The following is a 115,343-nucleotide window of genomic DNA, read 5'->3' on the forward strand; positions in this document are numbered from 1 at the left end:
CTCATGGTCTTAGAATAAGTTTGCCTTTTCTCGTCCTATACTGGCTTATCACCTTTCTGGTGAATCCTTAGGTGCTGTTGTGACTCTTAGCATTGGGTGGTGGGGAATACCTTGGGTGCTACATATCCTGCTGGATTGTTTAGGCTTCAATCTCCTCTCACCACTCAATACCAAGTTCTGAACTTAATCTTTATTAACCATGATTTTCTAAGACAAACATACGAGGCTTTAGCCTTGGGGTGAGCGAGCTATGATATTTCCGGCTTTAGCCATTAGTCGCTGCCAGTTCATGCACCGCTTCCCTATGCTTTTTCACTTTTAGTATCACCTGTTTAGAGGTAGGCGTATTACTTTTGTCCGCTACACTGCTTACCGGAACCAGCACATTTGTTTCAGGAAAGTAGGTAGCCGAGCAACCTTCCGGAATTGGATATTTGACAACGATAAACTTATTGGCAACACGCTCAATACCATCATGATTATTGATAAGATCTACAATATCTCCATCTTTCAAACCACGTGAAGTGATGTCATTTTCATTCATAAAAATTACCCGGCGTTCATTATAAATTCCCCGGTAACGGTCATTTAAACCGTAAATCGTTGTGTTAAACTGATCGTGGCTTCGAATGGTCATCATCATCAGATCATCTTTTTCCATCGGCAAAGTGGTAACCGGGGCAATATTGAAATGTGCTTTTTTTGTTGGCGTATCAAACGTCCCTTCCCGATTACAGTTTGGCAAATAAAAACCTCCGGGCATTCTTACGCGCTCATTATATTTTTCAAATCCCGGAATTGTTTTTTCAATCGCATCCCGAATGGTATCATAATGTTTTTCAAACGCATCCCAGTTAACAGTACTTTCCTCGCCAAACATTGCCTTTGCAAGACGGCAAACAATAACCGGCTCGCTCAGTAAATCATCAGAAATTGGCTTTAAAATACCTTTTGAAGACTGAATTACGCCCATTGAATTTTCGCAGGAAATAAATTGTCTTTCGCCATTTGTAGAATCAATATCACTTCTTCCCAAACATGGCAGGATAATCGCCTCTCCTCCATGAACCAGATGGCTGCGGTTTAATTTGGTAGAAACATGGACGGTAAGGCTGCATTGCCTCAGTGCTTCGGCCGTGTAATTTGTGTCAGGTGTGGCAGAAATAAAATTTCCACCCATGCCAAAAAAGATTTTGGCTTTGCCATCGTGCAGGGCTTTGATACTATTCACGACATCCAGCCCATGTTCTTTTGGTGGTACAAAGCCGAAATTCTCCTCAATCTTTTGCAGCAAGTCATCCGAAGGTTTTTCGAAAATTCCCATTGTCCGGTCTCCCTGCACATTACTATGCCCCCGAACCGGGCAAGTTCCCGCCCCTGGTTTTCCAATACTTCCTTTCAGCAAAAGCAGGTTTACAACTTCCTTAATGGTATCCACAGCATTTTTGTGCTGTGTTAAACCCATCGCCCAACAGACTATTATTTTTGACTTATGTTTTAAAATCTGGACAGCTTCCTTTATCTGGGCAAGCGGGATTCCGCATGTTTTTATCAGTTCATCAAGATTCTGCTCTTTGATATGCTGTTTAAAATCTGCAACACCAATGGTATTTTTTTCGATAAATTCCAGGTCTAAAACCGAGCCGGGATTTTTTTCATCTTCCTCAATCAACAACATTTGAATCGCCTTTAACAGAGCCATATCGCCATTTATTTTGATATGGAGAAAAAGATCTGTTAACGCAGTGTCAATATCCAGCACACCTTTCACGGTTTGCGGATTACTAAAACCCATCAAACCAGTTTCCGGAAGTGGGTTTGCTGAGATAATCTTCGCCCCGTTTTGTTTTCCTTTCTGCAAAGCAGAAAGCATTCTCGGATGATTCGTTCCCGGATTCTGTCCCAGAATAATAATCACCTCAGCTTCATAAAGGTCAGATAATTTTACCGATCCCTTTCCTATTCCTAACGATTCTCCCAAGGCAACACCGCTGCTCTCATGACACATATTACTGCAATCGGGCAGGTTATTGGTACCATATTCCCGTACAAAAAGCTGGTATAAAAATGCAGCTTCATTGCTTGTACGGCCAGATGTATAGAAAATGGCTTCATCCGGAGAAGCCAACTTTTTCAAAGATCCGGCAATTTTAACAAAAGCATTATCCCAAGAAATTGGTTGGTAATGCGTTGCACCTTTTGCCAAAAACATAGGTTGTGCGACGCGGCCTTTACTTCCAATTTCATAATCAGACAATTTGGCCAGATCTGAAACCGAATTTTCGGCAAAAAATGATGGTGTTAGTTTTTTCTGTGTTGCTTCTTCGGCTACGGCACGTGCACCATTTTCACAATATTCAGCGACAGGGGAGCGCTCATCGTCAGGATCGGGCCAGGCGCAACTCGGACAATCGAAACCTCCTTTTTTATTCAGACTCCATAATGCTTTCATTCCTCTGCTGAAACCAGCTTCGCCAACCACTTTTTCCATGCTGGAAACTACGGCCGGAACGCCAGCTGCGATGGTTTTTATCTTGCCACGTTTCAATCCCGTAAATTCTTCCGGATTTTCAGCACCGGGTGTTGGCGATTTCTTTTTGTCCATGGTTCAGCAGGTCTTATTAGGGTTTTCAAAGTTGTCCGATTGGTCTTCAGTTACGTTATCCAGGCATTTAAAATCTTTTTCCAACAAAAGATACAAACTTTCATTTTCACCTATCGGCATATTTGCTTCAAAGCCAACAACATTATTTCCGGGCCAATCAGACAGAAAAGTCTCCGGAACGAACATTGTAATTTTATCATTATCGTATGTAGCGGTAATTGTTTTGGCGCCACGTTCTTTTTGCAGGCAGTATCCAAAAGCGTTTTTACCAAAAAATGTTTTTTCTTCAATATATCCGATGGCAGCAAGTTTGTCAACTTCTGATTTCGACAAACGTATCCGGATAGAATTACCCTGAATTCTTATTTTCATAATTTTAATAAGATCAGAGCATTATTCTCTGACTTCCTGAATAAATATTAAATCTTTCTCTTCCTAAAAAACCGATCAGCGTAATGCCAAAATCTTCGGCCAGTTGTAATGCCAGACTTGAAGGTGCGCCAATAGCAGCTACAATTTTGATTCCTGCCATACTTGCTTTCTGGATCAGCTCAAAACTGGCTCTTCCGCTCAATAGCAAAATTGTATTTGTTAAAGGCAATTGTTCCGATAAAAAAGATGCGCCGATCACTTTGTCCAGTGCATTATGTCTTCCGACATCCTCGCGAAGTAATACGAAGCTGCCTTCCAGGTCAAAAAGTGCAGAAGCGTGTAAGCCACCCGTGTTTTGGAATACCTCCTGTTGATTTCTTAATGTTTCCTGCAAAGTATAAAATAACCCGCCAGACACTGAAATATCATCGTTTTCCCCCCGATAAGAAGATACCGTTTTGATAGCATCAATACTGGATTTGCCACACACACCGCAGCTGGAAGTTGTATAAAAATTCCGTTCTGATGTCTGAAGCTTTGGCGTTACGTTTTCGGCCAATGTTACGGTAACTTTATTATCATCAAATAAATCAGATTTAATATTAGTTACCTGATTTCTATCTTTAATAATGCCTTCGGTAAATAAAAAACCAACAGCCAGCTCTTCATCATTTCCCGGCGTCCGCATGGTAACGGAAATACTTTTTTTTGTCTGCTCTCCATCCAGGTCGTAGTTTATCCGGATTTCCAGAGGTTCTTCCACCGCCAGCTGATCTTCGGCATCAACAATACCATTTATAGAAACCTTTTTTATATTGATGTGTTTGACCGAATCTTTAAGCATGAAAAAGGTTGACTTAAATTTGAATTTTACGGATAATCGAGTCCTTTGCAATTTTGCAATCTTCGGGCGTATCCACACTTACCAGGTTTTTAGGACGTGCCGAGTGATATTTTCCAGCTTCATTTTCTTTTAAAAACTGCTGTAATGAAAATTCATTATTTCCATACATACGCTGAATTTCGTTTTTGGATTTATGAGAATACCAGCCAAGTAAAGGTTCGTAAATTTCCTGTTCCGGATTGTAAAAAGCCGAAGCCATTTCATCCGGTTTTACAGACTTCACAAATTCTTTCAAATCCTTAGTCGTGATGTATGGATAATCGCATCCAACGACCAGAAAATCGTGGTTGGGATAATAATTGAAGGCAGTCAGCAAACCAGCCATGGGCCCGATGTTTTCATATTGAGGCAGGTCTGGAAGTGATTTGTATTTTTCTGTAATACTCTCTTTCTGAGCATTATTGCAGCAAATAAAAACTTTATCGCATATCCATTCCAGCATTTCGTAAACGTAGTAACGCTGCGGTTTTCCATAATAGTCGATCAGACTTTTGTCAGTGCCCATGCGCTTGCTTTGCCCGCCGCAGATGACAAGTCCATACAATTCCTTTTTCATTTTATATGAATTAAACAGGAGTGAATCCAGGTTGTGCGTTTTTTAGTCAATATAACGGTACAAATTGGTATATGTGATTTGCTTGCCGGCATATCTTTCAATTTAAAACTTAACTTTATCGTTTTATAAGTAATCATGCCAATAAGATTCTGATTTCCAGATATTTTTAGAAGAATTAAATTATTATTAAATATTGATATGGAAAGCAGTGATGTTAAAATTTCCAGAAAAAAGCCAATTTATCCGGTAAGTACCGAGTTGAGAAAATATCTTCGTTCTTATCAAAGAGAAGCACGGCTTCCGGTTGGTTACAACGATTTGCTTAATTTTTACGAATCATTTCCTGTTATCGATAAAAACGGCAAAGACACACTTTGGCAAAGTCCGCTTTATCCGCCACACGATATTGATCGTCTTCATAACGGTTTGAAACGAGCCTATGCGATGTTGAAAGCTTCCGGAAATCTTCGCATTGTTGAACATAAGTATATTGATAAAATCGAATACTGTACTTTCGGGAATTCCAATCCTTTTCGGATCAAGATAGTTAACCGGCTGAATGATATCTACGATTATTTCTATGTAAAAAAGGCGGACGCCTCCCGGATTTACGGTCTGGAACTGGAAGAAATTTTTTCTCCGAATCAGGTTAATTATCTGGTGGACGGAAATTCGCTTATTGAAGAGCATATTGCGGGAATTCCGGGTGATGTGTTTTTAAAAACCCGCCTGGAACATACCGATTATAACCCGAAAAGAATAGCAAAGGAATTTGTCAAATTCAATGAAAGATGCATGATTACGCTTTTAGGGGATATGCGCGCATACAATTTTGTCATGCAGATAACACCTGATTTTGACGATTATCAGTTCCGTTTACGGGCAATCGATTTTGATCAGCAGTTTTATGAGGGCAATATGAAGGTATATATGCCTCAATATTTCAAAGAAAATCTGCCTTACGTTAAGCTGGCAATGGAACATTTGACTGACAAAACAGTTTTGCAATATCAGCAGGAAGAGCAATCTTCCATCGTGCACCAGGTGAGGAGTGAGCGTCACAGGCTCGCTGCTTTACGTGATGTCTCTAAAAAAGATAATATTTCAACTCCTGAAAAAATACTGGAACTACGCGCCGGACTGGCACAATTCCACAACAATCCGGATTACTACCGTTGCCTGACAATGACCGATATTATTGAACTGAATGTAAAAAACGTAATCAGACAAGTACGATTATAATTGTTAAGGGTTAATTGTTAATGATGGCTTGTTTCATATTTTGTGTTCCTAAACGCCTTATAGGTTTTATTATTCGATGTAGCACAAGTATTAGCTTCTGGCGACTCCAAATCAAACGCATTAACAATTAACCATTAATACTTAACCATTATTCCTCTATCTTTGCGGAACCAATCAGATATTTTTCTCTGTTTGAATTTTTCAAACTAATCAAAATCGGAAGGCGTTCAACCTTCGCAGATTCCCGCAATGAGTAAACACGGACGAATTTTAGTCGCGATGAGCGGCGGTATTGACAGCTCTCTGGCAGCGGTCATGTTACACGAACAAGGTTATGAGGTCATTGGAATGACCATGAAAACCTGGGACTATGCCAGTAGCGGCGGTTCCAAAAAAGAAACAGGTTGCTGCTCCCTCGATTCTATCAATGACGCAAGAAGTATTGCCGTCGAATTAGGATTTCCACATTATATATTAGATATCCGGGCTGAATTTGGCGATTATGTGATCGACCACTTTACTGGCGAATATCTGGAAGGGCGTACGCCGAATCCCTGCGTATTGTGTAATACGCACATTAAATGGGACGCACTTTTAAAACGTGCCGATCGTCTGGACTGCGAATTCATTGCGACGGGTCATTATGCCAATATGCAGTTTAATGATGGTCGCCATTATGTTTCCAAAGGAATTGATAGCTGGAAAGACCAGAGTTATGTCCTTTGGGGCGTTTCTCAGGAAAGTTTAAGCAGGACAAAACTTCCGCTTGGTTATTTGCACAAAAGTGAAATTCGTGAAATGGCGCGTGAAAGAGGTTTTATTGATCTGGTCAATAAAGCGGAAAGCTATGAAATCTGTTTCGTGCCGGATAATGATTACCGTGGATTTTTGAAACGCAGAATTCCGGGTTTGGAGGCAGAAGTAGCAGGAGGGAATTTTGTGTATGAAGATGGAACAGTTGTAGGAAAACATGAAGGTTATCCATTTTATACCGTTGGTCAGCGCAAAGGGTTAGGTATTGCTCTGGGCAGACCTGTTTTTGTGACTGAAGTCAGAAAAGATACGAATGAAGTTGTTCTGGGAGATTTACCCGATCTGTTCCGTGATGGAATGTATGTGAGTAAATTGAACTGGCAAAAATATGATGGCATTACTAAACCATTGGAAACCGTAACAAAAGTACGTTACAAACATGACGGAACGCCTGCGCTATTGATTCCTGATGAACCGGGAAAAATTAAAGTACATTTCCACGACGGCGTAAATGGTATCGCACCGGGACAAGCTGCTGTTTTTTATGAAGGTGATGATGTAGTGGGTGGTGGCTGGATTATGAAGAACTTCCGCCAGGATAAGGAATTGTTTTAGCAAAAAAAGTTCGCTAAAAGGTCAGAAGAGGTCGGGTGTTTAGCCTGACCTCTACTGACCTTTCAATAAGTATGATATTAAAGAACCTGAATTGCCCACTTTTCGGATGTGGAGGATTCTGTTTCTTTTGTGATCACATATATCTGATCTCCTTTTGAATTTACAAAAACGAAATAAGGCTCAATAACTGATAGTGGATTTCCTGCAAATTTTTTAACTGAGATTTTCTTCTGATAAGATAGATTAGTTGCATCGTAGATCCATACGTAGGGCATATTCGGTCTGTCCGACCAATACAAAGTATCAGTAGAAATAGCATATAATTTGTTGGAAACGACAGAATGATCCAGCGAAAAAATCTTTTTATTTTGATCGTATGAGTTTTTGATCGTATCAAGCCCAACGGTTCCATTGTAGGTCATGTCTATATTTTTTTCTTCTGAAAGTCTTAATGTGGTCTGGCCTTTAACAAAAACTCTTTTGCCATCTTCGCTAAACCATAAATCACCAGCAATCGGATAATCTCCATGGTATGGTGAATCATAGAGCCAGGTTGCTTTACCACCCTGAATATCATATTTGTCAATATCACTTGGAGAAAGGCCGTTATTAGTTACATAAATAAATTTTCCCGAAGGATGAAGTTTTGCTTTTGAACCGGCATACATGGAAGAGCCGGTACTTAAACTTTCATTCCCATTGGAGAGATTAATACAGTGAATATTTTGCCATTGATCTCTTTTTGGAAAAACGTATGCCCAATTGTTATTTCCTAAAACAATGTCAAATGCTTCACAGGTAACGTCGTATGTATTAATTATTGCTTTCTTATTTAAATCAATATGTGTAACATGTGCGTCATGGCCAACGATAACACTGTTTGCGTCCATTGCGATAGAAACGCTCATTGGAATGAAAGCAAGTGGAATAACTTCCGTTTTGTTTTGGCTGGTGTAAAATACATTAAGCTGATTTGGATTTGTGGAAACATAAACGAGAATATCTTTCTTTTTAGAATACTCTGCGTCGGTTATGGTTGTTGTTCTGGGTAATAGAATTTCACCTTCCGGTAATACGTCTTTTTTCTTTTTACAGGCACTTAAAGAAGCTGCTAATACTCCCAGATAAAGGAATACTGATATAGGTAATTTCATAAATTGATAGAGAATTGTCCGGTTTATTTGGGATTACTGGTACAAATATCTAAAATAAAATAATAATTATAGTCGATCGGTTACAAAAAAAGCCAGCCTTGAGCAAGACTGGCTTTTTTTGTAATAAGTTGATTTTCCTACAAAACCTTCCCAACAACACGTTGTCTCACAGCTTCATAAAGGATTACAGAGCTAGCCACAGAAACATTTAGAGATTCAACTTGTCCATTCAATGGGATTTTCGCACCGCTGTCGGCCAGAAGCAAAAACTCTTTTGAAATCCCATCTTCTTCTGACCCCATGATAATTACCGTTGGGATTGAGAAATCGATATCGTAAAGTGATTTGTCCGTTTTTTCAGTACTTGCTATGATTTGCAATCCGCTGTTACGCAGATACAATAATGTTTCGTAAAGATTTGGTTCGCGGCAAACTGGCAGGAAATTTAAAGCTCCTGACGATGTTTTCATTGCATCAGCATTGATCTGTGCACCACCTTTTGTAGGTACGATCAAGGCCTGCACACCTGCACATTCAGCCGTACGCGCAATAGCTCCGAAATTCCGGACATCTGTTACGCGGTCTAATAATAATAAAAGAGGCGTTTTTCCTTCTTCGTATACCTGCGTCAGTACATTATGCAAAGGCATATACTGGATCGGCGACACAAATGCGATTACACCCTGATGGTTTTTTCTGGTAACTCTGTTCAGTTTTTCTACCGGAACGCGCTGATAAGGAATTCCAAGCTCCTTGGCTGTCTTTTCAATTTCATTAAGACCTAACTCTCTCTGAATAAATAAACGTTCGATCTCTTTGCCGGAACGAAGTGTTTCAAGTACAGATTGTGTACCAAAAACCATGTCGGCTTGTGACGGACGAGGGGCGGGCTTTCTTAGCGTATAGTTCCGTTTCTCCATGCTTCTACTATAGGGTACCAGATCGGCTGATATTCGGCATAGCGAACAAGCTCGTAATGGTCGCCTACAAATTGATTTGTTCTGCGATTAAAAGTAAAATTAACATTTTGTGCGTTGGCACGCTGATCATACGTCCATACTTCCCGGTCTTTGCTTCTCTGCACTTTATCCGGTGGGCCAAGGACAATAAAGATCATTCCTTTATCTGTTTTCCAACCCTCTTTATAGCTGGTAAACAATTGATTAGCTTCTTCGACGCGACTATAAAACGACCGGATCGATTGCTGCGCCAAAGGTGCATTTCCATTCATCAGGGTCAGCCAGTATTTGTCGAGAGCTTTTTTAAATTCCTCTGCTTTTTTGATTTCCGCAATTTCTGTGTTGGTGCTCATGTAAACCAGCGGTTCCAGCAGCAATTCAGGTTTGGTAAGTTTTGGAAATCTTTCATTCACAACCAGTAGTCCCAGTCCTTCTGACTGTGTAGTATCAGCGAAAATATTATATAAACCTTCCTTGTCGAAATGAATGGTTTCGTTGGTATTAATAGTAAAAGTACTATCAATAGTCAGGGATTTTGAAACAGTTTTTGCACTAGTATTCATTGGCGAACCTGCTGGTTCAAAACTATGTGCATAATAGAACACGTGAAGCGTTCCCGGTTCCTGTGTAAGTCTTTTTACTGTAAACGGATTGCCTGCATTGATATAATGACGTTGCAATGGCTCAACACTTGCCTGCGTATAAATGCCATATAACTCGCTTGCTGATTGTTTTTTAAAATGAATCGTCAGATCGTTCAGTACCTTTTTCAAAGTTCCGGTCTGGCTGATTTCACTCAGCAATACACCCGTTTCTTTGTTTGGACTTTTTATATCAAAAGCTACAACAATCTTGTCGCCGACTTTGGACACATTGCTCGAATCCAGCTTTACGTTTCCGTAACCTAATCTGTCACGCGTTCCGTAATCAGAATAAATGACATAATTTAAATTATAGAGGCGGATGAAATCGGCCTTTTGCATCGGAGCTTTTCCTTTCAAGGCGTCAACATATAGGAATACGCGAACCTGTGTGGTATCCTTTAATAAATATTTGCTTTGAATGGCAAGCAGGGACAACTCTTCAGGTGCCGAAATTGTTTCCGGATTTGACATACGGACCTGAGCTTCAGGGATTTTTTTCACCGTTTTTTCGGAGGAGGCACATCCCGCAAAAAATAACGCTGACAGCAGAAAAAGGCCGATTCTAAAAGTTGTTTTCATATACCAGATATCTTCATTTGTCAAATAACGAACGAAGCAGCAAATTTACCCAATAAAAACGGAAGAAAATTATTATTCTGCTTTCTTACTGTTCCGATTGGCATTTTTTATTTGATCTTCGATGGCATCCCATTGGTCGTCACTGACTTCTTTCAGGAAATTGAACTGACCGGCAGACAACACTTCGCCACCGTCAAGCGTAATCACTTCACCAGTAATATAGGCAGAAAAATCGGAAATAAGGTATGCTGCCAGGTTTGCTAATTCCTGGTGATCGCCGACGCGCTGTAACGGAATCCGGTTTTCAAATGAGAATTTTTTCGCAAGTTCTTCCGGAAATAACCGGTCCCAGGCTCCTTTCGTAGGAAATGGACCCGGCGCGATTGCATTCAGGCGAATACCGTGATCAGCCCATTCGAAAGCCAGCGATTTGGTCATTGCCAGTACACCGGCTTTCGCCATCGCCGAAGGCACAACCCAACCTGAACCGGTCCAGGCATACGTCGTTGAAATATTCAGTACTGTTCCTTTAATTTTATTTTCAATCCAGTATTTACCAAGTGCCAGCGTGAAATAATACGTCCCACGTAATACAATATCGACAACGGTGTCCACTGCTTTATAAGATAATCTTTCAGTTGGGCTGATAAAATTACCTGCTGAATTATTAACCAATCCATCTACCTGACCAAATTTTTCAATGGATCGGGCAATGACATTTTCAATTTCATCTGTTTTCCTGACATCACAAGCGACAGCTAAAACCTTTCCGCCGACATGTTCTTCAAGTTCTTTTGCTGTATTTTCAAGTACTTCCAAACGCCTGCTGCATATCACAATATTAGCACCCAGTTTTAAAAAATAAGTCGCCATGGATTTCCCTAACCCGGTTCCTCCGCCAGTCACGATTATCGTTTTGTTTTCAAGTGCTCCGTCGCGGAGCATTCCTTCTTTGTAGCTCATTTTTTTAGTTGAAAGTGGAAAGTTCAAAGTTTAATGAGTGAGCGGATTGATCAATTTTCTTAATTTTTAAAATCCGGAAGGCGTTTTTCTGTTTTGGCTTTGAACACTTCCTTAAAATCTTCCGAGATCAGCATAGCGGCGTTCCATGTTGCCATGTATTGCAAGCCATCTGTCACAGAATGGTCCCGGCTGTGATTCAAAATATGTTTCGTTCCACGAATGGAAACCGGAGATTTTGATGCAATCGTGTCAGCAATTTCGGTTACGCTGCTGAAAAGCATATCAACCGTTTCATAACATTTATTGACCAGCCCAATCCTTTCTGCTTCCGCGCCAAAAACTTCTCTTCCCGTAAATGCCATTTCTCTTGCAAAACCTTCGGGAATTAATTTCGGTAGTCGCTGTAACGTTCCCAAATCTGCCACCATACCCATATCAATTTCTTTGATGGTAAAAAATGCGTCCTGAGTCGCGTAACGCATATCACACGCACAGATTATATCCACACCTGCGCCAATACATCCGCCCTTGATCGCCGCAATGACGGGTTTGCTGCAAAGCTCAATAGCAGTAACTGACGACTGTAATTCAAGAATTAGTTTTCGGATTTTTTCACTTTGCCTTGCGTCAATGCTGTCTTCGGATTTTAACAGATCTGCCAGTAATGAAACATCAATTCCGGAGCAGAAATGTTTTCCCGAACCGCTCAAAACAATTACTCTAACTTCCTTATTTTCATCAAGTTCTTCAAAAATCGATTTAAGCTCTTTCCAGGCTGCTGCATTAAGCGCATTTGCCTTTTCCGGCCGGTTTAATTTAACCAGTGCAACATGATTGTCAATGGAAAAGGATATGGTTTCGTAAATCATTTTAGGTTATTAATGAAAAATAGTAAAGTGTAAATTGATGATGAATTGCAATTTGTTATGCATGCATACTATCACAAAGATATTCTTAAAACTCAATAATTTGCGTTATTGAAAGAAAAAATATTTGGCAACTAAGGAGTTGAAGGGAAGCATTTTTATCGCTTTGATTAAAAAAGCGAACGGTACAGAAACAGAAGTTTTGAGATCGAATTTTGTCTTAAAATTCGAATAGTAAAATATTTCAGGAGGTGGAAACTTTTATTGTTGAGCCAGCAAATACAAAGCCGCCATTCTTACTGCCACTCCATTTTCAACCTGATTCAAAATAATCGAATGTTCTGAATCCGCCGCATCCGATGATAATTCCACACCACGGTTAATTGGGCCAGGGTGCATCAAAATGATCTTTTTGTCAAGTTCGTCAAGCATTGCTTTGTTGATACCAAAATAAAGAGAATATTCTCTCAGAGACGGAAAATATTTGATCTGTTGTCTTTCAAGCTGAATACGCAATACGTTGGCAACGTCACACCATTGAAGTGCTTCTTTTACATTATGACCAATTTTCACACCCAAATCAGCCAGGAATTTTGGTATCAGGGTAGACGGTCCGCAAACCATAACTTCTGCACCTAATTTTTGAAGACAGAAAATGTTTGAAAGCGCAACGCGTGAATGTAAAATGTCACCAATAATCGCAATTTTCTTACCGGCAAGATCGCCCAATTGTTCACGCATTGAAAAGGCATCCAGCAAAGCCTGGGTCGGATGTTCGTGTGTTCCGTCACCGGCATTGATCACATTGGCAGGAATGCGGCTTGATAAATATTGCGGAGCTCCCGGACTGCTATGGCGCATCACGATCATATCCACTTTCATGGCCAGAATGTTGTTTACCGTATCCAGTAACGTTTCCCCTTTTTTTACCGAACTTCCGGAAGCTGAAAAATTTACAACATCAGCAGAAAGTCTCTTTTCTGCAAGTTCAAAAGAAAGCCTGGTTCTGGTTGAATTTTCGAAGAAAACGTTGGCAATGGTGATATCCCGGAGTGAAGGTACTTTCTTGATCGGACGGTTGATTACTTCCTTGAATTGAGTTGCAGTATCCAGAATTGTGTGAATATCATTCTCGTTCAGGTTTTTAATGCCAAGTAGGTGCCGAACTGAAAGTTTTGTCATTGCGTCTGTTTGGGAAAGTTTTGCAAAGATAATAAGGAAGAGCGCAAACAGAAACGGAAGAACAGGAAAACTTCAAATCACGCAGATCGTTAATTTTGCTTTGGTCTGGTTATCAGTTAGGATTTTCAAAATTTGGACTAAAATTTTTTCTGATTTGTTATGAAATGGCTTATGTTCCTGGTCGTACTATTTATTATTTCAATCAAAAAATTGGATTGAAATTTAGAGGGCCGTGACAGTGAAATCGTAATCTTCTTACTAAATTGTTTAATTATGCAGAAAATTGAAATACCCTGCAAAACACCAATATGAATAAGAAAGAATTAACAGAATATATGAAAGGCCTTCTGGATGCGCGTATGCAGGTGGCCTGGGAGGCGATGGAAGCGGCACAGGATTCTGCAAATGATCAAAGTAAAAGTTCGGCAGGAGATAAATACGAAACAGCTCGTTCCATGGGACAGCTCGACCGCAATATGCATGCGCGTCAGTATGAACAGGTGAGGCAGGAACGTGTTGTTTTGGAAAGAATAGGAGAATCGGAATCGTTGGCGAGAGGAGCGGTAGGGGCTCTCTTAGAGACAACTGCCGGATGGTTTTTTATTTCCGTCAGTTTAGGTGTTGTCAAATTTGAAGATCAAACAGTACTTGCAATTTCTTCGTCATCACCGGTAGGACTGTCACTGTTAGGAAAAGAAGTCGGTGGACAGTTTCAGTTTTTGAATAAACCGCATAAAATCACGGCGATATATTAAAAAGGTAATCGGCTTTCGGCGATCGGCTGTCAGTTTATGGACATGAATTAATTCTTCTCGATAACTGAAAGCCGATTGCCGAAAGCCGACAGCCTTTACGCCATATTATGATAAACGCGTTGCACGTCGTCGTCGTCTTCGATTTTTTCAATCAGTTTTTCAACATCTGCAATTTCTTCCTCACTTAACGATTTGGTATCACTTGGGATACGTTCAAAATCAGCTTCCACGATTTCAAAACCGTTATCTTCCAGGTAATGTTGCAGGTTACCGAAAGAAGAAAATTCACCGTAAATGTTGATCTGATTAGTCTCTTCGTCAAGGAAAACTTCTTCACCGCCAACGTCGATGAGTTCAAATTCCAATTCCTCCATATCACGTTTGCCATCATTTTTAACCTTAAAAATACATTTTCGGTCAAAAATGAAATCAAGCATACCCATGGTTCCAAGGCTGCCACCCAGTTTATTAAAATAGCTGCGAACATTTGCTACCGTGCGGACAGGATTGTCAGTAGTGCTTTCAACCAGAATCGCTACGCCATGAGGACCATATCCCTCATAAACGATTTCTTTGTAATCCTCCTGATCTTTCGATGTCGCCCGTTTTATTGCACGCTCAACGGTTTCCTTTGGCATGTTGGCAGCTCTTGCATTTTGAAGCAAAACTCTCAGACGTGCGTTGGTGGCCGGGTCAGCTGTTCCGCTTTTTACAGCCAGAACAATGTCTTTTCCAATTCGGGTAAATGTTTTTGCCATTTTATCCCAACGCTTAAACATCCGCGCTTTTCTATATTCATAGGCTCTTCCCATGCGTATTGTACTTAGGTTTTAATAGATTTTTGACTGATATGAAATTTTACTACTTCAAAAATGGTAAGTTCGAATCAAATTAATATTTAAAAAGGAAATTTATTTTGTCCCGATTTAGTATTAATAATCTGATAAACAGATATTTAAAATAGTGTCTGAGTTTTAGCCGGCGGCATACCGGCCACGAATAATTTGCAAAAATACAAAAGACTATGAAACTCAGGCAAAAATAAGAACCTTTCAATCTCTTTTTACTTAAAAATGAATCAAAAATTACATTGGGATATCAAAACCTTCGATGCCCTTTCGAACCATGACCTATACGAATTACTGCGTTTGAGAAATGAGGTTTTTATCGTAGAACAAAACTGTATATTTCCTGACCTGGATGGAAAAGATCAGAAATGCCATCATTTGCTTGGTTCAGAAAACGGTGTTTTAATGGCATATGCGCGGATTGTTCCGCCCGGAATTTCCTATGAATATCCATCAATCGGGCGGGTTTTGGTTTCGCCGCCGGGGAGAGGAAAAATGTATGGTATTGAGTTGATGGAAATGTCGATCGCCAGCCTGGAAGAAATCTATGGAAAATCAACGATTCGGATTGGTGCGCAACTTTATTTAAAAAAATTCTATGGCTCATTCCAGTTTGAGCAGTCTGGCGAAATCTATGTGGAAGACGGAATCGATCATATAGAAATGACAAGAATATCTGATTTTGTGGAATAATGGGATACGCGATTGGTCAATATGTGGAAAAATTCGTCAGGCACGCAGTTTCTTTTTTGATGATATAACGCTCATTTAGAATCTTCTGTTTGTAGAAAGTATCGCCAGATTGCGTGTTACGGTACTAATCGGCTATAAATTATAAATGCCTGACCATATTTAATTTTAATGCCGCTTTAATAAATCTCTGGCACGAAATTTTAACTGGTAGAAGTCAGTCAAGCAAACTGCAACTCGTATCTGACGCCTGTCAGCTTTACTTTGCAGTTTTGACGAACACTGATAGAGGAGGGTTTACGTGGAATGGCCTACTGTTATGCGGTAGGCCATTTTTTTGTTTTATAGGTTGGTTAGGTAGTATAAATGGTGTTCTTTTGTAAACGCATACGCAAACAAAGAACCTAGTACATGACCAAAGTTACCGACTACATCAGCCAGGCTCAGGGCAAAACACTCTTTTCAATTGAGATCATCCCACCTATTAAAGGTCAGAATATAACAGAATTATTAAATTCCATTGAACCGTTAATGGAATTTAAACCGCCCTTCGTTGACGTTACTTATCACAGAGAGGAACTTATTGATGTAAAAGGGCAAAACGGCCTGATCGAAAGAATCCCAATCCGTAAACGTCCGGGCACGGTTGGTATCTGCGCGCGATTGATGGAGCGGTTTAAAGTTGATGCCGTTCCTCATGTGATCTGCGGCGGTTTTACCAAAGATGAAACGGAAGATGTTTTGTTTGATCTGCATTATCTGGGTATCGATAATGTGCTTGTTTTGCGCGGAGATCCTGAAAAATCAGCAGGTGTTTTTAAAGCAAAACTAGGTGGCCACAGTTATGCTTCCGAGTTGGTAGTTCAGGTTGACAATATGAATAAGGGCGTTTTGCTTCATGCTGAAACAGAAGCTGCTCATACCAATTTTTGTATCGGCATAGCCGGATATCCTGAAAAACATCTTGATGCAGAAAGTCTGGATTCAGATTTTGAATATCTGAAAAGAAAAATTGACCTGGGTGCAAATTATATTGTTACACAAATGTTTTTTGATAACCAGAAGTATTTCCGTTTTGTCGACCGTTGCCGCGCAGAAGGAATTACTGTTCCGATTATTCCCGGTTTGAAACCATTGGCTACCAAAAGACAATTAACAGTACTGGCAGATATTTTCCACCTGGAATTCCCACAGGAACTTGTGAAGGAAGCCGAGAAATGCGCTACCGATAAGGAAGTGCGTCAGTTAGGTATTGAATGGGGTGTCCAGCAATGCAAGGAATTGATCGAATATGGCGTTCCCGTTCTGCATTTTTATACCATGGGAAAATCGGACAACGTTGCTCAGATCGCTGCAAGAGTTTTCTGATCCGTTATATTATTCCAGACAAACGGCGGTACCGTTGCAGCTCACCATCAGCATGGAACCACTGCCGCCGATTGTTTCAAAATCAAGGTCAACGCCAATAACCGCGTGGGCACCCAAACGTTGAGCCTGATCCATCATTTCACGTAATGCAATGCTTTTGGCTTCACGAAGACTTTGCTCATAAGCACTGGAACGACCGCCAACTACGTCGCGCACGTTAGCCATAAAATCCTTGACAATATTGGCTCCAATGATGGCTTCACCATTCACAAGGCCAATATATTTTATGATTTTTTTACCTTCAATGTTTGGGGTAGTAGTAACAAGCATGTAGATATTAGTTAGTTAAAGGTTTGAAGTTATTCAGATAACGGGCACAATTTACAGTTTTTTGACGTAGTCATGTAATAATTACTATTTCAACGGTTAACAGGGCTTTTATTTAGCTTTCAGACATTTTAAACGGATAAATTAATCAAAAGCAAATTTCATGAGTAGCGTTATAGATTCAATAAATCAGGTCATTCGTACCCGTCGCAGCATATTTCCTCCAAGTTATATTGACAAGGAAATTCCAAAGGAATTAATCGAAACCATTTTAGAAAATGCCAATTTTGCTCCTACACATAAACTGACCGAGCCATGGCGTTTCAGGGTTTTTACAGGATCAGGACTGGAAAAATTAGCGGATCATATGGGTGAGGCTTATAGAGCGAACACCAAACCTGAAACCTTCTCAGCGGCAAAGTTCGAGGGAGCCAGATCTAAATCATTGAAATCCGCAGCAGTTATTGCAATCATCATGGAAACCCATGCGGAAAAAATACCGGAATGGGAAGAAGTGGCAGCCGTGGCCTGTGCTGTTCAAAATATGTGGCTGACTGCCACGGCTAATAATATCGGAGCCTATTGGAGCAGTCCGGCTGTGAATGATGCTTTGAAATCTTTTTTAGCATTGAAGGAAAATCAAAAATGTATCGGATTTTTCTATATGGGTTATCACAATACAGGTGAAATCCCGGTTCGACGGACGCCAATTGCTGACAAGGTTACCTGGATTGATTAATGGCAGTCGGCTTTCGGCAGTCAGCTATCAGACTTTAAATGATCCGAAATCGTTAAAATTTCCAACATCTGACTGCTGATGGCCGACAGCCGAAGTAAATATTTTCTCAACATTTCTTCACTTCAAATATCTTCAATGTCTCTTCTTCGCGCTGATTCTGTATCAAAAAAATTCGACTCTAAAACTGTTTTATCAGATGTTTCACTGGAATTAAATCCGGGTGAATGGTTGGGGATTCTGGGCGAGAGCGGATCAGGGAAGAGTACGTTTTTGAGAATTCTTGGCAGATTTATGGATGCTGATCTGGGCGATGTTTTTTTTAAGGAAGAAAAATTGACTTCTGTAAAAGGAGAATTAATTCCCGGTCATAATGCTATAAAACTGATCCATCAGGAATTTGAGCTTTTTCCAAACCAGACAGTAGAAGAGAATATTTCATACTCCTTGCGTTTTTATGAGCCGGACTATCGTAAAAAGAAGGTTGAGGAATTGTTAAAGATTACCGGTTTGTCAAATGTCCGTGGACAGAAAGCAAAACTTTTGTCAGGTGGTGAAAAACAGCGGACAGCCATTGCCAAATCGCTGGCGGAGCAACCGGATGTATTATTGCTGGACGAACCTTTTGCGCATCTCGACAATAGAAATCGCCGGATTTTGGCGGAGGCCATTGAGCAAATGAGACAGGAACAGGATATGGCCTGCATATTTGTTACCCACGAAGCTTCGGATGCACTGGCGTGGTCAGACAAGATTGCAGTTTTAAGAGATGGAAAGGTAATCCAGTTTGGAACGCCGCAGGAAGTCTATAATCAACCCATTGATGGTTACGTTGCAGAATTGACAGGCGATATCAATTGGCTGGGCGAAAATCCCGAGCTGAAAAAATTTTTCATCAGACCGGAAAAAGTCAAACGTACCAAATTTCAGGAAAAAAGTAAATGGACAGGCATTGTCGAAGCGATTCGTTTTCATGGAAATCATTGGGAAATCCGGTGTGCCAACAAAAATGGATTATTGGTTTTCTATCGAAATAAAAAAGATATAGAAATTGGTGAAGAAGTTTTTCTGACTTATTCCGGCAAAGATTTACGGACGATTTAGAAATAACCTATAAGCTGAACCAGAATGAGATCTTCAAAGCAAAAGGTGTCACATTCGGATTGTTTTTATAGGTAAGCCGGTGAATCGCATCGATCCGGCCAAACTTGAAAATGTTGTCAATTCCATAACCCAATTCCAGATAAGGCGTATTTCCCAGTTCATTAAATGTCTGAATCGGATTTCCCTCCGCATCCACCGACGAAGCAAGTGCCAGGTTTTTCTTGCTAACCTGTCCGTAAAAAACCCGTCCCGTTGCCAGTAATCTCCATTTCAATTTTCTTACAGCAGGTATACGGTTCAGGATAAATCCTTCATCATTATGTTCCACCCGCAATGTCAGATAACGATCACTGATGAATTCGAAATATTTCATCAGGTTAAATGCATTATCAACATAAAATAAAGATTCATTACCCAAAGGTGTGTATAACAGCGTGTAAGGAATGGTTGAAGGTATATATCCGAGTGTAAGATTATAATAGGTACGACCAAAAACACCTGCACGGAAAGTTTGTTTCACATTAACGGCAAACTTGTGATAATTGAAATCGCCTTGCAGAAAATTCTTCATCCCCATGGTATACCGGAAGGTAAAAGCAGGTGAATTCCCGGTTCCCATACTGATACGTTCATTATCGTTTTGCAGGAATGTTTCGTTGCCGGCAAGCCGGGTTTCGACATTCAGTTCGGTAATTTCATACTTACTTTTCAATGGAGAATCTGCTCCGAGCTGTGGCTGGGAGCGATAGGCAAAATCGAATAAAGGATCAAAAGTCCGGTGGCGGAGCTGTACGTTTGCGGTAAATCCTTTTACAATTTCTCTTCGAAAATACATAGAAACATCTTCCTGATAATAAGCTCGTCTGAAAGTCCCGAATCTTGAAAAAGCACCGAAAAGCGTATTTGTCCCAATGGTTTCAGCCGAAAGACCTAATCTTTCCAGATCTTTTGAATAGGAAATTCCGGCCATTGTCCATGGTTTTCGTGAGAAAATATGGTCAATCCCACCGCCATATTTGAACTTCTGGTCTTTGAAACCATAGGCACCATAACCACTTACAATCCATTTCCGACTGAATCCCGGATCAGTTTTAAATCCCAGTCTCAGGCGGTTTCCCTCAATGTTGTTATTGGCGTATAAAAACAAATAGGGCCCGATATCAATATTCCATTTGTCAACTCTTTTATACCCGTTTACAAAGATATTCAGTATCTCCGTGTACGTTTTTACAACAGGCAGGACTTTCAAAGAATCAACAAGCTGAAAACTCAGCCGTTCAGATTTGGAGAGAGATTCCGGTCGGCTTTTATTCCAGAACGTGGAATCATGAACCATATAATCCTCTTTCAACTCAATGGCTGAGTCGAAAAATTTCGGTCCTTTGGGTACATTCAGTTTGTAGTTTGAATTGGAAGAATAAAACTTTAATAACAATCCAGCCGTTTGTTTTGTCGGTTCATCAACATCGATCAGTACACGGGTTTTGGTCGGAACCCAGGTACTGTCATCATCAAAAAGATCATAGGAAGTCTGGATCTTGATTCTTTCAATGAAGTTTAAATTCGCTTTTTTGCCAACATTTGCATCCATCTGCGTTAATGCATATGTTTTTCCGTCAATCCAGAATGACCCGCTAAAAGCAAGATCCTGTTCCTGGCGCGGCTCAAAATCAATCTGGTAATCGTAGTTCGTACCGTTTGAAATACTGTCCGCGAGATAATAATCATAGTACAGTTTCCAGCTATCCGAAATCGGAGAAATGAAATCTTTTTCGAGGACATTCAGCCAGTTATTATAAAAGTTATACTGCTGAAAAGAAGAACCAACGATTTGTGAAACAAAACTTCCGTCGGTCAAACCAACGCCGGAGACTTTTGTTTTGTTAATTATTTCTTTTTTCTTCTTAGGATCTCTTCTGAAATAGACATTGGAAACGGACTCAGAAATGAAAATCGGAATAACCGTTTGTCCGTCATCACCTTTCACCTCGTCATATTTATCGACAATATGCGTCATCTTTTTCACCGACCGCCGGTTTCTGAATTTCTCTGAAAGGTTATCAATATCGATCTGGATCTTGTTATAACTTTCATATTCATAGGCATCCAGATTTTCCGAATTATTCTTTTTTCGATTGGCTACAATCTTGCGCATGATCGCCCAGGCCGGATTTTCTCCGGCATATATTTTTACTTCCCTGAGCTGCAATGCACCAGGTGTAAGCTGAACATCAATGGTTTGCGTTACTGTATCGGCAATGGCTTTACTTTTTGTGGTATAGCCAATGTAAGTAACAAGAATAGAATCGGCGGGAGGCGTGAAGGTCAGTGTGTAAAATCCGTCGAAATTTGTCGTAGTACCGGATGGCGTATTTTTTATACCGATATTAGCAAAAGGAACAGGATCACCTGAAGTCGCATCGGTTATTCTACCCTTTATAGTATGCGTGTTTTGTGCGAAAGATCGGACAGATAGTAGTATTATTACAAAAATGATGATTGGTCTAATTACTTTCATATGGCATATCTCCGGTGAGTAAAATCTTTCGCTTCGTTCAGGGTCCTTTTTTCTTTTTTATCTCAACATTAGACGTAACATCTGCTTTTGGTCTCAAAATATGTACGTCAAGAACTGCTTTTGGTCTCGCCAGATATTCCCGAACCAGCGTACGGATGGAATAACCATCCGGAACATCCTGTGCAGCAAATGATATGGCATTAATGCCCTCGTTGTGTGCAATGTACAGGGCCCTCGCATTGTGGAAATTTTGTGAAATAACCGTAAAGTTATCCTGGTTAAAAACCTCCTTACAACGCACTACCGAATCAAATGTCCGGAAGCCGGCATAATCCAGAGTCATCACATTTTCCGGAATTCCCAAATTGAGCAGGGCTCTTTGCATATCCAGCGGCTCATTATAATAGGGTGAGTCGTTGTTTCCGCTCAAAATAATATACTTGATCTTACCTTCCTTGAAAAGTCGTGCCGTAGCTTCCATGCGGTATTTGAAGAACAGATTCTCTTTTCCTCTTTCGGTATTTCTGCTTGTTCCCAAAACCAGTGCGACGTCGTTGGAGGGAAGATCATTAATTGAAAAATAGTTATACTGTTTGGTACAATGCACAACCCAGAAATTGCACAGCAGGATAAAGACCAGGCTGGCAAAGAGAAGGGCAATAACTAATTTTATCAATTTTTTCACGAGAATCCTTAAAGTTAACCTCTAAGTTGATGTATATATTATGAGGGTATTGCAAATCTTCCACAGTTTGTCGTTTTATTTTCTATACGCGTGCAACATGGTATTTTGTTGCTGGTGGTCGAAAATCGTTTGAATAACATATGCGTTTAAAAGCACATGTTATTCAAACAGACCTAGTTGTGATTTTGGATCAGTGCCTTTTTTTGGTTCCTTCTTTGGTTTGGAATCATCCTGGGTCTCCTCGTCCTTCGTATTTTCCGATTCAGTTTCCTCCGTATTTATTTCAGATTCGCTGCTTTCAGATTCCTGTATTTCACTATCTTCTTTTGCCTCACTATCACCTTCTTCGGTTTCATGATGCAGATCAGGAATGTCGATAACCAACTCATCTTCCACTAAAACGGCAAGAGATTCGAGCCAGCGTATTTCTTTGTATTTATCAATGGATAATTTATAACCCATCGCTTTCCAGCCTCTTACATCAACAAGATCTTCCACCACAAATTCTTCATGAAGCTGATCACGCTTTTCATTTTTAGCATGAATAACCTCAAAACGAGGACGTTTGTCGGCAGAGGCAAGAATCAGCTTACTGTTTTTCGCATCACTGATAAAATGGAATTTCTTATCCAGTGATGAAGTTTCTATCGTGAAACGTTTGATGAAATAATGTTTTTGTCCACCGTCATAATACAAAGCCGTAACCGGAAGTTTGGGATCAAACTTTTTCACCAGTAAAACTTCGTTGGAAACATAATGGTTGGTGAGGTCAAAGTTGGTAAGCTCGTAAGAACCTTCTTTGTAAATAACGAGGATACTATCCGTTGATCCGAAATTACCCAGATATTCTCCGCGTTCATCACGGTTCAAGCGGCCGATGATTGGATCAAACCACATATCAACACCACCCAAAGTAGAGCGGCCGGCCTGTTTCATTACAATTTTACGAACCGGGTATTTTGTCAGAATATTTCCCATTGCACTCCGGTTTTTTATCAAAAGGTCTGCAAAGTTGAAATCAAACTGTTTCACTTTTGCTTTGCTCTGAGCCGTAAGACTGACGGTAATAATCTCGGCTTCACCATTTTCATTGGAAGTGAAATAGGTGATTTTAGATTTTGGCGTTCCTTGTGTCAAATCATATTCTCTGTCACGCGTTACAGCTGTAACCTGGAATCTTTTGATGTAGGAAACACCGGTTTTTCCATCAAGATAAGTAAGGTTATATACCTTCCGCTCATCATTTTTAAGGAAAACAGCGCAGTATATAATATCTTTCCCAACAAAGATTTTATCCTGAACCTTTGTAACCAAACATTTTCCGTCGGCTCTGAAAACGATGATATCATCAATGTCAGAACAATCCATGACGTACTCATCTTTTTTCAAACCAGAACCAATAAAACCTTCTGCACGGTTGACATAAAGTTTTTGGTTATTGGCAGCGACAACATTGGCAGAAATCTGGTTGAAGGCTCTGATCTCGGTTCTTCTTTCTCTGCCTTTTCCGTATTTCTTTAAAAGATCTTTAAAATAATCGATAGCAAAACGGGTGATATTGGCCAGGTTGTCTTCCGTTTCCGCAAGTTCTTCCTGCCATTTCCGCATCAGTTCGTCTGCCTTATATCCGTCATATTTTGAAATACGTTTGATCCGGATTTCGGTCAGTTCAACGATATCTTCGTCTGTAATTTCTCTGTAAAATTGGGGTTTAAAAGGTTCCAGTCCTTTATCGATCGTCCGGATTACATCTTCAAATGTTTCACATTCTTCAATATCCCGGTAAATTCGATTTTCAATAAATATTTTTTCCAGCGAGCCATACAGGATTTTTTCAAGTAAGGCCAGTCTTCTGATTTCCAGTTCACGTTTTAAAAGATGAACTGTTTGCTGTGTATTGTAACGTAAAATATCAGTAACACCGACAAAATGAGGTTTGTCCTCAATAATGACACAGGCGTTTGGAGAAATGGAAACTTCACATTCCGTAAACGCATAAAGCGCATCAATCGTAATATCCGGCGAAACGCCTGGCGCAAGATGCACCTGGATCTCAACATCGGCAGCGGTGTTATCAATAACTTTTTTAATCTTGATCTTTCCGCCATCATTCGCTTTGATGATGGAATCGATCAAAGAAGATGTGGTAGTGCCAAAAGGGATATCCCGGATAACAAGCATTTTCTTGTCTTCCTCTTCAATCTTCGCCCTGACCCGGACTTTTCCACTACGATGACCATCGCCATAATTGGACACATCAATTTGTCCGCCGGTAAGGAAATCAGGATAAATGACAACTTCCTTGCCTTGCAGAATATCTACGGAAGCCTCTATCAGCTCGCAAAAATTGTGCGGCAATATTTTGGTTGAAAGTCCAACCGCAATTCCTTCCACACCCAGCGACAACAAAAGTGGAAATTTTACCGGGAGCGTAACCGGCTCACGTTTCCGGCCATCATAAGATAACTGCCATTCGGTGGTATCACTATTAAAAACAATTTCTTTGGAAAATCTTGAAAGGCGCACTTCAATATAACGCGCTGCCGCAGCCCGGTCGCCGGTGCGTAAATCGCCCCAGTTTCCCTGCGTGTCGAAAAGAAGTTCTTTTTGTCCAAGGTTTACTATGGCATCGTTAATGGAGGCATCACCATGCGGGTGATATTGCATGGTTGATCCAATCACGTTGGCAACTTTGTTGAAGCGGCCATCGTCCATTTCATTCAGTGCATGCATAATCCTGCGCTGAACCGGCTTCAGACCGTCTTCAATCGCAGGTACTGCACGTTCCAGAATTACATAAGATGCATAATCAAGAAACCAACTTTCGTAAAGGCCCGAGACGGGTAACTGACTGTGTAATTCGCTATCTTCTACGTTAGGCGTAGCTCCGTTTTCGTCCATAAATTGAGGCGGAAACTAAGGGTTTATATGCTGTAAAAATTTTAGTAAGATCAGCCTCTTATCGGATTTCCGCACATGGATAATCGATTTTTTCAGGATTAAAATGCACGAAGAACGCCGGGAGGCATCGATGAAAATACTCGCTAATATACGAATAAAAGGGATTATTTCCCAGTTTCAGACTTCCAAATCTACGGTACCGATGACGGACAGAAGTTCACTGATCATCATCGCGGTTGCTCCCCAGATCTTGTATCCGTTTACTTCATAATGTGGCGCAGTAATTTGTACGCCGCGTATCTGGATTTCACTGCTGCCGATAATGGATGCGTCAGAGATTTCTCTCAGTTTGATCTGAAAAATATCTTCAACTTCTCTCGGATCAGGATAAAAATCAGGGCGATAGGGGATTGTGGCCACCACCGGCAAAACATAAAAATTGCTGGCAGGAATGTACAGCTCAGTTAATATGCCAAGCACTTTTACATCATTTAAACGTAACCCGATTTCTTCCTGCGCTTCCCTGAGTGCTGTCCGGATAAGATTTTCATCCGTTTTTTCATAACGCCCGCCCGGAAAAGCAACCTGGCCGGAATGTACGCCGTCATAAGCCGGACGCAAAATCAGTGGAAAATAGATTTCTTTTCCATAAGGATAAAACAAAATCAGTACGGCACTTTTTCGGGTTCTTTCGTTGGGCTTGACAGTAAATCTCAATTTGGAGGTTGACTGCATGACCTGATGTGCAGATTCACCGGGAAGCGGATCTTTTAATTTTTTATATATTTCATTCGAGAAAACCTGGAAAGATCTCTGAGCCATAGAGGCGAGTATTATTTAATTTTGATTGGTGTCGGTATTTTTTAACAGCAGAAGTTCAATGCTTCACGCATTTTAATAACGTTCCACGAAAGATTCTGGTGTTTGAACAATGATACTAAATATTTTGATGGAAGCCAAACCGTTAATTATGCTGAAGCGTATAGCCCGACAAGTTGTTCTGCACATCTTTGTCCATCCATCGCAGCCGACATAATTCCGCCCGCATATCCCGCGCCTTCCCCGCAAGGGAAAAGTCCTTTCAAAACCGGATGTTCACAGGTATCACGTTCTCTTGGGATTCTGACGGGTGAAGAAGTCCGGCTTTCTACCCCGATTAATTGTGCTTCTTCCGATAAATATCCTTTCATTTTTCTGCCAAAATCTGAAAAAGCATCTCTTAAAGGGAAAGCAATATTGGGTGGTAAAACTTCATACAAATCGACTGGCGTTATACCTGGCTGATAAGAAGTTTCCCGAAGCTCACCTGACATTTTTTTATTTACAAAATCCGTAACAAGTTGTGCGGGTGCCGCTTGTGTTTCGCCAGCGTATTTACATGCGGCCTGTTCAACTTCTTTTTGATATTGTAAACCAGCCAGTGCGCCAAATTCTTTATATGGAAGCAAATCTATATCCTCAATGGAAACTACAATTCCCGAATTGGCATAGGCTGAATCTCTGCGGGAAGGCGACATCCCGTTCACTACTACTTCTCCGGATGCTGTTGCAGCGGGAACAATAAATCCGCCCGGACACATGCAAAATGAGAAAACACCACGCTGAACGCCCTGGTAACGGGTTTGTGTGACAAGACTATATGAAGCAGCCGGCAGATAAGGTCCGCGGTCAGTCTGGCAGTGATATTGGATCTGGTCGATTACGCTTTGGGGATGTTCAATACGAACGCCCATCGCAAAGGATTTACTTTCAATCAGAATATTCCGCTGATCAAGCAATTCATAAATATCTCTGGCAGAATGACCTGTGGCCAGAATTACGCCAATTCCGGTATGCTCGGTTTTATCATCTGTTACAACACCTTTCAGCGTATTTCCTTCTAATATGAAATCAGTAACCTTGGTATCAAAATGAATTTCTCCGCCAGCTTCCAGAATGCTTTTACGCATTTCTGAAACCACCATCGGAAGTTTGTTCGTACCAATATGCGGATGCGTATCAATCAGGATTTGTTCGTTGGCGCCATGGCCTACAAATATTTCCAGAACCCTGCGAAGGTCGCCACGTTTGTTAGAACGTGTATACAATTTCCCATCCGAATAAGTACCGGCTCCGCCTTCTCCAAAACAATAATTGGATTCAGGATTTACGATATGCTCCTTATTAATGGCAGCCAGGTCCCGCCTTCTTGCCCGCACATCCTTTCCGCGTTCAAAAAGTATGGGTTTAATACCAAGTTCAATCAACCGTAAAGCTGCAAACATACCAGCCGGACCGCAGCCCACGATCAGAGCCTGTGGACGATTGCTAACATCCGGATATTCCAACGGTGTTTCAATCAGCGAAGGCGGCTTTTCATTCACATAAACTTCTGCCTGAACATTCACTTTCACCTGACGGCTCCGCGCATCGATAGACTGACGGGTTTTCCTGATAAATGGTTGATCAGTAATCCGAAGATTAAGTTTTTTATTGATATACTGACGAAAAGCGTCATCATCCAGAGCGATCTCCGGCAAGAGTGTAAGTATAAGATTGTGCTGCATTTTTAGAAAGGGATTTATCCTTTAATCATGCAAATGTAAGAATTTTAATATTTAAACCCGATCAAAAATCAAGGAAGGCTTTTGACCGGGTTTGGAGAACTATTTGACTTTTGACATTTCAGCGGCGTAATTACTAATATTGATTAATGGTATCTGAGCCCGATAACTGCTGTTCAAAACCTTGATCACTTCATTTGCCAAGACCGCCTGCCCAATGGCCGAAGGATAGATGCCGTCGGCAGAAAAGAAATTTCCATTTGGGTAGGATGGATCAATTTTGAAGCCGTCATCAGAAACGTAATTTCCGGCCAGGATTTTTTTGTACACAGCATAAAAATCGACCAGTGGCTGATTATATTGTTTTGACCACATGAGCAATAGCTCGTTATATTGTTCTGGTTTTGAGATTTCACTTTTTCGGATCACATCTTCATCAGTAAGATAAGCAGATTTAAAATTGCCGTTATAAATACTGACTACATTTGCAGTTGGAAGAAATATAACATCTGCTGTTGCTGCTGTGGGTGTTGAAGCATCGCTGGCCTGGATACCAATTTGCTTACCTGTTTTCCTGATCAGATTTTCATAAGTATACCATTTGAAATATGGAAAATCAAGCACTTCAGGCACCGTGGCTAATACTGATTTTGTTCCTTTTTCTTTCATATAATTGAGAATTTGTCGTTCCCAGGCAAATTCACTTCCACCGAATAATCCACTTCCGCCGCCACGCAAATTATTCAAAATATAAACATCAGTTCCTGTTTCAAATAAAGCTATTTCTGGTTTGATAGTCTTGGTGTAATCCCACGCAGAATTATATCCGGTTCCAACATACCGGCTGAAAAGCGATGCATTTACATAACCGTTCACCCACAAATAATTGGTATTTGAAAGATAGGCGGGCTGTGGATTATTGAGGTAGAAATTATTCTTATAGGCCAGTTCTTGCGCCGGGTCTGCAGCGAATATATTGCGGCCGCCAAAAGGAGCAGAAAAATTGTCCGTGTTTTTTCCCGTATAAGGTTTCATTAGTGTAGAGCCTTTTTCGGTATAAACCAGATTATTGGTGACCTCGTTGAAAACAGGAATTGTTCCGGTATTGCTCTTGACAAGATAACCTGTGCCATTGCCGTTTTCTTTTTCAAAAAGAGCCTGGTCAAAATCAGCGAGACCCATTTGGCGGGCAACCAGATTTGGATATGCAGTCAGCTGTCCCTGACGGTACAAACCACCATCACGATAGCCAGCTTCGACGCCTTCGCCAATAGAAATCATCAAAGGCTCGGTCGTAGAATTCGTTTTAAGATCGCCAAGATTTACAGAGCCGACGGCAGGTGCCCAGGAAAATGAAGGATCCGCTTTGACAGGCACTGAGATTTCGCCTGATTTTAGTGGGTTTTCAACATCTGTCGCCACCGTTGGTGACTCATTATCATTTTTATCTTTACAGCTTATTATATTAAGCAGAAGGCAAATGATGAAGGTAAGGACGGAGAATTTTTTCATGACTATCTATGGTTTACGTGAGTAGTATTATTAGTGTATTAAAAGTGACTAAAAATATTATTATTACCAAAAAACAGAATTAAATATTATGAAAATCAGTCGTTTAACAATTAATGTATATTATAAACGAGTTAAAAGATTAACATTTTTATGGCCAGATATTTTGCAAAGCAAATTTTGCACGATATTGTATTAAACTTTAACTCCTAAACTCAATATGACATTTCTTTCCAAGCAAAAATGGATCACTCCGTTTTTCCTGATTTTCTTCCCTTTTTTCCTGAATGCCCAATCCACAAAAATCCTGACCAATCATATTGGTTATGAAGATTCAAAAGCAAAAAAGGCCATAATCATTAGTGATAAAAAAACGGATTTTTCCAGTTTTCAAGTGGTGGAGACGGAAACCGGTAAAGTCGCATTTTCAGGAAAACCTGTATTCAGCGGGCCTGTGAATAAATGGAAAAACTGGTTGTTCTGGACAGTTGATTTCAGCTCGTTTTCCAAAAAAGGTAACTATATCATTAAAGCGGTAAGCGCGGGTAATACCATTGCTTCTTTTCCCTTTATTATTGATAAAAATGTTTTGGAGCAATCCACGCTTTCCAATGTCGTCTATTATTTTAAAGGGCAGCGAAGTTCTGGTTTATTAGATAAAGCAGACCGGAATTTGATACTATCCGGCCATCCAAAAGATACCATTGATGCGCATGGCGGCTGGTATGATGCCACGGGTGATTATGGAAAACATTTATCACACCTCACATTTTCATCTTTTTTCAACCCGCAACAAATATCGCTGACGGCCTGGTCACTTTTCAAAACATATCAACAATCAGCGCTAAGAAAAGGAAATGATTTTCGCCAGTATAAAAGAAGATTAATGGATGAGGCCATGTATGGCGCCGATTATCTGGTTCGGATGCAGGCCAGAGACGGATCTTTTTATCGGTCTGTTTCCGCGCCCGGTGCCGGGAAATTTGCAAAAGACAGAAGGATCCGGGCGGAAGATCAGAGTTACAGGATCAAAAAAACGGAAGGTCAGTCGTTTAGTGACAGCGACAAATCGGATGACCTGAAAAAATATCAGGTAAGTTATCGTTCGGGTGGTGGTGTAAGCATTGCTGCTTTGGCCATGGCTTCGGCATATGATTCGTCGGGTGATTTTACAAATAAAGATTACCTTTTAGCGGCCGAAAAAGCATTTGATTTTTTGGAAAAACATAATGTTGAAATGACCAATGATGGCAAGGAAAACATTGTAGATGATTATTGTGCATTAAGCGCTGCCACGGAATTATTTAAAGCAACGGGAAAAGAAGTTTACGCAAAAGCCGCTGCCAAACGTGCTGATCAGCTGATTTCAAGACTAACTTCCGGAAACAGGCAAACAAATTACTGGCGCGCGGACGATCAGGATCGCCCGTTTTTTCATCCATCAGATGCAGGGTTTCCGATTGCCAGTCTGACCTATTATTATCCCGTAGCCCCCGCCGCAGAACAAGCCAGAATTAAAGCGACTATCAGAAAATCTTTGGTGCATGAACTGGAAGTTACCGGAGAAGTAAATAATCCGTTTGGTTATAGTCGGCAGCTTGTGCAGGATACCATTGGAAACAGACGCACAACGTTTTTCTTTCCGCATGGCAGCGATGCCTCGCCCTGGTGGCAGGGAGAAAATGCAAGACTGGCGTCCATAGCAGCCGCCGCCAGACTTGCGGCTCCGTTATTCAGGGAAGATAAAACATTTAAAACCAGCCTGGAAACTTTCGCGCTGGATCAGCTGAACTGGATTTTGGGTTTAAACCCTTACGATGCCAGTATGCTTCATGGTTCTGGTCATAATAATCCGGCTTACGGGTTTTTCGGGACTTTTGAATATACCAATGCGCCTGGTGGAATTGCAAACGGAATTACGTCCGGATTAAACAATGAAGATGATATTGATTTCAACTTATCATATGCCAAAACGGGCGTGGATAACGACTGGCGGTGGGCCGAGCAGTGGCTTCCCCATGCCGCCTGGTATATGCTGGCCATTTCAATCAATGAATAGCTTTTGGTGATTAGCTTGACAAAACATGGTAAGTATGATTTAAATCTGGCTTTATGTTTAAAAGCATAACTTCTGTTTTAAAACATAAATAGTATGAAGTCTAACCGTCGTCAGTTTATAAATTCAGCTGCCATGTTAACTGGCTCTGCTATGCTTCCGGATTTTGTTTTTTCAAAGGAAAATTTAAAATCATTTCCAATTTCCTGTAATCAATATGACTGGATAACTTTTTATCAGCGGGAGGGGAAAGACTGGTTTGCAGATCTGGACGCATCCCTGGCCGATTTTGCATCAACGGGAATCACAGCCTATGAACCCGGCCTGAATACGGTTGAAGATGTGAAAAAGCTGATTCCATTACTGCAAAAACATAAACTTTCAATGCCATCGGTTTATGTCAACAGCTCTTTGCATGAGCATGATGAAGGACAGAAATCAATACAGACAGTCTTGTCTATTGCTGATATGCTGAAACAAACCGATACCAAAATTGTCGTTACAAATCCTAACCCGATCCAGTGGGGAGGACAGCAAAATAAATCTGATACCCAACTTTCCGAACAGGCCAGGAATCTGGATTTGTTGGGAGCGGAGCTGAAAAAGCGTGGAATGACTTTGGCGTATCACACGCATGACGTTGAACTACGTGCGGCTGGTCGTGAGTTTCATCATATGCTTTTGGCTACTAAGCCACAGAATGTTTCGCTTTGTCTGGATGTCCATTGGGTCTACCGCGGCGCTGGTGATTCGCAGATTGCTTTATTTGATATTGTTAAACTCTACGGGCAAAGGATCGTTGAATTGCATCTGAGGCAATCCAAAGAAGGAATCTGGCAGGAGACTTTTGGCGAAGGGGATATTGACTATAAACTTTTAATGAAGCGATTAACGGAAATAAATGTCAAACCGCATTTTGTTTTGGAGCAATGTCTGGAAAAAACATCACCGAAAACAATGAATGCAGCGGAGGCGCATAAAATTGACTTGAAATATGTTTCCGAAATTATTGGTTGATTAAACCCAACATTTTATAATTTCCGGTCAGGCTTTGGTAAGGTTTTTTTTCAATTGAAAAATTGATAAGTTTCAAATTCTTCTCCACTTAAATGAATGGCTTATGCTGACTACCGACTTTTTTCAAATAGAAGAATTACTCACGCCGGAACAGCGTTTGATTACCCAGGTTGTTAAGGAATTTACAGATATTGAAATAAAACCTGTCATTGAGGGATATGCGCAGCGGGCAGAATTCCCTTTGCAATTCGTAAAAAAGTTTGGAGAACTTGGCGTTTTTGGTCCAACAATCCCGAGAGAATATGGCGGTGGGGGACTGGATTATGTAAGTTATGGATTAATGTGTCAGGAAATCGAGCGGGGAGATTCTTCCATGCGGTCGACGGTTTCTGTGCAAAGTTCGCTGGTGATGTGGCCAATCTATCAGTTTGGTTCGGAAGAGCAGAAACAAAAATATTTACCAGGTTTGGCATCAGGAGAAATACTGGGATGCTTTGGTTTGACGGAGCCCGACCATGGCTCTGATCCGGGTGGGTTGAAAACCTATTTTTCCAAAACACAGGGTGGTTATATATTGAACGGATCAAAAATGTGGATTTCCAATGCTCCATTTGCCGATATCGCAATTGTATGGGCCAGGAATGAAGACGGGCGTGTACAAGGTGTGATTGTGGAAAGGGGAATGGAAGGGTTTACAACACCAACAATTCATGGAAAATGGTCGTTGCGTGCAAGTGCTACCGGCGAACTGGTTTTTAATAAAGTGCTTATTCCAAAAGAGAATATTTTGCCTGATGCCTTGGGTTTAAAAGCTGCTTTGCAATGTCTGGATCATGCCCGTTATGGTGTGGCCTGGGGAGGAATTGGGGTGGCGCTGGATTGTTATGAAACTGCTTTGAGATATTCCGGCGAAAGATTTCAATTTAATAAACCAATCAGTTCTTTTCAGCTGGTTCAGAAAAAGCTGGCAGAAATGCTTACCGAAATTACAAAAGCGCAATTGCTGGCCTGGCGTCTGGGGATTTTAATGAATGAAGGAAGAGCAACAACGACGCAAATTTCGATGGCAAAAAGAAATAATGTAGAAATGGCTCTGATGGTTGCCCGGGATGCCCGTCAAATTTTGGGTGCAATGGGTATTACGGATTCATTTCCGATTATGCGCCACATGATGAACCTCGAATCTGTGACAACCTATGAAGGAACACACGATATTCATCTGCTGATTTTAGGCGCAGAAATTACAGGAAATCCTGCTTTTAAATAGTGATTTCTTCGGAAGGGCTGTTTTTAAGAATTTCTTTTTGAAGCTCTTTGCTGGTTTGCCTGGAACCATCAGGCGACCAGCCAGGTGCTTTAATCAAATATTTAAGCTTGGTTTTGAAATCAACCGGCTGCTCAAAATCTTTTTTGATCTCCTTCCATTCATGAAAAACGGTTTCAGTCAAACCATCCGTTTCCGTATTCTTGGTCAGTCCGTAACGTGGCGGGACGGACGGTATTTCTTCCTGAAAAGTACCAAATATCCTGTCCCAGATAATTAGGCACATGCCCATATTTTTGTCCAGATATTGAACATTACTGGCATGATGAACGCGGTGATGAGAAGGAGTAACCAAAATATATTCCAGCCAGCCCAGTTTATCTACATATTCCGTGTGGACAATGATGCCATAAATTTGCGTCAGGGAATACATAATCACGATATCGGCCGGATTAAAACCGATCAATACCAGAGGAATGAAGTATACAAAACGATATAATGGTTGAAAAACCGACGAGCGAAAACCTGTTGTCAGATTGAAATGCTCCGAAGAATGATGCGTCACATGAACGGCCCAGAAAAGACGGCTGTGATGATCCACATAATGTAAGGTATAAAACGTTAAATCTTCAAAAAGAAACAAGGCGATCCAATAAACGTATGGATTTGCGATAGGTTCTATGATCCGGACATTGTAAAACCAGATCAATATACCAACATAAACTGCACGAAAAAGAAGATCAATGCCACCATTAAGCAGCATCAGAGCTGCGTTGGTGAAGGTATCTTTTAAGGTATAAGAAACTCTGTGGGAACGATACGTTATAAATATTTCCAGACAGATCAGGGAAATATAAAATGGCGTAGAAAGTTTTAAAAGAAGATCTTCAAATGCGTAGGTACCTGGCATAATGTCTGCAAATATTTTACAAAGATAGGATGGAAGGGTAACGTAACATGATAATCTCTTTTTTTTAAGAATATTCTAATAAATCCGTAATTGATATTCAATTGACAATTCCTGAATAATCAGTATGGATAATGCCATGTTCTTTTCAAACAATAATAAGTTTTTTTTCTCAGAATTCGTTCCTTAACAGATTAATAAGGATTTTATTAATATAAAATGAGTTTAAATATTTCTCCTGAAAATGGTTTAATCGTAACTTTTCCAGCCTAATTAATCAATCTTCGCAATGCTTTTCTTAGCTCTTCATTTTTGTGTTTTTTCTGTAAAATGACCGGCGCGGCGATTCGCTCCTTACAGTCGAAAAGAGAGCAGCGCTCACATGTTTCATTTACATCTCTTGAAGGAATTGAAGGGTCATCCAAAAACTTTATTGTTTTATGGGTCTGCTCGTCGAGATAAACGCCCATGGAAACACTTACGTTCAGATTAGGTGTTGTGGCTGTCGGCTGTGCAAAACTGATAATCAGATAATTGTCCTGTGTGTCTATGTATCTGGATTTCTGTGCTTTACAGAGGGTATTGACGTAAGTTTTATTCTGCACCGATTCTGCCAGATCATTCAAAACCGTCAGTGCGATCCATCTTCTGCAATAATGTTCATCCTTTACCGTATGCGGATTATGCTTGCGGGAAATGTGCATTTCCTTTGTCATTTCGAAAAGATTCTGACCGGCAAAGTTATTAAACCTGGAAAAGAAGATCTGTTTGATACCGAAATGAGTTGGCAAAACATTGCTTAACCGATAACAGAAAGATTCAGGTGTGGTATTAAAAGCCTCGACCAGCGCGACCAATTTCTCAGGTTGCCAGGTAGTAAGCTCAAAAAAATCTTTTAATTCAGGGATTAGTAAGCTGCGTTTAATAATGACTGCGCTGGCAAAATAAGACGCTTTGAAATTGTTCAATAATTGTTCAAAAGATTCTGCTTCTACAAGAGCCGTAGTATGCAGCCTGTTTTTCAATTTGAGATAAACATATCCGATTTCACGTCCATAAATAAATGCACGTTGTACAGACGAAAGATGGACATTGATAAGTAGACGATTTCCCTGTGGCCGGGTAATTGTTAAAGACCTGACACTGGCAAATTCAGGATTTTGTTTTTCATTGATATTCTCAATTTTGTAATTGTATTCAGTTTTAAGTACTTCGGCCAGATAAGTTTCGTCCAGTAATTTATCAGCCGGAACGCCTCTTTCTTCCATAAATCTTTCCGCTTCCAGCTCAATATCTTCAAAACAATTGTCATGCATTTCCTGATAAGTACGCAGGGCAGAAAAATAGAATTTCTCTACTGACATATTATAGTTCCGTGCAATTTCAATGAGCGTACCTACAAATGCGCTGATCTTGGTTGGCGCGTCTGACAATAATTCCAGCAAACTGGCCGGATCAATTCCGAAAAGTTCGAGCGGGAGCTCGGTAAGAATATTTGAGCTTAGTAATTCAGAGATCGGTTCAAGCCTTTTGCTGAGCTTTAATGAAACCAGAGTGTCATAATCAACATCCATCGCCCCGGCAAGCGCAATGATTTTATCTGATTTGGGATACTTTTTTCCTTTTTCAATTTCATTAATATAAGAAATAGACAACCCCGACTTTTGGGAAAGTTCATTCAGTGACAGCCCCTTATCAAGCCGAAGCTGTTTTAATTTTAATCCAAAAACCAGTCGTACGTTGTCGGTATTTAAAGCCACGTTTTATTTAGTAGGTTGATTTAATTGAAATAAAATGTCTCAATTTGAATAATTTTATTTCAAAATTACTTTATCCGTAGCAATTCCCTAGTCAACAAAATAAATAAAGCCTGATATTAGTGATTCAATCAATTTGACAAAACAAAAAGGGCCATTCGATTGAATGGCCCTTCTAAATATTTCTTTTAACTCTGACTCAGATCAGAAAATTGCAAAGCCCAAAGTAGCCTGGAACAAGTTGCTTTTTTTACCAAACTGAGATGCAGTTGTAGCATTGTTATAATTTATCTTAACAATATCGTTGAAGTTTCCTTCATAACGTACATCAAGACTCAAACGTCCAAAGTCAAAACCTACACCTGCCTGGTATCCGAAAGCAAGACGATTATTGAAGTCAGCTTTTGAATCAGAATTGGTAGCCTGATCAAATGAATCACTAAGTTTACCATTATTGGACAGACGATAAGAAGCCATTGGACCTGCATTGATACGGAAGAATTTCGCAATACGAACACCGAATAACACCGGCACATCAAGATTAGAGAATCTTACGTCAACTTTACCGTCATTTACTGAATTGTCGAAGTTAAATTTTGCACCCTTCTGAGAAAGCAAAACTTCTGGCTGAACATAAAAATTACGTCCAAAACGGAAAAATACACCACCTGCAAACCCTAACGTACGATCAGAATTATCTTTAAAATTGAAAGCATTCGAACCTGAACCCAAAGCCAAATCATTTCCATTTACATTGGATAAATTCGCTCCTGCCTTAACACCAAAACGAAAAGCCGGATCATATTGTGCTGACGCTGAAAAGCTAATTCCAATTGCGCAGAGTGCGATTAATAGTACCTTTTTCATAATCTGTTTTTAATTTGTTGATGAACTATAATTGGTTACAGTAATGATTTGTAAAAAAGCTATGCCCTAGGTTTAATGGGTGCTGCGGATCAAAATGTGTGAATTTCTTTCTACAAGCCATATTTGTAACTTTAAGCATATGATTTTTATTGAAATCAGTTAGTATACAAGGAAATAGCGATTTGGTCACATTTTAAAATAGGATCATAACAAGATGGAAAAGTTGTAAAGTGTTAATAATCATGAAAAATGGCTCCATATTTCTTACGAAAAAAATGAGATCAGGTGGGGCAAAAGAGGGACGAATACAATCAAAAGCACTATTTTTGCGGGCTGTAAAGGCCAAAGGTTAATTTTAGACTAAATTGTTGAGAAAGAATGAGTGAATATAGTCATCGGGAAATTGAGAAGAAATGGCAGAGTTTTTGGGAAACCAATGAGGTTTATCGTGTAGAAAATGCGTCAGATCTTCCCAAATATTATGTTTTGGATATGTTTCCGTATCCTTCCGGTGCTGGTTTGCACGTAGGGCACCCGCTGGGATATATCGCTTCTGATATTTATTCGAGATACAAACGCCTGAAAGGTTTCAACGTTTTGCACCCGATGGGTTTTGATAGTTTCGGTCTTCCGGCTGAGCAATATGCTATCCAGACCGGCCAGCATCCGGCAATTACTACGGAGCAAAACATTACCCGATATATTGAACAATTAAAAAATCTGGGTTTTAGCTATGACTGGAGTCGTGAAGTGCGTACTTCGGATCCGTCATATTATAAATGGACACAATGGATTTTTACCGAGCTTTTTGAAAGCTGGTATAATAACGATGCGCAAAAAGCGGAAAGAATTGAAACTCTTGTTGCGATATTTGAAAAAGATGGTAATCAAAATGTAAATGCTGCTTGTGATGAAGATATTCCCTCTTTCACAGCTGAGGAGTGGAATTCATGGTCGGAAGAGGAGCAATATAAGATCACACTGAAATACAGGCTTACCTATGTGGCCGATGCCACTGTGAACTGGTGCCCGGGTTTAGGTTCTGTTTTGTCAAATGATGAAGTAAAAGACGGCGTTTCCGAACGTGGCGGATTTCCGGTGATCCAGAAACTGATGCGTCAGTGGATGATGCGGATCACGGCCTATTCCCAAAGACTTTTGGACGGGCTGGATCAGGTAGACTGGACGGAATCTTTGAAAGAACAGCAGAGAAACTGGATCGGCCGTTCGGTTGGTGCTTTGGTTAAATTTCCGGTGGCTACGTCCAAAGATGGCGAAGCGGGTGAAGAAACGATCACTGTTTTCACAACCCGTGTTGATACCATCTACGGAGTTTCTTTTATGGTGATCGCGCCCGAGCATGAACTTGTGGATGTCATTACTACGGCTGAACAAAGAGCGGATATTGATGCTTATATCGATTTGACAAAAAAACGTTCGGAGCGTGACAGGACAAGTGATGTGAAAACCGTCTCTGGTGCGTTCACAGGTGCTTATGCGATTAATCCATTTAACGACGAAAAAATCCCGGTTTACATCGCAGATTATGTTTTGGCGGGTTATGGAACTGGTGCCGTCATGGCCGTTCCGTCTGGTGATCAGCGCGACTGGAATTTTGCAAAACATTTCGATCTTCCAATTATCCCGATCCTTGATTCGCAAAAGGAAATTGACGTTCAGGCTGATAATACCAAAGAAGGGAAATATATCAATTCCGGTATGATCAACGGTCTGACTTTCCATGAAGCTAATAAAGTTTTGATACAGTGGCTGGAAGAAAAAGGTGTTGGGAAAGGGAAAATCAATTATCGTTTGCGTGATGCCGTTTTCAGCCGTCAGCGCTACTGGGGTGAACCTGTTCCTGTTTTCTATAAAAGTGACAGTACTGGCGAACCGTTACCCTATTTATTAAAAGAAGAAGAATTGCCGCTGAATTTGCCGGCAGTTGATAAATATTTGCCAACAGAATCAGGTGAGCCGCCATTAGGCCGTGCAGCCGGTTGGGCGCATGGAAGCGGAAACGGATATGAGCTTAGTACCATGCCCGGATGGGCGGGAAGCAGCTGGTACTGGTACCGTTACATGGATGCAAAAAATGAAAATGAATTTGCATCAAAAGAAGCGATTGATTATTGGAGAAATGTCGATTTGTATATCGGTGGAACGGAACATGCCACAGGACATTTGTTGTACAGCCGGTTTTGGAATAAATTCCTGAAAGACAGAGGTTTTGTGCCGGAAGAAGAGCCGTTCAAAAAACTGATTAATCAGGGAATGATTCAGGGAAGAAGCAGTTTTGTATATCGTGTCAAAAGTGATGAATACAGTAAACCTGTTTTTGTAAGTGCCGGATTGAAATCTCAGTATGAAGTTTCGGCTTTACACGTGGATGTAAATATTGTGGAAAATGACATTCTGGATATTGAAAAATTCAAAGCATCACGACTTGATATAGCCGGTGAAAATGCTGAATTTATTCTGGAAGACGGGAAATATCATTGTGGCGTGGAGGTTGAGAAAATGTCAAAATCCAAATTTAACGTTGTAAACCCTGATGATATCGTTCTGAAATACGGAGCTGATACCTTGCGACTTTATGAAATGTTCCTTGGTCCATTGGAACAGGCAAAACCGTGGAATACGAATGGAATTGATGGAACTTACCGTTTCATCCGTAAATTCTGGCGTTTGTTTTATAACGATCAGGGGCAATGGCTTGTAAAAGACGAGCCTGCAAAACCGGAAGAATTGCGCGTTTTGCATAAAACGATCAAGAAAATTGAAGAAGATATTGAGCATTTTTCTTTCAATACAGGCGTGAGTGCCTTCATGATGTGTGTGAATGAACTGGGAAGTTTGAAATGCAACAAGAGAGCAATTTTGCAGGAACTTGTAATTCTGATTTCACCTTATGCGCCGCATTTGAGTGAGGAGCTCTGGGATGCATTGGGTAATGAAAAAGGAACTGTTTCAAAAGCTGCTTTTCCAAAGTGGGAACAGCAATATGTTGTGGATGCGATTTTCGAATATCCGATCCAGATCAACGGTAAAGTGCGTGTAACTTTGCCATTTGCCCTGGATACCGCAGCAACAGAAATTGAAAAAGAAGTACTTGCCAATGAAATTGTGATCAAATGGCTCGACGGAAATACGCCTAAAAAGGTGATCGTAGTTCCAAAACGTATAGTGAATGTAGTTATGTAAAAAATAAGAAAGCAGGAATGGGGCCACCAGGTCATTTGATTCCTGCTTTCATTTTTTCAAAGCCTTAGTTAACGGTAATTGCACGTTCAGTAGTTTTTTCGGTTAACTGTAAAACTTTTGTTTGTTTTTCGCCTTTGCTCGAAATTTCAATGAGGTAATTTCCACTTTTCAATTGGTTGACGTCAATCTCACGTCTCAATTTTTTGGCAGCTCTACCGGCAGTTTCTTTATAAACAATATTGCCATTTGAATCCTGAAATAGGATGGCGGTAGCTGCATTATTGTACTTGTCAATATTGATTTTGATCTTTCCATCTCTGGAAGCATAGATACCAGAATCAAAACCGGTAACTTTTTTTACTTCTTTGTCTTCTGCGTTTGCAGAGAAAATTGTAGTGGCAGATAGTACAAATGCGATGATTGCGGAAGTGAATGTAATTTTCATGGCTAATAGAATTTAAAGTTTTTTGATTGATTGTTCTTAAAGAACATGATAAAGGTAAGGGTTATGCTAGGTACTATGCAATGCAAAGTACATGAGTGGCAAAATTCTGAATTGAACGGTTAAAAGGATGATTTCTGCTACTTGTAGAATTAAAAAACGCAAAAATCCGGTTCTTTAAAACAATTTCTGTTTTTTAGAACCGGATTTAAGTGTGTGTAAAATGGTAAGTAGTGTTAAAAAGCTTGTTGATGAAGTGTTTAAAAAGTGTGTGTAAAAGGTATGCCTAACTTTAATGATGTGTGTATAATGTGATTTTAGTTTTTTTGTTGAAATTCTCTATGTAGACGTTAGATCATTAGAAGCGTCACACGGGAGATAGAATTTTTTTTAAGGCATCTCCCAGGATAATAGTTCAGTAAGCGACATGCCGAAGAATTTTGCTATCAATGCCGCTCTTCCGATGGTCAGGCTTGTGTCGCCTGTTTCTATTTTGCTATATGCCGTCTGGCTAAGACCGATTTCACGGGCTATGATCTCTTGTTTATAACCGCGTAAATGGCGAAGTTTCCTGATTCTCCTTCCGATGGTTTCCAGATTTTCTTCCCTTAGTTCCGACTTATTAGTATTTTCCATAACCAAGAATTATCTATGCTACATTTGATTAGACTATTCTGATTTTAATGGGTCACTTAGTAAAATCGTGAATTGACATTATTTTGGCTTGTTTTGCTCTCTTAACCGGAATTGGATTAGAATATTCCATATTTGATTGAAAAACATCAAAATAGTAGGATGTTTTCTACAATTGTTGACGTTGAAAAGTGGTTCGAAGTGCACTTGAATTACGATCATGCGGTTGAGCATTCCTTTCTTTTTGTACTTTTACGAGCGTATGGCAAAAAAGAAAATGCAAAGCACCATGGCTGGTAAGCCAGACTATTTGAAACCGCTGCCGTTGAAAGGCTGGTTGATCATAGCTGGTATTTTAGTGCTGATAGGCGGATTGCTGTGGTGGAATGATAAAAAAGATGAAAATCGCTGGACATATATTGCAAAATTTGGCATCAAACTTCCGCTGAAATATGCGTTGCACGGGATCGATGTGTCGCACCATAATGCACGTATTAACTGGGATAAACTAAAAAAATCGCGAACAGAAGAAGTTGGGATAGACTTTGTGTATATCAAAGCCACCGAGGGAGCCACGCACCTGGACAGGGAATTTCAGCGTAACTGGAAGGAAGCAAGACGTGTGGGAATGAAACGCGGCGCTTACCATTTTTACAATCCTCGCGTGATGTCCGACAGGCAGGTCGACAATTTTATCGGACAGGTACAATTGCTTCCTGGAGACCTTCCGCCCGTACTTGACCTGGAAACTGATGCCAAAAAACCTAATGATATTATCGTGAAAGGTGTTCGTAACTGGCTTGTGTTGATTGAAAAACACTACGGCGTTCGCCCGATCATTTATGTGAATGAACATTTCTACAAAAAATACATAGCCGGAAACTTCGACGATTACCCTCTCTGGCTCGCAGGTTATTCACGAAACCATATAGACGATCTGGCCTCAGATGCCCATGTGCTTTTCTGGCAGCATAGCGAGAAAGGCTGGGCGGATGGTATTCATGGTTTTGTTGATTATAATGTCTTCCTGCACGAGCCCGCAGATTGGGCTGGGTTAAGCGAATAGTTCTCTGCTTTCGTGTTAATCAATTTTCTTCATCGTCAATTTTTGTAAATGAATATCGTCGAATTTTATCGGTGATATTCCTGGTCGGACTTTGGTTATTTTATAAAATTCTTACTTTTCTGCTTACCGAATTTTTATATAGTCGTGATTGGAATATTATAATCAAACTTTGATTAAAGTAGTGTAGTACAGCTAGATACGTTTTCAGGGAGAGTTTTTACATTGCGTTGCGAATTTGTTAGGTACATTTTCGTCAGGTTAACTATACACATGATCAAAATTTTATTCAAATTCCTCCAAAATCCTTACTCATCGTTTGGCAAAGATCAAAGGGAAACGGTGACAGAAAAACTTGACTTTGTGAAGAGGGCAATACTTTTCTGCATAGGTTCTGCATTTGTAGCCTTAATACTCGTTGTATTTTTAATCGAAATGCCGATAAAATCTTTATTAAACATTTCAATTTTTGCAAATCTGTCACACAATAGACATGCATTTCGAGAATCTGTTGGCCCCACACGTGCAGTTTTAGATATCTGCCTGGCTGCACCTTTTTTTGAGGAAGGTGCTTTTCGATTTATATTAATTGCAAAATCACGCTGTCTGCAAATTATCTCTCTTTTGTTGATGCTGGATGCGATTACTTCATTTCACAGCTTTTTCATTTCTTCTCTTCAATACTATATTGTTGTGATGCCGGTTTTATTTATGCTTTTTTTCTATAATCTGTTCTTAATCAAAACTGGTGAGCAGGTATTGCAAAGGGGATTTTACAACTTTACCTGTTGGTTTTCTATTATAAGTTTTGGCCTTGTTCACATTGGAAATTTTACTCCCATAAACGGATCGCTAATCTTTTTATACCCTTTTTATGTCCTTCCTCAATTAATATATGGCGTTGTCCTAAGCTATGCGGCAATTAATTACAAATCCATCATTTTGCCTTTTCTGATTCATGCCGGAATAAATTCTTTGATGGAAGTTTTAAAAGTGCTAACGGGTAACTGATATGAAGCATTCTTACACACTATTTTTAAATTTCGTATCCTTTGTGAGAAATCCCAATTACCCGGATTACCTCACAATTACAGACAAGAAAAAACTGATTGATGTTGGATTATATATTGCTGTATTTGCTTTTATAGCCAGCGAATTATCGTGGTATCTCGTAAAGTTTGCCGAGAAACTAAAATGGTATAATCCGCTTATCGAGATTGATAATGGTCAACGGGTTCTGATTTTAGTTGTCTCAGCCGTGGCTATTGCGCCTTTTATAGAAGAAGCGATGTTCCGCTTTCCCCTTGGACTGGTCCGTGGCAAGTCGTGTTTCAAATGGGTTTATTACTTGTCAGCAGTTCTTTTCGGCTGGGCTCATATTTTCACCTATGCCTTTGATAGTAGTCATTATTTTTTTGTTCCACTTATCACCCTGCCACAAACTTTTGCAGGCTTTATACTAGGCTACGTCCGAATGATATATGGATTTTGGTATGGTGTATTACTACATGCCGTTTACAACGCACTTTGTCTATTCTGGATTTACATTATTGATTTTAACTTATAACATTTACACAAGATGCTATCTTTTTCTTATAAAAAAATTGGCTACTTATTTATTTCCCTCGCCCTCATGGCCTTGCTTTCTACGCTTATTCCGATCTTTTTCAACTTTACAATGGATACAAAATCTTCAAGTCTATTTGGCTGGTTTTTGTTGGGCGGACTTATCGTCGTTACTTTTTCAAAAGAGAAATATGAAACGAATGAAATTGAAACGCTAAGATTAAAATCATTTTTTAAAGGATTCTTTGCCTCTCTTGGGGGAATTGTGGCGGGCTCATTATCTAACTTACTGATTCCGGGAAAGGTAATTTCAATGGAAAGCACAATTAGCTATCTGGAAGACAACAGTATTTTGAAACTATGCACGCTTACCTTGATTTTGCACTTGATCTTGTTCCGGAAAGAGTTAAAAAAGCTTTGATTTTCTATTAATAAATCATATTAATTAGTTGAGAATGATTCAGTTAAATACAAAACAAAAAAAGGTCCTCTACAATATATCTTTAATGTTGCTGGGAGCATTAATCGGTCCGGTGGTAAGTAAGACTTATGTTATTGTTAAGGGTTTTATTATTTCCGTTTTTCAATAAGGGTAGAAAATGTGTTACATATGACTGCCAAAGTTAACTTATACATACTTTGCTTAATCTTGTTGTTTATTCAGCCAGCTGCTTCAATCGCGCAGACTTTTTACATAACAGGTAAAATCGTAAATGGTCTGGGAGAAGCAATTCCATTTGGATCAGTTAAAATCGAAGAGAATCATGGCGGCACCGTTGCAAATGAGAACGGGTATTTTAAGGTTATGGTAAAAGATACTCACGGCAGAACTCTCGTGTTTAGTGCGCTTGGTTACAAAACATATACAACAACGGTTGATGTTAATCAAAAACGTTTAAATATTACTCTTGAGCCTGATACCAGGCAACTGGATGGAATATTTATTTTTCCTGATAGCTCATTAAAAGCTTTGATCGGAAAGGCTTACAGGAAAATAAGGGATAATTATCCACTAAATGTTATTGAGCTGACAGGATTTTACCGGGCATATCAAAGGTCTGTTCCGGATAACAGATATTTATATTTTTCAGAATCGTCATTACGGATCCAGCAAAACGGGTATGAAAATCCTGGTGAAACTGCTCAGATTGAGGTGCTTAAATTGCATAATTTAAGATTCCCTTACCGCGATAGTGTTGATAATATCAGATATTATGGAGGGCCGTTTATTGCCGATTGGAATGATCCGGTGAGACAAAAGGCGGTATTTCTGAACCCTTCCTCATTTAATAAAAAATATAATTATCGGCTGGAGACTATGGTGCAACATAACTTTGGTAAAGATACTGCTTACGTTATACAGTTTAAGTCGACGGATAAGGAGCAAACCTTGCAGGGCCGATTTTGGATTGATAAAGAGACATCATCCTACATGAAAATTGAATGGAGCAATAATAATCCTCAAAATTTAAATCCCTTAGTTCCAAGTCGAAAAATCACAAAAAACTATTTGACCATTTATCAAAAGCTTGGAAATATCAGCTTAGTAAATTACACTTCATTAAAAACTAAAATATATAATTCTAAGACCAGGAAAGAAAGCAATTCGGTTTTAGAATTTATTACGACAGATTGTAATCTGATGGGTCATTTAGAGCCAATCCCTTTTAAAAAACGTCTCCAATATGGTGTGCCGATCTCTGAAATGGAAAATTACGGTAACACCGATTTTGAGGGTGATTATCAAAAGATCAAAAGCGACTCATTGTCATTCTACAAATCAGACAGCTCCATTATTTATAATAATGTAAAATCTATCGGTGAGAATTTAGAGCGTGTAAATTCACGTGTCAATTTCAGAGCTAAGATATTTCGCTTTACAAAAAACATAACCACAAGCTATGCCTTAACCGGAGCGCTTTACAAATCTAGGGGTGTAGATAATTTTTACCTGAATTACGTGAACCAGAAAAACCAAGATCCCCGGGAAGTGCCAGGACGATTCATTCCTGGTACTTTGTTAGGTATTGGCTACAAGCTGGCACCATTATCACATGTAAGTATTAGTTTTTTATACGCATTATCGAAGGCCAATCTTTACAAGTTGACTTCAATTAAGTATCAACGATTTTTTCTAATCAAAAAAATTGGAAACCCGTTATTTCTGACCGCTTCTGTCGGTATAACTGCTGGCAAAACAGGCTTTTCCTTAGGCAAACTTTCCTCCGAAATAGATATCGTTTTGGATGATGAAAGTTTGAAACGTGATACTAGAATTTATTTAGGTAATAAGCTTACCAGTGCGCAAACGGGTATTGGCTTTGAATACAGAAAGAGAAAGATTTCTTATTTTGCTGAAATTCAATACATGGGAACTATCCGGGAAAAGGACATTCTTCAATTTAAATCAAAAGGGAATTTTTTTAAATCCAAAATAATTGTTAGACATTATCCGATTAAAGAAATTGCTGTTAATCCGGTAAACTTATATAGAAGTATCTCGCCCGTCACCATGTCAACCGGCCTGCGTCTGGGGTTTTGAATCTTTGGCAAAAAACCGAGCATCGTTATCAAAATAAGGCTATTCAATAAACTTTTTTTAGGTACGATACCGCTCACTCAACCAAGTAATTTTACGCTCAAAACCGGAAACCCAACGCTCTACTTTTGATAAAATTTAAACTTTTATCAAAAATGAAAAACTACAAACTTGTTGCCATTTTATTATTGGCTTGTGCTATTACTTCCTGTAAAACAACTGCGGTTTTGACTGAAACCTTTGAAAGTGATGTGGTGGGCAGTTTGCCAATAAAGGATATTCCGGGCGATCCGGTTGGTGACGAGGTAATTTATGAAACCGTATTGAATCCAAGGCTTCGGATTACGACGTCAGCAAACAATGCAGGTGAAAAGGCGCTTACATTCTCTCAGGCCCCTGCCACGGGGCTTGATTTGTGAAATCAATTTATTGGTTTTCGAGGCATTCCTACGGACTTAATTCAGCCCTTTGTGGTTCTATTACGCAGGGACGATTGCAGGTTATGGAAGCGATCTGACGATGGATATATCTGACGGAACAAGCGTACTTATTTTCCGAATGATTATTACAAATAGCGGTGATGTTACGCTAATGAGAAGTTTGTCTGGTGAGATGGAATGGGTCGGTAATATTCCACCTGGCACAATCCATACGGCGGTTATCTCCTTAAATATGAACACGAAAAGATACAATCTCACGATCGCAAAAGCAGGAGGAAATATAATAGCAAAAGATAGGCCGATAGTGTTTAGTGATCTGCTGTATTATACTAATCCAGCACATCCTTCGATCAATTTCCAGTTTAATGAAAGTACTTTTGAAATGAGGAAATTTATTATTGAGTCAGTTAATATCAGCAGAAAGCAGCCATGAAACTTCCTGTTTGATGACCGAAAAAGCCTCATCTTGAATACATTATGGCAACTCGGGAGTTGGTTTCACCTTAAGGACTTATTATATATGAGAGAGAACTCCAGTTAAATCTGGGGTTTGAGAAGCTTAGATAATTATACTTGATTTTTCAGAATTTTCATTACCATTTCTCTATAGGTGATTCCAATATCCACTTTTTTCCCGTCAGTTGTAATGATTTTATTTCCCACGATTTCCCCGATGACGTTTTTACGCACAATAAAAAAACGACTTACACGTAAAAAGCGATCTTCCGGAAGCATTTCCTGGATTTTGCTCATGGTGTTATGTGTAACGATAGTCCTTAATGGAAGGTGTATCTTAATGTAGTCCTTCATTGCTTCAATCAACACTATTTCGTCAATCATGAGTCTTATCAATTTCTTATCTACTTTTATTAAAAGAAAATCATCACTGTTAGTTTGTTTTTTTATTGTTTGATCAAGGACTTTAACGGGTTTTTCAGGAATCAAAGGGTTGGGTGAATAAGTTTGGAACGCTTGCTCTGATTTTGGCATTTGTTCCGCTACTCTATTCACAGCCCGCATGAAGCGCTCAAAAGCAATAGGTTTAAGCAGATAATCGGTTACCTGATGTTCAAAGCCCTCCATGGCATATTGCTGATAAGCTGTTACCAATATAATCTGAGGTCGATGCCCTTGAAGGGTACGTATAAATTGGAACCCGTTCATTTCCGGCATTTCAACATCGAGAAATACCAGATCTGGCTTTCTGTCATGAATCTGAAAAAGAGCCTCCAAAGCATTATCAAATTCACCAGTTATTTCAAGAAATGACACTCTTGAAATAAATTTTTTGATGACATCACGTGCATGAGGCTCATCATCAATTATGAAGCACTGTATGTTTTTATTCATGAGTTAATTTAATCTGTTCAGCTACACTTTACCCATGCTTGATCGAATATGGAATTTAATCGGTCGAAGTTCTTTTTTTTGAAAATTTCAACGGACTTACTTTGAATACGTAAGTATTTTTAGAAGTCACTTATTACAGACATTCTCATAAAATCAGTATCAAGCTTTTCAGCTGGAAGGTCGTAGGTTAATGCTGTCTTGTGAAGGCTTATTAGTTTGGCTTTTGAAGCGAGGGCCAAAAAGGCATATTAAAGTTCAAATCATTAGCAAATGGTTAATAGCATCTATTTCATCAACCCAAAAAATATGATCCTGACAAAATATTTTGAACGCTTTGATCGCCTCCATGGTATGATCCGCAGAAAGGCAACAGGATCTCCCGCTGAATTGGCCGTAAAATTAGATTTATCAGAGAGAGCTGTATTTGAATACATAAGGGCTATGCGGGAAATGGGTGCACCTATTTCTTTTTGCCCTCATAGAAGGAGTTATTATTATGAGAGAGAAGTCCGGTTTGAGATGGGGTTTCGAGAGTTGAATGATGATGAAATAAGTAAAGTGGAAGGAGGGAATGTAAATGTGGTTTCAAAAATATTTTACTGAATTATTTTCACTGCAGAAATAGTGCATTAACATTTTTTAGGTTTATTCCTTCACCGTCAAAAGCAAGTGTCTTTTTGACGGTGAAGGAATTGTATTGCACTAATAGAAATAATGAAAAAAATATTACTTTTTTATCCGGCCAATATTCAAAGTCATGTAATTCCCGCGATGAACCTGGCGAGCCACCTGAAAAACGAGTACGAAATTTATGTGCTTGTAATGGAAGAAAAACTGGCCGATATCGTCCGTAGTTATGATTTTCATCCCATTATGATTAGTCCTTTTAAAGTAGGTATTGGTCAGGAAGCGGGTTATCTTAAAGAAAAAGGACGAAAATATACGCTTTGGCATATTCTTCTGGCTATGCACCAAAACGTACTTTTTCATGATAAAATCGATGAATTTGCATCAATACTAGGTCATCTCAAACCTGCCGCGGTGATTGTTGATATTTTTAACAGTACAGAGTTGTTCCCATTGCATGTTATCTTTCCACAGACTGCCCTGGTTTGTTTTAACCCCATGCTATCAACGTATAAAGTGGGCGGGTTTCCAACAGTTTCTGAACGATCCTGGTCGACCGCTAATACAAAAGATTACAAAATTCATCAAATGGGACAGGTTTTTCAGGGTTGGACTACCTGGATTGGTTCCTTGTTCAGATGGGTTTATGCTAATCAGTTAAAAAAGCTTTTAGTGCATTCTAAATTGGGAGAAAAAAACAGGATGACGAAAAACGCAACCTATACCATTTTATTTGATAATATTCCAGAGGTATTACTTGCTCCACTTGAACTGGAACTATCTCCGAAAATCAAATTACCACCCCAACATTACCTGGGACTTTGTTTGAATAAAGATCGTGTGGATCTGGGTGTAGATGAAGGTTTTAATGAATGGTTTCAGCGTTTGCTTTATAAAAAGAAGAAAGATGTTAAAATCATTTATTGCAGTTTCGGCACGTTCTATGTAGACTCGAATCCAATGATTTTGCAATTTCTGAACAATTTACTTACTGCTATTGCAAATCTTACCATCCCAGTTGAATTTATATTTTCTATTAAAACCCAGATTAAACAAACGTTGCTTTATCAGAGACAGCTGGCTCCGAATGTTCACTTTTTTGCAAAAGTGCCCCAGCTCCAAGTGCTGGAAAACGCTGATCTGCACATTACCCATGGAGGTTTGGGTTCTATTAAGGAGAGTATTTATTACGAAGTACCCATGCTTGTTTATCCCCTTGATCTGGTATATGACCAAAATGGCAATGGCCTTAAAGTTGAACACCATGGGCTGGGATTGCGGGGCGTGTTTAATCAGGATAAACCGCCGGCGATCACTGAAAAGATAATTAAGCTTTTGGAGGATAAAACATTCCATGAAACTATAGAAAAATTCAATCACGATATAGAAGTTAAATATGCGGGAAATTTTATTATACACACCATTGATAAACTGATCAGTCAACATGAATCCATTTGAACAAAATGCACTTGATGCATTATCCGAATTGCTTAGGTCGGCTAATGTAAAAATTACAAAACAGACCCTGAGAAAAGCACTTTTGAGGCATCCGCATTTTCCTAGTCTGGCTTCTTTAAAAGATGTACTTAACGAATGTAAAATCAAAACAATTGCGGCACGGGGCTCGATAGAAAAACTAGCAGGACTACCATTGCCTGCATTGGCTTTTTTTAATATTGATGGAGGTATTTTTGCCCCTGTCCGTAAGGTATCTGAAAGCCAGGTGGAATGGTACCATACACAAAAGGGATGGCAAAATGAAACCTTATATGAATTTGAACAAAAATGGAACGGAGCAATTTTGCTTATAGAACCAACTACTGATTCGAATGAGAAAAATTACAACAGTAAGCGAATACAAGAATTACTGACCAATTCACTTTTTCCTGTTATTACCATAGGAATTTTGGCATTTATAGGTCTTCTGTTTTGGAATCGGCATCCTCTGTATTCAAGTGCGGAGAGCTGGCGGGCAGGTTTGCTTATGCTTATAAAACTCGGGGGTGCCGGATTATCCGGATTACTGATGTGGCAGAGTATAAATCCTGCGGAACCGGTTATAAGAAAAAACACCAGCTTAATTGTTGAAAAGAGAAAAAATAACAGCCTGTTAAATTCAAAAGGGGCCAACTTGTTTAACTGGTTGAGCTGGGCAGAAACAGGAGTTGTATATTTCGTTGGCAGTATCTTAGGAATATGTATTGCAGCCATATTTAATGAGAAAATCATCGACCAGTTATTTTTACTCAACTTGATATCTCTGCCATTTACGTTTTACTTAATTTATTATCAGGCGGGAAAAGCAAAAAAATGGTGTCTGACGTGCTGCATCGTATTAGTATTATTTTGGTTTGAATTTGCAGTGTGGTATTACTTTTTTGGGAATTTTAACTTTTCAGACAGTATTAAGGCGTATTCACTTTTGGTTTCTTATCTGTTCATTGCTGCGTTGTATGCACTTATCAAGCCTGTCATAGCCTCGCAAAAGCAATGGTATGAAGTAATCCGGGAAATAAAACGAATGAAGTTCAATCCTGATTATGTTGGGAGTATCTTTAAAAATAGTGCTCAATTACCGCCAGTTTTTGAAAATATGAAAATTATCGGAATCGGAGATCCGGTTGCTAGACATATTATTACCTTAGTTTACAGTCCCAGCAATCCGGAATCAGCAGAGATACACAATGGGTTGTCGGAATTATTCCTGAAAAATAGTAACATTTACTGGCGAATAATTTTTCTTCCTCTAAATGAGAAGGATATTCAGTTTATACAGGCTATTTTGAATTGTCCGCAGGAAACCGCATTAGAAGGTTTAAACAAATGGTTTTTAAATATTGATCAATCTATTGGGAAGTGGAAGAATAATTTGGAGAATGGATCTGGATTATCTGAGGAAGAAATAAAAACACAGGTTTCTTTACAAGGTAACTGGTGTAATCTCGCTAGGATAACAGCAATACCGGCCATTTTTGTGGATGGAAAGCCAATACCGGTAGTTTATCAGACCTACGATATTCCTCTACTTTGTAATTCAAAAAATAATGAGATTAACCATGTTGCTGAGAAAATATCGCAATATCTGGAAAACAGCGAAATAACTGTTATTATGAATATCTGGAAACGTGATCATGTTAAGGAACAGCTTCTGGCATTATTCAACCAAACCTTGAAACCTTCAGAAATCTGGATAATACAATGTGGTGACTATGTACAGTTGGATGAAATAAAAAGACAATACCCATTCATAAAAATATTATCATCGACAATAAATTTAAAATATTTTGGCAGATTTTCTTTCGCTCAATATGTCAAATCAAAGTATATCTATATTTTAGACGATGACGTTATCCCCTCAATGAATTGGTTGCATAAGTGTAAAAATTTATGCGAAGAAAAAAATGCAATTATTTCAAGTGCTGGTCGAATTGTTCCTCGAAATGACTTTTACCCCGAAAAGTTAAGCAACGTTCCCAGTTATTTTATCGGAGATGTTAGCCACAATGTCCCTTATAATTATTGTGAATTAGAGACACAAGTAGATTTCGGATGTAATAGTTGGTTTTTTAAATCTAGATATCTCAAAGACTTTTGGCAACTGCCGCCGTATTCATTAGAAACTGGTGAGGACATTCACTTTTCGGCTGTTTGCAAAATTATTTCTGGTATCTCCACCATTGTTCCTGCACAGATTGATGAAGTACTAAATGGAAATTTAAAAAGGTGGTATGGCCATGATAATATTGCTTCATGGAAACAGTCTGATTTTTTACCTCAGAGAGCAGATATTTTACGAAATATGATTGAGGAAAATGGCTGGAAACCTTTATTATGGATTTGACCGAAATAATTAAAAGTCCAATTTACTTTCACAAGAAGAGACAATATTAGACTAATCAATGATCACTCATTTTAATTTTTTAATCAGGCATTGTATACAATTTGTTAGAGATCCGAATCATCCTGATTATGCAATTCCACCGACAAGACAGAAGCTATTGCATGTTTGTTTTTATTATTTGTTTATATCGTTCATAATAAGCGGAATTATTCTTTGGTATCCGGTCGAAATTGCTGAAAAAATAGGCTTGTTTGATGAATTAAAGGAAAAGACTTTGAAGATGAGCTTACTCGTTAAGGTATTTTTAGTCATTATTTTCGCTCCGCTAATGGAAGAATGTATGTTTCGACTTTTCTTAGGCTTTTATCGGAATAAGAATTATTTCAAATGGTTGTATTATGTATCAGCTGTATTTTTTGGCTGTATTCATATTTTTAATTATCAGTTTAATAGCTCACATTATATTTTTATTCCTTTTATAACAATAAGTCAAACTTTTGGAGGACTTATGTTGGGTTATGTTCGAATTATTTATGGTTTTTGGTACGGAGTTTTGTTGCATTCTTTATTCAATATCTTAGAATTTATTTGGCAATACATTGTTGATTATGATTTATTTAAATTGTAAAGTTAAATCATATTACTAGTTAAGTAATAAATTTTAAAAAAATTTTACCATAATATAGACACTGCAGTAATAGTTCAGTGAGAGGGTTTAGCTTTACAGGATCATTACTTGAATGCTGTTGGCCAACAAAATATAGTGATGGTCTTAGTAAATTTTTATTACTCTAAATTTAAAAACAATGAAACAATTAGAATTAAATAACTTCGGATTTGTGGAATTGAATTCGGATGAACTGATAGAACTAGAAGGAGGATTTTGGTGGATTGTAATACCTGCGGCAATGATACTTATGGATAATTGGGGGGATATTCGAGATGGGTTTAGCGATGGGATGAATGGAAAGTCCAGATACTGAACAATAATTTTATTTGTATTAAAAGTATATAAAAACGATAAATAATTAACTCATTACAATAAAATGAATATCACAGACCTATATCAACATGTTTCTAAAATAATTGTCGAAAATAGATGGAAAATATTCATTTTTAGCGCTTGTTATATATTTATGAAATACGCCCCTTATTTATATCGTCTAATATTTAAAAAATAATTATATGACAAACATAACCGAATTTTCAAATAATTTAACTGAATTGACAGATATTGAGTTGGAGGAGGTAACCGGTGGTGAATCTGGCTGGTATTGGGTTGCATACTATGCCGGTAGTGCATGGCGTAGTGTTACTAAAACTGGTGGAGAAAGTATTGGTGTATCGGGAGCAATGAATTGATAGATTAGAGGATGTAAACCCATCTGTGTCACCTCCAAATTTAATAATGGAGAAAAAAGGTAAATTAGTTTAGCTTCTGGATACAGTGGAAACAAACGAATCATTCGATATTTTCATATTGAATCGTCTGTCATATAAGGAAAGCCAGTATATGACAACAAACGATCATATACTGACTTTCCTTAAAATCAGTATTTTGAGGTCCTATGAGAAGGAGATTATTTTTAGATATATGATAATAAGATTATTTTTTTGAGATTTGTTATATTCCTTGGCTGGATCGATTACTTATTTACTAATTTATTTCAGCTGAATGTTTCCCCAAGTTATTAAATCATATCTTTCAGTAGCAATAAAACAACTTATGATTCAAGACATTGCTACATTCTACCGTAATCCATACGCCTGCTTCCAGGTTGGTGACAGAGAATCAATAAAGGAAAGAATGGTGGCCCTAAGAAAGACTTACTTTTTCAGCCTTTACGCTGCAGTTATGATCATATTGATCATTGTAATTGTTGACGGCGTATTGAAAAATACTTTAAACATCTCAATCTATGAAAACTTGCACAAGCTGAGAGATGAATTCCGTAAAGCAAACTCGCCCGTAGATAGTTTTCTTAAGGTGTGCCTGATAGGTCCTTTTGTTGAAGAGTCTATTTTTCGTTTGCCTCTTTTAACTAGGTCTCTTCTTTCGAGATGTACTATATTCTTTGTTTTTATTCTGTATTTTTTTTCGGAGCTTTTTCACTTGGAAATATCCTTTTGGCTTTATAATTCTATTCTGGTATTAATTTTTGGTGGTATTATAGTTTTTAACAGGAGTTCTGCAAAAATTTCCACACCTATTTTAGGGGCAAAAAATTATAATTATTTATGTTGGGGATTGACAGTAGCTTTTGCTTTGCTACATATAGCCAATTTTATTCCTTTAAATGGTACAGTTTTTTATTTATACCCCATTTACGTTCTTCCACAGTTCGTGTATGGTATTATATTTAGTTATCTGGCAATCAGATACAACTCAATCGTATGGTCATTCCTTTTACACGCAGCGATCAATTCAACTTCGGAGGTACATAAATTATTAACTGATGTCTTTTAAACGGGTTGACAAAATCAATCATTCTTAATCTTGACCACACGTACACGCATCAAACAGCATGACATTACAGACTGCGGAGCAGCCAGCCTCGCTTCTGTGGCTGCTCACTACAAATTACATCTTCCCATTGCCCGTATCCGCCAATTCGCAGGTACAGATCAAAAGGGCACAAATATGCTTGGTCTCATTGAGGCGGCTCAAAAAATGGGGTTTCAGGCAAAAGGGGTAAAAGGTGCTGTCGAAAGTCTTCCAAAAATTCCGTTACCCGCAATAGCCCATGTTATTATCAGGAAAAATTCACAGTTAACATCTGAAAATTCACAAGCAGGCTTACATCACTATGTTGTTCTTTATCAGGTAAATGACAAAAAAGTTACTTACATGAATCCGGGTGATGGTAAGTTCCATTCCAAAACCATGGAGGAGTTTAAACAATTGTGGACGGGTGTATTGATGATACTTTTGCCCTCAGAGGAATTTAAGACGGGCGATCAGCGGATCTCTGTTCTGCGCCGGTTTTGGGCATTGGTCAATCCGCACAAAAGCGTGATGATCCAGGCTTTATTAGGCGCGGCTGTTGCAACTTTGCTTGGGTTATCTACTTCCATTTATATCCAAAAAATAACAGATCATGTTTTGCCTTCTGGTAATATGAATTTGCTGCGTTTACTGAGCGTCGGTATGCTGTTCATTTTGTTGCTGCAAACAATTGTAGGCACCATAAAAACCGTTTTTGTTTTCAAAACCGGACAGCAAATAGATGCTCAGCTTATTTTAGGTTATTACAAACATTTGCTGACACTTCCGCAGCAATTCTTTGATACCATGCGGGTCGGAGAGATTATTTCCAGGGTTAATGATGCTGTTAAAATCCGCTCTTTTATTAATGAAACGGTCCTGGATCTGGTTGTTAATGTCTTTATCGTGCTGTTTTCATTTATGCTCATGTTTACATATTACTGGAAACTGGCACTGATTATGTTGGCCATCATTCCGTTTTATGTATTGTTTTATTGGTTATCCAATCGGGTGAACAAACGTCTGCAAAGGGAACTGATGGAAAACTCCGCGGAACTGGAAGCCCAGCTCGTAGAATCGCTCAATGCAGCGGCTACCATTAAGCGGTTTGGTATGGAAAGTTACGCCAATTATAAGACAGAAACACGGTTTATAAAGTTGATCCGGACTGTTTCCAGTTCTTTTATGGCCTCCTTGTCTGTCGGTACAGCAAGCGGCGTCGTATCCCAGGGTTTTACAATTGTTTTACTTTGGGTGGGCACTTCCTTTGTGATTAGCAATGAATTGACGGCCGGAGAGCTTTTTTCTTTTTACGCTTTAATCGGATATTTTACCGGGCCTGCGGGAAAATTGATCAGTGCAAACCGAACGATACAAGATGCATTGATTGCTGCCGACCGATTGTTTGAGATTATGGATCTTGAAAGGGAAAAGACAGAAAACAAAATTGAGCTTACCAGGGATATGATTGATGATATCCATTTAGAAAATGTTACTTTCAGATATGGAACCCGGGCAATTATTTTTGAAAACTTAAATCTCACGATAAAGAAAGGAAAAATTACCGCCATTGTTGGAGAAAGCGGTTCAGGAAAATCTACCCTTATTTCTTTGCTGCAAAATTTATATCCACTTAAAAATGGTCGTGTCAGAATTGGAGATTATGATATTCAACATCTTAGTAATGAGAGCTTGCGCAGATTGGTTAGTGTAGTTCCCCAGCAAATTCATTTATTCGGAGCAACTGTTCTGGAAAATGTAGCGTTGGGTGAATTTGAACCGGATGTAAAAAAGATACTGTACTATGCCAGAAAACTTGGTATTCATGAATTTATCGAAGAATTGCCCAATGGATATGCAACGGAGCTGACAGAAAACGGTAATAATCTGTCGGGAGGCCAAAGGCAAAGACTGGCTATTTTGAGGGCTTTGTACCGTGAGCCGGAGATCATCATTTTTGATGAGGCTACATCGTCTCTGGATACCATTTCGGAGCAGTATGTGCAGGAAACGATCAGATCGTTGTGCGCGCTTGGAAGAACCGTTGTGCTAATTGCTCATAGATTGTCTACAATCCGGGATGCGGATGAAATTATCGTTGTTCATAAAGGTAAGGTTATAGAACAGGGTACGCATGAAGAATTGCTCCTGCAAAACGGGCAATATCAGGTGTTGTGGAAACAGCAAGGCGTAATTTTAACAGAGTCTTCAAATCATTCAGTCTAATTTTCAGATTTCATGCAACAGCAATTTTTCCCCGCGGACGTTCTTGAAAACAGTTTAGAAAGTTATCTGCCGCGAGTCGCAGTTAAAAGCCAATGGATATATACGATTACGATTTTAGCAGTTATATTGACTTTATTTTCTCTTCCGTTTCTTTACATTGATATTTCCATACCTAGTAATGGTAATTTAAGAACGAAAAATGAAAAGACAGAGCTTCGGTCACTTGTAAATGGTGTCATACAAAATGCCTTTGTCAATGAAAACCAGTCGGTAAAAAAAGGAGAGATTTTGTATGAAATTAACTCACAGGAATTATCCGCGAAATCTCAATTAAATACAGATCAACAGGCTGAAAGAACTTCTTTTGTTGATGATCTTGAAAAGCTGGTTCGCCTTAATAAAGCATCTCTATATGATGATCATTCCTTCGGTACATCGCTCTACGCGCAACAGTTTTTCTCGTTCCAATCTAAAATGCAGGAAAACCTGTTTCATCAGCAAAAGATAAAAAAGGAACTCGATGCCGACCGGAAGCTATTTAAGGAAAAGGTAATTGCGATGCGGGAGTTTGATGCAAAAGAGTTTGAGCATACCCAGTTGGTTGCTCAATACGAATCAACTTTTCGCCAGCAAATGGGACAGTGGCAGTCTGACTTAACAAGCCACCATACGGCATTGCAGCAACTATTGTCAGAAGCAAAACAGTTGAAAGAGCAAAGCAAAAATTTTACGATTAAAGCTCCGGTTACAGGAACGATACAGCAGATTTCCGGCAAATATATTGGCAGTATTATTCAGGCGGGGGAAACACTGGGTACAATTTCACCTGATGATTCGGTACTGATTGCCGAATGTTATGTTTCACCCCAAAACATAGGTTTAATCAAAAAGGGACAACATGTTTTATTTAGAATAGATGCTTTCAATTACAATGAATGGGGTATGGTAAAAGGTAAAGTCACGGATATAGCGCATGATTTTATTGTAATCAATGATCTTCCGGTATTCAAAGTTAAATGTGAATTATTACAGAAAAAGGTTAGGCTAAAAAATGGTTATACAGTTTCACTCAGTAAAGGGTTAAGCTTTCATGCTGAATTTGTCGTAACCAGACGGAGTCTTTATCAGCTTATTTATGATAAAGCGGATGACTGGTTGAATCCTAAAAATGTATAATCTTACCGCTCACTCATCTACGTAATTCTACGCTTAAAACCAGAAAGCCACCTTGTTACTTTTGATAAAATTTAAACTTTTATCAAAAATGAAAAACTACAAACTTTTTGCCATTTTATTATTGGCCGGTGCTATAACTTCCTGTAAAACCACTGCGGTTTTGACTGAAACCTTTGAAAGTGATGTGGTGGGCAGTTTGCCGGTCATGAATATTTCCGGTGCTCCGGCAGGAGATGAAGTTGTATATGAGCCTGTATTGACTCCACGGCTTAAAGTAACAACATCAACAAATAGCGCAGGACAAAAGGCGTTGACTTTTTCTCAGGCTGCCGCAACCGGACTGACTGCGCACAACCAGTTCCTTTCCTTTCGTGGTATTTCTACCAATTTTACAAAGCCATTATGGTTTTCTTTTATCGGAACACTATCGGGTTCCGGCAGTGATCTTATGATAGATATTGCGGACGGATCGGCTGGTTTAATTGCAAGGATGTATTTCAGGAACAACGGAGATGTTGAACTGGAAAGGAGCCTGGCCGGAACACCAGCAGAATTGATAGGTAACATACCGCTGGGTACCATTCATACAATTGTTTTTACGCTCGATATGAATAAAAAATCATTCAATCTGACAATATTTAAATCGGTCGGTAATATTATTGTGAAAGATCATCCGCTGCTTCTGGAAAACCCTTTGGCTTATGCAAATCCTGCAAACCCTCAAATCAGTTTTAGATTTGATGAAGCTAATTATGATACCAGAAAATATGTGATTGAATCAGTAAGTATTAGCCGGAAACAGCCTTAATCAGCAGAATACCCGTTTTTAAAAATGTTTTGACATCAATAAAAACGGGTGTTCTGATTTATAAATATTTATACAGCTGGCTCTTGCTGGCTCAAACAGTGAAAACTTCCTTGTCCCCAGATTATTTCAGAAGCGTCCAGCGGGATAATTTTCCGGTCAGGCATTGCTTTTTCTAAAATGTCAATCGCAATCTGGTCGTTTGGATTATTGAAAACCGGGACGATTACGCCAGCATTACACATCAGGAAATTGACATAAGAACCCGGTGTCCGGAAGTTGTCGATGATAACTGCTTTTGGCATAGGTATTTCGATGATATTCAGTTGCTTTCCATTCAACAAACGCATCTCCTTCATCATTTTAAGATTCGTTTGAAGAATCTCATAATTTTCATCGTTTGGATCGTTTTCTACGGCAGCAATTACGGTGTCTTCTCTGATAAAACGGGTAGTATCATCAATGTGTCCGTCGGTATCGTCGCCTGCAATGCCGGCTTCAACCCATAAAACCTGATCGATTCCATAATAATCTGAAAGGAGTTTTTCGATCTGACCTTGATTAAGATGCGAATTTCGGTTTTGATTTAATAAACAGGATTTGCTGGTCAGCAAACTTCCGGCTCCGTTAAATTCTACCGAGCCGCCTTCCATGATGATTCCGGGCGTTACGGCCGGCAGATTTAAATATTCGGCAATGGCTAGTGGCGTACGGTTATCGTCGTCATAAGGCGGATATTTCCCTCCCCACGCATTATGCCCCCAGTCAACGATCATTTTTTCTTTTGTTTCCGGATTGATCAGAAAAGCAGGTCCATGGTCGCGGCACCAGGCGTCGTTGGTAGGTTTTATAATGAATTCAATTTTTGATAAATCAACCTGAATTTTATCCAGTTCGGCTATTATGAATTGTTTAAGATTTTCATCATTAGCTATAATTCCAACATTTTCTCCCTGGCTTATCGCCTTGATGAAAGCCAGATATTGCGGATACATTTTGGAAAGACGGTCGCCTTGCCAGGAAGCGTCATTGTGTGGAAATGTTAACCAGGTAGCGCGGTGTTGATGCCATTCGGCTGGAAAAGTAAATCCTGATGCTTTCGGAGTGGGCGACGAGTGAAATTCTGACACGGTATGGATGCTAAAAATTATTGAAGTATATCGTTTGACCACGCAAAGGTCGGAAAGGTTTTTTAAAAAAGACAGGCATAGTAAAGAAAGTAGGGTAGAAGGGGGATTGGAAAATGAAAAATCCAAAGACACCGCTTTAAAACAGGCTCTGGATTTTTTCTTCAAAACGTTGGTAAAGAAAATAGCTTTTACTTATCTGATACGATTACATTTTCGATTAAATAGGAGCCTTCTTCTGTGGTAAGGTTATAAGCTTTGTCCACTTTTCTGGCATTTGTTTGTACAACACCTACTTTCCAGCTGGAAACTTCCCCCGTTTCAGGTTCAACATGATATAGAATATCATTTTTGGAAAGCTGTTTCATCGCCTTGTTTCCTTTGTTGGTCTGTACCAGATGGTGCGGTGTTGCTTCCAGAAGAAGTGCCGGAATTAGTGGCCAGGTATCATTCCTGGATTTTTTTTCCTGTGCGGGGCGAAGGTAAACAGCTGTAAGGGCAGCATCGGGATTGTAAAACACCTCTACGCCTTTCACTTTTGTTGTAATACTTTTCCCTTTATGGCAGGTTCTGACTTTTTCTCCTACCTGTACAGCATGAATGGGTTTTAAGGTGCCATCTGCCATGGTGACACTTGCATTCGCGCAAAAATACTTATAACGCTTTTTCTCTTTTGACGAAGCCCCATCCCTCACTTCCGTTTTTTTGCTTTCAGTATTATTTGCTGCCTGCGCAATGGAGGCAAAAGATAAAAGGGAAAGGAACGGAATAATGATTCTTTTACGCATAAATGTAAGTAGATCAGGCTTTTGATACTCTGACAAAAACTTTACTGAATAAATTTGGCAATCCTCCCAGAGCAATCAGCACCACACCAGAAATGATCAGTGTTGATAAATGTGTGAATAAAGCACCGGTTGACAAAATACCCAGGATAAGAATTGTTGAAAATGGCAAAGAGAATGCAAGTAGTAATACTGCAAGTTCCATGTCAAAAGTCCTTTTTTCTTTGGAAAGTCCCATGGCATCTTCACGCAGGTTGAATGCAGATATATGCGCTAACGGCCAGAAACTTGCTGCACTCAATGGAATAACGATAGCAAGTAAAATCATGGATTGATCTGTCAGATTCAAAACATAGATCATTCCTGCGCTGATAAGCATCGTACTTCCGGCTCTGAAAAGCAGAATACTGGCTACAATACGTTTTTTACCTTCTTTCAACTGAACAGCCAAACCTATGAATAATAACACCAACGGCGTCATCATGGCACTCGTTTTATCAAAAATTTCTGTGATTACAAATGGAAGTGTTTTGTAATTAATTCCAAAACCAAGCAGGATAAGTGCCAGGATAATCAAGACATTGATTGGCTCCTGAAGCATATTGCCAAAAAGGCTTTTAAGTTTTCCGCCGAGTTTTGTTTCTGTGTCATGACTGTTTTTAAGGAACATATTCATGGCCAGAATATACAGGGAGATCAATACAAAAAACTTGTTTCCCACATCCGCAAGTGCGGCAATCGCCAGACTTTTTTCTCCAAGAAACTCTGCAATGAAGGGGAAACAGGATAATCCCGGAGCCAATGAAGGAATTAACATCATCAGGGTACGGCCTGTCGGACTGTTTTTTTCAATACCAAAAAGTGCAAAAGCAAGAGGTGCCGAGAAGAACATCAGGAAATTGAAGACCAATGTTACCAGCGGGATGATGATCATTGACGAATCAATGTCAATTTTCATTAAGGAGATAAAGATCGTTGATGGCAAAGCAACAGAAAGAATGATTTCTTTAATACCGTTGGTTTGATCCTTACTTTTGAATTTTCCTCTGAGCAAAAGTCCGAGGCCGATTAATAAAAGTAAGGTGATGGTTTTTTGTAAGGCATCACTCATAATAAATACTTTTTTATTGACTATGTACCTGACAAGAAAATGTCCGGTGAAATGAATAAAAATCAAAAAAAGATTGGCTGGTTTTTCGGGTTCTTATCCGGTTTGGATACACGTTCCGAAAAACCAGCCATCGTTCAGGTTTCAGCTGATTAGCTGATTGTACCAAGTGCGCTTACGAAAGTTTTCATTTCGTCCATAGTACCGATACTCACACGGCACCAAGGTTTGTTCTGAATATCAAATGCACGGATAGAAATATTTTTAGCAGCCATTTTGGACAGCAGATCTTTACCTGACATGTTTACAGGGAAGATTACGAAGTTGGTATAAGACGGGATGTATTTGTAGCCCATTTTATCCAGGTTCGCGTATAAATATGTCTTCGCCTCGTGGTTCAGTTTGCGGGTCATGCCCTGGAATTCATTATCATCCATAGCGGCAGAAGCGGCAGCAATAGAAGTGTAAGAAATCCCCATTCCACCACGGGTAATTTTTTCAATTTGTTTGATGAATGCTGGTTGAGCAGCCATGTAACCTACACGGATACCGGCCATTCCCATAATTTTCGAGAACGTACGCGCAACAATCACATTTTTATTTTTTGTAAGCAATGATACCATACTTTGCGTATCAGCACCAACAGCCAGCTCTATGTATGCCTCGTCAACGAAAATAGGTACTTTCTCAGAAACACGTGAACAGAAATCTAATAGATCCTTACCAGATGTAATAGCACCGGTAGGATTGTTTGGGTTGCATATGTAAACAAGTTTCGTATCCTTGTCAACAGCTGCTTCCATCGCTTTCAGGTCATGAGAATGGTCAGCTGTAACCGGAACCGCTTTCCATGTTGCACCAACAGATTTTGCAACCTGAATCAATGACATATAACACGGATCAGCAGAGACGATATTTCCACCATTCATGAAAAGTACCAACGCCACTTTTTCAAGAAGATCAGAAGAACCAGGTCCCATCATAATATAATCTGTGGAAACGCCTTCTTTTTTTGCAATTTTGTCAACAAGGTCAGACATTTCTTTCCATGCATAACGGTTTCCACCCGCTACTGAATCACAAACAGCTTTCTGAGCAGTTTTTGGTGGTCCGTATGGATTTTCGTTAGCACCAAGGCGTACCATTTTAGAAAGATCTGGTTTCTTATCAAGGAAATGCTCACGAACCATTGGGCTGCGGTAGATGCGGTTTTCCGGGTCAAGGGATAACGGCATATCTGAGAATGCGCCGCCGAAACTCAAATGAGGGGCTAGCGTCATACCTCCTATGGCCATTAAGCCTGACTTCAATAAATTGCGACGGTCGATTTTCTGATTCATTTTCCTGTAAAAGTTAAGTAATAGTAATTGGAGTGATTAATATGATAAATTTAACTAAACATTTTATAATTCCCTATTTTGCTGTTACAGAGGTTTATAGAAATTTAATTCTGCAAGTTCTTATGCAATGTGATATGAGGTACGCTTTTTAAAATCTTAGTTATACGCATCTGGTATTGTCAGGAAATTTTTACCGTTCAAGAGTTAAAAGTTATGGCTGTGGTGTCCACGTTTCTGTGCGCCGCACACACGTTCACATAGACATTTCCAACAGCCATAATCTTGCAAAACTGCTTTTCCGGAAAGCAATACCCTCTTAATCGAGGACAAACAGCAACTTCAGACACAGAATAAACGTAAAAAATTCAGGTGCTGACAAAATGTTTGTCCACGTAGTCAGGTTAATAATTGACAAAATTATATTGTAAAAAAGCAGAACTTCTTTAATGTCTGGCTTTCGCACAGGATCAAAGACGATCATGTTCCCACTTCTTACATTCGGATATATTCATGTGCGGCTGGAATATATCTGGCAGTTTGAAAGTCCAGTCATTCGTTTAATGACATTTCAAATATACTGACAAAGTGGATAAATACAAGAGAATAAATCTAATACTTGTTATTTTTTGCAATAAAAATTGGTTGAATTGAAAAGTGAGAAAATATTATAGTACTATATTTATATTTTATTTCAATAATCAAGCTTAAATGCAATCTACAAAATATGTAGACTTACAATTCCATTTGTAATTCTGGATATTGATAATGGAGTAAAGAAGTTTGAAATGAGATGAATAAATTATTGAGTCTATATATTATTGATTAACAATTGGTTACGTATATTGTGAATTTTATTTTTTAGAAATTGAATCGGTAGAATGCAATAAAGCCAGAACACTCATGATTTATGAGGTTTCTGGCTTTATTGGAAAAGTTATATTTCTATGTTACGATTTCAGTCTATGTAGCGACTTAAAATAGGCTTGTAAGAATCCACTCTTCTATCCCGAAGGAAGGGCCAGGTGGTTCTGTAATGATCTAATTTTGCCAGATCTATTTCTTCAACATGTACAATTTCTTCTATGTGTGGCGCAAGATAGAGCAGGCGACCTTGTGGATTTGCTATAAAAGATCCACCCCAGAATTGCTGGTCTGCTTCACGCCCTACACGGTTAACCGAAACAACATATATACCATTGGCCACAGCATGTCCGCGCTGAATGGTTTGCCAGGCTCCGTATTGTTCATCATTAATGACAGGGTCGGTTTCGTTGGTATCCCAGCCAATCGCTGTTGGATAAAATAATATTTCTGCACCCATTAAACTGGTAATTCTGGCTGCTTCCGGATACCACTGATCCCAGCATATCAAAACACCGATCTTTGCGAATTTTGTACTGAAAGTCAGGTAACCATGCGTATCAGATTCTTCCTGCGACGCATCACCGGGGGTAAAATAAAATTTCTCATAGTATCCCGGATCATCCGGAATATGCATTTTACGGTATTTTCCTAAATATGAGCCGTCCGCGTCAAGAACTGCTGTGGTGTTATGATATAAACCGTGTGCACGTTTTTCAAATAACGAAGCAATGATTACGACACCCAATTCTTTGGCAAGACTGCTTAATGATTCCGTGGAAGGACCAGGTATCGCTTCTGCCAGTTCAAAGTTTTTGTGGTCTTCAACGTCGCAAAAATATAATGATTTAAAAAGCTCCTGCAAACAAACAATTTGTGCTCCTTTTGCAGCCGCTTCTCTTATTTTTGATTTAGCTTTTTCGAAATTATCTTCTACATCCGCAGAACAGCTCATCTGAACTATTCCGATATTTACTTTTTTGTTCATTCCGGTTTTTTATATTGATTGAGTAATCGGATTTAAAAACATTATTTACTGAATGGAAGTTCTTTGATATCAAAATCGAAGGAGAGCTTGTTCATGCAGTTGAAATGTTTTTTTGGACATTCTTTATAACCGATCTTAGAGCAGGGACGGCAATCGAGATCATTATTTTCTATTACTTCAAAAGCCGTTTTATAAGGATACATGCCAAAAGCCGGAACCGTATTTCCCCAAATCGAATATACCTTCTTTTTGAAAGCTGAGGCTACATGCATCAATCCGGTATCGTGCGAAAAGACGATGAATGACTGTTCTATCAGCGATGCGGATTGATTGAAATTATACTTTCCACATCCGTTAAAAATCAATCTGTCGCCAATTGCCTTTCGGATTTCTTCTCCTGCTTCGAAATCTTCTTTTCCCCCCAACAGGATGATCGGAAAATTGATTTTCCTGCAAAGTTCGATCATTTTGTGAACGGGAAGTTTTTTAGTTGTATGCTGTCCTCCGATAGCATAAGCGACAAAATCTTTCTGGTGCGTTTCAGGAATCCAGTCTCTTTCTACTTTGTCTTTATATGGAATAAAATAATCCAGACCATGGTCATCATTTTTGACGCCCAAGGGTAAAACCGTATCCAGATACCTGTCCACGATATGGATATCGGGCAGGTAATTAATCTTGAACTGGGTTTGCAGCCACTTCTGCGCATTTAATTTTTTAAAAGAAAACGATCGCTTGAAAAGTGCCAGTTTGATATGCAGTGTTCGTAAATTGGTATGCAGATCGATGATATAATCAAAGTTTTCAGCACGCAATTCCTTGATCATTTTATTCAGACTCCCATCAAGCAGCCAGATTTTATCCACGTTAGGATTATCTTTCAGCAAAAAACCGAATTTACTTTTGGTGAAGTAATGGATTTCAGCATCCGGATATTGCTGTTTCAGACAACGTATAACGGGAGTAGTCAGAACAATATCGCCGATCGAGGAAAAGCGGAGGATTAAAAACTTGACAGGTTTATTCACGATTTATCTTTTACTTCCAATGTTTGATCCCGGTGCAATACTTGCGGCCGTTTGTGTTTCCAACGTTTGTGGCTCCACAGCCAGTTGTCCGGTTGCCTTATGATATCTTCTTCTAAAAACGAAATTTGTTTTTGAAGAATATAATTCGTCGGCTCTTGTTTCGGGGTTTCTGTGATAAGCCGGAAATAGAATTTGTAAAATCCCCGCTTAAAATTATTCCTTAAAACACCCATATACAAGACTGGCGCATTAAGTTTTCTGGCGATTAGCTCAACGCCACGAAAAACGCCTGTGTCCTGATTCAGAAAAGTTGTCCAGTAAGCACGTTCCGGTGCCGGCGACTGGTCATTGATCAGGATGAAGAGAAACGGTTTTTCACGAGGACTTAATGCACGCTGAAAAGCTTCTTCCATAGGCACCATTTCTGTACCAAACTGCGTACGGACATCTTTAAACCAGTTGTCAAATGTCTCGTTGGCAAGCTGATGGTATACGACAACCATTTGATAACGAAAACGGACCGAGCCAAAAAGGTTTAGCATTTCCCAATTTCCGAGATGTCCGGCCACAACGATCAGGTTCTTTTTCTGCGCATAATAGTAATCCAGAATATCCGAATCGGCTTCAAAGCGACTTAGCAAATCAATCTTGGAAATGCTTCTTAATTTGATCGTTTCAAAAATAATATCGGTAAAGTTCTGATAATATTTTTTGGCGATTGCGCGGATCGTGCTTTCGTTTTCCTGTGGGAAACTGTTTCGCAGATTGGTTAATATCACTTTTTGACGATAATGAAATACATCAAAAATGAAAAATCGCAGGATGTCGGAAATACGATAAATGGATTTCCAGGAAAATCTGGAAACGCCTTCCAGGAGTTTAATGATGATGCGGGTAAGGAAATTTTCCATACAAGACTTGCTTAAAATGACTGTTCTGGTTTGAATAACCGCACTAGTCATTTTTAGAAGGAGATATGGAAATGGCCCGGAACTATTGCCGGGGTACTAAATCTAGTAATTGTTCAGGCTTCAGACATTCGGGTTTACAATGTTTCCAGCGTCTGTGGCTCCACAACCAATTGTGTGGCTGAAGTCTGATATCCTGTTCCAAAATCTGAATCTGCTTTTCCAGAATCCCGTTGATAGGGACTTCCTTCGGCTTCTCGGTTATCGTTGTAATGTCAACATGATAATAACCTCTTTTGTTCTCGATTTTGCTGAATTCTGCGTATAGTACCGGAAGATTCAGTTTTCTTGCAATTGCCTCAACACCACGGAAAATTCCGGTATCCTGATTAAGGAATTTTGTCCAAAAAGCTGTCTTCGGATTTGCAGACTGATCGTTTGCAAGAACAACTACAAAAGGTTTTTCGCGAGGTGTTAAGAGCTCTTTGAAAATCTTGTCCATCGGTACCAGTTTCGCCCCGAATCTTGTGCGGTAATCCAGAAACCATTTGTCAAAAATCTTGTTTTGCAACGGCCTGTAAACCACAATACACTCATGTGAAAATTCCAGGGAAGAAAACAAATTGGCAAGTTCCCAGTTACCACGATGGCCCATAAGGAATATGGCACTTTTATTTTGTTTATACAAATCGTTAACAATGGTCAGATCACCCTGAAGCCTTTCTCTTATCACTTCCGGAGACGCAGTGCGAAACTTTAAAGTTTCAAGGATCAGGTCGGTGAAATGGATATAAAAGTTTTGTGCAATAACTTCAAGTTCCTTGGCTGGTTTATCAGGAAAGCTGTTTTTAAGATTTTCAGCAATTACTTTTTTGCGATAACCTATCACATCAAAAATTAGCCAGCTAAGCGCAGTGGATACCCGGAATGTATTTTTCCAGGAAAGACCAGCGATGGAATTCAGAAAGAAAATTGAAATTTTTGCAACTAGTTTATTCATATATAATTTTTTGCAATATTACATATAACGTATGTGTATTAAAAATTAGCATTTGTTTTTAAAATTAGCTAGCTTCACTAGACGAATCAAAAGCGTATCTGTGTTAGAAAGCTTATTTGACATAAAAAATGATCGGCGCCTGAGCGTATACCTTTACCGAATGGGATTCGGTATGTGGCTGATGTATCTGGCACTTGGCGCACCTGCACTGCATGCTTATAAACACTACCGCCTGGATTGTGGTGTTTTTTCAGTTGTTTTAATGGTGGTAGGATTCTCTGCTTCGATGGTATTTGATTATTTTCATCACCGCGAAGCGTATGAGTACAAGAAGAAATGGCTGTTTGTAAGCTATCTTGTATTGGCGGGAATTGTTTATTTCTTTATCCTTTAAAGAAATCCGGAGAACAGATTAATTATGAAATCTGTTTGTTGACCAGCTCTTCAATTTTCTGGAATGTCAACCCCGGAAGCGCGGCAACTTTTCCGATGACAATCACGGCCGGAGATTTTATTTCAGCTTTTTTGGCAAGAGATAAAATGTTTCCAATGGTGCCTAGAACGATTTTTTGTTCCGGTAATGAGCCGTTTTGAATAATGGCAATCGGCTCATCAAATTTATCAAGATCGGCATAGATCGTAATAATTTCTTCCAATTTGTGCGTGCCCATTAAAATCACAACCGTAGCCGAGGAGCGTGCTGCCCAGGGAAGATCTGCGGATAATTCATGAGATTTGGTTGTGCCGGTCACAACCCAGAAACTTTCACTAACACCGCGGGAAGTCAACGGAATTCCAGCCAAAGCCGGAACCGCATAAGTACTGGAAATACCTGGAATCACTTCCGATTCAATACCGTGTTGCGCAGCATATTCAATTTCCTCATAACCACGACCGAAAATAAAAGAATCACCGCCTTTCAAACGGATAACTTCTCCATATTCACTGGCAGAGGCAACAATCAGTTTGTTAATTTCATCCTGTCCGCAGCTTACTTTTCCAAAACGTTTTCCAACATGAATTTTCAAACAATCTTCCGGACAATGATCAAGGATTGAAGGATGCACAAGCGCATCATAAAGTACAACTTTTGCAGTTTGTAATGCTTTAATTCCTTTCAAAGTGATCAAGTCAGGATCGCCGGGACCGGCACCGATTAATGTGAGTTTCATAAGGAAATGGCTGTCGGCTTTCGGCGATCAGCTGTCAGTGGGTTAGTTTATGCGAATTCCTGAATTGTAGGAAAGTTGGGGTTTGAGAGAAGGCTAGTTGTTGATGCAAGAAGTCAAATTAGAAAAATTGACTTCTTGCATTAAACTTAATGTTGGCTAACAACTGATAGCCGACTGCCGAAAGCCGACAGCCAAAATTTACGAATCTTTTCCAAACGACAACTCCTGCAAAACTGGCTCGCCTGTTTCCATAAGTTGAGCTCCGCGTGTATTACGCACGAAGTTCAAAAAGTCTTCTGCCGTATTTACAAAGTATGTTGCAAACTCTTCAGTTGGTTCGAATTTGTTGATACTGAAAGCAAGAGAACGGAAAGGAGTTTCTTCTGAATCCGGAAGAACGTATTCTGCCGGAATATTGTATTTAAATTCTTTTCCGAAGTTACTTTCAAAATCGTTGATGATGCCGTACTGAGTATTTGTACTCACATCTTTGGTCATCAATAATCCTTTTGCACCTGTGATCAAAACGTTATAAGCATGATAAATCGCATCAGCCCAGATTTTCGATTCGAAGTTTTCTTTGGCAAGGTTTAATTTTTCCTGTCCCTCTGTAATCGTAGTTGCTACTAAATCCACCAATACACTGGCGCATTCACCAACACCAATTTCAGTTTTGAACATTTCATCATGATCCCAGTCGCGGTAATCGTCTTCCTGAATTGTAGAAAGATCTGCGATTGGTTTCAATAACTGGAAGAAGTAATTTTTTGTCTGACGTGTGTAATATTGATTAAAATATTCTCCGTCGTACGCGTTTGATTCGTAATCATTGAAGATTGTACGAAGTGCTTCCGGTCCGCGTTTCGCTGGAACTTTAATCACCTTATCGCCAATCAAACCAATGCCGTCACCAGAAAAACCACCGCCTAACAAAACCTGCAAAGCTGGCAAAACCAGTTTCCCGTTTTTAATAGAACTTCCGTGGAAACCAATGTTGGAAGCATTATGCTGGCCGCAGCCGTTCATACAGCCGCTAATTTTAATCTTAATATCCTGGTTGTAAATCATTTCAGGAAATTCATCCTTCATGACATCCTCCAAAACACGGGTAATTCCGTAACTGCTCGTGATAGCAAGATTACAAGTATCTGTTCCCGGGCAAGTTGTAATGTCCATCGTACTGTCAAAACCAGGATTAACTAATCCCAATTTCGAAAGTTCGTTGTATATCGCTACAAGGTCTTCACCTTTAATAAATCGAAGAATATATCCCTGGTTAACCGTTACACGAATATCATCAGCTGCATATTGACGAACTATATTCGCCAATGAACGCGCTGTGTCCGAGCTCATATCACCCAGCAAAACACGTAACTGAACAGCATACCAACCTTTTTGTTTTTGTTCAAAAGTGTTGGTTTTTAACCATTTGGTGAATTCTGGAATGTCTGAAATATTTTCAGAGGCAATTTTCAAAATTTCTTCTTCGCTCAAAGATGGGCGAGGAGCGTGGTTGATTGATTCTGCTTCGTTGGTACCAAACAAATCATCCGGAATCTGGAATATCTTATTTTTAACCGCGGTACGTTCTTCTTCCACTTTTGCCATCATTCCTTCCAATCCAAGATCGTTCAAAAGGAACTTCATGCGCGCTTTATGGCGACGAACACGTTCTCCGTAACGATCGAATACACGAAGCAAAGCTTCAATGAAAGGAATAACGTCTTTTTCTTCAAGGAATTCAAAGGCAGTTTGTGCCGAGAACGGCTGCGCGCCTAAACCTCCACCAATCAAAACTTTGAAACCTTTAACTTCTTCCCCTGCTTCGTTTGTTCCCATTTTGGCGATAAGGCCAACATCGTGGATAAATGCTAATGCAGAATCTTTTTCAGAAGAAGAAACTGCTATTTTGAATTTCCGTCCCATATCCTGATTGATAGGATTACGAAGGAAATAAGTAAAAATCGAATGTGTTATTGGTGTAACATCAAAAGGTTCGTCCGGGTCAATACCTGCCACCGACGAAGCCGTTACGTTACGGATTGTATTACCACACGCTTCTTTTAAAGTAATTCCTGCATCTTCCAGATCGGCCCATAATTGTGGAGAATCTGAAAGTTTTACAAAGTGCAGCTGAATATCCTGACGCGTTGTGGCATGCAAATTTCCAGTGGCAAATTTGTCAGAAGTATCTGCGATACGAACTAGCTGATCCGCCGTGATACGTCCATAAGGCAGTTTTATACGGATCATCTGCACGCCTGGCTGGCGCTGACCGTAGACACCGCGCGTCAGACGAAACTTACGAAAAGCTTCTTCCGGCGTTTCACCCGTGTTAAATGCGTTGATCTTGTTTTGTAAATCAACAATATCACGTTTTGCTACGGATGATACTTTGTCTGAAATTACTAAATTATTCATGGTGATGTATTCTTATAACCTATCGGAATAGTATATTAACTTTATATCGGGAAAAAAGGTGCGGCTACACCACGCCTTTTATTCAACCATACAAGCGCCAACGGTCACGTTCGACGTTTCATCAATCAGAATAGCGGCGCCATTTGCTCTGTTTTGCTGATATGGGTCGTAAGCGATCGGTTGCGCTGTTCTTAAAATAATTCTTGCGACATCGTTTAATTTCAAACTTTCAACCTCATCCAGTTTTTCATAGGAGTTGATATCAATCTGATATTCTATACTTCTAACAGAACATTTTGTTCTTGCAGTTCCGTGCTGAAGAAGATATTTGTCGCCGGCTTTCAATGTTTTGCGGTCGTCCATCCAGCAAACCAATGCTTCAATATCCTGACTCACGATTGGTGAATTGTCAACTGAAACGATCATATCGCCACGACTGATATCCACATCGTCTTCCAGAAGAATGGTAACCGATTCAAAAACACCTGCTTCGATAATTTCCTGTCCACCGAATTCGATTCTCGCAATTTTCGATTCAGTTCCGGAAGGTAATATTTTAACAGCTTCGCCTTTTCTCAACGAGCCGCTCTGTAAACGACCTGCATAACCACGGTAATCATGCAATTCCTCAGTCTGAGGGCGGATTACATACTGAACCGAGAAACGTCCGTCTGTTGTGTTTTTATCTTTTAAAACATTAACGGTTTCAAGAACTGACAACAAAGTTTCGCCAGTATACCAAGGCATGTTTTTAGATCTGTCAACGATATTATCGCCGTTCAGCGCGCTAACCGGGATGATTGTCAGATCTTTAATGTTCAGTTTCTGAGCAAGATCCTGGTATGTTTTTGCAATTTCCAAAAACGCATCCTCGGAATTTCCAACCAAATCCATTTTGTTAATCGCCACAACCACGTGAGGAATTCCCAACATGGAAGCTATCAGCGAGTGACGGCGGGTTTGTTCGGCAACACCGTGACGCGCATCAACAAGAATAATTGCCAGATCAGCATTTGAGGCACCAGTAACCATGTTACGGGTATACTGAATATGTCCCGGCGCATCGATCGAAATAAATTTACGGTTCGGCGTCTGGAAATATTTGTAAGCGACGTCAATTGTAATCCCTTGTTCACGTTCCGAACGTAGTCCGTCTGTTAGAAGAGCAAGATCAATTTCACCATCATTACGGCTTTTACTAGCACGTTCAATGGCTTCCATCTGATCTGCCAATATATTTTTTGTATCAAAAAGCAAACGCCCGATCAACGTACTTTTACCGTCATCTACGGAACCTGCTGTTATAAATCTTAGTAAATCCACCTTGTTTTAATTTCGAATTTGTGAATGAGAGAGTGATTGAATGGGCTCATCACGAGCTTTCTGTCAGTTTCTCATTGTTTAGAAATATCCTCCTTTTTTACGATCTTCCATTGCAGCTTCTGTTTGCTGATCGTCGATGCGGGTTTCGCCGCGTTCGCTGATTCTGGAAACTGTGATTTCTGCAATTACTTCTTCCAATGTTGCTGCGCTTGATTCTACGGCAGCTGTACAAGTCATATCGCCAACGGTACGGAAACGAACTTGTCTGGTTACAATCTGATCTTCCGGATCTTTTTCGATTACCGGCGTATTGTATAACAAACGTCCGTCGCGCAGGATGCACTCACGTTCGTGTGCGAAATAAATGCTTGGAAGCGTAATGCCTTCTCTTTGAAGATATGCCCAAACGTCCAATTCAGTCCAGTTGGAAATCGGGAAAACACGTACGTTTTCGCCTTTATGAATACGTCCGTTAAATAGATTCCAAAGTTCAGGTCTCTGACGTTTTGGATCCCATTGTCCGAATTCGTCACGGAATGAAAAAATACGTTCTTTTGCACGCGCTTTTTCTTCATCACGACGGGCACCACCAATGCAGGCGTCAAACCCGAATTCTTCAATCGTGTCTAGTAAAGTGAAAGTCTGCAACCAGTTACGGCTCGCGTTTTTACCCGTCGGTTCTTTCAGATTTTTCGCTTTGATGGTATCTTCCACATAACGAACGATTAGTTTAGAACCTGTTTTTTCAGCAAGCATATCACGGTAATCCGTAGCTTCCACGAAGTTATGGCCCGTATCAATATGAACTAGCGGAAATGGGATTTTACCCGGAGCAAATGCTTTTTGAGCAAGACGAACCAGGGTTATAGAATCTTTTCCTCCTGAAAATAGTAACGCCGGACGTTCAAACTGACCAGCCACTTCACGCATAATGTAAATCGCCTCTGCCTCTAGCTGATCCAGGTAGTCCGGTTTTCTACGGTCAATATTTCCCTGGTTGCTAAGATCCGACGCCTCTTTTACTGAAATTGACATACTTACTTCATTAGACATTTAATACTTCTTCTTTATTTACGTAGCATTGGGATGCTTTTATTACTTCGCGTGCAAACCACATTCTTTCTTCGACTCATCTTCCCACCACCAACGTCCGGCGCGGAAATCTTCGCCTTCCTGAATGGCACGTGTACAAGGTGCGCAACCGATACTTACAAAACCTTTGTCGTGCAAAGGATTGTATGGAATACCATTGGATTTTACATAGGTTTTTACTTCCTCAAAACTCCAATCCAGAATCGGGTGGAATTTGATCAGGTCATGCGCTTCGTCCGCTTCGAGCTTGTGCATAGACTGACGATTTCCCGACTGTTCTGCCCGGATACCAGTTACCCAGATTTTTGCTCCTTTCAAAGCTCTGTTCAAAGGTTCAACTTTACGGATGAAGCAGCATTCTTTACGGTTTTCAACAGAATCATAAAAACTCAAAGGGCCTTTTGTACTTAGTAAAGCTTCCGCAGAATCCGTTTGAGGATAGTATGCTTTTATTTTAGTATCATACCGGTTGTTTGTTTTTTGAAGCGTCATGTACGTTTCATTAAACATTCTACCCGTATCCAGAGTGAAAATGCTGATATTCAGATTGTTTTTTAAAATAAAATCTGTAATAACCTGATCTTCATAACCCAGGCTGGTAGAAAATACGACCTGACCCGGAAAAAGATCTGCCAGAATTGTCAGCGATTCAATTTCGCTTTTGCCTTCAAGGGCGGCGGTTAATGCGTCTATGTTTGTGTTCATGGTGTTTCGCCTGCTATTCTGATTGCTTCCTCAATGATGTTAGCATTAATTCTGAAATCAGTTTTTAGAATTTTTTCAAGTATATATTTAGCTGATGGGATAGTTCCTCTTAATTTGGCATTTACAATTACCCCAATTGTTCCTGTAATCTGCAATCCCAGATTTCGAGTAACTTTCCTGGCTTTTAAATCGTCAAGAATAATAGTAGAATCAGGAATTTCGAAAGCAAGAGATAATGCAGTTGATTCGCCTAAATCCAATGAATTTTCAAATAACGCTTGTAACGTTTTATTCCTGACAGCAATTATTTCTATCCAATCCGGTACCGCTAGATTAAATTCAGTTGCAATCTCCGGAGTTATAAAAACCTTCCGATAATTGTCTTTCAAAATATTTAATTCATCAATTTTATTTAAAAGAATTAAACAACTGGCATCAGCAATAACCAGATTCTTATGCATTACTTATGTCTGCTTTAAGATCATCAATTGAATCCCCAAATAAGGAAAATCCAAACCGTCCCATAATTTCGATAAACGTAACTTTACTAATTCCGACAATATCAGCGGCCTGACCAAGGGTGACTTTTCCTCGTTCATAAAGCTGACCGGCGAGAAGCATCTTCAATTCAAATTCTTCTGATTCGACTGCTTCTGGCAAATTGATGGTTAGTGTTTTCATTTAAGTAATTGTTTACATCTATTAATCAAATCTTATTAAAATTCAATATAATACCTATGTTTGCCCTTGATATTCAATCTTTTCTCTCTCTGTTACCTAACTTTTATTTAAATCAAAATATGCAACTTCCAAAAAGTGCGTGTGCAGATGTTGAAAATCTTTATCTGTTGTTATCAATGTTGCATTCAAAACACTGGCCGTCGCTGCAATCCATAAATCATTCTTGCCCATATTTTTTGAAGAACTCTTAAGTGGTTTTTCTTCAAGTCTTCCCTGGCTGAAAGCGTCTATTTCTGCGTAAGAATTTATGATTTCCTCCGTTATAAAATCGATTATTGTAAATTCTTTTACGAATATTTCCAGCTCTCGCCTCTTGTTAAATCCCCATTTATTTTGAACAGCAAGCGATCTTAATTCTCCTATTACGAACGCTGGAATAAATACATCCGAATCTGTTTCAAATATTCCAAGCTGAAATTCAATTAAATCCCAGATTGAATGTTTTCTTAAATATGCCAGGATGACATTAGTGTCCAGGACATATCTCATTTTGTCAATTGCGAAAGAAGAACTTCAAGGGGCTCCTGAATATTAATTGCATCTCTCAGAGCTTCAAGCCTTTCTTTATTTAAACCGTTATACCCCTGTTTTTTTTTCAGTTTTTCAATCCGATCTTCAAATGACAATTTTTTATCTTCCGGATTGCTGATCATAGATTTCAAAGGATCATCATCCGAAAGCGTACTATAAACTAATTCGTTCATCGTAACACCCGCCAAATCAGTCGCCTGCTTTGCGGACAAGGCTCCTTGCTGATAAAGTTGGCCTGCAATAGAAAGCAATACCTTCTCCTTCTCGAAATCTTCCGGTAAATTGATGGTTAGTGTTTTCATTGTATGACCAATTTAATCTATTGATTTTTACTCTAATATATCACTTTTGACCGATACTTCCACTGCATTTGTGAAATCCTCGATCAGGTCTTCGATATCTTCCAGGCCGACAGAAATACGGATTAAGCCTTCTGAGATGCCTAATGCCAGTTTTTCTTCTGCTTTCAGTTTCGCATGCGTTGTTGTGAACGGATTGGTAACAATTGTTCTCGTATCACCGAGATTTGAAGAAAGAGAAGCAATTTCCAACGCATCCATAAAAGCAGAAACACGTTCAAATCCACCTTCCAATTCAATGGTAACAATAGCTCCGCCTGCTTTCATTTGCGCTTTTGCAAGTTCGTGCTGTGGGTGAGAAGCTAAAAACGGATACTTAACCAATTTTACATCCGGGTGTTTTTCCAGAGCAGTGGCCAAAGTCAAAGCGTTGGAGCAATGTTTTTCCATTCTCAATTCCAGCGTTTCAAGGCTCTTGCTTAATACCCATGCATTAAACGGTGCCATTGATGGTCCGGTGTGGCGGCAGAAAAAGCGTATATGTTTGATATATTCTTCTTTTCCAACTACAATTCCGCCCAAAACGCGACCTTGTCCATCCATATATTTTGTCGCAGAATGTACAACCAGATCCGCTCCGAAATCCACCGGATTTTGCAGTGCAGGAGATGCGAAACAGTTATCGACGTTATATATCAGATTATGTTTTTTACAAAGTCTGCCAATCATTTCAAGGTCTACAAGATCCAGGCCTGGATTTGAAGGCGTTTCTAGGTACACCATGCGCGTATTTGGTGTTACCGCCGCTTCCCAATCCGCTTCACTTGCGTCAGCGTCCAGATACGTATAGGTAATACCCCATTTGCTGATTATTTGTGTAATAATCTGATGCGCAGAGCCAAACAAAGCACGGCTTGCCAGTATGTGATCACCACTTTTCAGTAAGGCAGCCATACTTGCAAACACCGCAGCCATACCCGTAGCAGTCGCCACGCCATCTTCACAATCTTCAAGAACACAAACTTTGTCTATAAATTCCTGAACAGAAGGGTTAGAAAAGCGGCTATAAATATTGCCTTCTTCCGTTTCTTCAAACAACGCTTTTCCTTGTTCAGCACTTTCAAAAGTGAAGCTGCTAGTCAAAAACAAAGGCGTTGAATGTTCACGATATTGTGTTTTCTTCGTCTGGGTACGTATTGCTCTGGTCTGCTTTTTCATAGGTCACTGGTGTAGCTGTTGGCTATTAGCGTTTAGCCGGTAATTAATATTTCTAACTTTATGAGACGTAAGTCTTTTTTTCTTTTTCGATTCTAATTTTCCGGGTTCAAAGCTAATGGCTAAAAGCTAATTGCCAACAGCTAAAAAAGAACCATATAAATTATTCTCAAACTGACGATGATGACGATTGTTCCAACCATGATCATCATAGTTTTTATTGGCAATTTTCGAGATAGATTTGCTGCGATAGGCGCTGCCACCATTCCACCTAAAATCAATCCTAAAACGACCTGCCAATGTGAAAATCCAATCAGTGTTATAAAGGTTACTGAACTCGCCAGTGACACGAAAAACTCTGCCAGATTTACAGATCCGATCGTATATTTTGGGTGACGGCCTCTGGCAATTAAAGTTGACGTTACAATAGGCCCCCAGCCACCGCCGCCAATGGAATCCAGTGATCCTCCGGCAAAAGCCAGCCATCCGATTTGTCTGATTGGTCGCTTTTCAATCCGTTTCTTTAACGCTTTCTGGATGATAAGAATTCCCAGAACCAGGGTATATACTGCCACTAACGGCTTGATGATGTAAATATATTTTTCAAGTGATGTTAATAGATAAGCACCGGCAATAGCGCCAATCACACCCGGAATCAATATCTTCTTGAATAACTTGCTGTTAACGTTTCCAAATTTTAGGTGCATATAACCCGACACGCCACTTGTGAAAATCTCCGATGCGTGAACGCTGGCGCTTACAGCCGAAGGCGGAACGCCCAACGTAAGCAGAAAAGTAGCAGACGTTACGCCATAAGCCATACCCAATGCGCCGTCAATCATTTGCGCGATGAAACCACCAAGAATGTAATAGAAAAAGCTTTCGTTCAATTCCAGTTCATCCCAAAGAACAGAAAGTCGGTCGTAGGTGATGTAAGTAAAAATCAAATGTCCGACAATCATCAGAGCGATGGCTGCGAACAGATTCATACCAATTTCCGTCCGGCTTCTTTTACGCAAAGTTGCGGCCCAGATCTTGTCTTGGATCCGATCCCAGGAAAATGGTGGTTTTGTATTATTTTTAGTTAAGTCAGAGGATGTGTTTTGCAGATCAACCTTCTGCGCTCCGGTATTGAAACGGGAATCTGATTCTTCCGGCAGATTTGGTAAAAAAACTACTTTTCCCTGTTCTCTCGCAATAGTGGCCAAACGGCGATCCTCCTCAGGATCACCACTTGATATGTATGCGACCTGCAAGGATTCCCAATGATCCGGATCCTTAACTTCTGATGAGGGCAATGATTCTGACGCGTCCTTCAAAGTCTATCTAGTATAGTATTATGATAGAGTAAAGTATTAATAAAATAGCAAACTAATGTTTGCTAAATGAGGTGCAAATTTAGTATCAAAATGTTAGCTTTCAAAGAATAAAAAATGGCGGAGTCGAAGTTTGGGTTTTTTTGAAATGATAATATATCAGGAATCAGTTCTTTTAAGGTCCCAAATATTCAATAGTCAACGCCATTATTTTTGTAAAAAATGTCTTCCAAAACAGTAAAAAAGTGCGCTCCCACAGGAAACGCACTTTCGTAACTACGGAAGAAAATTATGATATACTCTTTTAATCCTTTGCTGGCTAATGGTTTCTTAAATCAGCAGGTAATTAATATTTTAATTCATAACGTGGATTGTTGTGAATAGGAAAAATTAAGGGTAGGAATAGTTTGAATTAATTCGCCGGGTACTGATCCGCACCCGGCAAATTGTTTGTTAAGGATTTTGTTTCAAAACATTGGATCCCATAATATCAATCTGCGCTTGTGGGATCGGGAAATATTCACTGCTTCCCTTTTTGAATGTAGCACCGTTCAGGTATGTTCTCTTTAACTTTTCTTTTGCCAGATAGGCATTTAAAATCACATCTGCATTTCCCCAGCGCACCAGGTCAAAATGGCGGTGACCTTCCATGGCCAGTTCAAGACGGCGTTCGAAACGGACTGCTTTTCTTGCATATTCCTGGTTCGCAAAAGCGGTATAGGGTTTCACAAGATAATTAGCTGCCGGAGTACCGTCATCCTTTTTGACTAATTCGTTTGCAGCGCGGGTTCTGATCTGGTTTACGATTGTCAAAGCAGTTGGCAGATCATTTTCTTCAACCGCAATTTCAGCACGCATTAACAAGAGATCAGCATAACGGATTGCACGGTAATTGTTTGCATTGGCACGAGGTGATTCTGCTCCGGCGTTATCACCGCTGTTGGCAAAAAACTTTTTGAACGTGTAAGGTCCTGCAAAGCTCTGATCGCGGATCCAGTTTTTACCAGGGTGAATTCCCCAGTTAAGGAAAGGCAAACCACGGCGACCAACGGTCCAGTCTAACCTAGGATCAAGGGTTCCCGTCTCGGGAGTGAAAGGATCGCTCGAAGCCAGACCTTCATCATTTTTTACATCAACATCATTGAAAGTATCCAAAAGTGGTAATCCTGCTGCATCGGTTTTGAAAGCATTGACAAGATTTTGAGAAGGCTGATAAAACCCGCAGCATCCGCCCGGGCCAGAGCCATAAGGGAAATTCAGGTTGTCGCCCCAGCTTCCATTTTCTCCACTTCCGCCGTCAGCAACTGACATTTGCACTTCAAAAACAGACTCGCTGTTGTTTTCGGTTGCAATTCTGAAATTGTCGTGGTAGTTGGCAACCAAAGAAAAAGGACCAGCAGAAATAATGTCAACTAGCAAAGGTTTTGCGGCTGTATAGTCACTTTGATACATATGGACTTTCGCCAGCATCGCTTTTGCAGACCATTTGCCTGCTCTGCCCACTTGCGATTTTGTTACAGAAAGATTATCAACTGCAAACTGGAAATCAGCTTCAATATTAGGCCAGATATCTTTGTCGTTTGGCAGGTTGATATAATCCGTTACCGTTTCGTCAACATAAGGAACCATGTTCCACATTTTCTTAGCCTCAAAATGGTACCAGCCACGAAGAAATCTTGCTTCGGCAGTTGCCTGTGTTTTTTCAGCTTCCGTCATATCGGTAGCTTTTGCAATCAGTCGCAAAGCATCATTTGAACGTGAAACACCATCGTACAACGCAACCCACTTATCGTTGAACCCACCAATATCGGCCTGCTGAATGTATTTTTCAATGGTAGTGATCTGGGCAAGATCACCAACGTCACTGCCTTTGTATCCATCGTCTGAGGCAACGGTACCGTAAATCCAGTTACTAACGGCAGAGAAATAAGTGCCGCCTGAACCAACTCCGTCCAACAAACTGTAAGCGCCGATCAAAACTGAATTAACACCGGTTTTGTTTGCCAGCATCGTTTCATTTCCTACGCCAAGCGGTGTTGTTTCCAGAAATTTATCTTTACAGGAATTCATCATTCCAATGCAAACCAATGCTGTCAATATTAAAATTTTCTTTTTCATATTTTTTGATTTAAAAAATCCGTGTCGGTTTGTTTTGCTTAAAATCCAAAGTTGAGACCAACCTGATACATTTTAGATCTTGGATAATTTCCCTGATCAACGCCCAAAACCGTAGTGCCCGGGGTCGATCCAACTGAGGTGACTTCCGGATCAATACCACTGTATTTCGTGATCGTAAACAGATTTTGTCCCTGCACGTAAATCCTTGCACTGGTCAGGCCAAGTTTAGACAAAGCTTTTGAAGGTAAAGTATAACCGATGGTCAGGTTTTTCATTCTGAAATAAGTACCATCTTCAATAAAGTAGCTTGATGGCTGCTGGCTTCTGCTGTCGTTTGCATCCAGAATTGGTAATACCGCGTCAGGATTTTCCGGCGTCCAGGAATCATTTAACATACGAAGACTTCTGTTACCCGCCTGGTTGTTGAAATCTGTCCAGCGTTTTACCATGTTCAGAATCTGGTTTCCTTTTACACCCTGGAAGAATGCTGAAAGATCAAATCCTTTGTAACCAAGGTTCAGATTGATACCATAAGTAAAATCAGGATGTGGATTTCCAAGGAATTTTCTGTCGGCGTCGGTGATTACGCCATCTTCGTTTGTGTCGTGGTATTTATATTTACCAACAGCAGCATAACCCGGATAGGTTGGTCCTGCGTCCACTTCTGCCTGATTTTGGTAGATTCCGTCAATCTGTAAACCATAAAAAGAATACAAAGGCATACCGGCAACCGAACGGCTCCATGTATAACTGCGAATTGTAGGTCCAAGAAGTACTGCCGAAGCACTGTTATTCAGTTTTACGACATTGTTTTTATATGCTGAAATGTTTGCGCCGATGGAATAAGTTAACTGACCGTCCAGTGCTTTATTATTAAAATCAATATTCAGGTCAATTCCTTTGTTATTCATTTCTCCCACATTTACAAAAGGAATTGTAGCAACGCCTTGTGTGGCCGGCAAACTTACCTGATACAACATATCAGAAGTGGTACGGTTATACAAATCAAGGTTAAGACCAAACATGCCTTTCAGGAAAGTAGCGTCCAAACCTACGTTTGTCTGCGTTGTCGTTTCCCATTTTGCATCCTGATTTCCAAAAGCCTGCGTGTCAAAACCTGCCTGAACAGAACTATTTGATCCGTCGATGGCGTATGAAGACTGGTTCAATGTAGAACGGTAAGTACTGAAACCATTATAGTTTCCGATTTCCTGATTACCGGTTTGTCCCCAGCCTCCTCTCAATTTCAAATCGTCAATCCAGGTAGCCCCTTTCATAAAAGCTTCCTCAGACAAACGCCATCCCGCACTGAATGCCGGGAAAGTACCATAACGGTTGTTTTGTCCAAAACGTGAAGAACCGTCACGGCGAACCGTTGCTTCCAATAAATAACGATCTTTCAATGCATAGTTAACTTTTCCAAAAACTGAGAAAAGTGACCACTGATAACCTGCTCCCGAGTTGTTAATACCCGCAGAGCCGGCACTTAAATACATGTATTTTGGATCCTCCGAGTAAAATGATGTCCGCGTTGCTGAAAAATCTTTCCCGGTACCTTTAATCGCTTCTGTTCCGGCCAAAACGTTCAGTTTGTGTATTGTACCAAACGTTTTTGTATAGTTTAATGTATTTGACCAGGTCCAGTTAACGTCCCAGGCATAAGCATTTGTCAGCGAGTTGTTTGATTCAATTTCCGCTTCTTCCAAATCCAGAAGGACATAAGCTGTTCTGTTTGCATTGGTAAAATCAACACCTATACTCGACTTGGCGATTAGGTCTTTAAAAATGTCAACTTCCAGATATGCGTTACCGAAAGTTCTGAAAGTGTTTACGCGGTTGTCTTTTGTACGGTATAACTGCGCCACAGGATTCGTAGCAGGTCCTAAACCAGCAGCACGTGTAGCGGCAAAGTTGCCCATGATATCATAAACAGGAATAATCGACGGGATACGAAAACCGTTACCGATCGGGTTACCATCCTGGTTGTTGGTTGTACTGGCCGTTCCGTTATTGCTGTAATATCCTTTGTTTTCAGTATAACTTGCTTCAAGATTCTCTCCAAAACGAAATCTCTTTTTGAACAAAAACTCTGTGTTTGAACGAAGGGAATAGCGATTGAAAGAAGTATTTTTCAGGATACCATCCTGTTTGAAATAATTAAGGGAAAGCGCATAACGCCCTGTTTCACTTCCACCTGTTGCACCTACATTATATTCCTGAATGGCTGCATCACGAAGAATTTCTTTCTCCCAGTCTGTTCCCTGCTTGTTTGCTTTTACAATCTGGTAAAATCCGGTACGGTTGTAATTATAAAGAGATGGATTCGTTGCAGGATTTCCTTCTGACAAACCATACTGTGAACCCGCAAGAATATAATCCGGAACAACTGCGTTTATTCCATTGCCATATTGCTGATGTGAAGGATTGCCATTGGTAAGGACGCCGGCATTTCTGCGTTGTGTCCAAAGCAAGTCACCAAATTGCTGCGGATCGATGATCAATCCCAGATTAACTTTTCCTGTTTGTACACCAAAACGGCTGTTGAAAGAAAACTGAGGCGCACCTGATTTTCCTTTTTTTGTTGTGATAATGATTACACCATTCGCAGCGCGTGAACCGTAAATCGAAGCAGAAGAAGCATCTTTCAAAACCTGCATCGATTCGATGTTGTTCGGGTTGATACTGTTCAGCCCGCCTTTTGTAGGAACACCATCAATTACATACAATGGATCGTTGTTGTTGACCGTACCAAAGCCGCGGATACGAACCGTGGCCTCGCCACCAGGTGAATTATTTGAAGTAACCGTAACCCCGGCAACACGTCCCTGCAATTGCTGGGCCACATTGGGAGCGGAAACTTTCGTTAATTCTTTGGTATCAACCGTTGAAACGGCACCAGTAATATCTCTTTTGGACTGAGAAGAATAACCCGTAACAACCACTTCGCTCAATGATTTTACGTCAGATTGCAACGTGATTTCTATCATTGATTTATTGGCAATATTGACCTCCTGAGTCAAAAAGCCAATGGAGGAAATAACCAATGTGGTGCTTCCGTCCGGTAATTCCAGCGAAAAACTTCCTTCGCCATCCGTCGTCGTTCCAACACTTGAACTGCCCTTCAACACCACCGTCGCACCAGGAACTGTCGCGCCTGTAGCATCAATAACTTTTCCTTTGATTGGAAACAGAGCCGGTTTTATTGTCTGGATCGATGTTCCTGTACCTTCAATTGAGGGGTTGGAAGTTTTAGGTCCGGGAATTCTTTTTAATAAAATCTGTTTGCCCGAAACTTCGTAGGTTACCTTCAAGGGCGTCAGAAAATTTTCAAGAATTGCTTCCAGTTTTTCATCTTTTGCATTCAGGTTCACTTTGCGCTCCGATTGGATCAATTCCGGGCTGTACATGAAATTCACGCCTGACAATTTGCCAAGTTTTTCCAGTGCCACGCCAACTTTCTGTTCTTTCAGATTGATCGTCAACCGACGGTTCAGAACTTCCTGAGCATTGCTGTCTGTCGCAAAAGACATGCCCGAAAACTGGATTATAATAAACAATTGTATGAGGCTGATTCTCATAATTTTAGAAAGGCATTGGGGCCATTGTAAGGTTTTTTTCATACTTTTGAATGTTTTGATGGTTGTTAAAAAATCAGCAAAATAATTCCCTTGTCCCTCTTCGGGGGACTCATCTTAGTGCCAACATAGGTGGGGATTTTTAGTCGGGGTGAATGATGTTGACGCATCGTTCACCTTTTTTGTTTGTCTTCAAATAGTCTGGAGTTTAGGATTAAAAAATTATTGACAAGAATTTCCGGTAATGCTGATTTTGTTTTCGTTGACCTGATAATTTGCTTCAAGAATCGCACAAATCCATTTCAACTTATTATCGAGTGGCTCGTCGCCCAATGTCGCTGTTATGCTGCAATGCGACATTATTTTTTCATTATAATCTATTTCAATTCCGTATGCTCTTTCAAGCGAAGCAAAAACTTCTGCAACCGGCGTTGCATTGTATGTGAACTTCTGGTTTTCAATCGGGATTTTTAAAAGCGCGGCGCCGCTGATTGTTGATCTTGCCAACCGGGAAATGTCGCGTTCAAAAGCAGCCTGTTGATTACAAGTCAACAAAAGAGCCGATAAACCTTTGTTAGATTCATATTCTTTTGCCCGTTGATCGGTTTTTGTAAAGACAGAAACCTTTCCGGTTTTCACAGCCACGAGTACATTTTTATCACTTTCGTCCGCTTTGATGCTGAAACTCGTACCCAGAACTTTGGTTACCAACTCATTGGCATACACAAAAAATGGTCTTTCGGGATCTTTTACTACTTCAAAAAAAGCTTCTCCTGAAAGTATAACCACACGTCTATCAGCATCAAATTGTTTGTTATAACTTATCCGGCTATTTTTCCTGAGCACTACGGAACTGCCATCCGGCAGTTGTATGTATTTTACTTTATTATTCAGATTGACAACTTCAATAATCGTTTCAGCCGGTTTACCAATAGAAAGTTGCTGCTGATTTTCGATAAATAAATTCTGGTTTTGAAATTTGATATAAATACAAATCCCAACTGCGATCAGAATTAAAACGGACGCGGCGATGGCCCTGCCAAACGCGAACCAGCTATCACTTTTGGTTAAAGTTTTGTTAGCATTTTCTCTGCGCCTGGCAATTTCCAGTGCCTGATTTACTTTATAAGCAATATGTTCATCGGTTATCGGGAGGGTTTGATGCTGTATAGACAAAAGGCTAAACCTTGCCTGTTCCAAAGCTTCATTTTTGACTGCATCATCTGACGACCAGCTTTTCCAGTATGCATCAAGTTCCGAACGCTCTTCCAGTACCCAGGCTATGAAATCCGGGTTTTTAATCAAATCCTGAAAAAGTACGTCGAGCCTGGCATTCATAAAACAACAATATATTTCTGCTGGTATATTGTTATTATCTGATTAATTGGTCCGGATACTCACTTGCCAAACTAAATTTTTACTTTTCTTTAAAAATTATAATATTATTTCGAAAAATGAATAAAATATAAAAGAAAAGGAGGGGCTGATCGGCCACATGCTGCGCAGGGTCGATAAGGCGCGTTGGAGAATATTACTAACAGATTGTGGTTTAATAGACAACAAAACTCCGATTTCCTCAGATTTTAATCCTTGAAAAAACCTGAGATAAATAACTTCCCGCTGTCGTATTGGAAGCTGCGTCATCATTTCCTCCACCTGATTTTTTAGATTAAGCTCATTTTCATGTTGGATTATGACATCTTCGGAAGAAAATTCCTGCCATGAATCAGCAAATTCTTCTGTCAACTGCTCTTCTCCTGAAATTGGCTTTAATGTTTTGATTATTCTGTGACGATATGATTTTAGCAAGTAAAATTTGATCGATGGGGTAGCATTGAGATTTTGACGGTGGAGCCAGAGATGGATCAGTAAATCCTGTAAAGCATCTTCGGCAATTTGAACATTTGGTGTAAATCTTAAACCGTAGTGAAGTAAAGTTCGGTAGTAACGCGTGGCTAGCTCAGTATAAGCTGCCTCATTCCCGTTCCGGAAATTGTCCCAGAGTATTGAATCATCGGTATGTTTTATGATCTGAGTCAATAGTGATTCTGTTGATAGTAGACATCGTAGAATCAAAAATAGGTAATGAAGATATTATATAAAATACTATTTTGAATATTATTAGAATATCAAAATTTAATTATGTTATACTTCAAATTCATAACTTATTAGGAGACATTTGTAATAAAATTAGGTGAGGTAATATGAAAATTCAGGACAAAGCAGTAAACAAGTCATTTAAAGATACTTTCTTGTTTCTGTACTCAATTAAAAGTTATTTTCATGATTAAGGCTATCTATTTCCAGCTTATTTTGATCCTGTTATTTTCGATAAGTGCGAACGCGCAATCAACTTCTATCGATTATAAATCCAGAGTGGATGCACTTAATAAGAATATAAATTCAGTTTTCTTCGAGCCGAAAACCGGTTTGTACAAAGAGACTAATGGGAAAAATGACAAACCGCATTCTTATCTTTGGCCGCTTTGTGCACTCATACAGGCAGCCAATGAGGCTGAACAAATTGAGCCGGGAAAGGCGTATATGAAGCCGGTTTTAGCGGCCATTGCTCAATATCATAATGCAAATCCGCCTGCACCGGGTTATCAGGCTTATGTAACAAATGAAGGAAAAGATTCCCGTTTTTACGATGATAATCAATGGATCGCAATTGCTTGTCTGGATGCGTATAACCGTACAAAACTGAAATCATATCTTGATATTGCCGAAGAAATTTACCGTTTCCAGATGACAGGTTATGATGAAAAAGCGGGTGGGGGATTATATTGGAAAGAAGATGAAAAGAATACGAAAAATACTTGTTCAAACGGACCTGGAATTTTAGTGGCTTTACAATTATATAAGATTACCAAAAAGAAGGAATATCTGACGACAGCCGTTAAATTATACGATTGGACGAATAAAAACCTGCGTGCTGCCGACGGTATATTTTATGATGCGATCAAAATTCCGGTTCTGAAAATTGATTCAATGAAGTATACTTATAACACCGGAACAATGCTTCAATCCAATGTTTTGTTATACACAATTACAAAGGACAAAAAGTATCTTGATGAAGCTGAGCTGATAGCAAAATCGGCTGAAAGCTATTTTTATAAAAACAAGAAGCTGCCGGGTAATTACTGGTTTAATGTTGTTTTGTTAAGAGGTTATGAAGAATTTTTCAAACTGAACAAGAACAAAAAGCAATTTCAGTTTTTCGTTGATGACGCGGAGCGTATCTGGAAAGAAGAAAGAGATGAAAAAGGTTTGGTAGGTACGAAAGCAGCCAAAACGTTGATCGATCAGTCGGCGATGATGGAAATGTATGCGAGGCTAAACCGAATGAAATAATCTTACCAATATTTTCCGTTTTTACGCGCAAACCAGAAACCCCGCCAGAAAATAATTCCATGATTCCAAAGTGTTGGAATAAGTCCGAAATGCTTTTTTAAAACATTATAACGGTCTAATAATGAGCGTCGATGATTTTGGATTGACAGTCCGCCCATCAAATACCTACAAAGGACAAAGTCAAGATATTGCGTTTTCTTAGAATTTTTGAGGCATGAAATTTCCCAGTCAATGTCGGCGCTGAGATTGGTGTAATCATATTGCGGGGCAATTTCCTTTTTTACTATAAAGGATTGATGACAAACTTTCATCCCCAACGCAAAATCTTTCCATGTTAGGTTTTTAGGTAAATTGTGAGGGGTGAATTTACTTCTCAATCCAACTTCGCTGCCATCTTCACGCACCAGCATTGCATCGCTGTAATAAACATCAGCGTTACTTTCAAAGGCAGAAATTAACTGACTTAAAATATTATCATCCTGAACTTCGTCACCGGCATTTAAAAACCATAAATATTTGCCTCTCGCAGGATTTAAGCCCTTATTCATTGCATCATAAAGTCCGCGGTCTGGCTCAGAAACCACTTTCGAAATGAAGTCAAACCGGCTGGCAATATTCAAAGTTTGGTCTTTTGAGCCTCCATCAATGATCAGGTATTCAACCACGGTTTTATCCCCCAGTTTTGCCAATGCTTTCTCAACACTTTTTAGCGTTCTCGGAAGGTAGCGTTCCGCGTTGTATGTAATGGTGACGATTGTGAGTAAAGTCATTCGTTTATATTTTTTGAATGAGTCTGAATCATTCGTCTTTAATAATTTCCCAGTAACCACCTTTATCAGGCCCGATCCGGTTTATTATCTTTTGTTCTTTTAATTTTTGTATTTGCCATTCAATGCCTCGTCTGCTTAATCCGGTAATCTGTTGAATCGTTTTGGTGGTGATGCGAGAATCGGATTTAATCAAATTAATAATGATTTCATCGGTTTTCTCCACAGTTTTCTCCACAGTTTCCTCCACAGTTTTCTCCACAGTTTTCAGTACAGTTTTGTGCACAGTTTTTGTAGCAACGATAACTCGAAAACCGTGCTGAAAATTTTCAAAAACGGGAGCTTCCAGGCCATAACTCAGAAAAGCGTTTTGAATTCTTTTAATACCTGAACCATATTTTTCAATAACACCTGATTCTTTAAAAATCGAAGATACCTTTTTATTTCTTGCCTGCGAAGTGTAATCGCCACTGAGTAATTGTTCAATGGAAATTGATTGTGGTAATGGGCCAGGATTAAAAAACTCAATGTAATTGTCAAAAACTTTAACAGAGGAATCGCCATAATGCATATAGTCCCGGTGAACGATCATGTTGATAATGATCTCGCGAATAGCATTCAAAGGATATTCCCAACGTTCCTCCCGTTGAGGATTTCCGGTAATAATATATTCTTTATTGATATGTTTTTTAATAAAAGTCAGGACGTCTTCAATCTGAGAAAATAAATCGCTCCGGAGCGTTAAGCCATCTTTTATTAAGGTTGGAGCAGAAAATCTTCCCAGCTCAATAGTTGCCAGAAATACATCATTTTTTGCGAATAATAAATGACAAGCATTGGCAATTTTTGATTCTTTGATCAGCTCAAATTTATACAGAACCGTAAGAGGATCATCCTGTAACGGGCTTTCTTTAAGTAAATTTGATTTTTCAATAAAAGTGCTTACTTTTTCCAGCGAGATATCGTCCAGTTTATAATCGTTCGTTGCATAACTATCCCAACTCGTATTGAAAGTTTTGAGATGCATATCCGAAATCTCCCCCAAATTTAATTGATGATTTGAGTTTTGGACGCGTTTGAAATAACGCCCTCGAAATGATACTGGCTTAACCGGAAATTCTTTAATCGAAAGTACGACAACTTCATTCCCATCTATGTCAACTGATTCAGAATCCGGAATGACAGACGGCTGGGTTTTGTGTTTTATTTCATTGAGCCACTGCTGAACAGTTTCTTCCCGGATCACAAAATTCTTTACAGGTAAACCGTCGTCATTCAGGCCAATGAAAATTTGTCCGCCCTTGGTATTGGCAAAGGCTACCAACGTTTCAATTACAGCATCACTGAAACTGCTTTTATATTCGGTATTCGAGTTTTCAGACATAGGTAAAAGATATGAAAACTGCATTATCAATTGTTCTTCAACAGTGATTTGTACAGTGTTTCATATTGAGACGCGACAATATTTTCCGCGTAACTTTCCAGAACCTTTTCCCGCGCTTTTTGTGAAATTTCACCTTCTATATTATTCTCCAAAACCCAACGAATTCCCTTTGCCAACGATTCAACAGATTTATAATCTGAAAGATATCCATTTTCTTGATGATCGATCATTTCCGGAATCCCCCCTACACTGAAACCAACAGCAGGCGTTCCGCAGGCAAAGGATTCCATGATGGTATTTGGTAAATTTTCTTCCAGAGAAGGTGTTACAAAAACCGATGCTGCGCAATAGGCCAGAACAATCTGTTTTACATCGGACAAATGTCCAAGTTTATGTGTTTTAAATGGTAATTGATTTAACACATCATCTTCCACCTGGCCGAAAACCAGGAGCTCAATATTTTCTGAGAGCTCTGGATGCTGATTTTTTAGCAGATTTAGAGCCTCCTGAAAGTATGAAAAACCTTTCATCGGCGCGTTGACACGCATAGCCGCGAAAAGGATCAAATGTTTATCAGTATGCAAATTTAATTGCTGCCTTGCTTCTGTTTTTGATATGGGAGAAAATACGTTGATGTCAATCGGATTGGGGATCGATTCAATTTTAAATCCATTGAGCAAACTGCTGTTTCGGGCTCTTTTTGATAACCACTGACTACAACCAACAGCAGTAAATTGATTTGGCTGATAAGCTGATTTTTTGGAAAACCAGTCTTTCCTTGAAATATCATTTCCACCCGGATTTTTCAAAAACTTACAATTTCCACATTTAATCTGATAGTTTTCGCATTCACCACTATGATGACAGCCACCCGTAAAAGGCCACATATCATGGAAAGTCCAGACGACAGGTTTACCTAAGGCCAATAACTTTTTAATCGAACCTGTTGACAAAAAGCCAAAGTTAACCCAATGTAAATGAATGATATCTGCATTTTGAACCAGCGGATGTTTGCTGATATCCACGCCAACAATGCCCCGATTAAAGAGAAAACGAATTTCTACGGATCGCTCGTAGGATAAAAACAAAAGACGTTCCGCGATAAATCTCGCCCAGACAAATTGTTTTTTTAAAGTAGTATTGGCGATTGTTGTAACAGCCGGATTTTCTGTTTTTTTCTCCTGAACCAGAATATCGCCCTTGACAGACGAATGTTTTTCCAAAGCCTTTTGAAGCCGGGAACAGGCGATGGCCGCGCCGCCGCTACTGTCGCTGGTATTGATGAAAACTACGTTCATGCACGGGCTGTAATGACGATGTAAGGTGACAAGGCCTTTGTTTCAAACGGAAAGAATTTGGAAAACACTTTGAGTATGAACCACGTCGATTTGCGAAAAATACGAACCCAGGCGGGCTGTTTGCCCTCGTTTTCAAGCCAAAGCATGAAACGGCCTGAATAATAAACTTCGACATCCTTTAATCCCAGATTTTGACAAATATTCCGAAGATAGACAAGATCCATACTTTCGATGTAATGTTTGTCGTAATTATCGCGGTCAAATGTCTTTTGAAACCAACCGTTTAATCCTTTGAAGTTTGGTAATGAAATAAAAAGTGTCCCATTTTCAGAAAGGAACTGAGTATGTTTTTGGATAATTTCCGTAGTGTTTTGGAAATGTTCGATCAGGCCGTTTGACATAACCAGATCATATTTTCCAACGGGAGTATAATTGAATAAATCCGCTTCTATCGTCCCGACAGAGCCTTCCTGGATTTGATTGGCTTTTTCAAGATCATGCAGAATTTTCGGATGTATCACAAAATCCAGCAGATCCGTTTTTATTTTTAAATTCTTAAACGCCCAAACAGAATAGTAACCGGGAAATCCACCAATTTCAAGCAGGTTTTTGACCCGATTCGTTGTTACCAGTTTTTTTAAAAGAGACAGGAACGGATAATTATAGGGGATGCTAAAAACGAGTCCGGTTTTACTTTCCCAATAGTTCAACCAAAATTCTTTATCCGTCAGGCCATTCATATACTTTAAAAACAGATTATACTTATTCGAAACTTTGCCGAAACACCAAAGTTACAATTTCAGAATTAAGATGTCTTTAAAAAATATGACCGGAGTAGATTTATTCACGGCTATTTTTAAATCCTATGGTTTTGCGTTCAGGGTTTGGGGGATTTAATAGAAAATTCAGCGCTTCATAAATGTCTTTAAATTTCACCTGCATCTCATTTTCCAGACTTTCAATGCGTTGTTTCAATTCTGTTGAATCGGAATAATATTGACGGATCATAACAAAGGCGCGCATAATGGTGATATTTACTTGCAGTGCTTTTTGACTTTTCAGAATTGTAGAAAGCATTGCAACACCTTGCTCCGTAAATGCAAAAGGTAAATATTTGCTGTGTTCTCCTTTACCATTCTCTAAGGTCACAAATTGTGACCTTAGAGAATTATATTCCGCTCTTGTAACTTCGAACATAAAGTCGTCGGGAAATCTATCTCTATTTCTACGGACAGCTTGTTTTAAGACTTTCGTTTCAACTTCATACATTTCTGCCAAATCGAAATCCAGCATAACTTTCTGTCCACGAAGCGTGAACACTTTGTTTTGTATAGCGATCAGTTCCATAGATTCAGTGTTTAAATTATATGGAATACTGAAAATTCGTATTTAAGTCACAGCTCTTTCCTATTCTTTAAGGTCACAATTTGTGATCTTAAAGAATCTCCGTTCTGCTCATAATTTCACAAACCAACCCCACAGATTCCCCCAAAATTTCCTGATCATAATTAATATGGCTAGTTTTATGTCCTCGTTTTAAATTTTACCAGAATGTTGTCAGAAATTGCTGCAAGTAAAATTGCAATTATTGGTCTTGGTTATGTTGGTCTGCCGTTGGCGGTGGAATTCAGCCGGAAATATTCAGTGCTTGGTTTTGATATCAATAAGGAACGTGTTGCTGAATTGAAACGCGGATATGACCGAACGCAGGAGATTTCTTCGGAAGATTTACAACGTGTTCAGGATCTGCAATTTTCGGATGAATTGTCGGCATTGGCAACTTGTAATATATTTGTCGTAACGGTTCCGACGCCTATCGATAACTACAAAAAGCCAGATCTCGGCCCACTTTTGAAAGCCAGTGATACCGTTGGTAAAGTGTTAAAAAAAGGTGATATCGTCATTTACGAATCCACAGTTTATCCGGGTTGTACAGAAGAAGATTGCGTACCGGTTCTGGAAAGAGTAAGCGGATTGAAATTCAATGTTGATTTCTTCTGCGGATATTCTCCGGAACGTATCAATCCGGGCGATAAGGTTAATACGCTGACTAAAATCAAAAAAGTTACCTCGGGTTCAACACCGGAGATCGGTGAATTCGTTAATACTTTATATGGAACCATTATCACAGCCGGAACGCATTTGGCATCCAGTATCAAAGTTGCAGAAGCTTCAAAAGCAATTGAAAATGCCCAGCGTGATGTGAATATTTCCTTTGTTAATGAATTGGCGTTAATTTTTGACCGGATGGGAATTGATACTACTGAAGTTCTTGAAGCCGCCGGAACAAAGTGGAATTTCCTGAAATACAAACCAGGTCTGGTTGGCGGACATTGCATTGGTGTCGATCCTTACTATCTGGCTTACAAAGCTGAATCTTTGGGTTATTATCCACAGGTAATTCTTTCCGGTCGCCGTGTTAATGATACGATGGGCGTTTTTGTCGCCAACAAACTGGTCAAACTTTTGATCAAAAAAGGACATAAAATTGAAGGCAGCCGTGTCTTAATTTTGGGTATCACTTTCAAAGAAAACTGCCCGGATATTCGAAATACGCGTGTCGTGGATGTATATAAAGAATTGAAGGATTTTGGTATGGAGGTCGACGTGTATGACTCCTGGGCGTCCGCGGAAGAGGTGAAACATGAATATGATATTACACTTTCAGAAAAGCCAACAGGAAAATATGAAGCGGTTGTATTGGCCGTTGCCCACGATACTTTCAAAGAATTAAATCTCGCAGATTTCACAAATACAAACTCTGTTCTTTTTGACTTGAAATCAACTTTACCAAAAGATTCAGTTGATTCAAGACTATAATTTAATCCATAACCGGAATCAATTTTGACATGATTCCGGTTATTTTGCTTCTCCAATAATTTCAAATTTCCGTCTTCGGCGTTAGCTCAATTGCATTTAAGTAAGCGAAACATTTCTTCCCCTCTTAAAATTGTCTGCGAATGTGTACTTTTGCAGGAATTACCACAAGATTTCTGACGCATGCGTGTTTGTTTTGTTATGGCGGGGTTGCCGCATTATTTTGCCTTGATACTGAATAAAATGGTTTCCGACTATGGAATCGAAGTTATTCTCGTCAAACCAACCCAACAAAGCAAAGCCCTTGGCGCCGGTGTGAAGGAAGATAAGTCGGCGGCAAACTTCCGGTTGGTGGAACTTCCCGAGTTTACAACCTGGTATGGAAAGTCTTTTTTTGAAAATCTTATCCCTACTTTACTGGAAATAAAACCAGACATTATCGTAATGTCTTCCTGGCCATATTTTTTACAACTTGTACTGAATCCTCCTTTTTATTTTAAACTGAAAAAAATAGGTGCAAAGTTAATTTGCCGGGATATTCCCTTTAATACTGCGTATTGGGGGAAAAGTCAGGAGTATTATTATTCAGGTCAAAACATTACCGAAGATCTTGACGCAAATAAAAAAAACTGGAAGGGTGCACTTTATTTCCGGGCTATTACCTGGCTACGAAAATTATATCTTCCACTGGCCGACGCGCATATCAATTATTATGATGAAGGCCGGGATATCATCGGAAGTTATGGCGTACCCAAAGAGAAAATATTTATTGCTGCCAATTCTCCGGATACAGATGAATTGCTGGCCGCTTACGAAGAAGTTTTAAAACAACCTGAAATTCTGCCCAAAAATCCGCACCGCGTTATTCATGTGGGAAGACTGGTAAAATGGAAGCGCGTGGATATGCTGATCCAATCTGTTAAAGATTTGAAACGGTTTTTTCCTGATATTGAACTGGTGGTGGTGGGTTTCGGTCCGGAAGAAGAAAATCTTAAAAAGCTGGCTGAAAAACTTGGTGTTTCTGACAATGTAAAATTTGTCGGCGGAGTTTATGACGCACTCAGGTTGGGTAAATATCTGCATGTTTCGTCAATCTACATGTTAGGCGGAATGGGTGGATTATCCATTAATGATGCCATGTGTTTTGCCAAACCGGTTATTTGTTCGGTTGCAGATGGCACGGAAAGGCGCTTGGTGAGAGAAGGATACAATGGTTTTTATTTTGAAAATGGGAATCAGGAAAGTTTGAATCTGAAAATGAAAACGTTGCTCCAAGATCCCGAAAAAATCAGCACCTTTGGTGCAAATTCGTTACGCATAATAAAAGAAGAAATCAATATACACAGTGTGCTGAAAGAATACATGGTTGCCTTCAATTATGTTCTGGCGCACTGATCCGTTTAAATTCTGGTTGATTAAAAAATGAAAATCCTGAGTATTGTTGGTGCCCGTCCAAACTTCATGAAAGTGGCTCCGTTGCACCGTGCTTTTTTACAACATCCTGAAATCGATTCAAAAATCATTCATACCGGTCAGCATTACGATGCCCGTATGTCGGATGTTTTTTTTAATCAGCTGGAATTACCAAAACCGGATTATTTTCTTGGTATCGGCGGCGGTTCTCATACGCAGCAAACGGCAAAGATTATGATCGAGTTTGAGCAGGTTATGTTGGCTGAAAAACCGGATGTGGTGTTGGTTGTTGGTGATGTTAATTCAACAATTGCCTGTGCGATGGTGGCGGTAAAAGAGCATATTCCAGTCGTTCATGTGGAAGCAGGTTTAAGAAGTGGCGACCGTGGAATGCCGGAAGAAATCAACCGGATTATGACGGATTGCATCGCTGACGATCTTTTTGTTACAGAACAGGCAGGTATTGATAACCTTAAAAGAGAAAGCATTCCCAATGAAAAAGTACATTTTGTCGGCAATGTGATGATCGATTCTTTGGTATACTATCGCCAGAAAGCTTCGACTTTGACGCTTGTGCAAGATCTTGGTTTGGAGCCAAAATCTTATGTTTTGATGACAATGCACCGTCCAAGCAATGTGGATTTTCAGGAAGGTCTGACCAATATTTTAACAATCATCAAAGAAACCTCAAAAACCAAAACCGTACTTTTCCCTGTTCATCCAAGAACGTTGAAAAATATGGAAACCTGGGGTTTGCTGGATGAACTGCAAAGTCTTGAAAATGTGATTTTAATGGAACCGCAGGGTTATCTTGAATTTTTACATTTGATGGAAAATGCTGCTTTAATCATCACGGATTCAGGCGGAATTCAGGAAGAAACAACTTATCTGCAAGTGCCTTGTCTGACTTTCCGGGCAAGCACCGAACGCCCGGTAACCGTGGAATTGGGAACCAATATTTTACTTAGTGACCTGAATCCGGTTTCTGTTGCTGAAAAAGTGCAGGATATTTTAGCCGGAAGAGTGAAAGAGGGTATTATTCCTTCGTTTTGGGACGGTCATGCCGCTGAACGTATCGCAGCAATATTGATACAAAAATACGCTAAATAGACTTTCAGAGTGGGAATCGTTGTTCGTCAGAGTCTTAAAGCTGGTCTTGGATCGTACATTGGGGTAGGGATTGGTATCGTCAATCAGATGTACGTTTCTACGAAATTTTTATCCGTTGAGCAATACGCCCTTTCCCGTTTGCTATTCGAAAATAGTTTACTTTTTGCGGCATTTGCACATTTAGGAACTCCCTTTATTGCGGATAAATTTTTTAGTCTTTTCCGAAATGACGAAGAAGAACACCATGGAATTCTCGCGTTTCTCCTTTTACTCCCTTTTATAGGCGCAGTAATTTTCGGGATTATTTATCTCGTATTTACACCGGCGATCCATGCATATTTCGCTGAGAAGTCGCCGATGTTTTTGAGATATCATTTTCTGGTTATTCCGTTAACCACATTCTGGATATACATAACGGTCCTGGAAGCTTATTGCAGAAATAATTCGAGAATCGCCGTTCCCAATTTTATTCGTGAAGTTTATCTCAAAATAGCTAATGTTCTGCTGATCCTGATGTTCGGTTTAGGCTGGCTGAGTTTTGAAACGATGTTATATCTAGTGGTTGCCTCCTATGGTTTTGCTATTGTTATTTTGCTTGGTTACATAAAACAGCTTGGGAAACTATATTGGCGTTTTCCTGACAGAAGCATATTAACTAAGCCAATGATCCGGCAAATGCTCGGCTACGGCGGATTTACATTACTAGGTGGAGTAGGTGTGAACTTAATGCTCTTTATTGACAGAACAATGGTGGCCGGTGAAAAAGGTTTGATTAGCGCCGGGATATTTATCATTGCTTCCTACATCGCCGGTATCATTGAAATTCCGAAGAAAGCAATTTCGCAAATTTCAATTCCTTTACTGGCAGCTTCTTTGGTTAAAGGTGATTATGACCATGTGCGTACAATGAATCAAAAATCGGCATTAAATCAGCTGATTGCAGGCGGTGTTGTATTTTTATTGATCTGGGCGAGCATAGATGATATCTTCTTTTTGATACCAAAAGGTAGTACTTATGGCGAAGGAAAATATGTGGTTCTTTTTCTTGCGTTGGTGAAAGTGTTTGACATCGCAACCGGCCTGAATACGGAAATTATTATGTATTCAAAGTTCTTCAAATTCGCTACTTTATTTATTATTGCTTCGGCCGTTTTAGGATTTTTGTTGAATCTGTGGTTAATACCAATTCATGGCTTTCTAGGTGCCGCAATTGCCACGGCTTTAACAACGTTAGTATATTCGATTGCCAGAATGACCTTTGTTTGGAGTAAATTTGGTGTGCTTCCCTTTACCAATAAAACCTTACAAGTTGCACTCATTCTTAGCCTTTTATATTCGCTAACCTTTCTAACGCCTGATTACGAAAGAACCATACTCTCTGCTATGTCGATGATGGCTATCCGGTCATCAATCATTATCATTTTCTTCATAGTTTTAATTGTAAAACTTAGGATTTCAGAAGAAATAAACGATCTCGTAACGGGTATGCAGAAAAGGTTTTTGAAATAATTTCTATATCAAATCATCCCCCAATTTGATTTTTCTTGACGTCTTGATACGATTTTCAACAAAAGCCAGATCTCTGATATAAATAGTGTTTTCCGGGTTCGTAGCGGTTATTTTAGTCAGTTTTCTTTCAACAGGGAAATAATTATAAGGTACGAAACCGAGGCTCAAAAGTTTGTCGTGAATGTAATTCTGGCCGAATTCATATTGATCGGAAAGTCCGTTGGTTTCCATGATAATGATTTTCAGCTCAGGTCTTTCCAGCGTTTTTAAGGCTCCGTTGATAACATTGGCTTCAAAACCTTCCACATCGATTTTTAGTAAATTGATGTTTTTATCAACCAATAAATTATCCAGTGAATTCACAGGAACTTCCGTAACCGGACCGCCAAAGGTCGTATCATTGATCACGTGGTTGATCGCATCCAGGGAATTTGAAAAAATCAGCGTTTCTTCTTTATCCCCAACTCCAAGATTATAAAGCTCAGATCTGTCTTGCAGATTATTGTAATTAATATTGCGTTTCAGGTTCGCAAACGTAGAAGGGATCGGTTCAAACGACAAAGATTTCGCTCCTGTTATACCTGATGCCAGAACAGAATAAACACCGATATTGGCGCCCACGTCCACAAATGTATCTTCCGAACGCAGGTAATGCATTACGAAAAGCATTTCATTGGTGTCATATAAGCCAGTGTAAATTTGCAGTTCTGCGCTCGACATTCCCTTATCAACAACCAGCGAAACATGCTCGACAAACGGATAAATCATGGGATGTTTGTGCAGGCGAATGACCAGGCCTCTTTTGAAGAGTGTCATCAATGCTTTTACCTTTCTGTCCTTGTTTAAAGGGTGGCCCAGAACCGTCTTTATCGTTTTTAATTTCATTCTAAAACTGAGGGATTTTGAAATTATTCCCGCTATCAATGCAAATATTAAAATTGAGTGCTAATGTAGTATATTTGCAGCCCCTGTGCAAAATAGAGGTTTCGTAGAAAAGCCGTAAATCTTAATATTTCAGGGTAATAATTGTTATAAATATCTTTCGGAATAAGCGGATACATGGTTAAGTTTTTAAAAAAGCAAAGTTGGGGACTTCTAAATTCAGTTGGTTTTGGCGGAGCCGTTCAGCTATATTTAAAAAGTGCCTTGAAAGAATATGGTTGGTTCAGAAGTTTTCATTCCAAACAATCCGTTGACGCTGCCGGTAACCCGCTTCCCTGGTATACTTATTCATTTATCTTTTTTCTCGAACCAAGAATCAAACCGCATTTTGAAGTTTTCGAATATGGCTCTGGAAACTCAACACGCTGGTATGGAGCCCGTGTAAAACATATCGCAGCCGTTGAACATGATGCGCAATGGATTGAGATGATCAAACCAAAACTTCCTGCAAATTCCATCGTTTACTCCCGTCCGCAAGGTGATACTTATGTAGAAGCGGTTAAAAATGAAGGTAAAAAATACAATATTATCGTTGTTGATGGTCGTAATCGTGTAAAATGTACTGCATTTTCTGCGCAGTACTTAACAGAAGATGGAGTCCTGATTCTGGATAATTCGGAGCGTGACTGGTACCAGCCCGCGAAAGATTTTATGACCAATAGAGGTTATAAAAGTATTGATTTCCGCGGAATGCTTCCGATCGTTGGACACGAAAGCTGCTCGACTGTTTTTTATAAGGATGGCAATTGTCTCGGAATTTAAGGTTTTAAAGCACTTTCTGATAAGTAATTTTAACAGATTCTTCTCCACCAAGGTTTTTCTTGAATTTGAGAAGGCCAGGTTTTTGATTGCCATGATGATCCAGCGATAAGCCCATATCAAGTACCGCTATTTCTTCTTCCTGACAATAATTATAAATGGCTTCTGTCAGATAAACCGTCGGGCTGAAACATTTATAGGTGTAAAGGTCTGCTGGTAAAAAATTATATAGTACATCCTGACAAACGCGTACAGTTATAGCCAATGCGATTATTTTGCTTTGATCTGTAACCACAAAAAGCTTATACTGCTGAGGAAATTTATAGATCAATATATCAAGTTGCTCCTTTGTTATCGAAAGCAAATATCCTTTTGCATTTCGGCTTTCCTTAATGAAATCGTAAACAATATCAATATCCGGTTTATCATATATTTCTGTGCAAAACCCTGATTCTTTGCATTTAGCCAGTCGTCTTCTTTCGGCAGCGGTAATATTCATGGAAAATGGTGATGGAGAAATTGGGATATGGCAATTTATACACTTACCGATAACCTTATAGCCGGACATTTCATACGCACTGGAAAGCAAATCATATGTGCCATTAGCATAATAGCAGGAAGGAGCACCTTTTAATTTTACAGCGGGATTGCTTTGCTTTGAAAACCAATTTTCGACACAATGCAGCAGAAATTTTATTTCGCCGGCATTACAATTCTGATCACACTGAACTCCACCAAAAGGAGCGCGTGCGGGTGATATCAAATCATGACAATCTTTCGTAAAGTGAATACAAGCCCTTGCTGCAATTTCATCAGATCGAAACAGATAGAATGAAAATTTTTCATAGCTGCTTGTGACGTTCAGATAGTCTTTCGTTTGATACAAAAAAGGCTCAAAGGATAAGGGCATTTCTAATACCGAATATTGAATATACAATCTGGCTACCAGACTATTTTCCGACCATATAAAATCAGGATTCTTCAAATCTTTATAATTGTGTGTGTGATATTTGTTCTGATAAATCCTCATGTAAATAGTTACTAATAGGATTTTTATCAGTCTAACTGATTACCAAATGAAAATTACCAATTTTTATTTTAAATTTTCCTATAAGTAATTGTGGTAAAGATATTTGGTCCGATTTTCACAGAAGTTTTTTTTATTGTCTTTTAATCATTTTAAATATCAGATTGATAAAAAATTTAATAAATTATAATGAGTTGTGTATTAACAAATTAGTTGTAACATGAGCGTATGTAGGTATATAGTTCTTTTATTGTAGTCTCATTTCTTGTTTATTTGTAGATATTTCTTGCTTTTTTTGTCAAATTATCTTTGTAAATTATAGCCATAAAATTCTGGTTAGTAAAAGCGACGGCTAAATTTGTCTGAGAAGCCAGGAAAATATTTATTCCAAATTTGTTTTTTACAAAGTCTCAGATAAAATTTTTTCTATCTAAAAATTTTATTTTAACTCGTAAATTGAAATTTCTAACTGAAACAAGTTTGAAATAAGCTTTTAGGTTAAAATAAGTCAATTCATTTATCTTTATTTTAAAAGTTATTGTATCTGTGTACCAAGCGATTAGAATTTATCTTATAACTTAGTAAATAGATAAATAATTAATTCTAACTTTGGGGTAATACTATTTCTACTGTCATTAGTATATAAAATTTTCATGAAGCACATACTTATTGCCGAGGATCACGCTGTGGTCCGCATAGGAACCAAACACCTCTTGAAGTCTCTTATTCCTGAATCTCAGATTACGGGTGTTGATACCTTTCAGAAGGTCTTGCTGGAATTGGGCAACCAGACATTTGATCTTCTTATTCTGGATATTAATATTCCCGGAGGAAATAATACCAAAATGATTGAAACGATCAGGATAAAACGTCCTGATATTCGGATACTTATGTTTTCGAGCTATGATGAGCAATTATACGGTTTATTATATCTGCAAGCTGGCGCAGACGGATATCTGTCCAAAGATGCAGCAGAAGATGAATTTAAAACTGCTGTTTTAAGCGTGCTCGATAACAAAAAATATATGAGCGCTGACATGCAGCAGATCAACATTAACAGACTTATCAATCCGAAAGAATTTCTTCCGGATCCAATTGTAAGTCTTTCTCCAAGAGAAAAGGATGTAATGAATCTGCTTAAAGAAGGATTTGGTACAGCAAAAATTGCAGAAAAATTAAACCTTCAGCTTTCAACCGTTAGTACGTATAAAGCACGTATTTTTGAAAAGATGGGCGTTAAAAATATAGTTGAATTGATTACTAAAATTAAGCTGATAGACAGTTGATACTTGTAATTTGATATTACTAAGAAGCAGGTACCCCGGTGTTTATCAGGTATCTGCTTCTTTTGTTTAGTTATAACCCTCATAAATCATAAATGAAATTTATTTCACTTATGATATACTCTAACGTATAATGAAAAGAATTTTAATTGTTGAGGATCATGCCATCGTGAGAATGGGTATTGATTTTCTTATCACCGATTTATTTCAGCCAGTGGATGTTCATCAGGCATCTAATTTTACTTCTGCACTGGCACTTCTTCATAAAAATGTATTTGACCTGATTGTACTGGATATCAATATTCCGGGCGGAGAAAACAGCAGAATGATCAACAAGATCAGAGCCATTCAGCCGAGTGTGAAAATTCTGGTTTTTTCCGGTTCAGAAGAAGAGATATATGCCTTGCATTATATACATGCGGGCGCAAACGGTTTTCTTTCCAAAGGTGCTTCCGAGGATGAGTATAGAATAGCGATTATGGCCGTGCTGAACAATGGGAAGTATATCAGTAGTAAGGTTCAGCAGCAAATGGTGAAAAATATTCTGGATAGTAAGTACGTAAGCTCTAATCCACTTGAAGATCTGTCGAAACGTGAGTTGGAAGTGATGCATTTGTTGGCTCAGGGCAAATGGACCAAGGAAATTGCTACTCTGTTGAATCTTAAAGAAACAACAATCAGCACTTACAAAGCGCGCATTTTTGAAAAACTGGAAGTCGCTAATATTATTGAAATGTTCAAGAAACTGGAATTGTATAAAACCAAGGATTTTGATCTGAATTAGCTTATCGTATATGGGATTGGGGGAAAATAAGATGGACCTGTGTCCCATTATTTTTCTCAACCCACAGATCAACTTTCAGCAGCATCGCCAATTCCTTTACGATGGTCAATCCAAGTCCATTGTAATGAATTGAAAAAGACTTGATCTTTTCAAATGAATCCGTTTTGGAGGGGGTGTTGAGCCAATGAAGCACTTCATCGGGCATCCCGGGACCAGAATCGGAAATGATTAGGCGCGTTTCTGTGCCGAAGGTGGCTGTCTGTATCTTAATGGCGGCATTGGAGGAGAATTTATTCGCATTATCTATCAGATTATGCACAATTATTCCAAGTAACTGGGCATTGGTAACAACATTAACCGTGGCATCCACCTCGTTAGTGAACAAGTTTGAGCGCTCCCGGATCACATGTTCGAAAATTTGAGATTTGTCAGAAAGTAAGTTAAATAAATTAATCTCTTCAAGTTCTATTTTACTGCCATAAACCTGTGTTTTGACATAGGTGATGAGATTTTCCAGATGGCTGTACATTTGATCAGTAGACTGTTCAATCGTTTTTCCCAGCATGACTACGGCATCTATCTTTTCATTTCCAAGCATGCTTTCAATTCTGCCGGCAGCCTTTGAAACAAATTTCAGAGGCGTTTTGATGTCATGCGACATAGAAGCGATCAGCCTCGTCTGGATGTGCATCTGACGTTGCAGTTCCCGCTCCGATTTCTCCAGAGCGCTGAATGTGTGTTTAAGTTTACGGGTGCGTCTGGCTATTCTAATTTCAAGCAAACGATTTTCTTTTTTAATAATCCGCAATCTCAAACGGATAAAAAGGTAAACCGCAAGCATAAAAAGAAGTACAGCGGCGATTCTGAACCACAGGGTTTCATACCAGGCTGGTAATACCACAATGGATAATTTTTTATACATATAATTATCCCGTCCAAAGCCGTTGTTTTTGCGAATAAGCAATGTATAATTTCCCGCATTTAAACTTCCGATCAGGATGGTTGTATTGGTCCCGTCAATATCAAGCCAATCCTCGGGCCGGGTTTGGGATGATGACATTTCAATAAGCGCATAGGAAATATTCAGATCAGCCGGGTTTCCAAAATAAGCCGTGGCAAGATTAATTTTAATATTCTGAGGGTTTGTTGGCAAAATAATCGAATCTCCTGATATGGCCGTCCGCTTTCCCCGAACCTCATACTGATCGAAAATGATGTTTTTGTCAGGCAGTTCTGCGTTTATATATTCAGGTTTAAACCATACGAGCCCGTCCAGCGAGGGTAGTGAGACATAGCCATTAGGAAGTCTCAGGGCACATGGCTGGCAACCTCCGTTAAATTCATTGGTATTGAATCCCTGCTCTTTGGTAAAGTGCAGGGAAAATATATTTTTACTTTCCAGGGCTAAATGATTTTCAGCGTATTCAAGTAAATCTTTTTTAGCTATCTGAAAAAGACCTTTGTTGGTTGTGAGCCAGAAGTAACCGAGCTTATCCAGAAAAATACAATGTGAGCTGGCCAGATATTTATGTTTATCCAGCGGAAATTTAATGAGCTTGTCTTTCGTGAGGAGAAAGAAACCATCTTCATAAGTTGTGATCCAGATTTCTTTTTCACCCGGATTTACTGTGGAGCCGGCAACCGGATCTATAAAAAGACTACGGATATATAAATCTTCAGTGCCTTTTATAAATTCAATTTTTTTTGAGGAAAGATTAAGAAAGAAAAGTCCGTGAGCGGTACCAATCACCAGCGTCTGCGGTGTTTTTTGGAGAATAAAGGATATTCTGTCTAATGGTCCTTTAACGAATTGTACGGGCGAAGGTTCTGGGTCCGATAAGTTGACACGGAACAAACCAGAGCTTCTTGTCCCTATCCAGATTGTTCCGTCATTGCCTTCATAAAGATGATTGACCTCCGTTTTTAGATTCCATCTCCCAAGTATTTTATTATTTTTAATATTATAACAACTAACGAAATCGCCACTTTTTCGCCAGATATTCCCTTTTTTATCAGTAAGGATGCCGTATCCGTCGGCTGACTTTTCGGAATAAATCAAGGGATAGTCTTTTAGTATAGCCTTGCCGTCTTTCGATGATTTTCCAAGAATATATCCCTTGGGTGTGACGACGGAATTTGAGTCAAATATAGCCTGCCCGTAGAACACATTTTCCAAATCATTTCCTTTGGTTCTGAGCATAAAAAATGACTTATTTTTTAAGACAAACAGACCTTTCGTAACGCTGCCAAGGAAAAACCGCTGATGGATATTGTCGTAATGAATGGAAGTAATATTATTTTTAACAAAATCAAAGTTGCTGATCAGCAATGTCGTACGTAAAATTCCTCCTGGTTCTTCTTTTAATGAATAAAGGTTTTTTTCGAGATAGATAAAAGCCTGGTCGGAAATATTATTCCAGTAAATCTTTCCATTCTGTGTGCCAGGAATATAATTTTTGTCTGCTTTTATATCGCCGGTAACCGTTAGATTTGTTAAACCCGTTTTGTCTACACGCGTAAATTTTCCTTGCGAATAGCTGTAAAGATTCTTTTGTATGGTGAAGAAATTCCAGGGTAAAGGCGTTTTGATTGAATAATCGTAAATTTTTTTCCAATTAGAATAATATTCGATTTTTTGATGCTCACAAATAAAGAAATTCCCTTCTCCTTCGGGGAGCGCAATAATATAGTAATCAGGATTGAGCCAATCTCTTAAATAATTTGGGGAACCATTGGATAGAAGAACATTCTCTCCTGACTTTTTCAAATGTGGAATAGAACGAATTCTAGTAGTGTAGAGAGAATCCATAGTCGCCTTTCCGTTTTCAATGCGAACAAACTGATAGCCTTCCGCGACAGCATATACTTTCCTGGATTTGTTATTTTTTCCACCGCTTTCGAGGCTGGGCTGCAACATTGAAAACCGGTTGTAAGTAATCGGAAGATTGGATTTATCAAATGTGAAAAAGTTTTTCCCATCGAACCTGACCAAACCTATTTCAGTTGTAAGCCATATAAAACCTTCTGAATCAGCGGAAATGTTTTTTATACTATTTTGAGGAAGGCCATTATCCTCCGTGTAATATTTTACTGTATAGGCGTCCTGTTCGTTTGTTTGCGGTTGTGCAAAAGTGTTATTGTCATATGCGAAGATTAAGAAAACTACGAGTAGTACATGGTATTTCTTCACTATTCTGAGAGTAAGATTTAATAACAATCCGATTAATTATCTAGTAGACGTCAGATTGTACTGCAAGTAACGATTGGATTATAAACACCGATCGTTATTATTTTTTTTAATAAATGTAGTAATATTTTTATCTGGTGGTAGTATAATATTGTATTCAGGGCTATTTAATTTTTAACTTATTGATAAACAGCTGCTAATTGCTTTTCAAGCATTTTTTATCATGCTGAAAAATAACATTTTAACCATTTTGAGGTATTTCATGGTAAGTTTGTTCGATAATTAATTATTGAAATTGTTTTAAAAAATCTATTACAATGCGTAAACTGCTCATTGAAGAAATGAACCGTTTGTCGGTTGAGGAATTTAAGGAATCGGACAAATTTCCTTTTGTTATTGTGCTCGACAATATTCGCAGCCTGAATAATGTAGGATCTTTTTTTAGAACAGCTGATGCGTTCCGGGCAAGGAAAATGATTTTGTGCGGTTATACTCCAAACCCGCCGCACAGAGAAATTACGAAAAGTGCACTTGGTGCTGAAAATGCAGTTATCTGGGAGAAGGCGGAAAATACTTTACAGGCTGTTTTAACACTGAAGGAAGAAGGATACCAGGTCTTCGCTGTTGAACAGGCGGAAGGAAGTTTTTTACTTCAGAATTTTGAACCAAAAATGGATATTCCCTGTGCATTTGTTTTCGGAAATGAGGTGGAAGGCGTAGCAGACAATGTAATTGATGTATGCGACGGATGCGTTGAAATACCACAATTTGGCACTAAACATTCCTTTAATGTGTCTGTATCCGCAGGAATCGTATTATGGGAATTTGTCAAGAAAAATTTAACATAAATATAACACGTTTTATTTGTTCTTCTGGATTTATTAAACGGTATTTGCAGGTTCAAAGACAAGAGTGTGATTTACTTAACAAGCGGCTGGAAGCAAGAATATTAGCCGGTCAGACTCCAGGTCTTATTATTATAAATAATTCATAAAATATGAAATCCGCAACAAAAAAACTTACTACCGAAATCGCAGAAACACTTGTTACGAAACTTGATACGGTAACTGCTGATTCAAAAAAAATAAAAAAGTCAATCGAAAAAGCATCTGCTAAATTGGCGAAAAAAGTCTCGAAGTTCATGAAAGATGAAGCTAAGAGAAAAGAGAAAGAAGCGAAGAATGCGGAAAAAAAAGCAAAAGCACCAAAAAAAGAAAAAGAATCTAAAAAGGATAAAAAGAAACATGCAGAAAAGGTAGCTACTTTGGTAGCATCGGCCTCGTCTAAACCAGCTGCTGTTCCTCCGGCTAAGACTCCTGCTCCAAAGGTTGCTACAACACCAAAACCAGCCGCAGCTCCTGTTAAACCTGCTGCAACAGAACCAGCGAAAACAGAAGAAAGCAAATAAATAAACGTCGCTTTAAGATATAATTGATCGAATTCAACTCAGTAACGGGTTGAATTTTTTTGTTTTAAGTCTTCCTGATCTGAAGTTATCCAAGTTGAAGTTACCATTACAATTTTATTCCGTATAGATTATATGTGGAATAACTATACGATATAATGGCTTTTATAAACTGGAAAAATACAGTAATCGTTATCTATCTGGTTTTTGTTCTTGATTTCAACTCTTTTGCTCAGACTTATAACAGCGTCGTTATTTCTGAAATCATGGCAAATCCAAATCCTCCGGTTGGCCTTCCCTCAGTTGAATATGTTGAATTATATAATAGAAGCGAAAAGGCAATAGCACTCAAAAACTGGAAGTTAACAATTGGTACAAGATCTGCAACATTTCCGGATTCAGTCATTTTTCCCGGTGAATATGTTTTGGTTTGTAATAAAGCAAATGCTGATCATTTGATTGGATTTGGGAAAATAATCCCACTCTCCACTTTTTCATTGCCAAATGAGGACGGAACAATCTCCATATATCAGCCTGGAAACAGTCTTGTATTTTCAGTCAGTTATGAAAATAGTTGGTGGCCGTCTGATAAAAACGCAGGTGGATATTCCATTGAGATGATTTATACGGATAATCCCTGCGGAGCACAAAATAACTGGAAAGTTTCGGAAGATATCCGGGGAGGAACGCCAGACAAAATCAATAGTGTAAAAAGTGACAACCCGGATTCTGAGCCTCCTGTCATTCAACGTATTGACATAGCGTCATCCACGGAACTACGTATTATCGCCAGCGAAAAACTGGATAGTCTGGCCTCCGTTTCAGGTACTCTTATAGAAATACCGGGGCGGAAGATTGTCAAAAGAAAATTGGAATCGCCCCAATTTCTTAATTTACTGGTTACTCTGGACATCCCTCTTTTGACAAATGAAACCTATCATTTATCCGTTAGGAATCTATCAGACTGCGCAGGAAATATTTTACGCCAGTCAGATTTTACAATTGGATTGCCGGCGATAGCTGATTCGGGAGATGTAGTTCTAAATGAAATTTTGTTCAATCCGCCGTTGGGAGGAGTTGATTTTGTAGAAATTTATAATCGTTCAAAAAAATATATAGATCTTAAAAATTGGTCTCTGGGAAATGTTAAAGATAGTCAGACCGATGTTGTTAGAATTATCACAACTGAAAATTATATTTTGCCACCCTTCGGATATCTGGCGTTGACTACCAATCCGGAAATGATTAAGAAGCTTTATCCGGCAAGCACAACCAATAATTTTCTTCGTCTAACTTCGCTGCCGGCTTATTCAAATACAGACGGTGGGGTTATTTTGAAGAATCAGGACGTGGAAATTTATGATCGTTTTGATTATAATGAGGCTATGCACGATCCTTTAATTTCAGACAAGAAAGGTGTTTCTCTTGAGAAATCAGATACGGATCTTTCTTCTGCCATTATTTCAAACTGGCATTCGGCTTCGGCTGTCGCGGGAAATGCAACGCCGGGATATGCCAATTCTCAAATTAAAACAGGTATCGAAAATGATCTGTTTGAAATAGATCCGGAAGCTTTTGCTCCGGATCAGACAACTGGTGGCTATGCCAGAATAAAATATAAACTGTCCCACTCCAACAAGATAGCAACGATCAAAATCTTCGATACCAGCGGCAGACTGATCAGGAATCTTCTTAGAAACCAGCTCATCGGAACTCTCGGAGAAATCTTGTGGGATGGAAGAAATGAAAATGGAAATATCGTAAAAACAGGATACTATCTGATCCTGATTGATATTTTTGATTCAAACGGTGAAAAAACGCAGTATAAAAGAAAAGTGATTGTTGTTCAAAATTAGAGGATAAAATTATTCGACTAATCCGATTGTTGCCAGCATCCTCCCGGTTAAACCATTTTCGAAACGATAGGAAAAATAATCAGCATTATTTAAAACCGTTGAATATGGTGAAATTTCCACATTTTCAGGTTTTATTCCGAAACGTAACAATTGTTCTTTATTAGCAGATTTCAAATCAACAAAAAACTTATTTTTCTGATCGTCCCAACGTTTGAATGTTGAATTGAAATTATCCGCAACATCTGCACCAACTTCGAAAGAACATTCATCAATACAAGTGCCAACGTACGCCAGGCAATCTCCGGGATCTGTTCCATATTCTTTTTGCATAGCCAAACCCGTTTTCAACACAATTTCCTGAGCCGTTCCACGCCAGCCGGCATGAATCGCCGCCACTGCCTTTTTTACCGGATCGAAAATCAAAATCGGGGTGCAATCAGCGATGGTAACCGCTAACTGAATATTCGGAATGTTGGTAATCAAAGCATCATAACCTTCAAAACGTCCGGCCACAGTAACAGTCAGAATATCAGCACCATGAACCTGATGCGATTTGGCTACTTTGTCAAAATCAATGTTCAGGGATTCAAAAAAACGCTTATTGTTTTCTAAAACATGTTCTTGTGAATCCTTTGTGGACCCGCCAAGATTCAGAGAATTATATGGAGCCGGACTAACGCCGCCATGACGCGTACTTTCACCGGTAACAAGATTTTTAAAAGGAGAAAAAATTTCCGGAACCCGGTATGAAGGCTTGAAATTCGAATTTGGCTGATCTTTCACAAAAAATGTTTTTTATTCTGAAAGCCCAAAAATAATACAACTCCGCCATGAAAGATATGACGGAGTTGTATTTTAAATTTTAATCAATTAAAATAACATTTCCTGCGGAGGTTTCACACCTTTCAAACGGATATATACGGTCGTTTGTCCGCGGTGATGTGTCTGATGTTCAAAGTCTTTTTCAAATGCAGTTTTGACTTTAAGATCTTTTCCAAAAACCTTTACGTCTTTTTCAAGATCAGCATCTTTCAATTCTTTCAAAGCATTGATAATGAAGTCGTAACTATCCAGGGTTGTTTTTGTTACAGCCGTTTTAGATTGATCCGCTGCTTTTTCCAGAGATTCTTTAAACGGACTTGCTTTTCCGGTCGCGGCTGAGACAAACGCGTAATTAACGTCTGCAATGTGATCCATCTGCTGTGCAAACGAACGCATATCCGGCGTAGGTTTGAATGCATATCCATCTTCCGGCATTGCATCCAGATACTGTTTTGTATACGTTTTGGCTCTTTCAAATTCCGCGATCATTTTGGTTGTTGCGGTTTGGGCAAACAAGGTCTGTGCTGTAAAAAGCAACAGGGCAGAAAGTAATAATTTTTTCATCATAACCGGGCTTTGTTAGTTGTAAATACTTGTGGAATATACGTTGAAGTTTATCAGAATAAAAGAACGATTGGTATGATATTCCAACGATTCATATATTGGCCTGAAATTTTTAGCTAACTTAAAACCTCAGGGTGGTTTTCGATAGAAGACTGCCAATTTCAAATCTAGAAAGCTGCTAAATTTTTAATTATTGCATGAAGGAAAAATCAGAAGAAAGGACCAAAAAATTTCTTGCCTTAGGACATAGTGAAGCTGAAAATCATGCGAAAACCCAGCAGGAACTTTATGAAAAACATGTAAAGGAAACGTCTACGGTCACCAATGTTATTTCCGAATTTTTCAAAACCAATTTGTTCGGTTTCGCCTGGCATTATTTGAAAAGCCGTTTTGGTCCGAGACATCCGTATCAGGCTTATCCAAGAAACGGGGATACAGGCGTTTATCAATTACAATCATCGGTTCCCAGCCGCGAAGAAATCAGTATCGTTTTACTTTCCGACTGGGCGAGTGACACGGCAGAATCGGATAAAGTAGCGCATCTGGTTTCACGTTATTCGCCGGATTACACGATTCATATGGGTGACATTTATTTTGTTGGGACGCCCAAGGAAGTGGAAGAAAATTTTACGGCTCCTTATGCTTCCTGGTATTATGGGGCTTCCGGAAGTCTGGCTTTATCCGGAAATCACGAAATGTATTCGAATGGAAATGCCTTTTTTCAGCATTTGCTGCCTGCCATGTATGTGAAGGAAGGCGAGGTTAAGAAAACACAGCAAGCAGGATTTTTTTGTCTGGAAAATGATCACTGGCGCATAATCGGGATTGATACCGGTTATACATCCGTAAGTCGGCCGTTGCTCGAAATTGTTTCTCCGCCTGACTGTCATTTGAAAAAGGAACAGGTTGAATGGCTTCGGGATATTGTTAAAATAGGTGATCCGGATGATAAAAGAGGACTGATCATTTTGAGCCATCATCCGTACATTTCTGCATTCAGAGAAGAGTATACCAGGCCGGGCACCCAGCTTCGGGAATTAATGGGCGATTTTGAAAGGCCGGTTGTCTGGTTTTGGGGACATGATCACCGTCTGGTGGTTTACAATAAAGACGTCAATGGAAAAGGCCCGGTCGCATTTGGCCGTTGTCTTGGTCACGGAGGTCTGCCGGTTGAAATAAAAATGCCGGATAATGAAACTGATCTTCAAAAAATATATTTGTACGACCGTCGCGTAAGGCTAGAATTAGGCCGGTATAAACTGGGATATAACGGATTTGTAAAATTACGTCTTGACAAGGACAAGGCCGTTGCAGAATATATTGACCTGGAAGATACCTGCGTTTTTGAAGAGGAATGGACAATAAAAAACGGCCAACTCGACTGGAAGGTTTTGAATGCTCTTCCTGAATTGGCCGTTCGTTAAATATATTATCTTTTTGGATTCCCTCAGGAATTAAAAAATGTCAGTGACCGTCTGCTGAGTGATCAGTATAAAATGCAGCAAATGTTATTACAAGACCGATAAGTCCGAAGATAAATGTAAAAAGATCTCCAAATACTGCGAGAATGATTACTAACAATAAAAATATTGCGATAGAAGCACCAAGTGAAGCTCCTTCTGGTTTGCTATGTACGTGTACGTCGTCAGCCATGGTTCAATAAAAATTTTAATAGTATTGATTTACTACTGCGAAAATAATAAAAATTAGTGAATGCTGATACCTGAAAATGCAGATTACGTCGATTTTTACAGATTTTAAATTATTCGTAGGTAATTCAAAGAACTAAGTGAGAGAATATAATACATTTGTCAGGTTATAAAATTCAATTTACGCTTCATTAGAATGTCATTTATAATTGGTGTTGATATTGGTACAACAAATGTAAAAACCACTGCTTTTGACACAAAAACAGCCGCGATTCTAGCTTCACATAGTGAGGGTTATGAAATGCTTCATCCTCAGCCCGAGTGGAGCGAACAAAATCCGGATGATATTTACAAAGCCGTTTGTCATTCCATCCGGGTTGTCAGTGAAACATGTAAAACTCAGGGAGAAACCTTGGGTGTGTGTTTCAGTACGGCCATGCACAGTATTATGGCATTGGATGAGGATGGATTGCAATTGACAAATCTAATCATATGGGCTGACAACAGAAGTGCTGAAATTGCTGAAAAGCTGCGGGTGTCGAAGGAGGGAAAGAAGATGTACCGTAACAATGGCACACCGATTCACGCAATGACACCGCTTTGTAAGCTGATGTGGCTGAAAGAAAATGAAAAGAAAATTTTCAAAGCCGCAAAAAGATTTATCGGCATTAAGGAGTATATCGTTTACCGTCTCACAGGCAAATTTGTTATTGATTATTCCATCGCTTCGGCAACGGGTTTATTCAACATAAAAGAAAAAAAATGGGACGACTGGACGCTCAAACAAATCGGGTTGGATGAAAGTCATCTATCCGAAGCCGTCTCCCCTTACCATATTGAAAAACTGCCAGCTAATAATGGGTTCAAACTTTCAGCAGGAATTCCTCTGATCATGGGCGCAAGTGATGGTTGTCTGGCAAATCTGGGAAGCGGAGCCATCCTTCCGGGAACAATGGCGATCACGATTGGTACAAGCGGCGCAGCCAGAATCTGCTCGGACGTGCCTTATCTTGACGCTAATATGAGGACATTTTGTTACATACTGGATGAGGATACCTATGTCGTTGGCGGGCCATCTAATAATGGTGCGGTTGTGTTTCAATGGTTAAAAGAGACCTTTTTTGCAGACAGTGATTTTAACCAGGTTTTTGATGAAGCTGCAAAAATCAGTGCTGGTTCGGACGGGCTTTTATTCTATCCTTATCTTTTGGGCGAACGGGCGCCGATATGGAGTTCAGCTGTGCGAGGTGGATTCCTTGGGCTGGATATTCAGCATACCAAACCACATTTTGCCAGATCGGTGATGGAAGGTATTTTGTTGAATCTGTACAGTATCGGGAAGATTTTGCTTGAAACACAAAAAGTGAAAACAATTTATGCCAACGGAGGCTTTGCGCACAGTCCGTTGTGGGTGCAGATGCTTGCGGACGTTTTCGGGATTAAAGTGGCTTTAAATGATACCGTGGATACAGGTACGGTAGGAGCGGCTATGATGGGATTGAAAGCTTTGGGTGTTGTCGATAAGTTGTCGGATCTGCATTATTTTACACCTGTCAGCACGATATTTAAGGTTGATAAAAATGTTCATAAAACGTATGACGAAGTTTATGACAAATTCGGTAAGGCAGCAATTGGGGTATTGACTAATGCAGGAATAGAGGATAATTGATCAATATTTCAACACAAGACCATTTTGCAGGCGTATACCCGAAGGTGGTTTTTATATGACTATCAAATTCAAATGAATGAAAAATCCCGGGCGAAATGACCGGGATCAAAATCCTGAATATTAAAAACTATTTTTTGATTGCCTCTACCATTTTGTCAGTCACCATTTTCTTACCAGAAGAATTGCCCCAGGAATTCAGAATGTAATTCATCACGTCAGCGATCTCAGCATTATCCAGTCCGGGGGATGGCATTTGATTATCAAATTCCAGGTTGTTAACCAGGATTTTACCCTGCAAACCATACTTTATGGCATGCATTGCTTTTTCAGGAGTTTGTGAAAGATAATCCGCTTTGGCCAATGGAGGAAATGTTTGAGGCACACCTTCACCATCGCCCATATGGCAGCTCATACAATTTTCAGCGTAAATACCTTTTCCTCTCGCGAT

The 115,343-nt window shown here is 39.4% G+C and carries 101 protein-coding genes and 1 pseudogene (1 of these 102 running past the window's edge); 43 read left to right on the forward strand and 59 right to left on the reverse strand.

The window, feature by feature from the left end; translation table 11 throughout:
* Window positions 1–265 precede the first annotated feature (265 nt).
* From LXL81_RS00005 to LXL81_RS00020, 4 genes are read right to left on the reverse strand one after another with little or no spacing between them, the layout of a single operon-like run.
* The gene (locus LXL81_RS00005) at window positions 266–2,605 is read right to left on the reverse strand and encodes an FdhF/YdeP family oxidoreductase (RefSeq protein ID WP_234644650.1); all 2,340 of its coding nucleotides are present in this window, start codon (window positions 2,603–2,605) and stop codon (window positions 266–268) included.
* Between the two features lie 3 nt (window positions 2,606–2,608).
* Entirely contained in the window at window positions 2,609–2,977 is a 369-nt protein-coding gene (locus LXL81_RS00010) for a DUF7009 family protein (RefSeq protein WP_234644651.1), read from the reverse strand.
* Window positions 2,978–2,990: 13 nt separating this feature from the next.
* Window positions 2,991–3,821, reverse strand: a complete 831-nt coding sequence (gene fdhD / locus LXL81_RS00015) for a formate dehydrogenase accessory sulfurtransferase FdhD (protein WP_234644652.1) — start codon at window positions 3,819–3,821, stop codon at window positions 2,991–2,993.
* A 13-nt stretch (window positions 3,822–3,834) separates the two neighbouring features.
* Window positions 3,835–4,437, reverse strand: coding sequence for a molybdenum cofactor guanylyltransferase (locus LXL81_RS00020; RefSeq protein WP_234644653.1), 603 nt, complete (start codon window positions 4,435–4,437; stop codon window positions 3,835–3,837).
* A gap of 198 nt (window positions 4,438–4,635) precedes the next feature.
* Between LXL81_RS00020 and LXL81_RS00025 the strand changes: the two genes are divergently transcribed.
* Entirely contained in the window at window positions 4,636–5,679 is a 1,044-nt protein-coding gene (locus tag LXL81_RS00025) for a hypothetical protein (protein WP_234644654.1), read from the forward strand.
* A gap of 249 nt (window positions 5,680–5,928) precedes the next feature.
* Window positions 5,929–7,047, forward strand: coding sequence for a tRNA 2-thiouridine(34) synthase MnmA (gene mnmA / locus LXL81_RS00030; RefSeq protein ID WP_234644655.1), 1,119 nt, complete (start codon window positions 5,929–5,931; stop codon window positions 7,045–7,047).
* 77 nt (window positions 7,048–7,124) lie between these two features.
* Here mnmA and LXL81_RS00035 read toward each other — a convergent pair whose 3' ends face one another.
* From LXL81_RS00035 to LXL81_RS00060, 6 genes are all read right to left on the reverse strand, one after another.
* Window positions 7,125–8,201, reverse strand: a complete 1,077-nt coding sequence (locus LXL81_RS00035; RefSeq protein WP_234644656.1) for a hypothetical protein — start codon at window positions 8,199–8,201, stop codon at window positions 7,125–7,127.
* A 137-nt stretch (window positions 8,202–8,338) separates the two neighbouring features.
* Window positions 8,339–9,121: a 23S rRNA (guanosine(2251)-2'-O)-methyltransferase RlmB gene (gene rlmB, locus LXL81_RS00040; RefSeq protein WP_234644657.1), complete on the reverse strand. Its 783-nt coding sequence runs from the start codon at window positions 9,119–9,121 to the stop codon at window positions 8,339–8,341.
* Window positions 9,097–10,383 (reverse strand): GWxTD domain-containing protein, encoded by a 1,287-nt coding sequence (locus tag LXL81_RS00045; protein WP_234644658.1) that lies wholly within the window; start codon window positions 10,381–10,383, stop codon window positions 9,097–9,099. Before LXL81_RS00045 ends, rlmB begins: the two co-directional genes overlap by 25 nt.
* Window positions 10,384–10,455: 72 nt before the next feature.
* Window positions 10,456–11,346, reverse strand: a complete 891-nt coding sequence (locus tag LXL81_RS00050; RefSeq protein ID WP_234644659.1) for an SDR family oxidoreductase — start codon at window positions 11,344–11,346, stop codon at window positions 10,456–10,458.
* A 59-nt stretch (window positions 11,347–11,405) separates the two neighbouring features.
* Window positions 11,406–12,215, reverse strand: coding sequence for a crotonase/enoyl-CoA hydratase family protein (locus LXL81_RS00055; protein ID WP_234644660.1), 810 nt, complete (start codon window positions 12,213–12,215; stop codon window positions 11,406–11,408).
* Between the two features lie 258 nt (window positions 12,216–12,473).
* Window positions 12,474–13,394 (reverse strand): aspartate carbamoyltransferase catalytic subunit, encoded by a 921-nt coding sequence (locus LXL81_RS00060; RefSeq protein WP_234644661.1) that lies wholly within the window; start codon window positions 13,392–13,394, stop codon window positions 12,474–12,476.
* A gap of 308 nt (window positions 13,395–13,702) precedes the next feature.
* Here LXL81_RS00060 and LXL81_RS00065 point away from each other — a divergent pair, with 308 nt between their 5' ends.
* Complete coding sequence (locus tag LXL81_RS00065; RefSeq protein WP_234644662.1) at window positions 13,703–14,149, forward strand: transcription elongation factor; 447 nt, start codon at window positions 13,703–13,705, stop codon at window positions 14,147–14,149.
* Between the two features lie 95 nt (window positions 14,150–14,244).
* On the opposite strand, the gene LXL81_RS00070 is transcribed toward LXL81_RS00065, so the two are convergent.
* A complete protein-coding gene (locus LXL81_RS00070) occupies window positions 14,245–14,961 on the reverse strand; it encodes a YebC/PmpR family DNA-binding transcriptional regulator (protein ID WP_234644663.1) in 717 nt (238 codons plus the stop codon).
* A 261-nt stretch (window positions 14,962–15,222) separates the two neighbouring features.
* On the opposite strand from LXL81_RS00070, the gene LXL81_RS00075 reads away from it, so the two are divergent.
* Both LXL81_RS00075 and metF read left to right on the forward strand, forming a co-directional pair.
* On the forward strand, window positions 15,223–15,690 hold the full coding sequence (locus LXL81_RS00075; RefSeq protein ID WP_234644664.1) for a GNAT family N-acetyltransferase: 468 nt from the start codon (window positions 15,223–15,225) through the stop codon (window positions 15,688–15,690).
* Window positions 15,691–16,098: 408 nt separating this feature from the next.
* The gene (gene metF, locus LXL81_RS00080; protein WP_234644665.1) at window positions 16,099–17,055 is read left to right on the forward strand and encodes a methylenetetrahydrofolate reductase [NAD(P)H]; all 957 of its coding nucleotides are present in this window, start codon (window positions 16,099–16,101) and stop codon (window positions 17,053–17,055) included.
* Window positions 17,056–17,064: 9 nt separating this feature from the next.
* Here metF and LXL81_RS00085 read toward each other — a convergent pair whose 3' ends face one another.
* The gene (locus LXL81_RS00085) at window positions 17,065–17,385 is read right to left on the reverse strand and encodes a heavy metal-binding domain-containing protein (RefSeq protein ID WP_194122881.1); all 321 of its coding nucleotides are present in this window, start codon (window positions 17,383–17,385) and stop codon (window positions 17,065–17,067) included.
* Between the two features lie 160 nt (window positions 17,386–17,545).
* Here LXL81_RS00085 and LXL81_RS00090 point away from each other — a divergent pair, with 160 nt between their 5' ends.
* Window positions 17,546–18,121: a nitroreductase gene (locus LXL81_RS00090; RefSeq protein WP_234644666.1), complete on the forward strand. Its 576-nt coding sequence runs from the start codon at window positions 17,546–17,548 to the stop codon at window positions 18,119–18,121.
* Between the two features lie 135 nt (window positions 18,122–18,256).
* Entirely contained in the window at window positions 18,257–19,222 is a 966-nt protein-coding gene (locus LXL81_RS00095; RefSeq protein WP_234644667.1) for an ABC transporter ATP-binding protein, read from the forward strand.
* Window positions 19,223–19,229: 7 nt separating this feature from the next.
* Here LXL81_RS00095 and LXL81_RS00100 read toward each other — a convergent pair whose 3' ends face one another.
* The 6 genes from LXL81_RS00100 to LXL81_RS00125 form a co-directional block, all read right to left on the reverse strand.
* Complete coding sequence (locus LXL81_RS00100; RefSeq protein WP_234644668.1) at window positions 19,230–21,740, reverse strand: DUF5686 and carboxypeptidase-like regulatory domain-containing protein; 2,511 nt, start codon at window positions 21,738–21,740, stop codon at window positions 19,230–19,232.
* A gap of 37 nt (window positions 21,741–21,777) precedes the next feature.
* The gene (locus tag LXL81_RS00105; protein WP_310589535.1) at window positions 21,778–22,425 is read right to left on the reverse strand and encodes an ElyC/SanA/YdcF family protein; all 648 of its coding nucleotides are present in this window, start codon (window positions 22,423–22,425) and stop codon (window positions 21,778–21,780) included.
* A 159-nt stretch (window positions 22,426–22,584) separates the two neighbouring features.
* A complete protein-coding gene (locus tag LXL81_RS00110; protein ID WP_234644669.1) occupies window positions 22,585–25,326 on the reverse strand; it encodes a DNA gyrase/topoisomerase IV subunit A in 2,742 nt (913 codons plus the stop codon).
* Window positions 25,327–25,503: 177 nt separating this feature from the next.
* Window positions 25,504–26,148 (reverse strand): CoA pyrophosphatase, encoded by a 645-nt coding sequence (locus LXL81_RS00115; RefSeq protein ID WP_234644670.1) that lies wholly within the window; start codon window positions 26,146–26,148, stop codon window positions 25,504–25,506.
* Between the two features lie 146 nt (window positions 26,149–26,294).
* Complete coding sequence (locus tag LXL81_RS00120) at window positions 26,295–27,872, reverse strand: NAD(P)/FAD-dependent oxidoreductase (RefSeq protein ID WP_234644671.1); 1,578 nt, start codon at window positions 27,870–27,872, stop codon at window positions 26,295–26,297.
* 99 nt (window positions 27,873–27,971) lie between these two features.
* Window positions 27,972–29,381, reverse strand: a complete 1,410-nt coding sequence (locus tag LXL81_RS00125) for a hypothetical protein (protein WP_234644672.1) — start codon at window positions 29,379–29,381, stop codon at window positions 27,972–27,974.
* Between the two features lie 217 nt (window positions 29,382–29,598).
* On the opposite strand from LXL81_RS00125, the gene LXL81_RS00130 reads away from it, so the two are divergent.
* From LXL81_RS00130 to LXL81_RS00140, 3 genes are all read left to right on the forward strand, one after another.
* Window positions 29,599–31,437, forward strand: coding sequence for a glycoside hydrolase family 9 protein (locus LXL81_RS00130; RefSeq protein ID WP_234644673.1), 1,839 nt, complete (start codon window positions 29,599–29,601; stop codon window positions 31,435–31,437).
* Window positions 31,438–31,530: 93 nt separating this feature from the next.
* Complete coding sequence (locus tag LXL81_RS00135) at window positions 31,531–32,451, forward strand: sugar phosphate isomerase/epimerase (protein ID WP_234644674.1); 921 nt, start codon at window positions 31,531–31,533, stop codon at window positions 32,449–32,451.
* Window positions 32,452–32,554: 103 nt separating this feature from the next.
* Complete coding sequence (locus tag LXL81_RS00140) at window positions 32,555–33,718, forward strand: acyl-CoA dehydrogenase family protein (RefSeq protein ID WP_234644675.1); 1,164 nt, start codon at window positions 32,555–32,557, stop codon at window positions 33,716–33,718.
* Here the strand turns inward: LXL81_RS00140 and LXL81_RS00145 are convergent.
* From LXL81_RS00145 to LXL81_RS00155, 3 genes are all read right to left on the reverse strand, one after another.
* On the reverse strand, window positions 33,711–34,625 hold the full coding sequence (locus LXL81_RS00145) for a sterol desaturase family protein (protein ID WP_234644676.1): 915 nt from the start codon (window positions 34,623–34,625) through the stop codon (window positions 33,711–33,713). The two genes, LXL81_RS00140 and LXL81_RS00145, sit on opposite strands and share 8 nt — an antisense overlap.
* A gap of 266 nt (window positions 34,626–34,891) precedes the next feature.
* Window positions 34,892–36,382, reverse strand: a complete 1,491-nt coding sequence (locus LXL81_RS00150) for a helix-turn-helix domain-containing protein (protein WP_234644677.1) — start codon at window positions 36,380–36,382, stop codon at window positions 34,892–34,894.
* A gap of 201 nt (window positions 36,383–36,583) precedes the next feature.
* Complete coding sequence (locus LXL81_RS00155; RefSeq protein WP_234644678.1) at window positions 36,584–37,246, reverse strand: porin family protein; 663 nt, start codon at window positions 37,244–37,246, stop codon at window positions 36,584–36,586.
* 378 nt (window positions 37,247–37,624) lie between these two features.
* Here LXL81_RS00155 and leuS point away from each other — a divergent pair, with 378 nt between their 5' ends.
* On the forward strand, window positions 37,625–40,450 hold the full coding sequence (leuS, locus tag LXL81_RS00160) for a leucine--tRNA ligase (protein ID WP_234644679.1): 2,826 nt from the start codon (window positions 37,625–37,627) through the stop codon (window positions 40,448–40,450).
* Between the two features lie 64 nt (window positions 40,451–40,514).
* On the opposite strand, the gene LXL81_RS00165 is transcribed toward leuS, so the two are convergent.
* Both LXL81_RS00165 and LXL81_RS00170 read right to left on the reverse strand, forming a co-directional pair.
* Window positions 40,515–40,895: a T9SS type A sorting domain-containing protein gene (locus LXL81_RS00165; RefSeq protein WP_234644680.1), complete on the reverse strand. Its 381-nt coding sequence runs from the start codon at window positions 40,893–40,895 to the stop codon at window positions 40,515–40,517.
* A 387-nt stretch (window positions 40,896–41,282) separates the two neighbouring features.
* The gene (locus LXL81_RS00170; protein ID WP_234644681.1) at window positions 41,283–41,528 is read right to left on the reverse strand and encodes a helix-turn-helix domain-containing protein; all 246 of its coding nucleotides are present in this window, start codon (window positions 41,526–41,528) and stop codon (window positions 41,283–41,285) included.
* A gap of 217 nt (window positions 41,529–41,745) precedes the next feature.
* Between LXL81_RS00170 and LXL81_RS00175 the strand changes: the two genes are divergently transcribed.
* From LXL81_RS00175 to LXL81_RS00205, 8 genes and pseudogenes are all read left to right on the forward strand, one after another.
* Window positions 41,746–42,591, forward strand: coding sequence for a glycoside hydrolase family 25 protein (locus tag LXL81_RS00175; protein ID WP_234644682.1), 846 nt, complete (start codon window positions 41,746–41,748; stop codon window positions 42,589–42,591).
* 270 nt (window positions 42,592–42,861) lie between these two features.
* Window positions 42,862–43,599, forward strand: coding sequence for a type II CAAX prenyl endopeptidase Rce1 family protein (locus LXL81_RS00180; protein WP_234644683.1), 738 nt, complete (start codon window positions 42,862–42,864; stop codon window positions 43,597–43,599).
* Between the two features lies 1 nt (window position 43,600).
* The gene (locus tag LXL81_RS00185) at window positions 43,601–44,155 is read left to right on the forward strand and encodes a CPBP family intramembrane glutamic endopeptidase (RefSeq protein WP_234644684.1); all 555 of its coding nucleotides are present in this window, start codon (window positions 43,601–43,603) and stop codon (window positions 44,153–44,155) included.
* Window positions 44,156–44,167: 12 nt separating this feature from the next.
* The gene (locus LXL81_RS00190; RefSeq protein ID WP_234644685.1) at window positions 44,168–44,575 is read left to right on the forward strand and encodes a hypothetical protein; all 408 of its coding nucleotides are present in this window, start codon (window positions 44,168–44,170) and stop codon (window positions 44,573–44,575) included.
* 189 nt (window positions 44,576–44,764) lie between these two features.
* Window positions 44,765–45,082, forward strand: a pseudogene (locus tag LXL81_RS29210) (carboxypeptidase-like regulatory domain-containing protein); the annotation flags it as partial.
* A gap of 234 nt (window positions 45,083–45,316) precedes the next feature.
* A complete protein-coding gene (locus LXL81_RS00195; protein ID WP_234644686.1) occupies window positions 45,317–46,696 on the forward strand; it encodes a hypothetical protein in 1,380 nt (459 codons plus the stop codon).
* A 152-nt stretch (window positions 46,697–46,848) separates the two neighbouring features.
* On the forward strand, window positions 46,849–47,112 hold the full coding sequence (locus tag LXL81_RS00200; RefSeq protein ID WP_234644687.1) for a hypothetical protein: 264 nt from the start codon (window positions 46,849–46,851) through the stop codon (window positions 47,110–47,112).
* A 49-nt stretch (window positions 47,113–47,161) separates the two neighbouring features.
* Window positions 47,162–47,566 carry a hypothetical protein gene (locus LXL81_RS00205; protein ID WP_234644688.1) on the forward strand — a complete coding sequence of 135 codons (405 nt, stop codon included), beginning with the start codon at window positions 47,162–47,164 and terminating at the stop codon, window positions 47,564–47,566.
* 134 nt (window positions 47,567–47,700) lie between these two features.
* On the opposite strand, the gene LXL81_RS00210 is transcribed toward LXL81_RS00205, so the two are convergent.
* Complete coding sequence (locus LXL81_RS00210) at window positions 47,701–48,483, reverse strand: LytTR family DNA-binding domain-containing protein (protein ID WP_234644689.1); 783 nt, start codon at window positions 48,481–48,483, stop codon at window positions 47,701–47,703.
* Window positions 48,484–48,753: 270 nt separating this feature from the next.
* Here LXL81_RS00210 and LXL81_RS00215 point away from each other — a divergent pair, with 270 nt between their 5' ends.
* The 10 genes from LXL81_RS00215 (at window position 48,754) to LXL81_RS00255 (ending at window position 59,646) form a co-directional block, all read left to right on the forward strand.
* Window positions 48,754–49,086, forward strand: a complete 333-nt coding sequence (locus LXL81_RS00215; RefSeq protein ID WP_234644690.1) for an HTH domain-containing protein — start codon at window positions 48,754–48,756, stop codon at window positions 49,084–49,086.
* Window positions 49,087–49,197: 111 nt separating this feature from the next.
* Window positions 49,198–50,568, forward strand: coding sequence for a glycosyltransferase (locus LXL81_RS00220; protein ID WP_234644691.1), 1,371 nt, complete (start codon window positions 49,198–49,200; stop codon window positions 50,566–50,568).
* A complete protein-coding gene (locus tag LXL81_RS00225) occupies window positions 50,555–52,951 on the forward strand; it encodes a vitamin K epoxide reductase family protein (protein WP_234644692.1) in 2,397 nt (798 codons plus the stop codon). Before LXL81_RS00220 ends, LXL81_RS00225 begins: the two co-directional genes overlap by 14 nt.
* A gap of 280 nt (window positions 52,952–53,231) precedes the next feature.
* On the forward strand, window positions 53,232–53,579 hold the full coding sequence (locus LXL81_RS29215; protein WP_409013855.1) for a type II CAAX prenyl endopeptidase Rce1 family protein: 348 nt from the start codon (window positions 53,232–53,234) through the stop codon (window positions 53,577–53,579).
* Window positions 53,580–53,757: 178 nt separating this feature from the next.
* A complete protein-coding gene (locus LXL81_RS00230) occupies window positions 53,758–53,934 on the forward strand; it encodes a hypothetical protein (protein ID WP_234644693.1) in 177 nt (58 codons plus the stop codon).
* 202 nt (window positions 53,935–54,136) lie between these two features.
* Window positions 54,137–54,313 (forward strand): hypothetical protein, encoded by a 177-nt coding sequence (locus LXL81_RS00235; protein WP_234644694.1) that lies wholly within the window; start codon window positions 54,137–54,139, stop codon window positions 54,311–54,313.
* A gap of 364 nt (window positions 54,314–54,677) precedes the next feature.
* Entirely contained in the window at window positions 54,678–55,418 is a 741-nt protein-coding gene (locus LXL81_RS00240) for a CPBP family intramembrane glutamic endopeptidase (RefSeq protein WP_234644695.1), read from the forward strand.
* Window positions 55,419–55,448: 30 nt separating this feature from the next.
* On the forward strand, window positions 55,449–57,662 hold the full coding sequence (locus tag LXL81_RS00245; protein WP_234644696.1) for a peptidase domain-containing ABC transporter: 2,214 nt from the start codon (window positions 55,449–55,451) through the stop codon (window positions 57,660–57,662).
* A 12-nt stretch (window positions 57,663–57,674) separates the two neighbouring features.
* The gene (locus tag LXL81_RS00250; RefSeq protein WP_234644697.1) at window positions 57,675–58,838 is read left to right on the forward strand and encodes an HlyD family secretion protein; all 1,164 of its coding nucleotides are present in this window, start codon (window positions 57,675–57,677) and stop codon (window positions 58,836–58,838) included.
* Between the two features lie 88 nt (window positions 58,839–58,926).
* Window positions 58,927–59,646, forward strand: a complete 720-nt coding sequence (locus LXL81_RS00255; RefSeq protein ID WP_234644698.1) for a hypothetical protein — start codon at window positions 58,927–58,929, stop codon at window positions 59,644–59,646.
* 68 nt (window positions 59,647–59,714) lie between these two features.
* Here LXL81_RS00255 and LXL81_RS00260 read toward each other — a convergent pair whose 3' ends face one another.
* The 8 genes from LXL81_RS00260 to LXL81_RS00295 form a co-directional block, all read right to left on the reverse strand.
* Entirely contained in the window at window positions 59,715–60,773 is a 1,059-nt protein-coding gene (locus tag LXL81_RS00260; protein ID WP_234644699.1) for an agmatine/peptidylarginine deiminase, read from the reverse strand.
* 188 nt (window positions 60,774–60,961) lie between these two features.
* Window positions 60,962–61,558, reverse strand: a complete 597-nt coding sequence (locus tag LXL81_RS00265; RefSeq protein ID WP_234644700.1) for a hypothetical protein — start codon at window positions 61,556–61,558, stop codon at window positions 60,962–60,964.
* Between the two features lie 13 nt (window positions 61,559–61,571).
* Window positions 61,572–62,666: a hypothetical protein gene (locus tag LXL81_RS00270; RefSeq protein WP_234644701.1), complete on the reverse strand. Its 1,095-nt coding sequence runs from the start codon at window positions 62,664–62,666 to the stop codon at window positions 61,572–61,574.
* A gap of 149 nt (window positions 62,667–62,815) precedes the next feature.
* On the reverse strand, window positions 62,816–64,003 hold the full coding sequence (locus LXL81_RS00275) for a histidinol-phosphate transaminase (RefSeq protein WP_234644702.1): 1,188 nt from the start codon (window positions 64,001–64,003) through the stop codon (window positions 62,816–62,818).
* Window positions 64,004–64,958: 955 nt separating this feature from the next.
* Entirely contained in the window at window positions 64,959–65,852 is an 894-nt protein-coding gene (locus tag LXL81_RS00280) for a carbon-nitrogen hydrolase (RefSeq protein WP_234644703.1), read from the reverse strand.
* Window positions 65,853–65,893: 41 nt separating this feature from the next.
* Window positions 65,894–66,880 (reverse strand): glycosyltransferase family 9 protein, encoded by a 987-nt coding sequence (locus LXL81_RS00285; RefSeq protein ID WP_234644704.1) that lies wholly within the window; start codon window positions 66,878–66,880, stop codon window positions 65,894–65,896.
* Window positions 66,877–67,791 (reverse strand): lysophospholipid acyltransferase family protein, encoded by a 915-nt coding sequence (locus LXL81_RS00290; RefSeq protein WP_234644705.1) that lies wholly within the window; start codon window positions 67,789–67,791, stop codon window positions 66,877–66,879. The genes LXL81_RS00285 and LXL81_RS00290 overlap by 4 nt, the downstream gene beginning before the upstream one ends.
* Window positions 67,792–67,873: 82 nt before the next feature.
* A complete protein-coding gene (locus LXL81_RS00295) occupies window positions 67,874–68,788 on the reverse strand; it encodes a lysophospholipid acyltransferase family protein (protein ID WP_234644706.1) in 915 nt (304 codons plus the stop codon).
* Between the two features lie 100 nt (window positions 68,789–68,888).
* Between LXL81_RS00295 and LXL81_RS00300 the strand changes: the two genes are divergently transcribed.
* Complete coding sequence (locus LXL81_RS00300; RefSeq protein WP_234644707.1) at window positions 68,889–69,182, forward strand: hypothetical protein; 294 nt, start codon at window positions 68,889–68,891, stop codon at window positions 69,180–69,182.
* Between the two features lie 22 nt (window positions 69,183–69,204).
* Here LXL81_RS00300 and cobA read toward each other — a convergent pair whose 3' ends face one another.
* The 15 genes from cobA to LXL81_RS00375 form a co-directional block, all read right to left on the reverse strand.
* The gene (cobA, locus tag LXL81_RS00305; RefSeq protein WP_234644708.1) at window positions 69,205–69,960 is read right to left on the reverse strand and encodes a uroporphyrinogen-III C-methyltransferase; all 756 of its coding nucleotides are present in this window, start codon (window positions 69,958–69,960) and stop codon (window positions 69,205–69,207) included.
* Between the two features lie 198 nt (window positions 69,961–70,158).
* A complete protein-coding gene (locus LXL81_RS00310; RefSeq protein ID WP_234644709.1) occupies window positions 70,159–72,381 on the reverse strand; it encodes a HEPN domain-containing protein in 2,223 nt (740 codons plus the stop codon).
* 78 nt (window positions 72,382–72,459) lie between these two features.
* Window positions 72,460–73,704, reverse strand: a complete 1,245-nt coding sequence (locus tag LXL81_RS00315) for a sulfate adenylyltransferase subunit 1 (RefSeq protein ID WP_234644710.1) — start codon at window positions 73,702–73,704, stop codon at window positions 72,460–72,462.
* 78 nt (window positions 73,705–73,782) lie between these two features.
* The gene (gene cysD / locus LXL81_RS00320; protein WP_234644711.1) at window positions 73,783–74,739 is read right to left on the reverse strand and encodes a sulfate adenylyltransferase subunit CysD; all 957 of its coding nucleotides are present in this window, start codon (window positions 74,737–74,739) and stop codon (window positions 73,783–73,785) included.
* Between the two features lie 60 nt (window positions 74,740–74,799).
* Entirely contained in the window at window positions 74,800–75,501 is a 702-nt protein-coding gene (locus LXL81_RS00325; protein ID WP_234644712.1) for a phosphoadenylyl-sulfate reductase, read from the reverse strand.
* Window positions 75,498–75,962, reverse strand: a complete 465-nt coding sequence (locus tag LXL81_RS00330; RefSeq protein ID WP_234644713.1) for a DUF3368 domain-containing protein — start codon at window positions 75,960–75,962, stop codon at window positions 75,498–75,500. Before LXL81_RS00330 ends, LXL81_RS00325 begins: the two co-directional genes overlap by 4 nt.
* On the reverse strand, window positions 75,955–76,182 hold the full coding sequence (locus LXL81_RS00335) for a UPF0175 family protein (protein WP_234644714.1): 228 nt from the start codon (window positions 76,180–76,182) through the stop codon (window positions 75,955–75,957). Before LXL81_RS00335 ends, LXL81_RS00330 begins: the two co-directional genes overlap by 8 nt.
* A gap of 96 nt (window positions 76,183–76,278) precedes the next feature.
* On the reverse strand, window positions 76,279–76,731 hold the full coding sequence (locus tag LXL81_RS00340; RefSeq protein ID WP_234644715.1) for a type II toxin-antitoxin system VapC family toxin: 453 nt from the start codon (window positions 76,729–76,731) through the stop codon (window positions 76,279–76,281).
* Window positions 76,728–77,075 carry a UPF0175 family protein gene (locus LXL81_RS00345; protein ID WP_234644716.1) on the reverse strand — a complete coding sequence of 116 codons (348 nt, stop codon included), beginning with the start codon at window positions 77,073–77,075 and terminating at the stop codon, window positions 76,728–76,730. Before LXL81_RS00345 ends, LXL81_RS00340 begins: the two co-directional genes overlap by 4 nt.
* A gap of 27 nt (window positions 77,076–77,102) precedes the next feature.
* Window positions 77,103–78,290: a PLP-dependent aspartate aminotransferase family protein gene (locus LXL81_RS00350; RefSeq protein WP_234644717.1), complete on the reverse strand. Its 1,188-nt coding sequence runs from the start codon at window positions 78,288–78,290 to the stop codon at window positions 77,103–77,105.
* Between the two features lie 140 nt (window positions 78,291–78,430).
* Window positions 78,431–79,495 carry a sulfite exporter TauE/SafE family protein gene (locus LXL81_RS00355; RefSeq protein ID WP_409013856.1) on the reverse strand — a complete coding sequence of 355 codons (1,065 nt, stop codon included), beginning with the start codon at window positions 79,493–79,495 and terminating at the stop codon, window positions 78,431–78,433.
* Between the two features lie 561 nt (window positions 79,496–80,056).
* Window positions 80,057–81,721 carry a RagB/SusD family nutrient uptake outer membrane protein gene (locus LXL81_RS00360; RefSeq protein ID WP_234644719.1) on the reverse strand — a complete coding sequence of 555 codons (1,665 nt, stop codon included), beginning with the start codon at window positions 81,719–81,721 and terminating at the stop codon, window positions 80,057–80,059.
* A 38-nt stretch (window positions 81,722–81,759) separates the two neighbouring features.
* Window positions 81,760–85,299 carry a TonB-dependent receptor gene (locus tag LXL81_RS00365; protein WP_234644720.1) on the reverse strand — a complete coding sequence of 1,180 codons (3,540 nt, stop codon included), beginning with the start codon at window positions 85,297–85,299 and terminating at the stop codon, window positions 81,760–81,762.
* 219 nt (window positions 85,300–85,518) lie between these two features.
* On the reverse strand, window positions 85,519–86,634 hold the full coding sequence (locus LXL81_RS00370) for a FecR family protein (RefSeq protein WP_234644721.1): 1,116 nt from the start codon (window positions 86,632–86,634) through the stop codon (window positions 85,519–85,521).
* A 96-nt stretch (window positions 86,635–86,730) separates the two neighbouring features.
* Complete coding sequence (locus LXL81_RS00375) at window positions 86,731–87,336, reverse strand: RNA polymerase sigma factor (protein WP_234644722.1); 606 nt, start codon at window positions 87,334–87,336, stop codon at window positions 86,731–86,733.
* A 243-nt stretch (window positions 87,337–87,579) separates the two neighbouring features.
* Between LXL81_RS00375 and LXL81_RS00380 the strand changes: the two genes are divergently transcribed.
* On the forward strand, window positions 87,580–88,650 hold the full coding sequence (locus LXL81_RS00380) for a glycoside hydrolase family 76 protein (protein WP_234644723.1): 1,071 nt from the start codon (window positions 87,580–87,582) through the stop codon (window positions 88,648–88,650).
* Between the two features lie 2 nt (window positions 88,651–88,652).
* Here LXL81_RS00380 and LXL81_RS00385 read toward each other — a convergent pair whose 3' ends face one another.
* The 5 genes from LXL81_RS00385 to LXL81_RS00405 form a co-directional block, all read right to left on the reverse strand.
* Entirely contained in the window at window positions 88,653–89,420 is a 768-nt protein-coding gene (locus tag LXL81_RS00385; protein ID WP_234644724.1) for a glycosyltransferase family 2 protein, read from the reverse strand.
* A 28-nt stretch (window positions 89,421–89,448) separates the two neighbouring features.
* Complete coding sequence (locus LXL81_RS00390) at window positions 89,449–90,801, reverse strand: RNA-binding domain-containing protein (protein ID WP_234644725.1); 1,353 nt, start codon at window positions 90,799–90,801, stop codon at window positions 89,449–89,451.
* Window positions 90,802–90,827: 26 nt separating this feature from the next.
* Entirely contained in the window at window positions 90,828–92,099 is a 1,272-nt protein-coding gene (locus tag LXL81_RS00395) for a glycosyltransferase family 4 protein (protein WP_234644726.1), read from the reverse strand.
* Entirely contained in the window at window positions 92,096–92,839 is a 744-nt protein-coding gene (locus LXL81_RS00400; RefSeq protein WP_234644727.1) for a bifunctional 2-polyprenyl-6-hydroxyphenol methylase/3-demethylubiquinol 3-O-methyltransferase UbiG, read from the reverse strand. The genes LXL81_RS00395 and LXL81_RS00400 overlap by 4 nt, the downstream gene beginning before the upstream one ends.
* A gap of 100 nt (window positions 92,840–92,939) precedes the next feature.
* Window positions 92,940–93,446: an ORF6N domain-containing protein gene (locus LXL81_RS00405; protein WP_234644728.1), complete on the reverse strand. Its 507-nt coding sequence runs from the start codon at window positions 93,444–93,446 to the stop codon at window positions 92,940–92,942.
* Between the two features lie 204 nt (window positions 93,447–93,650).
* Between LXL81_RS00405 and LXL81_RS00410 the strand changes: the two genes are divergently transcribed.
* The 4 genes from LXL81_RS00410 to LXL81_RS00425 all read left to right on the forward strand — a co-directional run bounded on the left by LXL81_RS00410 (window position 93,651) and on the right by LXL81_RS00425 (window position 98,948).
* The gene (locus LXL81_RS00410; protein ID WP_234644729.1) at window positions 93,651–94,919 is read left to right on the forward strand and encodes a nucleotide sugar dehydrogenase; all 1,269 of its coding nucleotides are present in this window, start codon (window positions 93,651–93,653) and stop codon (window positions 94,917–94,919) included.
* 180 nt (window positions 94,920–95,099) lie between these two features.
* Window positions 95,100–96,311, forward strand: a complete 1,212-nt coding sequence (locus LXL81_RS00415) for a glycosyltransferase (RefSeq protein WP_234644730.1) — start codon at window positions 95,100–95,102, stop codon at window positions 96,309–96,311.
* 27 nt (window positions 96,312–96,338) lie between these two features.
* A complete protein-coding gene (gene wecB, locus LXL81_RS00420) occupies window positions 96,339–97,439 on the forward strand; it encodes a non-hydrolyzing UDP-N-acetylglucosamine 2-epimerase (RefSeq protein WP_234644731.1) in 1,101 nt (366 codons plus the stop codon).
* 9 nt (window positions 97,440–97,448) lie between these two features.
* Window positions 97,449–98,948: a lipopolysaccharide biosynthesis protein gene (locus tag LXL81_RS00425; RefSeq protein WP_234644732.1), complete on the forward strand. Its 1,500-nt coding sequence runs from the start codon at window positions 97,449–97,451 to the stop codon at window positions 98,946–98,948.
* Window positions 98,949–98,951: 3 nt separating this feature from the next.
* Here LXL81_RS00425 and LXL81_RS00430 read toward each other — a convergent pair whose 3' ends face one another.
* Window positions 98,952–99,833 (reverse strand): FkbM family methyltransferase, encoded by an 882-nt coding sequence (locus tag LXL81_RS00430; RefSeq protein WP_234644733.1) that lies wholly within the window; start codon window positions 99,831–99,833, stop codon window positions 98,952–98,954.
* A gap of 174 nt (window positions 99,834–100,007) precedes the next feature.
* Here LXL81_RS00430 and LXL81_RS00435 point away from each other — a divergent pair, with 174 nt between their 5' ends.
* Complete coding sequence (locus tag LXL81_RS00435; protein ID WP_234644734.1) at window positions 100,008–100,652, forward strand: FkbM family methyltransferase; 645 nt, start codon at window positions 100,008–100,010, stop codon at window positions 100,650–100,652.
* A gap of 4 nt (window positions 100,653–100,656) precedes the next feature.
* Here the strand turns inward: LXL81_RS00435 and LXL81_RS00440 are convergent, their stop codons facing one another.
* Window positions 100,657–101,634 carry a hypothetical protein gene (locus LXL81_RS00440; RefSeq protein WP_234644735.1) on the reverse strand — a complete coding sequence of 326 codons (978 nt, stop codon included), beginning with the start codon at window positions 101,632–101,634 and terminating at the stop codon, window positions 100,657–100,659.
* A gap of 695 nt (window positions 101,635–102,329) precedes the next feature.
* Here LXL81_RS00440 and LXL81_RS00445 point away from each other — a divergent pair.
* Window positions 102,330–102,962, forward strand: a complete 633-nt coding sequence (locus LXL81_RS00445; protein WP_194122820.1) for a response regulator transcription factor — start codon at window positions 102,330–102,332, stop codon at window positions 102,960–102,962.
* Between the two features lie 130 nt (window positions 102,963–103,092).
* Complete coding sequence (locus tag LXL81_RS00450) at window positions 103,093–103,743, forward strand: response regulator transcription factor (RefSeq protein ID WP_234644736.1); 651 nt, start codon at window positions 103,093–103,095, stop codon at window positions 103,741–103,743.
* Between the two features lies 1 nt (window position 103,744).
* Here LXL81_RS00450 and LXL81_RS29125 read toward each other — a convergent pair whose 3' ends face one another.
* Entirely contained in the window at window positions 103,745–106,933 is a 3,189-nt protein-coding gene (locus LXL81_RS29125; RefSeq protein ID WP_234644737.1) for an ATP-binding protein, read from the reverse strand.
* Window positions 106,934–107,247: 314 nt separating this feature from the next.
* On the opposite strand from LXL81_RS29125, the gene LXL81_RS00460 reads away from it, so the two are divergent.
* The 3 genes from LXL81_RS00460 (at window position 107,248) to LXL81_RS00470 (ending at window position 110,191) form a co-directional block, all read left to right on the forward strand.
* The gene (locus tag LXL81_RS00460; RefSeq protein ID WP_234644738.1) at window positions 107,248–107,778 is read left to right on the forward strand and encodes an RNA methyltransferase; all 531 of its coding nucleotides are present in this window, start codon (window positions 107,248–107,250) and stop codon (window positions 107,776–107,778) included.
* A 149-nt stretch (window positions 107,779–107,927) separates the two neighbouring features.
* Window positions 107,928–108,338, forward strand: coding sequence for a histone H1/H5 family protein, HCT subfamily (locus tag LXL81_RS00465; protein ID WP_234644739.1), 411 nt, complete (start codon window positions 107,928–107,930; stop codon window positions 108,336–108,338).
* A 155-nt stretch (window positions 108,339–108,493) separates the two neighbouring features.
* A complete protein-coding gene (locus LXL81_RS00470) occupies window positions 108,494–110,191 on the forward strand; it encodes a lamin tail domain-containing protein (RefSeq protein WP_234644740.1) in 1,698 nt (565 codons plus the stop codon).
* Between the two features lie 9 nt (window positions 110,192–110,200).
* Here LXL81_RS00470 and pgeF read toward each other — a convergent pair whose 3' ends face one another.
* Window positions 110,201–110,974: a peptidoglycan editing factor PgeF gene (gene pgeF / locus LXL81_RS00475; RefSeq protein WP_234644741.1), complete on the reverse strand. Its 774-nt coding sequence runs from the start codon at window positions 110,972–110,974 to the stop codon at window positions 110,201–110,203.
* A gap of 87 nt (window positions 110,975–111,061) precedes the next feature.
* Complete coding sequence (locus tag LXL81_RS00480) at window positions 111,062–111,580, reverse strand: DinB family protein (RefSeq protein ID WP_234644742.1); 519 nt, start codon at window positions 111,578–111,580, stop codon at window positions 111,062–111,064.
* Window positions 111,581–111,774: 194 nt separating this feature from the next.
* Here LXL81_RS00480 and LXL81_RS00485 point away from each other — a divergent pair, with 194 nt between their 5' ends.
* Window positions 111,775–113,001: a metallophosphoesterase gene (locus LXL81_RS00485; RefSeq protein ID WP_234644743.1), complete on the forward strand. Its 1,227-nt coding sequence runs from the start codon at window positions 111,775–111,777 to the stop codon at window positions 112,999–113,001.
* A gap of 40 nt (window positions 113,002–113,041) precedes the next feature.
* Here LXL81_RS00485 and LXL81_RS00490 read toward each other — a convergent pair whose 3' ends face one another.
* Window positions 113,042–113,230, reverse strand: coding sequence for a hypothetical protein (locus LXL81_RS00490; RefSeq protein ID WP_234644744.1), 189 nt, complete (start codon window positions 113,228–113,230; stop codon window positions 113,042–113,044).
* Window positions 113,231–113,422: 192 nt separating this feature from the next.
* On the opposite strand from LXL81_RS00490, the gene LXL81_RS00495 reads away from it, so the two are divergent.
* Window positions 113,423–114,895, forward strand: a complete 1,473-nt coding sequence (locus LXL81_RS00495) for a gluconokinase (RefSeq protein WP_234644745.1) — start codon at window positions 113,423–113,425, stop codon at window positions 114,893–114,895.
* Between the two features lie 127 nt (window positions 114,896–115,022).
* On the opposite strand, the gene LXL81_RS00500 is transcribed toward LXL81_RS00495, so the two are convergent.
* On the reverse strand, window positions 115,023–115,343 hold the 3' portion of the coding sequence (locus tag LXL81_RS00500) for a cytochrome c (protein ID WP_234644746.1). It continues 84 nt past the right edge of the window; only the last 321 of its 405 coding nucleotides appear in the window; its start codon lies beyond the right edge, outside the window; its stop codon occupies window positions 115,023–115,025.

The organism is Dyadobacter sp. CY356 (genome assembly GCF_021440195.1).
Classification (GTDB): Bacteria; Bacteroidota; Bacteroidia; order Cytophagales; family Spirosomataceae; genus Dyadobacter.

Excerpts from the sequence above, each read along its gene's own strand:
- LXL81_RS00005 (WP_234644650.1), bottom strand. The coding sequence starts at position 2,605 with ATGGACAAAAAGAAATCGCCAACACCCGGTGCTGAAAATCCGGAAGAA.
- LXL81_RS00010 (WP_234644651.1), bottom strand. The coding sequence starts at position 2,977 with ATGAAAATAAGAATTCAGGGTAATTCTATCCGGATACGTTTGTCGAAA.
- fdhD (WP_234644652.1), bottom strand. The coding sequence starts at position 3,821 with ATGCTTAAAGATTCGGTCAAACACATCAATATAAAAAAGGTTTCTATA.
- LXL81_RS00020 (WP_234644653.1), bottom strand. The coding sequence starts at position 4,437 with ATGAAAAAGGAATTGTATGGACTTGTCATCTGCGGCGGGCAAAGCAAG.
- LXL81_RS00025 (WP_234644654.1), top strand. The coding sequence starts at position 4,636 with ATGGAAAGCAGTGATGTTAAAATTTCCAGAAAAAAGCCAATTTATCCG.
- mnmA (WP_234644655.1), top strand. The coding sequence starts at position 5,929 with ATGAGTAAACACGGACGAATTTTAGTCGCGATGAGCGGCGGTATTGAC.
- LXL81_RS00035 (WP_234644656.1), bottom strand. The coding sequence starts at position 8,201 with ATGAAATTACCTATATCAGTATTCCTTTATCTGGGAGTATTAGCAGCT.
- rlmB (WP_234644657.1), bottom strand. The coding sequence starts at position 9,121 with ATGGAGAAACGGAACTATACGCTAAGAAAGCCCGCCCCTCGTCCGTCA.
- LXL81_RS00045 (WP_234644658.1), bottom strand. The coding sequence starts at position 10,383 with ATGAAAACAACTTTTAGAATCGGCCTTTTTCTGCTGTCAGCGTTATTT.
- LXL81_RS00050 (WP_234644659.1), bottom strand. The coding sequence starts at position 11,346 with ATGAGCTACAAAGAAGGAATGCTCCGCGACGGAGCACTTGAAAACAAA.
- LXL81_RS00055 (WP_234644660.1), bottom strand. The coding sequence starts at position 12,215 with ATGATTTACGAAACCATATCCTTTTCCATTGACAATCATGTTGCACTG.
- LXL81_RS00060 (WP_234644661.1), bottom strand. The coding sequence starts at position 13,394 with ATGACAAAACTTTCAGTTCGGCACCTACTTGGCATTAAAAACCTGAAC.
- LXL81_RS00065 (WP_234644662.1), top strand. The coding sequence starts at position 13,703 with ATGAATAAGAAAGAATTAACAGAATATATGAAAGGCCTTCTGGATGCG.
- LXL81_RS00070 (WP_234644663.1), bottom strand. The coding sequence starts at position 14,961 with ATGGGAAGAGCCTATGAATATAGAAAAGCGCGGATGTTTAAGCGTTGG.
- LXL81_RS00075 (WP_234644664.1), top strand. The coding sequence starts at position 15,223 with ATGAATCAAAAATTACATTGGGATATCAAAACCTTCGATGCCCTTTCG.
- metF (WP_234644665.1), top strand. The coding sequence starts at position 16,099 with ATGACCAAAGTTACCGACTACATCAGCCAGGCTCAGGGCAAAACACTC.
- LXL81_RS00085 (WP_194122881.1), bottom strand. The coding sequence starts at position 17,385 with ATGCTTGTTACTACTACCCCAAACATTGAAGGTAAAAAAATCATAAAA.
- LXL81_RS00090 (WP_234644666.1), top strand. The coding sequence starts at position 17,546 with ATGAGTAGCGTTATAGATTCAATAAATCAGGTCATTCGTACCCGTCGC.
- LXL81_RS00095 (WP_234644667.1), top strand. The coding sequence starts at position 18,257 with ATGTCTCTTCTTCGCGCTGATTCTGTATCAAAAAAATTCGACTCTAAA.
- LXL81_RS00100 (WP_234644668.1), bottom strand. The coding sequence starts at position 21,740 with ATGAAAGTAATTAGACCAATCATCATTTTTGTAATAATACTACTATCT.
- LXL81_RS00110 (WP_234644669.1), bottom strand. The coding sequence starts at position 25,326 with ATGGACGAAAACGGAGCTACGCCTAACGTAGAAGATAGCGAATTACAC.
- LXL81_RS00115 (WP_234644670.1), bottom strand. The coding sequence starts at position 26,148 with ATGGCTCAGAGATCTTTCCAGGTTTTCTCGAATGAAATATATAAAAAA.
- LXL81_RS00120 (WP_234644671.1), bottom strand. The coding sequence starts at position 27,872 with ATGCAGCACAATCTTATACTTACACTCTTGCCGGAGATCGCTCTGGAT.
- LXL81_RS00125 (WP_234644672.1), bottom strand. The coding sequence starts at position 29,381 with ATGAAAAAATTCTCCGTCCTTACCTTCATCATTTGCCTTCTGCTTAAT.
- LXL81_RS00130 (WP_234644673.1), top strand. The coding sequence starts at position 29,599 with ATGACATTTCTTTCCAAGCAAAAATGGATCACTCCGTTTTTCCTGATT.
- LXL81_RS00135 (WP_234644674.1), top strand. The coding sequence starts at position 31,531 with ATGAAGTCTAACCGTCGTCAGTTTATAAATTCAGCTGCCATGTTAACT.
- LXL81_RS00140 (WP_234644675.1), top strand. The coding sequence starts at position 32,555 with ATGCTGACTACCGACTTTTTTCAAATAGAAGAATTACTCACGCCGGAA.
- LXL81_RS00145 (WP_234644676.1), bottom strand. The coding sequence starts at position 34,625 with ATGCCAGGTACCTACGCATTTGAAGATCTTCTTTTAAAACTTTCTACG.
- LXL81_RS00155 (WP_234644678.1), bottom strand. The coding sequence starts at position 37,246 with ATGAAAAAGGTACTATTAATCGCACTCTGCGCAATTGGAATTAGCTTT.
- leuS (WP_234644679.1), top strand. The coding sequence starts at position 37,625 with ATGAGTGAATATAGTCATCGGGAAATTGAGAAGAAATGGCAGAGTTTT.
- LXL81_RS00165 (WP_234644680.1), bottom strand. The coding sequence starts at position 40,895 with ATGAAAATTACATTCACTTCCGCAATCATCGCATTTGTACTATCTGCC.
- LXL81_RS00170 (WP_234644681.1), bottom strand. The coding sequence starts at position 41,528 with ATGGAAAATACTAATAAGTCGGAACTAAGGGAAGAAAATCTGGAAACC.
- LXL81_RS00175 (WP_234644682.1), top strand. The coding sequence starts at position 41,746 with ATGCGGTTGAGCATTCCTTTCTTTTTGTACTTTTACGAGCGTATGGCA.
- LXL81_RS00180 (WP_234644683.1), top strand. The coding sequence starts at position 42,862 with ATGATCAAAATTTTATTCAAATTCCTCCAAAATCCTTACTCATCGTTT.
- LXL81_RS00185 (WP_234644684.1), top strand. The coding sequence starts at position 43,601 with ATGAAGCATTCTTACACACTATTTTTAAATTTCGTATCCTTTGTGAGA.
- LXL81_RS00190 (WP_234644685.1), top strand. The coding sequence starts at position 44,168 with ATGCTATCTTTTTCTTATAAAAAAATTGGCTACTTATTTATTTCCCTC.
- LXL81_RS00200 (WP_234644687.1), top strand. The coding sequence starts at position 46,849 with ATGAAAAACTACAAACTTGTTGCCATTTTATTATTGGCTTGTGCTATT.
- LXL81_RS00210 (WP_234644689.1), bottom strand. The coding sequence starts at position 48,483 with ATGAATAAAAACATACAGTGCTTCATAATTGATGATGAGCCTCATGCA.
- LXL81_RS00215 (WP_234644690.1), top strand. The coding sequence starts at position 48,754 with ATGGTTAATAGCATCTATTTCATCAACCCAAAAAATATGATCCTGACA.
- LXL81_RS00220 (WP_234644691.1), top strand. The coding sequence starts at position 49,198 with ATGAAAAAAATATTACTTTTTTATCCGGCCAATATTCAAAGTCATGTA.
- LXL81_RS00225 (WP_234644692.1), top strand. The coding sequence starts at position 50,555 with ATGAATCCATTTGAACAAAATGCACTTGATGCATTATCCGAATTGCTT.
- LXL81_RS29215 (WP_409013855.1), top strand. The coding sequence starts at position 53,232 with ATGAGCTTACTCGTTAAGGTATTTTTAGTCATTATTTTCGCTCCGCTA.
- LXL81_RS00230 (WP_234644693.1), top strand. The coding sequence starts at position 53,758 with ATGAAACAATTAGAATTAAATAACTTCGGATTTGTGGAATTGAATTCG.
- LXL81_RS00235 (WP_234644694.1), top strand. The coding sequence starts at position 54,137 with ATGACAAACATAACCGAATTTTCAAATAATTTAACTGAATTGACAGAT.
- LXL81_RS00240 (WP_234644695.1), top strand. The coding sequence starts at position 54,678 with ATGATTCAAGACATTGCTACATTCTACCGTAATCCATACGCCTGCTTC.
- LXL81_RS00250 (WP_234644697.1), top strand. The coding sequence starts at position 57,675 with ATGCAACAGCAATTTTTCCCCGCGGACGTTCTTGAAAACAGTTTAGAA.
- LXL81_RS00255 (WP_234644698.1), top strand. The coding sequence starts at position 58,927 with ATGAAAAACTACAAACTTTTTGCCATTTTATTATTGGCCGGTGCTATA.
- LXL81_RS00265 (WP_234644700.1), bottom strand. The coding sequence starts at position 61,558 with ATGCGTAAAAGAATCATTATTCCGTTCCTTTCCCTTTTATCTTTTGCC.
- LXL81_RS00270 (WP_234644701.1), bottom strand. The coding sequence starts at position 62,666 with ATGAGTGATGCCTTACAAAAAACCATCACCTTACTTTTATTAATCGGC.
- LXL81_RS00275 (WP_234644702.1), bottom strand. The coding sequence starts at position 64,003 with ATGAATCAGAAAATCGACCGTCGCAATTTATTGAAGTCAGGCTTAATG.
- LXL81_RS00280 (WP_234644703.1), bottom strand. The coding sequence starts at position 65,852 with ATGAACAAAAAAGTAAATATCGGAATAGTTCAGATGAGCTGTTCTGCG.
- LXL81_RS00290 (WP_234644705.1), bottom strand. The coding sequence starts at position 67,791 with ATGGAAAATTTCCTTACCCGCATCATCATTAAACTCCTGGAAGGCGTT.
- LXL81_RS00295 (WP_234644706.1), bottom strand. The coding sequence starts at position 68,788 with ATGAATAAACTAGTTGCAAAAATTTCAATTTTCTTTCTGAATTCCATC.
- cobA (WP_234644708.1), bottom strand. The coding sequence starts at position 69,960 with ATGAAACTCACATTAATCGGTGCCGGTCCCGGCGATCCTGACTTGATC.
- LXL81_RS00310 (WP_234644709.1), bottom strand. The coding sequence starts at position 72,381 with ATGAATAATTTAGTAATTTCAGACAAAGTATCATCCGTAGCAAAACGT.
- cysD (WP_234644711.1), bottom strand. The coding sequence starts at position 74,739 with ATGTCAATTTCAGTAAAAGAGGCGTCGGATCTTAGCAACCAGGGAAAT.
- LXL81_RS00325 (WP_234644712.1), bottom strand. The coding sequence starts at position 75,501 with ATGAACACAAACATAGACGCATTAACCGCCGCCCTTGAAGGCAAAAGC.
- LXL81_RS00330 (WP_234644713.1), bottom strand. The coding sequence starts at position 75,962 with ATGCATAAGAATCTGGTTATTGCTGATGCCAGTTGTTTAATTCTTTTA.
- LXL81_RS00335 (WP_234644714.1), bottom strand. The coding sequence starts at position 76,182 with ATGAAAACACTAACCATCAATTTGCCAGAAGCAGTCGAATCAGAAGAA.
- LXL81_RS00340 (WP_234644715.1), bottom strand. The coding sequence starts at position 76,731 with ATGAGATATGTCCTGGACACTAATGTCATCCTGGCATATTTAAGAAAA.
- LXL81_RS00345 (WP_234644716.1), bottom strand. The coding sequence starts at position 77,075 with ATGAAAACACTAACCATCAATTTACCGGAAGATTTCGAGAAGGAGAAG.
- LXL81_RS00350 (WP_234644717.1), bottom strand. The coding sequence starts at position 78,290 with ATGAAAAAGCAGACCAGAGCAATACGTACCCAGACGAAGAAAACACAA.
- LXL81_RS00360 (WP_234644719.1), bottom strand. The coding sequence starts at position 81,721 with ATGAAAAAGAAAATTTTAATATTGACAGCATTGGTTTGCATTGGAATG.
- LXL81_RS00365 (WP_234644720.1), bottom strand. The coding sequence starts at position 85,299 with ATGAGAATCAGCCTCATACAATTGTTTATTATAATCCAGTTTTCGGGC.
- LXL81_RS00370 (WP_234644721.1), bottom strand. The coding sequence starts at position 86,634 with ATGAATGCCAGGCTCGACGTACTTTTTCAGGATTTGATTAAAAACCCG.
- LXL81_RS00380 (WP_234644723.1), top strand. The coding sequence starts at position 87,580 with ATGATTAAGGCTATCTATTTCCAGCTTATTTTGATCCTGTTATTTTCG.
- LXL81_RS00385 (WP_234644724.1), bottom strand. The coding sequence starts at position 89,420 with ATGACTTTACTCACAATCGTCACCATTACATACAACGCGGAACGCTAC.
- LXL81_RS00390 (WP_234644725.1), bottom strand. The coding sequence starts at position 90,801 with ATGTCTGAAAACTCGAATACCGAATATAAAAGCAGTTTCAGTGATGCT.
- LXL81_RS00395 (WP_234644726.1), bottom strand. The coding sequence starts at position 92,099 with ATGAACGTAGTTTTCATCAATACCAGCGACAGTAGCGGCGGCGCGGCC.
- LXL81_RS00400 (WP_234644727.1), bottom strand. The coding sequence starts at position 92,839 with ATGAATGGCCTGACGGATAAAGAATTTTGGTTGAACTATTGGGAAAGT.
- LXL81_RS00405 (WP_234644728.1), bottom strand. The coding sequence starts at position 93,446 with ATGGAACTGATCGCTATACAAAACAAAGTGTTCACGCTTCGTGGACAG.
- LXL81_RS00410 (WP_234644729.1), top strand. The coding sequence starts at position 93,651 with ATGTTGTCAGAAATTGCTGCAAGTAAAATTGCAATTATTGGTCTTGGT.
- LXL81_RS00415 (WP_234644730.1), top strand. The coding sequence starts at position 95,100 with ATGCGTGTTTGTTTTGTTATGGCGGGGTTGCCGCATTATTTTGCCTTG.
- wecB (WP_234644731.1), top strand. The coding sequence starts at position 96,339 with ATGAAAATCCTGAGTATTGTTGGTGCCCGTCCAAACTTCATGAAAGTG.
- LXL81_RS00430 (WP_234644733.1), bottom strand. The coding sequence starts at position 99,833 with ATGAAATTAAAAACGATAAAGACGGTTCTGGGCCACCCTTTAAACAAG.
- LXL81_RS00435 (WP_234644734.1), top strand. The coding sequence starts at position 100,008 with ATGGTTAAGTTTTTAAAAAAGCAAAGTTGGGGACTTCTAAATTCAGTT.
- LXL81_RS00445 (WP_194122820.1), top strand. The coding sequence starts at position 102,330 with ATGAAGCACATACTTATTGCCGAGGATCACGCTGTGGTCCGCATAGGA.
- LXL81_RS00450 (WP_234644736.1), top strand. The coding sequence starts at position 103,093 with ATGAAAAGAATTTTAATTGTTGAGGATCATGCCATCGTGAGAATGGGT.
- LXL81_RS00460 (WP_234644738.1), top strand. The coding sequence starts at position 107,248 with ATGCGTAAACTGCTCATTGAAGAAATGAACCGTTTGTCGGTTGAGGAA.
- LXL81_RS00465 (WP_234644739.1), top strand. The coding sequence starts at position 107,928 with ATGAAATCCGCAACAAAAAAACTTACTACCGAAATCGCAGAAACACTT.
- LXL81_RS00470 (WP_234644740.1), top strand. The coding sequence starts at position 108,494 with ATGGCTTTTATAAACTGGAAAAATACAGTAATCGTTATCTATCTGGTT.
- LXL81_RS00480 (WP_234644742.1), bottom strand. The coding sequence starts at position 111,580 with ATGATGAAAAAATTATTACTTTCTGCCCTGTTGCTTTTTACAGCACAG.
- LXL81_RS00485 (WP_234644743.1), top strand. The coding sequence starts at position 111,775 with ATGAAGGAAAAATCAGAAGAAAGGACCAAAAAATTTCTTGCCTTAGGA.
- LXL81_RS00490 (WP_234644744.1), bottom strand. The coding sequence starts at position 113,230 with ATGGCTGACGACGTACACGTACATAGCAAACCAGAAGGAGCTTCACTT.
- LXL81_RS00495 (WP_234644745.1), top strand. The coding sequence starts at position 113,423 with ATGTCATTTATAATTGGTGTTGATATTGGTACAACAAATGTAAAAACC.